Origin of the sequence: Bacteroides sp. M10 (genome assembly GCF_014334015.1) — a bacterium.
GTDB classification, from domain to species: domain Bacteria; phylum Bacteroidota; class Bacteroidia; order Bacteroidales; family Bacteroidaceae; genus Bacteroides; species Bacteroides intestinigallinarum.
The window spans coordinates 115,344-230,686 of record NZ_CP060488.1; the positions used below are offsets into that span (position 1 = coordinate 115,344).

The 115,343-nt window shown below is 40.6% G+C and carries 80 protein-coding genes, 1 tRNA gene and 2 pseudogenes (2 of these 83 cut by a window edge); 41 read left to right on the top strand and 42 right to left on the bottom strand.

Going from position 1 to position 115,343, the window contains the following annotated elements; all coding sequences use genetic code 11:
* The 7 genes from H8796_RS00500 to H8796_RS00530 form a co-directional block, all read right to left on the bottom strand.
* Positions 1-1,053, bottom strand: the 5' portion of a protein-coding gene (locus H8796_RS00500; protein ID WP_117934364.1) for a hypothetical protein. Its footprint begins 501 nt before the window's first position; only the first 1,053 of its 1,554 coding nucleotides appear in the window; it begins with the start codon at positions 1,051-1,053; its stop codon lies off the left edge, out of view.
* 10 nt (positions 1,054-1,063) lie between these two features.
* Positions 1,064-2,476 carry an agarase gene (locus H8796_RS00505; protein WP_117934366.1) on the bottom strand — a complete coding sequence of 471 codons (1,413 nt, stop codon included), beginning with the start codon at positions 2,474-2,476 and terminating at the stop codon, positions 1,064-1,066.
* A gap of 3 nt (positions 2,477-2,479) precedes the next feature.
* Positions 2,480-5,143 (bottom strand): glycoside hydrolase family 2 TIM barrel-domain containing protein, encoded by a 2,664-nt coding sequence (locus tag H8796_RS00510; RefSeq protein WP_117934421.1) that lies wholly within the window; start codon positions 5,141-5,143, stop codon positions 2,480-2,482.
* Between the two features lie 11 nt (positions 5,144-5,154).
* On the bottom strand, positions 5,155-7,269 hold the full coding sequence (locus tag H8796_RS00515; protein WP_117971424.1) for a BACON domain-containing protein: 2,115 nt from the start codon (positions 7,267-7,269) through the stop codon (positions 5,155-5,157).
* A gap of 25 nt (positions 7,270-7,294) precedes the next feature.
* Positions 7,295-8,908, bottom strand: coding sequence for a RagB/SusD family nutrient uptake outer membrane protein (locus H8796_RS00520; RefSeq protein ID WP_117934370.1), 1,614 nt, complete (start codon positions 8,906-8,908; stop codon positions 7,295-7,297).
* 14 nt (positions 8,909-8,922) lie between these two features.
* Positions 8,923-11,982: a TonB-dependent receptor gene (locus H8796_RS00525; protein ID WP_117934372.1), complete on the bottom strand. Its 3,060-nt coding sequence runs from the start codon at positions 11,980-11,982 to the stop codon at positions 8,923-8,925.
* A gap of 131 nt (positions 11,983-12,113) precedes the next feature.
* The gene (locus H8796_RS00530; protein WP_117934374.1) at positions 12,114-16,145 is read right to left on the bottom strand and encodes a response regulator; all 4,032 of its coding nucleotides are present in this window, start codon (positions 16,143-16,145) and stop codon (positions 12,114-12,116) included.
* A gap of 377 nt (positions 16,146-16,522) precedes the next feature.
* Here H8796_RS00530 and H8796_RS00535 point away from each other — a divergent pair, with 377 nt between their 5' ends.
* From H8796_RS00535 to pelA, 7 genes are all read left to right on the top strand, one after another.
* Positions 16,523-17,434 carry a DMT family transporter gene (locus tag H8796_RS00535; protein WP_117934376.1) on the top strand — a complete coding sequence of 304 codons (912 nt, stop codon included), beginning with the start codon at positions 16,523-16,525 and terminating at the stop codon, positions 17,432-17,434.
* Positions 17,435-17,485: 51 nt separating this feature from the next.
* Positions 17,486-18,046 carry a ribosome recycling factor gene (gene frr / locus H8796_RS00540; protein ID WP_117934378.1) on the top strand — a complete coding sequence of 187 codons (561 nt, stop codon included), beginning with the start codon at positions 17,486-17,488 and terminating at the stop codon, positions 18,044-18,046.
* Between the two features lie 98 nt (positions 18,047-18,144).
* Positions 18,145-19,077 (top strand): ribosome small subunit-dependent GTPase A, encoded by a 933-nt coding sequence (gene rsgA / locus H8796_RS00545; RefSeq protein WP_117934380.1) that lies wholly within the window; start codon positions 18,145-18,147, stop codon positions 19,075-19,077.
* 99 nt (positions 19,078-19,176) lie between these two features.
* Complete coding sequence (locus tag H8796_RS00550; RefSeq protein WP_117934382.1) at positions 19,177-20,262, top strand: efflux RND transporter periplasmic adaptor subunit; 1,086 nt, start codon at positions 19,177-19,179, stop codon at positions 20,260-20,262.
* Between the two features lie 15 nt (positions 20,263-20,277).
* The gene (locus H8796_RS00555) at positions 20,278-23,310 is read left to right on the top strand and encodes an efflux RND transporter permease subunit (RefSeq protein WP_117934384.1); all 3,033 of its coding nucleotides are present in this window, start codon (positions 20,278-20,280) and stop codon (positions 23,308-23,310) included.
* Entirely contained in the window at positions 23,307-24,647 is a 1,341-nt protein-coding gene (locus H8796_RS00560; RefSeq protein ID WP_117934385.1) for a TolC family protein, read from the top strand. Before H8796_RS00555 ends, H8796_RS00560 begins: the two co-directional genes overlap by 4 nt.
* 148 nt (positions 24,648-24,795) lie before the next feature.
* On the top strand, positions 24,796-25,890 hold the full coding sequence (gene pelA, locus H8796_RS00565; RefSeq protein ID WP_117934387.1) for a pectate lyase: 1,095 nt from the start codon (positions 24,796-24,798) through the stop codon (positions 25,888-25,890).
* A gap of 158 nt (positions 25,891-26,048) precedes the next feature.
* On the opposite strand, the gene H8796_RS00570 is transcribed toward pelA, so the two are convergent.
* The 9 genes from H8796_RS00570 to H8796_RS00610 all read right to left on the bottom strand — a co-directional run bounded on the left by H8796_RS00570 (position 26,049) and on the right by H8796_RS00610 (position 43,543).
* Positions 26,049-27,686, bottom strand: a complete 1,638-nt coding sequence (locus tag H8796_RS00570; RefSeq protein WP_117934389.1) for a fumarate hydratase — start codon at positions 27,684-27,686, stop codon at positions 26,049-26,051.
* Positions 27,687-27,786: 100 nt separating this feature from the next.
* Positions 27,787-29,775 (bottom strand): DUF4954 family protein, encoded by a 1,989-nt coding sequence (locus tag H8796_RS00575; protein WP_117934391.1) that lies wholly within the window; start codon positions 29,773-29,775, stop codon positions 27,787-27,789.
* 92 nt (positions 29,776-29,867) lie between these two features.
* A complete protein-coding gene (gene hflX / locus H8796_RS00580; RefSeq protein ID WP_004306522.1) occupies positions 29,868-31,130 on the bottom strand; it encodes a GTPase HflX in 1,263 nt (420 codons plus the stop codon).
* 110 nt (positions 31,131-31,240) lie between these two features.
* Positions 31,241-32,131: a hypothetical protein gene (locus H8796_RS00585; protein WP_117934393.1), complete on the bottom strand. Its 891-nt coding sequence runs from the start codon at positions 32,129-32,131 to the stop codon at positions 31,241-31,243.
* A gap of 25 nt (positions 32,132-32,156) precedes the next feature.
* Positions 32,157-33,761, bottom strand: coding sequence for a RagB/SusD family nutrient uptake outer membrane protein (locus H8796_RS00590; protein WP_117934395.1), 1,605 nt, complete (start codon positions 33,759-33,761; stop codon positions 32,157-32,159).
* A gap of 25 nt (positions 33,762-33,786) precedes the next feature.
* Positions 33,787-36,744, bottom strand: a complete 2,958-nt coding sequence (locus H8796_RS00595; RefSeq protein WP_117971427.1) for a SusC/RagA family TonB-linked outer membrane protein — start codon at positions 36,742-36,744, stop codon at positions 33,787-33,789.
* A gap of 491 nt (positions 36,745-37,235) precedes the next feature.
* On the bottom strand, positions 37,236-38,648 hold the full coding sequence (locus H8796_RS00600) for a RagB/SusD family nutrient uptake outer membrane protein (RefSeq protein ID WP_117934398.1): 1,413 nt from the start codon (positions 38,646-38,648) through the stop codon (positions 37,236-37,238).
* A 19-nt stretch (positions 38,649-38,667) separates the two neighbouring features.
* Positions 38,668-41,487: a TonB-dependent receptor gene (locus tag H8796_RS00605; protein WP_233530860.1), complete on the bottom strand. Its 2,820-nt coding sequence runs from the start codon at positions 41,485-41,487 to the stop codon at positions 38,668-38,670.
* Positions 41,488-42,352: 865 nt separating this feature from the next.
* Positions 42,353-43,543, bottom strand: a complete 1,191-nt coding sequence (locus H8796_RS00610; protein WP_117934400.1) for a site-specific integrase — start codon at positions 43,541-43,543, stop codon at positions 42,353-42,355.
* 448 nt (positions 43,544-43,991) lie between these two features.
* On the opposite strand from H8796_RS00610, the gene H8796_RS00615 reads away from it, so the two are divergent.
* Together H8796_RS00615 and H8796_RS00620 are read left to right on the top strand one after the other, a co-directional pair.
* Positions 43,992-47,180: a SusC/RagA family TonB-linked outer membrane protein gene (locus tag H8796_RS00615; protein WP_187343896.1), complete on the top strand. Its 3,189-nt coding sequence runs from the start codon at positions 43,992-43,994 to the stop codon at positions 47,178-47,180.
* A 16-nt stretch (positions 47,181-47,196) separates the two neighbouring features.
* Positions 47,197-48,750 carry a SusD/RagB family nutrient-binding outer membrane lipoprotein gene (locus H8796_RS00620; protein ID WP_117936140.1) on the top strand — a complete coding sequence of 518 codons (1,554 nt, stop codon included), beginning with the start codon at positions 47,197-47,199 and terminating at the stop codon, positions 48,748-48,750.
* A 170-nt stretch (positions 48,751-48,920) separates the two neighbouring features.
* Here the strand turns inward: H8796_RS00620 and H8796_RS00625 are convergent, their stop codons facing one another.
* The 5 genes from H8796_RS00625 to H8796_RS00645 form a co-directional block, all read right to left on the bottom strand.
* Positions 48,921-49,571 carry a MarC family protein gene (locus H8796_RS00625; protein ID WP_004306500.1) on the bottom strand — a complete coding sequence of 217 codons (651 nt, stop codon included), beginning with the start codon at positions 49,569-49,571 and terminating at the stop codon, positions 48,921-48,923.
* A gap of 61 nt (positions 49,572-49,632) precedes the next feature.
* A complete protein-coding gene (locus H8796_RS00630) occupies positions 49,633-50,325 on the bottom strand; it encodes a YjjG family noncanonical pyrimidine nucleotidase (protein ID WP_117936142.1) in 693 nt (230 codons plus the stop codon).
* Positions 50,326-50,421: 96 nt separating this feature from the next.
* On the bottom strand, positions 50,422-51,279 hold the full coding sequence (locus H8796_RS00635; protein WP_117936144.1) for a hypothetical protein: 858 nt from the start codon (positions 51,277-51,279) through the stop codon (positions 50,422-50,424).
* 33 nt (positions 51,280-51,312) lie between these two features.
* A complete protein-coding gene (rsmI, locus tag H8796_RS00640) occupies positions 51,313-51,987 on the bottom strand; it encodes a 16S rRNA (cytidine(1402)-2'-O)-methyltransferase (protein ID WP_004299177.1) in 675 nt (224 codons plus the stop codon).
* An 11-nt stretch (positions 51,988-51,998) separates the two neighbouring features.
* Entirely contained in the window at positions 51,999-52,661 is a 663-nt protein-coding gene (locus H8796_RS00645; RefSeq protein ID WP_117936146.1) for a hypothetical protein, read from the bottom strand.
* A 140-nt stretch (positions 52,662-52,801) separates the two neighbouring features.
* On the opposite strand from H8796_RS00645, the gene H8796_RS00650 reads away from it, so the two are divergent.
* The 20 genes and pseudogenes from H8796_RS00650 to hxsC all read left to right on the top strand — a co-directional run bounded on the left by H8796_RS00650 (position 52,802) and on the right by hxsC (position 69,497).
* Entirely contained in the window at positions 52,802-53,401 is a 600-nt protein-coding gene (locus tag H8796_RS00650; RefSeq protein ID WP_004299175.1) for a thymidine kinase, read from the top strand.
* A 19-nt stretch (positions 53,402-53,420) separates the two neighbouring features.
* Positions 53,421-54,554 (top strand): AI-2E family transporter, encoded by a 1,134-nt coding sequence (locus H8796_RS00655; protein ID WP_004306487.1) that lies wholly within the window; start codon positions 53,421-53,423, stop codon positions 54,552-54,554.
* 94 nt (positions 54,555-54,648) lie between these two features.
* A tRNA-Lys gene (locus H8796_RS00660) sits at positions 54,649-54,724 on the top strand.
* A gap of 85 nt (positions 54,725-54,809) precedes the next feature.
* Positions 54,810-55,379 carry a Crp/Fnr family transcriptional regulator gene (locus H8796_RS00665; protein ID WP_117936148.1) on the top strand — a complete coding sequence of 190 codons (570 nt, stop codon included), beginning with the start codon at positions 54,810-54,812 and terminating at the stop codon, positions 55,377-55,379.
* A 73-nt stretch (positions 55,380-55,452) separates the two neighbouring features.
* Positions 55,453-56,304, top strand: a complete 852-nt coding sequence (locus H8796_RS00670; RefSeq protein WP_117936150.1) for a DUF362 domain-containing protein — start codon at positions 55,453-55,455, stop codon at positions 56,302-56,304.
* Positions 56,305-56,411: 107 nt separating this feature from the next.
* Positions 56,412-56,645 (top strand): hypothetical protein, encoded by a 234-nt coding sequence (locus H8796_RS00675; protein WP_117936152.1) that lies wholly within the window; start codon positions 56,412-56,414, stop codon positions 56,643-56,645.
* Positions 56,614-57,042, top strand: a complete 429-nt coding sequence (locus H8796_RS25565) for a hypothetical protein (protein ID WP_117936154.1) — start codon at positions 56,614-56,616, stop codon at positions 57,040-57,042. Before H8796_RS00675 ends, H8796_RS25565 begins: the two co-directional genes overlap by 32 nt.
* 163 nt (positions 57,043-57,205) lie before the next feature.
* Positions 57,206-57,538, top strand: a complete 333-nt coding sequence (locus H8796_RS00685; RefSeq protein WP_117936156.1) for a helix-turn-helix domain-containing protein — start codon at positions 57,206-57,208, stop codon at positions 57,536-57,538.
* Positions 57,539-57,822: 284 nt separating this feature from the next.
* Positions 57,823-58,407, top strand: coding sequence for a BfmA/BtgA family mobilization protein (locus H8796_RS00690; RefSeq protein ID WP_117936158.1), 585 nt, complete (start codon positions 57,823-57,825; stop codon positions 58,405-58,407).
* A gap of 4 nt (positions 58,408-58,411) precedes the next feature.
* A pseudogene (locus H8796_RS00695) lies at positions 58,412-59,065 on the top strand (DUF5712 family protein); the annotation flags it as partial.
* Between the two features lie 462 nt (positions 59,066-59,527).
* Positions 59,528-59,746: a hypothetical protein gene (locus H8796_RS00700; RefSeq protein ID WP_187343897.1), complete on the top strand. Its 219-nt coding sequence runs from the start codon at positions 59,528-59,530 to the stop codon at positions 59,744-59,746.
* A 66-nt stretch (positions 59,747-59,812) separates the two neighbouring features.
* Positions 59,813-60,229, top strand: a complete 417-nt coding sequence (locus tag H8796_RS00705) for a helix-turn-helix domain-containing protein (RefSeq protein WP_117938168.1) — start codon at positions 59,813-59,815, stop codon at positions 60,227-60,229.
* On the top strand, positions 60,226-60,822 hold the full coding sequence (locus tag H8796_RS00710; protein WP_233530444.1) for an IS630 family transposase: 597 nt from the start codon (positions 60,226-60,228) through the stop codon (positions 60,820-60,822). The genes H8796_RS00705 and H8796_RS00710 overlap by 4 nt, the downstream gene beginning before the upstream one ends.
* An 80-nt stretch (positions 60,823-60,902) precedes the next feature.
* Positions 60,903-61,886: a putative phage abortive infection protein gene (locus tag H8796_RS00715; RefSeq protein ID WP_187343898.1), complete on the top strand. Its 984-nt coding sequence runs from the start codon at positions 60,903-60,905 to the stop codon at positions 61,884-61,886.
* Positions 61,883-64,222, top strand: coding sequence for a DUF262 domain-containing protein (locus H8796_RS00720; protein WP_117936162.1), 2,340 nt, complete (start codon positions 61,883-61,885; stop codon positions 64,220-64,222). The genes H8796_RS00715 and H8796_RS00720 overlap by 4 nt, the downstream gene beginning before the upstream one ends.
* A 398-nt stretch (positions 64,223-64,620) precedes the next feature.
* On the top strand, positions 64,621-65,490 hold the full coding sequence (locus H8796_RS00725; RefSeq protein WP_117936164.1) for an urea transporter: 870 nt from the start codon (positions 64,621-64,623) through the stop codon (positions 65,488-65,490).
* Positions 65,491-66,017: 527 nt separating this feature from the next.
* Positions 66,018-66,875, top strand: a complete 858-nt coding sequence (locus H8796_RS00730; RefSeq protein WP_117936166.1) for a peptidoglycan-binding protein — start codon at positions 66,018-66,020, stop codon at positions 66,873-66,875.
* A gap of 9 nt (positions 66,876-66,884) precedes the next feature.
* Positions 66,885-67,232 carry a His-Xaa-Ser system protein HxsD gene (gene hxsD / locus H8796_RS00735; protein ID WP_004323515.1) on the top strand — a complete coding sequence of 116 codons (348 nt, stop codon included), beginning with the start codon at positions 66,885-66,887 and terminating at the stop codon, positions 67,230-67,232.
* A complete protein-coding gene (gene hxsB / locus H8796_RS00740; RefSeq protein ID WP_117936167.1) occupies positions 67,232-68,653 on the top strand; it encodes a His-Xaa-Ser system radical SAM maturase HxsB in 1,422 nt (473 codons plus the stop codon). The genes hxsD and hxsB overlap by 1 nt, the downstream gene beginning before the upstream one ends.
* Complete coding sequence (hxsC, locus tag H8796_RS00745; protein WP_233530402.1) at positions 68,637-69,497, top strand: His-Xaa-Ser system radical SAM maturase HxsC; 861 nt, start codon at positions 68,637-68,639, stop codon at positions 69,495-69,497. The genes hxsB and hxsC overlap by 17 nt, the downstream gene beginning before the upstream one ends.
* 379 nt (positions 69,498-69,876) lie before the next feature.
* On the opposite strand, the gene H8796_RS00750 is transcribed toward hxsC, so the two are convergent.
* Positions 69,877-70,284 (bottom strand): helix-turn-helix domain-containing protein, encoded by a 408-nt coding sequence (locus tag H8796_RS00750; protein WP_004323518.1) that lies wholly within the window; start codon positions 70,282-70,284, stop codon positions 69,877-69,879.
* A gap of 45 nt (positions 70,285-70,329) precedes the next feature.
* A complete protein-coding gene (locus tag H8796_RS00755) occupies positions 70,330-70,719 on the bottom strand; it encodes a helix-turn-helix transcriptional regulator (protein WP_004323519.1) in 390 nt (129 codons plus the stop codon).
* Positions 70,720-71,051: 332 nt separating this feature from the next.
* Here H8796_RS00755 and H8796_RS00760 point away from each other — a divergent pair, with 332 nt between their 5' ends.
* A complete protein-coding gene (locus tag H8796_RS00760; RefSeq protein WP_117971812.1) occupies positions 71,052-74,138 on the top strand; it encodes a TonB-dependent receptor in 3,087 nt (1,028 codons plus the stop codon).
* Between the two features lie 15 nt (positions 74,139-74,153).
* Entirely contained in the window at positions 74,154-75,992 is a 1,839-nt protein-coding gene (locus H8796_RS00765; protein WP_117936173.1) for a RagB/SusD family nutrient uptake outer membrane protein, read from the top strand.
* A 127-nt stretch (positions 75,993-76,119) separates the two neighbouring features.
* Here the strand turns inward: H8796_RS00765 and H8796_RS00770 are convergent, their stop codons facing one another.
* Both H8796_RS00770 and H8796_RS00775 read right to left on the bottom strand, forming a co-directional pair.
* On the bottom strand, positions 76,120-76,632 hold the full coding sequence (locus tag H8796_RS00770; RefSeq protein WP_117936174.1) for a GNAT family N-acetyltransferase: 513 nt from the start codon (positions 76,630-76,632) through the stop codon (positions 76,120-76,122).
* A gap of 107 nt (positions 76,633-76,739) precedes the next feature.
* Positions 76,740-77,318 (bottom strand): DJ-1/PfpI family protein, encoded by a 579-nt coding sequence (locus H8796_RS00775; protein WP_117936176.1) that lies wholly within the window; start codon positions 77,316-77,318, stop codon positions 76,740-76,742.
* A gap of 141 nt (positions 77,319-77,459) precedes the next feature.
* Here H8796_RS00775 and H8796_RS00780 point away from each other — a divergent pair, with 141 nt between their 5' ends.
* The 4 genes and pseudogenes from H8796_RS00780 (at position 77,460) to H8796_RS00790 (ending at position 84,473) form a co-directional block, all read left to right on the top strand.
* Positions 77,460-78,428, top strand: coding sequence for a GlxA family transcriptional regulator (locus H8796_RS00780; protein ID WP_117936178.1), 969 nt, complete (start codon positions 77,460-77,462; stop codon positions 78,426-78,428).
* Between the two features lie 4 nt (positions 78,429-78,432).
* Positions 78,433-78,609 (top strand): annotated as a pseudogene (locus tag H8796_RS25295) (DinB family protein); the annotation flags it as partial.
* Between the two features lie 183 nt (positions 78,610-78,792).
* Positions 78,793-83,691, top strand: a complete 4,899-nt coding sequence (locus tag H8796_RS00785; protein ID WP_117971814.1) for a tetratricopeptide repeat protein — start codon at positions 78,793-78,795, stop codon at positions 83,689-83,691.
* Between the two features lie 38 nt (positions 83,692-83,729).
* Positions 83,730-84,473: a hypothetical protein gene (locus H8796_RS00790; RefSeq protein WP_117936182.1), complete on the top strand. Its 744-nt coding sequence runs from the start codon at positions 83,730-83,732 to the stop codon at positions 84,471-84,473.
* Positions 84,474-84,588: 115 nt separating this feature from the next.
* Here the strand turns inward: H8796_RS00790 and H8796_RS00795 are convergent, their stop codons facing one another.
* From H8796_RS00795 to H8796_RS00805, 3 genes are all read right to left on the bottom strand, one after another.
* On the bottom strand, positions 84,589-85,440 hold the full coding sequence (locus H8796_RS00795) for a methylated-DNA--[protein]-cysteine S-methyltransferase (protein ID WP_117936184.1): 852 nt from the start codon (positions 85,438-85,440) through the stop codon (positions 84,589-84,591).
* A complete protein-coding gene (locus tag H8796_RS00800) occupies positions 85,437-85,982 on the bottom strand; it encodes a methylated-DNA--[protein]-cysteine S-methyltransferase (protein ID WP_117936186.1) in 546 nt (181 codons plus the stop codon). Before H8796_RS00800 ends, H8796_RS00795 begins: the two co-directional genes overlap by 4 nt.
* Before the next feature lie 225 nt (positions 85,983-86,207).
* Positions 86,208-88,301 carry a BT4734/BF3469 family protein gene (locus H8796_RS00805; RefSeq protein ID WP_117936188.1) on the bottom strand — a complete coding sequence of 698 codons (2,094 nt, stop codon included), beginning with the start codon at positions 88,299-88,301 and terminating at the stop codon, positions 86,208-86,210.
* Between the two features lie 347 nt (positions 88,302-88,648).
* Between H8796_RS00805 and H8796_RS00810 the strand changes: the two genes are divergently transcribed.
* On the top strand, positions 88,649-89,278 hold the full coding sequence (locus H8796_RS00810) for an HU family DNA-binding protein (RefSeq protein ID WP_008998998.1): 630 nt from the start codon (positions 88,649-88,651) through the stop codon (positions 89,276-89,278).
* Between the two features lie 302 nt (positions 89,279-89,580).
* Positions 89,581-90,612: a virulence RhuM family protein gene (locus tag H8796_RS00815; RefSeq protein WP_117936299.1), complete on the top strand. Its 1,032-nt coding sequence runs from the start codon at positions 89,581-89,583 to the stop codon at positions 90,610-90,612.
* Positions 90,613-90,910: 298 nt separating this feature from the next.
* Here H8796_RS00815 and H8796_RS00820 read toward each other — a convergent pair whose 3' ends face one another.
* The 10 genes from H8796_RS00820 to H8796_RS00865 all read right to left on the bottom strand — a co-directional run bounded on the left by H8796_RS00820 (position 90,911) and on the right by H8796_RS00865 (position 107,467).
* On the bottom strand, positions 90,911-92,335 hold the full coding sequence (locus tag H8796_RS00820; protein ID WP_117936301.1) for a sialate O-acetylesterase: 1,425 nt from the start codon (positions 92,333-92,335) through the stop codon (positions 90,911-90,913).
* Positions 92,336-92,346: 11 nt separating this feature from the next.
* Entirely contained in the window at positions 92,347-94,404 is a 2,058-nt protein-coding gene (locus H8796_RS00825) for a glycoside hydrolase family 65 protein (protein WP_117936189.1), read from the bottom strand.
* A gap of 122 nt (positions 94,405-94,526) precedes the next feature.
* Positions 94,527-96,380 (bottom strand): PQQ-binding-like beta-propeller repeat protein, encoded by a 1,854-nt coding sequence (locus H8796_RS00830; protein ID WP_117936191.1) that lies wholly within the window; start codon positions 96,378-96,380, stop codon positions 94,527-94,529.
* Between the two features lie 31 nt (positions 96,381-96,411).
* On the bottom strand, positions 96,412-97,329 hold the full coding sequence (locus H8796_RS00835) for an endonuclease/exonuclease/phosphatase family protein (protein WP_032853503.1): 918 nt from the start codon (positions 97,327-97,329) through the stop codon (positions 96,412-96,414).
* Positions 97,330-97,347: 18 nt separating this feature from the next.
* Positions 97,348-99,144 carry a RagB/SusD family nutrient uptake outer membrane protein gene (locus H8796_RS00840; protein WP_117936193.1) on the bottom strand — a complete coding sequence of 599 codons (1,797 nt, stop codon included), beginning with the start codon at positions 99,142-99,144 and terminating at the stop codon, positions 97,348-97,350.
* A gap of 17 nt (positions 99,145-99,161) precedes the next feature.
* Positions 99,162-102,674 (bottom strand): TonB-dependent receptor, encoded by a 3,513-nt coding sequence (locus tag H8796_RS00845; protein ID WP_233530398.1) that lies wholly within the window; start codon positions 102,672-102,674, stop codon positions 99,162-99,164.
* A 230-nt stretch (positions 102,675-102,904) separates the two neighbouring features.
* Positions 102,905-103,921: a FecR family protein gene (locus H8796_RS00850; protein WP_117936197.1), complete on the bottom strand. Its 1,017-nt coding sequence runs from the start codon at positions 103,919-103,921 to the stop codon at positions 102,905-102,907.
* 35 nt (positions 103,922-103,956) lie between these two features.
* The gene (locus H8796_RS00855; protein WP_117936199.1) at positions 103,957-104,556 is read right to left on the bottom strand and encodes an RNA polymerase sigma-70 factor; all 600 of its coding nucleotides are present in this window, start codon (positions 104,554-104,556) and stop codon (positions 103,957-103,959) included.
* 197 nt (positions 104,557-104,753) lie between these two features.
* Positions 104,754-106,892 (bottom strand): GAF domain-containing hybrid sensor histidine kinase/response regulator, encoded by a 2,139-nt coding sequence (locus H8796_RS00860; protein ID WP_117936201.1) that lies wholly within the window; start codon positions 106,890-106,892, stop codon positions 104,754-104,756.
* A gap of 254 nt (positions 106,893-107,146) precedes the next feature.
* Positions 107,147-107,467, bottom strand: coding sequence for a multidrug efflux SMR transporter (locus tag H8796_RS00865; RefSeq protein ID WP_117936203.1), 321 nt, complete (start codon positions 107,465-107,467; stop codon positions 107,147-107,149).
* 150 nt (positions 107,468-107,617) lie between these two features.
* Here H8796_RS00865 and H8796_RS00870 point away from each other — a divergent pair, with 150 nt between their 5' ends.
* A complete protein-coding gene (locus tag H8796_RS00870) occupies positions 107,618-108,190 on the top strand; it encodes a Crp/Fnr family transcriptional regulator (protein ID WP_117936205.1) in 573 nt (190 codons plus the stop codon).
* A 59-nt stretch (positions 108,191-108,249) separates the two neighbouring features.
* Positions 108,250-108,993 (top strand): carbon-nitrogen hydrolase family protein, encoded by a 744-nt coding sequence (locus H8796_RS00875; protein ID WP_117936207.1) that lies wholly within the window; start codon positions 108,250-108,252, stop codon positions 108,991-108,993.
* Here the strand turns inward: H8796_RS00875 and H8796_RS00880 are convergent.
* From H8796_RS00880 to H8796_RS00890, 3 genes are read right to left on the bottom strand one after another with little or no spacing between them, the layout of a single operon-like run.
* Positions 108,990-110,570: a hypothetical protein gene (locus H8796_RS00880; RefSeq protein WP_117936209.1), complete on the bottom strand. Its 1,581-nt coding sequence runs from the start codon at positions 110,568-110,570 to the stop codon at positions 108,990-108,992. The two genes, H8796_RS00875 and H8796_RS00880, sit on opposite strands and share 4 nt — an antisense overlap.
* 3 nt (positions 110,571-110,573) lie before the next feature.
* On the bottom strand, positions 110,574-111,623 hold the full coding sequence (locus H8796_RS00885; RefSeq protein ID WP_117936211.1) for an HlyD family secretion protein: 1,050 nt from the start codon (positions 111,621-111,623) through the stop codon (positions 110,574-110,576).
* Positions 111,624-111,662: 39 nt separating this feature from the next.
* Positions 111,663-112,970 carry a TolC family protein gene (locus tag H8796_RS00890; RefSeq protein ID WP_117936213.1) on the bottom strand — a complete coding sequence of 436 codons (1,308 nt, stop codon included), beginning with the start codon at positions 112,968-112,970 and terminating at the stop codon, positions 111,663-111,665.
* Between the two features lie 86 nt (positions 112,971-113,056).
* Between H8796_RS00890 and H8796_RS00895 the strand changes: the two genes are divergently transcribed.
* Both H8796_RS00895 and H8796_RS00900 read left to right on the top strand, forming a co-directional pair.
* The gene (locus tag H8796_RS00895; RefSeq protein ID WP_117936215.1) at positions 113,057-113,992 is read left to right on the top strand and encodes an AraC family transcriptional regulator; all 936 of its coding nucleotides are present in this window, start codon (positions 113,057-113,059) and stop codon (positions 113,990-113,992) included.
* A 110-nt stretch (positions 113,993-114,102) separates the two neighbouring features.
* Positions 114,103-114,468: an MmcQ/YjbR family DNA-binding protein gene (locus H8796_RS00900; protein WP_117936216.1), complete on the top strand. Its 366-nt coding sequence runs from the start codon at positions 114,103-114,105 to the stop codon at positions 114,466-114,468.
* Between the two features lie 96 nt (positions 114,469-114,564).
* On the opposite strand, the gene H8796_RS00905 is transcribed toward H8796_RS00900, so the two are convergent.
* On the bottom strand, positions 114,565-115,343 hold the 3' portion of the coding sequence (locus H8796_RS00905) for a TolC family protein (RefSeq protein WP_117936218.1). Its footprint extends 472 nt past the window's final position; only the last 779 of its 1,251 coding nucleotides appear in the window; its start codon lies off the right edge, out of view; its stop codon occupies positions 114,565-114,567.

The following is a 115,343-nucleotide window of genomic DNA, read 5'->3' on the forward strand; positions in this document are numbered from 1 at the left end:
CACTGCCTCTTTCACTGCTTTATAATATTTCTCTGCTACGATACCTGCAAACTCGTTATTCAAGGCATCCGTCACACTTTGCACCCCCTTGGAATCCATAAAGGCTTTTGCCGCAACATAAGCCGGATCATTCGAACTGTTGATAGCCAGGAAACGATCCAAAATCCGGGAACTGTTTGAAGAGAAGTTTATCTCATTATCCGAGAAGAAACCCAATACATTTGGATCGCGCAGATAATCTGCGAAAGCACTACCTGCCAAATATGATTCACACCATTCAGCCCATCCATTATAAAACACAAGGCCTGCAGCATTATCATCACTTCCTCCGGGATAATTATAAGATTTCGCACTCTTGAACTGGCTTAGAAAAGCAAAGGAAGGTGCCAAAGTCAACGGACTGCTTGGATTGGAAGCATTATGAGTCTGAATCAACGAGTACGCTCCCGTACAGAATGCACCTGTACCATGAAAACCGATCTCACTCAATTCACGTTGAGTAGTGGACAGCCACTTCTCATCAGTTCCAAACCTATTATTCCAGGCTGTTTTATTACGACTGGAAGTTCCTTTGCGCAAAGAAGTTGCACTACGTTCAAGATGCAGGCAGCCTTCCGGATCAACCAACCACCAACGTCCATCTATCTTCTTCGTATAAAACCTGCCCGTAGCTGCTTGTTTCGGAAGCGTTGTCGAACTTCCATACTTATTCACTGACTCCTGATATGCTTTCAATGTCTTAATAGCCGGTTTATATCCATCCATATAAGCAATAATACGTGTATTCCCCGTTGTCCAACTGGATATGGGAGGATAAGCACTGGAATACTTGACACTGATAGGGCGATACATATTGGCATTTAATGACGGAGCATATATCACAGAAGCTCCAGGAACAGGTAAATCTTCCGGGTATTCCGACTCCACATCTCCCCCACCCATCACTATATCAGGAGGCATAAAATTAGGGTCCTTATCATCATCATCCGTACAAGAAACCATAGGAATAGAACTTATAAACAGTAAAGCTCCCAGTATAAATATTTTTTTCATGGTATGTATTTTATAGATTGTTATTTGATTGTTGATCGAACCAGTCGGCCAAACGATAGGCATTGATATTCAATTCTTTCATAGCATCGGCCAACGGTTTATAAAGATTGTATTCATTATCTATCAGTCCCTTATTAGAGTCCAGATTCGAAGGATCTGCCCCTTTTGCCGTCGGATCATTATCCTGATAACGAAACCAGTGCCATCCGACACAATTTCCACTTTCCAATAATCCTAAAACAAAATGCTGATAGGCATATCCACGCTCCTGTTGAGTTTGAACGGTAAAACCCGCTCCTGTCGTATTCGCCAGTCCGGAATCCATTCCTTTCGTATAAAATTCCGTAATGATGAAAGGCTTTTGAGCCCATTCTCCCCAATGTTTCATGGTCTTTTCACTCGGCGTCCACGCTCCATAGTAGTTAATTGCAACGACATCACAATACCTGCCTGCCGCTTCCACAATCTGGCGGATAAACTTCGGTTTTCCATGTAAACGACTGCCTAGATAGAGATGATTGGGATCATACTTCCGAATCGCTTCCGATACTACTTTATAATATCGTTCAGCTACCACCCCTGCAAACTCCTCCCGGTGCTCATCGGTTATTTGCTGCGAAGTAATTCCCTGCTTTTTCAACCAGGATTCCGCATACACTCTTCCCGGATCACCAGGGTTCTGTAAAGTCAGATAACCTTCCAGATTTTTGGGTCCGAACGGAAGTTCATTATCCGAAAAATAACCAATGATGTTTTTATCCATTTTATTCGCAACCAGTTTTTGTACTATCTCATCGCAATAAGTCTCGAATTCCGGGTCAAAAACGAAAATACACTGATTAGGATATCCCGTGTTACCAGGCAACTGATAAGTTCCTCCCCGTTTCTTACCATATCCGCTCATCAAGTTGAGAATGATTGAGCGGGTCAAGACCTCTTTGTGGGATGCATTGTAAGAAGCAATCGCCTCTTCGTTACTCCAAGAGCCCGCACCGGAAAAGCCCAGTGAATGAATCAACCGTGCCGTCCCTTCGATCCATCTTTCTTCCGTACCGAATTTATCCAGCATGGCTTGTTTATTGCGTTCAGAGGTACCTAAACGTACTCCAACCACCACTTTCTGTAAATGCCGATATCCGTCGGGATCAATCATCCACCAACGATTTCCAATACGTTCTACTCTAAAAAATCCAGTAGCCCGGTGTTTCGGAGCATCCAAATCACTTCCATACTCATTTACGTGCACTTTATCAGTAGCTTTAAAACCATCCAATTGAGCAATGGTACGGGTATCATACTCCTTCCATGGAAGATCTTTCTGTCCTTTCACCCACGGACGGGCAGTGACCTTAAATGTACGCCCCTGCCCATAACCCAACTGGGATAACAGCAGTAAAAACAATATAACTATACTATTTTTCATCTTCTAATATTCTTTTACGATTCGTATTGCATTTAAAATAGGCACAGACTCTACCGCTCCAAAACGAACGACAAGCCCTTTTCCCTGTGAAACCGGAACAATATACTTTTTAATGACCGCACGTTCGGAACCGTATTCTTCTGCAATATTCATTTGTCTGGCAACAGATACCCCATTTATATCCACAGAAAATACCCGGTTTGCATACTCCTCTTTCACCACATCATTACCTAAATTATACACCAAAGCCTCTCTTTTATTTTCGGAAGTAAGTTCCGTCCAATACAAATATACAGCATAGACACCATCCGGCACATCCGCTTTAAAGGCCTCAATACCTACACGTTGCGTCTGAAAGATAGGATCCTGATCCGTTCCCAGTATATCAGTGTCGCTGGCAGGCAAAGAACCGTATCGAGTCTTGTTCGGAGCCACTTCTCCGCCAATATATCCCCATGAGCCTTTTTCATAAGCCTGTTCGGGTATCCAGCACAGTTCTGCTGTCCGGTCCTCGAAATAACGTTGAGCGCCCAGTAATACATTGACTTCCGTAAAGCCGTTCTTCACATTGACACATTGAAAATTGCAGACATACTGGTCACGATATTCGCGTCCCTCTTTTTCAATTACAGCATCTACCACATTCTCTCCGTTAACAAAAGGAATATCCACAGAAACGACCTTATCCGATACCGGATATACTCCCAAACTCTTTCCATTTAAAAAGACTTCCACCTTATCTGCATTGGTATACACCTTCAAAGGTTGCGTACAGCTCTTTCCATCCCGACTGGCTCCTGCCCTGTTCTTCCACGATTTAGAAGCAATGTGCAGGACAGGTGCCTCTTTCAGATAAGCCTGATAAAGATAATATCCATCTTTACGTTCTCTATCCGTACTTACCAACCCTTTATTGTTCACATGAGGCATGGCGTTTCTTCTGGCTTCAGAATAAAAATCATTCAAGTTCCAAACCATAGTTCCCACGATATAATCCCTCTTTAGAATTTCAGGCAAGTAATGTTCGTGGTAGATGGAACCAAATTCACAACTAAAGTCAAACCGCATCGGCGAAAAAGAGTGAATACGAGTATCCACATCCGCCCCATATTCGGTAATGAGCAACGGTTTGTGGGGAAACTCCCTGTGAAGCTCTTCCAGTTTCTCTTCAAATCCACTCAAGCTACCACCATACCATCCATTATAAAGATTAAAACCCAATAACATCGGTAATTCTGTAATTCCCGCTTCCTGATAGATTTGAGAAGTAGAATGACAAGGCAACATGGTATAGCGTTCCGAATCCAAACTTCTTATCTGCGCCTCAACCGCCGAAGCTATTTGATGAAGGAATGTCATGTAGTCCGCCCGCTCCTTCTTATTTTCCGGATTAAAAGGAGGACGCAAAAGCACTTCATTCATATAAGCCCAAATAATAACAGATGGATAATTATAGTTCTGACAAACCATCTCTGTCACCTGTTCCACGCAATTATCCATAAATGCCTTACTTTGAGTGATGGCATTCACTACTGGAATTTCAACCGAAGTCAATAGCCCTAACTTATCACACATCTGCATCACAACCGGATCTTGCGGATAATGAGCCACTCGCAGGAAATTACTTCCCATATCCTTACTCAACTGTACATCCCGAATATGCATTTCATCCCGCAAAGCATTTCCCATTCCTTTGTAATCCTGATGCCGACTGGTACCAATCAATTTCCGATATTTCCCATTCAAGAAAAAACCTTTCTCCGCATCAAAACGATATTCACGAATTCCCAGCGGATTGACAACACAATCGAGCACCTCCTCTTTTTTATTCTTCAGACGGCTATACACCTTATATATATAAGGAGAGTCTACATCCCAACGTTTAGGCTGCGTAATAGTCATGAGCGATTCAAAAGCTACATTCTTTTCTTCTGCCTTCACATTTACTTTCTTTTGTGAAAGCGCTACTCTGTTACCATCTGCATCCAAAATCTCCGTTTCAAGAATCAATGATTGATTACTCTTCAAAGCATTGGACAAGAATGTCTTCACTGAAATATTTGCTTGCAAATCCGTAATCTTCGATGCTTTGAGATACACACCACTAGAAGCATAATGAGTAGTAGACAGTTGCACAGGAGAAGTATACACCAGATAAACATCCCGATAGATTCCCCCGAAGAAAGTAAAGTCCGCCGAAAGAGGAGCAATATCCGGATGATGCGAGTTGTCAACACTCACAGCTATCAGATTGCGTCCGGCATGGACATAATCAGTCACGTCAAACGTAAAAGCGGAATAACCACCTTTATGATTTCCAACAAACGTTCCATTCACAAACACATTCGTTTCTTGATTGGCTCCCTCAAAACTAAGATAGACTCTTTGTTCGGGAATCAGTTCCTCCACTGTCACCACTTTCCTGTACCAGCCTTTTCCCCGGAAATAACCGGGAATTTCATCATCTGCATCTTTTGCATTCCATGTATGAGGAATGGAAACATCAGTCCAACCGGAAATATCAAAGTCAGCAGTGGACGCGTCTCCCTCAAAGAGGGAGAACTTCCAACCATCATTAATCGTTTGCGTCACACGCTGACTATAAACCGTGCCGGTCATAACCAGTAACAAACAGGCTAAAATTATTTTTTGATATACCTTATACATACCTAATACCATTATTTCGAAATTGAACGGACTGCACGAACAAATCTTTTACCGTCTTTTTTAGCATTCGATTTATCCCAGGCAAGCGGTTTTCCAAAACGTACATAAAATGCGCTTGTACCGCTCGACGTTTCACGACTAGCCCAATAAGAATCTCCGGTAGCAGATGCCGCTGCCGTATTCATGATAGTTCCTCCTGCACCAGTAATCACTTGATCCCAAGCTGTACGGTTTGCTTTCTCAAAATCAGTAATCGCATCCGGGTTATTCTCCGTTGCATCTGCCACTGCAGTCCCATTATAAGTTTCAAACATCTGTTCCAAATCCGTTCTCGTAGGCCAATACCATCCGGAACCTTTATCCATACAATATTTAAGAGCGGGCATTTCTGCTGCATTCGGCAATGCTGCCAACGCAGTAGTATTTGCCAAGCCATCATCATTAGATAAAGTCAATTTCGTAGAAGTCGGAGAGCTTGCCGTAGACCATTCCAGATTCTCTCTGTCCAATGACATAATCTTAGCCTTACCGCGATTAGTGCCATCTACCCAGAACACAATGCCTCCTTTTAACGAACCATTATCCGCAATCACCTGTCCCACCGCAAACTCGGAACTTAAAAGCCCTCTTTGTGTAATAGTAACTTCTTGCTTAGGTGCATTCGCTCCGCTTCCGGCTATTACTGTAGCAGTCGTTACCCGGTTAGAACTATTCAAATTAGGCGATAATGTCCAGAAATAAAGAGTTTTACTTGTTATATCAACATACGCTTTCACCCAAGACTCATCAGTTACATTTACTGTAAATTCTGTTTCATCAGAAATCATCGTTATTCCTTCTGATTTCATCACAGCATCAGGAGTAATAGTCACGGCATTTGTGCTTAATTCGAGAGAAGCACCTCCTTCAGCCGCAACATTCTGATTCACCGTTACCTCCACCGACTTAGCGGCTGTGCCAGTACCGGCTGTAACCGTAGCAACAGTCGTACGAACATCGCCAGTGGTATTTTTAGATTTTGCTTTGAACGTAACTGTTGTGCCCGAAATAATATACGAAAGCCAGGAATCATTTGCCAAAGCCACACTAAATACCGTTTTATTGGATGTCAATGTCACATTTGCTTCCGCTTCATTAGCTCCTTCCAATGTCACAGGATTCGGATTAACCGTCAATGTTGCCGGTTCTTCAGGATAAGTATAATCACCGATTGTACGCATACATCTTACAAAACGGTTGGTAGCTGTTTTATTTCCTGCATCAGCTCCCGATTTACCGAAACGTACCCAATAAGCCTGATTACCTGCTGCGTTTTCCGTACTCGACCAATAGCTTTCGCCATTGCCCGAACCGGCAGCCTCGTTCATCACATCACCTTGTAAATCAGTCAACATCTTATCAAATGCAGCACGTGCCGCCTTCTCTACTTCCGTCAGTTTATCAGGTACGGCTGAAACAAAATCCGGATCAGTATGTCCAACACCATTATAGGCATCAAACAATTCCCATAATTCATCGCGGGCAGGCAAATACCACCCGTCACCCAACGACTGGCAATATGCTACCGCATCATTTGCCGACGGAGAAGTGAACAAGGCAGAATTAGCATATCCGTTGACAGTGGAAAGTGCACTATGAGGCATCACAGAAGCCTCAAAAGGATTCCCTCCCTGACGTTTCACTGAAACCGCTTTTCCTACCATATTATCCGAAGGATCCACCCAGAAAATCATACCGATACCCTCATCCACACTTTGTCCTATCTTCAAAGAAAGATCCGGTTCTTTAGAATCCTGGGTAACCGTCACCTCTACTGTATATGAGCCGCAAGTCAGTTTCACGACAGTCGTTCTTGCATCTTCACCGTCATTTTGTGTCAAGGCCGTGTAGACAACACTTTTAGAACTTACATCTACAGAAAGCCATTCCGCTTCGTACTGTGCAACAACCTGACCGACATTGGTATATAACAGCGACGTAACAGAAGAACCCGCCGCTTTCGCCAAATTTACTTTTGTATCTTTACAATTAAATTCAGGCATCACGCGTACCGATGCATCATCGACACAGGAAAGTAACCCCAGATTTAAAATCAATAAGAAGTATATTACTTTTTTCATATTCATTCATGTTTTACAGATAATCAATCGCTTAATACCAGTTCTCATTCTGTGGGAAATTCTCTTTCCCCATCAAGTCAATCTGTTCCTGTGGAATAGGCCAACATTCGTGCTTTCCAACCACAAAACTGGTACGGCATTCCGCATAATCTTTATCCAGATAAGGGTTTTCAGCCTTCGTCTCGCCATAATGCGCTTTCACTCTTTCGCCCAAGAGTCCCAAACGTTTCAACAAAGGCCAGCGAACGCCTTCAAAATTCAACTCACGAGCATATTCATCCAAAAGTATATCCTGCGTCAGAGGACCTGCAAATTTATCATTTCCCGCACGTTCCCATGTTTTATTGTAACAGCGTAAAGCATCCGTACTCATACCTCCGTCACGACGCATATATGCCTCTGCCGCCATTAAGTAAGTTTCTGCCAGTCGATAGACAATCAGATCCTTGAAACCTGTTGTCCGGTCCGGATTATCAGCCATCGTCCATTGGTCAAAGTATTTTTTCGACATAAAATGCAGTGTTTCACAATAGCTGGAACTCTGTGTAAGAGGAATCAATTCTCCATATTTAGGAGAAGTAGGGTCATTGTATTTGAAACGGTGAACAAACAACTCATTATATCGCGTATCTTTTGCCTGATCGTACAGACTCAACAAATAGGTATTCGGATAAATACGTCCCCAACCATATCCACCCTGATCGGCCGTATTGATACAACCTGAAATTTTATTGATTCGGGTAGTGGTTTGAATAGAGACACGATGTCCGGCAACCGGAGTTCCGGAACCACCTCCACCCAAGTTTTGTGAATATTGGAAACTCCATAACACTTCCGGAGATTTCAAATCTGCCCCATTAAATACATTCTCGGCTTTCTTTTCCATCGAGTAGATGCCTTCCTGCTTAAAGATATCCTCACATTCCTCAATGGCTGTATCCCAATCTGACTCCCACATGGCAACCTGTGCACGAACATGTTTGGCAGTAGCTTTTGTTACCCGTCCATACAATACATTTCCATTATTTTGAGGAAGCGACCAGTCCAGCCCTTTCATGGCATCGTCCAAGTCAGTTGTAATCAGCGTCATCAGTTCTTCATGAGAAGCAGGTTTGTATTCCCGTTTCAGATTGTCGACGGTGGTCGGGGTGATATTCAGATAAAGACGGTCAAAGCGTTTCCAGAGTTCAAAATAGCTCCGTCCTCTGAAGAATTTCGCTTCACTCCATGCTTGGAGCACATCGCTGTCATCCAGTCCCAGGGCTTCGGCGGCTACAATAATTTCATTTGCTTTTCCAATAATACCATAGTGATGTTTCCAGAACTTATTGACATCCCCAGTACTTGGAGTAAAGCTCGTATTCAAACGTCCGATTGAAGTAGAAACACCTGCTCTAAGTATCGCAATATCCGTATTAAAGTCACACATAGTAACGATGTACAGATTGGATTCATTATTATCCGCTCCACCCGGCAATTCACGTGCCAGGGAGTACAGACCTGTAACAGCTGTATTCAACCCTTCGGGAGTAGTGAACAGATAATTGTTCGTCACATCTGTCTTTGATTCCAGATTTAATAAATCCGAGCAGGAAGCGGTCAACATTCCGCAGATGACAAAGGCTGTATATATTAACTTTTTCATAAGGATTCTTTATTTTAGAATGAAACATTGACACCAAATACATATTGTCTGGACTCCGGATAAGACCCGGGAGTCAGTTCGGGACTATAAGACTTAAATTCCGTAAATGTCAGCAAGTTAGTAGCAGTTGCATACAGACGCAATTTATGAATCGGAGTATTCTTCAATAGTCTGGCCGGAAAAGTATATCCCAACTGTAAGGTGCGTAAACGGATATAAGAAGCATCCTGAATAGCAATAGCACCCAAATAAGCAGGGTCTGCGCTATAAGAAGGACGCGGGAATTCGTTCGACGGATTGAACGGAGTCCAATAATCCACCTTCACTCCATTCAGTTTTCCACGCAAAGAACCTCCGGAATTATAGTCATACAAATAACTATTCTTTATCTTTCTGCCGGAAACTCCATACCAATCCATGAACAAGTCAAATCCTTTCCAGTTCCATGTAGAAGAAAGAGAGACGGTAAATTTCGGATCTTTCCGGATAGGCACTCTGTCATCTGCCGTGATCTTTCCATCTCCATTGTTATCACGTACCTTAACCATCCCCGGTTCAATAGCGCCGCCGTAATCAATCGGGCTGTCGGCTACACCGTCATTGTTACTATCATAGGTATTTTTCAGCGTATACACCAGATTACCCGTACCATCACGAGTAATATCAAAATCATCATACTGAAAAATTCCGTCTACCAGATAATCATAATATACATTGATCGGTTCTCCGATAATCCATCCCTGTGCTACCTGACTGGCGGGTTTGCCATTTTCATCGAGCGTATCGTCAATACGGACAATTTCATTCTTATACATACTGAAATTAGTTCCAAGCGACCAGGTAAACTCTTTCGTACGTATCACATCACCATTTAAAGAAAGATCAATACCACTAGATTTCGTCTTTCCCAGATTATCCAGCATAGTGGTATATCCAAGTGATGCATTCAAAGAGCGTTCCACCAATAAATCTTTCGTATGCGTATTGTAATATTCCACCGTACCATTCAGACGACCATTGAAGAAACTAAAATCAACACCTAAATTAGCCGTTGCAGACTGTTCCCATTTCAGGTTCGGGTTAGAAAGCTCCTTACCCGGCAAATATCCCATCTGGAAAGTATCTCCAAACTCATATCCTTTATTATCTGCCAGCCCCAAAGTCGTGTAATTGCCGATACCGTTCTGGTTACCAACAATACCATAACTGACACGTAGTTTCAGGTTATCAATCCACGACACATCTTTCAGGAAATTCTCCTGATTGACACGCCAGGCAAAAGCAGCTGACGGGAATGTACCCCATTTATTTTCTTTTCCGAAACGGCTGGAACCGTCGCGACGAACAGCCACATTCAACAGATAACGGTCTAAAAGCGAATACTGTGCACGAGCCATGAACGACACCAGATTATTTTCATTAAACTGACGACGGGGCTTGCCTGTAAACTCACCTTGAGAAATGAAGTTCCAGTCTTTATCTACCGGAAGATTCTCTACTGAATAGCCGATAGACTTCGAGCCATTATGGTCGACAGACTGCACACCGGTCAACGTCAACTGATGTTTCTTATTGCGGATAGGCACTTTATAAGTCACAATATTCTCAACCAGCCAGTTCTGCGTACGTGATTCGTCGAGCACAGCTGTTCCTCCGCCTCCCGGATATTGGGAATCTTTATAGGAACCGTCTTCAGATGTCTGATTATAAACGGAAGTATTCAGACGATAATTGAATCCCTTGAAAGGCTTCACATCCATAAAAAAGTTCAGGCGGTAATTATCACGAGAAACTTCACGTCCGTAATGTTGAGCACGGTACAAAGGATTATAATTTCCTTCCGAGTTGATATACTTTGTATATTTACCATCCGCATCACATATTTCCGCCAATGGGGAACTGGTAATAAAATCATTAAAGTTACCATCCTCACGATCTTGTTTAGTCATCGCATAAGAAGAATTGATGCCAAAACTAATCCACTTTGATATTTCAAAGTCCAGATTCAACCTTAAAGAAAACTTCTGGTATCCCGATCCGGTAACCACCATTCCCTGTTGGTCAAAATAGTTGGCACCTGCCGATACTTTAATTTTCTCTGTTCCTCCACGTACACTGACATCATGATTATGGTAAATTGCATTTCTGAACATTTCTTTTTCCCAGTCGATAAACTTTCCGCTGGCCCATACCCGCTGCATAACCTCGTCTTCCAATGCCTCGGCTATCGAAATCTCACGTGCATCAACAATTCCCTTATCATGTGCCTTCGCTTCACGGCGAAGCTGCATATATTCTTCGGGAGAATAGAAATCAAAATTCCTCCAGAGAGACTGGATACCCAGATAACCATTATAACTGACTTCCACCTTTCCGGCTTTACCACGCTTGGTAGTTACCAATACCACACCGTCACTGGCACGTGCCCCATAAATAGCCTGCGACGCAGCATCCTTCAGAATTTCAACCGACTCAATATCGTCCGCACTCAACGTGCTAAACTCCGTTGCACTGGAAGGAGAACCATCTATGATATATAAAGGAGCATTGTCCGCACTGATAGAACGGGAACCGCGAATAGTGATCGAAGGAGTCGATCCCGGACGTCCGGAACTGCTCGTTACATTCACACCTGCGGCACGTCCACGCAGCATATCAGCCACATTGCCGGCAGGAAAGGTTTTCATTTCATCCGCTTTGACCGAGGCTACCGAAGTTGCCACGTCACTTTTACGCTGAACGCCATAACCAACAACGACTAATTCATCGAGCATTTTCGACTCTTCTACCATATCCACATTCAGTACCGTTTTCGTACCGACACGTATCTTCTGTTCCTTATATCCTATACAAGAGAAAACAAGGGTAGATTTTGCAGATACACTGATTGAATATTTTCCATTTACATCCGTCACTGTACCGTTAGTAGTCCCCTCCTCCATAATATTAGCTCCGGGGATTGGTCCAAGTGCGTCTGTCACAACTCCAGAAACTCTGACGTTTTGAGCACTAACCTCTAAAGAGATAAGAAAGGCTGTCAGGAACACAGCCCATTTAATTACGATGTTTTTCATACTATGTAATAATTTGAATGATTACAGTGCAAAAATCCAAATAATTAGTGATTTCGAATAATAGAATCGTCCGTATAAAAGTTCAAATAGTACAATTCTCACCAGGAGACAAACACATAAAATACTATATATTAAGGATTTGCATGTTTTCTCCGGTAAGCAGCCGGAGTAATATCATAAGCATTCTTAAAACATCGGATAAAATAACTTGGATTAGAAAAACCGTAATCAAATGCTATATCAGCAATCAGGGCATTGGGATCATTGATTAATTTTTCTGTTGCCTTTTTCAGTCTCAAAGATAAAATAAAGTCATTCGGAGTCTGTCCGGTTAATGCTTTCAGTTTGGTGAAAAGCAAAGTTCTGCTCATGCACATCTCACGTGCAAAAGTGGCTACGTCAAAGTCTGCGTTATCAATATAAGATTCCACAATCGCCGTAGCATCCATCAGCATCTTTTTATCGATCGGATTAAATGGAAGGTCTTCCACTTTAGGTTCATCATTCCGGGCAAACCGCTGCTGGAGCAGTTTACGAGTCTGGATGATATTGTTGCAACGGGCCACCAATATCTTAATATTGAAAGGTTTGGAGATATAATCATCCGCTCCCGTCTGCAAGCCCTCTAAGGTATGCTCTTCCCGGTTGCGGGCAGTCAGCAATACCACAGGAATATGACTGGTCTGCAAATTGCTTTTCAACTTCTCGCACATCTCCAGACCGGACATGACGGGCATCATAATATCACTCACAATCATCTGTGGTTGTAGTGAAGAAGCCTGCTCCAATCCTTCCTGTCCGTCGGCAGCCGTATATACATCATATATCTGTTCAAAAATCTGTGCCAACACCTTACGCATCTCCGGGTTATCCTCCACAATCAGTATTTTCACCGTTTTATCCGGCTTCACCATTTCCGAGATTTCTTGAGGCTCTATTACATAATGTTCGGCAACGCGTTCATCTGCAGAGGAAGATGCTTCCACATTCACATTTGCATCCCGGTGAAGAGTAACAGTAAAAGACGTTATTCCATTCGGCTCACTTTCCACTCCGATAGTTCCCTGATGCAATTCCACAATACCTTTCGCCATTGCCAACCCAATACCCGATCCTTTGACAGCCCGTGTAGTTGTTGCCGAATCATCCTGCCAAAACCGTTCAAATACATGTTTGATCTTGGACTTTTCGATACCGGCACCCAAATTGTTAACTGAAATCACAATGTCATTCTCTCCTTCCGCTGCCAATTCTACAGAAATCCAGTCACCGGGCTTCGTATATTTAAAAGCGTTGGACAATAGATTATAGAATACTTTCTCTATCTGCGTCTTGTCAATATACAAATCCGCTTCTTTCAAAGTGGAAGAAAAGCGGAGATCGATCTTATTCAGCTGCGCATAGCTATAGAAAGAACAACAAATCTCCTCTAACACCGCAACAATATTCTCTTTGGAGATTTTCAATTTCAGATACCCCTGATCCTGCTTACGGATATCAATCACCTCATCCACCAGATTATTCATCCGGCGGGAGTTCTTATAAATCTCCAAAATTTTATTATACACCTCGGGGATCATGTCTTTATGCATCAGGAGCATCTCAAGCTGACTGGATATAAGCGTTAACGGAGTACGGAACTCATGCGATACATTGGTAAAGAAACGTAGTTTGGACTGATTCACATTTTCGATATACTCTTTTTCCCGCTTCTCGGCCAATAGAGAATGTTGCAAGGTTTTCCGTATCCAGAACATACGGATAATATAGCCTGCAATAAGGATACCTGCCAATATCATCAGCAAAATAAACCATGCCCGTTGATAAACGGGAGCCTCCACTATCAGCTCAAAACTGGCAGAAGGTGCTTCCTGATCGTGAATGCGCAACTGGTCGCCACGAACATGAAAAGTATAACGCCCCGGATGAAGATTGGTATAAGTAACCATCGTATTATCTCCCGCCTTCATATATTCGTTATCAAATCCTTCAAGTTTATATTCCAGACCGATATTGGAAATATTATTCAGGGTATTACTTGCTATCTCAAAAGTGACGGAAGAATACCTAGGCGGCAATACCAATTGATGTTCATACAATACCGTTTCTTTGATAAGTTCCAACGAATCAAGTGGTTGTATTTCCGTATTATCCACAAGCACGCGTTTTACGAACACATTATAATCCACAGACTGCTTGTTCAGTTTCTCCTGGGCTATGGAAACGATACCTGCCAGTCCACAGACATAAATATCGTGGTCGGACGCAATGTACAGCCCTCCGTCATTCACGTTATTCAAGGGAAAATCACTCTGCCTGTTATAGTTCTCGAATGTGGTAGTGGCTAGATTGAATTTAGAGAAACCGCCATTCGTTGCCACATAAATGGAACCGTCCAGCGGACTCTCTACCAATCCGGTGATAAATCCATTCTCCAGTCCCTGCTTCGCTCCGTATCCTGCAAAGGTATCTTTCTTCTTATCGAATAGATAAATTCCCGATCCCGTCGATCCTAACCATATACGTCCTTTTCTATCACATAAAATATGATTAATGTGGTGCTGTGCCGTGCTCTGCGCTATTTGGGAGAAAGGATAACTATGGGAAGTGCCCGCTTTCAAATTGACCCGTATCAGATCAAAAGAAGTGGTCAGCCATAAATCCCCTTCTTTATCAAACGTCATGTCCCAAACCTGCGACAAATGTCTGGAAGCTAAAGAAGGATGTTCGAAATGATGCAACCGGAGATGTTTTTTATCTAATACAAGCAGCCCACCCTTGGCGGCTATCAATAAGGAATCATGACCGGCAAACTCTATCATTTTTACCAGATTATAGGCCCTGTCGACTGTTTTTCCTTCCGGAGTATCGATATTTTCCATAATAGATTCTATATGTCCGGTCGACAGGTTAATCCGATTGATGCCCTGATAAAGCGAAGCTACCCAAAGATAATCCGGTTCTTTCTCATAATACAGAGACTTCACAATCTTAAAAGACAGCTCTTGAGCATATAAATGTTTAAGCGGAAAGAAGCGTTTGGTATATTTATCATAGTAGTTCAATCCGCTTCCTTCACTTGCAAACCAGATCCGCCCGGAACGGTCCTCGGCAATGGAACTGATGATATAGGAATTCAAATGCCCGCCAACAGCCGTAGACGAACGGTAAAAGTGATAAGCATCATTCGCTACATTATAATATTGTATTCCCTGATAGAAAGTGCCCAGCCATAAAGTTCCCGAAGTGTCGTAATGCATCGAAATGATGGAACGTATATCGGCTGCCTCCACATTCAAGTCATATTCATAATCCGTAAACTCTCCGGTAGAGAGATTTAAAGTCTGCAAACCGGCGTAAGTTCCGATATACAGAAGACTATCATTGGCTTGTGTCACATGACGCACATTATCATGGTTGATTGTATTATCAGCCACCTTATTATATCTGTAATGAGTAAGCTCCCCATTTGCCTCCAACCGGGTAAGTCCCCGATTTCTGGTAGCTATCCAGATACTCCCGTTTCTGTCTTCCGTAATCGAATTAACAGCCCCCACATCAATATGACGGGTGATATGAGCAGCCTGATCGATACAGTAAATACCCTTGGAAGAAGTACCCACCACCACGGTCTGGTTCTGACGAACCATTAGGCTGTTCATCAATACATCCTCTCCGTCCGAAGGGAATGAAAAGAATAACTCGGGCGCTTGGTCGAGATCACGATAACGGTAGATTTCTTTTCCGGTAGCTATCCACAATGCGTCGTGCGCATAGCAGATTCCTGCAACTTCTCCTTCACGCAGCACTTTAAAGCGATTCAAACGCATGTCATAAAGAGTCACACTCTGCAAACTACGGATAAAAAGCAATCCTTCCTTATTTCCGCAAACCTGCCGGATATTATTTATATTGATTGAATAGGGATTGGCGTTATCCGGTTTGAAGACTTCAAATTTACGACCGTCAAAGCGGTTCAGTCCGTCTTGAGTACCAATCCACAAAAATCCGAATTCATCCTGATAGAAACAATTGACTGTTTGATGCGAAAGCCCTTGCCTTACGTCTTTAAAACGCATATTGATATCCTTCGTCACATTTGCCATGCAACAAAGTCCCGATATAAAGAGGCAACAAATAACAAGAAGATTAGCTTTGGTCATCTGTGTTTTTCGATAATTCGGATACAATATTCGGGAAAATCCAAGATATATGCAAGTGTTTATGCAAAAACCTGATTGACTATTGCCTGTTAATTATCCCTCGGACTACGTATAACTAATCTCCCGATCGAATAAAATTAATCGTCTGACTATAGATTCTTTTTCGTCTGACTATAGTCAGACGAAAGTTCAACAGTAGTCAGACGCAAGTTTAACTATAGTCAGACGATTAATTTTATGCATAAACAAGATTAGTTTCCTCTTTACTAAGAAATAGTTTTTAGCATACGAAAGATTAAATTATACTATCAACCGCCTAAACGCTTGTTTATCATTGGTGAACTGCGTACTTTTGCACGCCAATAAAAAATAGAACAATGACCAACAAAACCAAAGGTTTTATCTATGGAGCGATTGCCGCTGCCAGCTACGGTATGAATCCTCTTTTTGCACTTCCGCTCTATGCAGCCGGAATGAGTGTCGATACCGTTTTATTCTACCGTTATTTCTTTGCCGCAATCGTGCTGGGTATTCTGATGAAAATGCAGCATCAATCCTTTGCGCTTCACAAAGCAGACGTCTTGCCCTTAGTCATTATGGGATTACTATTCTCTTTTTCATCACTACTTTTGTTTATGAGCTATAATTACATGGATGCCGGTATTGCTTCTACCATTCTCTTTGTCTATCCGGTGATGGTAGCTGTCATTATGGGGATATTCTTCAAAGAAAAAATTTCTGCAATTACCGTCTTTTCCATCCTGCTGGCACTTTCTGGTATCGCCTTGCTCTATCAGGGAGACGGAAACAAACCGCTGTCGACTTTGGGAATTATCTTTGTTCTGCTGTCCTCACTCTCTTATGCTATATATATAGTAGGTGTGAACCGTTCGACACTGAAAAACCTGCCGACCACCAAGCTCACATTCTACGCCATTTTGTTCGGACTATCGGTTTATATCGTCCGTTTAAATTTTTGTACGGAACTGCAAATAATACCGTCAGTCTGGCTCTGGGCCGATGCATTGACACTGGCCATTCTGCCAACTGCCGTATCACTGATCTGCACCGCACTCGCCATCCATTATATAGGCTCTACCCCAACAGCCATATTGGGTGCCCTCGAACCGGTGACAGCTCTATTTTTCGGTGTTCTCCTGTTTCACGAAAAACTGACTCCCCGGTTAATGGTAGGTATTTTAATGATTATCACCGCTGTTACCTTGATTATCATCGGTAAGTCACTCATAAAAAAGATGGGAATGCTGTTGCAGATGAACAAAAAATAATATACTTTTGCTACTTAATCAATCAAAATGCAATTTTAAATCTCAAAAAATATGGTAGACGTAAAGACTTGCCTTGACAATGCACAAGAAAAAATGGATATGGCCATCATGTATCTGGAAGAAGCACTGGCACATATCCGCGCTGGAAAAGCGAGTGCCCGCTTATTAGATGGTATCCGCGTAGATTCTTACGGAAGTATGGTGCCTATCAGCAATGTAGCAGCAATTACTACTCCGGACGCCCGCAGTATCGTAATCAAGCCGTGGGATAAAAGCATGTTCCGTGTCATCGAAAAAGCAATCATCGACTCTGACCTCGGTATCATGCCCGAAAACAATGGTGAAATGATCCGTATCGGTATTCCTCCTTTGACGGAAGAACGTCGTAAACAACTGGCAAAACAGTGTAAGGGAGAAGGTGAAACGGCTAAAGTGAGTGTACGTAACGCTCGTCGTGACGGTATCGACGCACTGAAGAAAGCTGTAAAAGACGGATTGGCAGAAGACGAACAGAAAAATGCGGAAGCCAAACTGCAAAAAATCCATGATAAGTATATCAAGCAAATCGATGATATGCTGACTGAAAAGGATAAAGAAATTATGACTGTTTAAATTGAAAATTGAGAATTAAAAATTGAGAAATAAAGTGCAGTATACTACATGTCACTGTTCATTCTCATTTTTTAATTCTCAATTCTCAACCTCAATTTATGAAGGGATTAGTAATCAAAAACACGGGTAGTTGGTATCAGGTGAAAACCGATGACGGACAATCTATCGAATGTAAAATCAAAGGTAATTTCCGACTGAAAGGGATTCGCAGCACTAATCCTGTAGCAGTGGGCGATCGTGTTCAGATTATACTTAATCAGGAAGGCACTGCTTTTATCAGCGAAATAGAAGATAGAAAGAACTACATCGTTCGACGTTCTTCCAATCTTTCCAAACAATCCCACATCCTTGCCGCCAATCTCGATCAGTGTATGCTGGTGGTAACGATCAATTATCCCGAAACTTCCACTATTTTCATTGATCGATTCCTCGCATCCGCAGAGGCCTATCGCGTTCCCGTCAAATTGGTATTTAATAAGGTAGATGCTTACGACGAGGACGAACTCCGCTATCTGGACGCACTCATCAACTTATATACACAGATCGGTTATCCCTGCTTCAAAGTTTCCGCAAAAAACGGCAATGGAGTGGAGGAAATCAAAAAAGCGTTGGAAGGAAAAATTACCTTATTCTCCGGGCATTCGGGAGTCGGCAAATCAACTCTTATCAATTCCATACTGCCGGGCATAGAAACCAGAACCGGCGAGATTTCTTCTTACCATAACAAAGGAATGCATACCACCACTTTCTCCGAGATGTTTCCCGTAGAAGGAAACGGGTATATTATCGACACTCCGGGCATCAAAGGCTTCGGCACATTCGATATGGAGGAAGAAGAGATCGGACACTATTTTCCTGAAATATTCAAAATTTCTGCCGACTGCAAATATGGCAACTGCACCCACCGTCATGAACCGGGATGTGCCGTACGCAAAGCAGTAGAAGAACATCTCATCAGCGAATCCCGCTACACCTCTTATCTAAATATGTTGGAAGATAAAGAGGAAGGGAAATACCGGGCTGCCTACTGATTAACTCTTTTTTACTTTTTTCTTCTTTAAACCTTTCCCTCTGGGAGAAGTCTAATCTTTGATGACATATAATATAATCGCTATATACAATACTAAACCATGAATAAGAAGACTAAGTGGGGCATCATTATTCTTGTTGGTGCCGGAATCATCGGTGGAGGAATCTACTCACAATTACCGAAAAAAAACGACGAACTAGCAGCCGCCGACAAAGTAATGAGTGGCAATCAGAAAAGAGGAAAACAAGTACTAAATGTAAATGCCAAGGTCATAAAACCGCAATCCCTGACAGATGAGTTTACCACTACCGGTGTGCTTCTGCCCGATGAAGAAGTGGATTTATCTTTCGAAACGTCGGGAAAGATTGTAGAAATCAACTTCGAAGAAGGAACGCCCGTAAAGAAAGGTCAATTACTAGCCAAGGTAAACGACCGACAGTTGCAGGCGCAATTGCAAAGATTGGTTTCACAATTGAAACTGGCAGAAGACCGTGTATTCCGTCAGGACGCTTTGTTGAAACGGGATGCTGTCAGTAAAGAAGCCTACGAACAGGTTAAGACGGATTTAGCTACCCTGAACGCCGACATAGAAATTATAAAAACCAATATCGAACTGACTGAACTTCGTGCTCCGTTTGACGGAATTATCGGACTTCGACAAGTCAGTGTCGGTACGTATGCTTCTCCAACTACCGTGGTTGCCAAACTGACCAAAATCGCTCCATTGAAAGTGGAATTCTCCGTACCGGAACGTTATGCCAAGCAAATCAAGAAGGGAACTAACCTCAACTTCAGTGTGGAAGGAACGTTGGATGCTTTCGGTGCACAAGTATACGCTGTAGAATCGGCTATCGACCCGAATCTGCATCAATTTACCGCTCGTGCATTATACCCGAATGTTCATCATACCTTACTTCCCGGCCGTTACGCAAGCGTATTATTGAAAAAGGAAGAAATTCCTAATGCAATAGCCATCCCTACAGAAGCAATCGTGCCGGAAATGGGTAAGGATAAAGTCTATCTGTATAAATCAGGAAAAGCCGAACCGGTAGATATTATTACCGGCATCCGCACGGCATCTGAAGTACAGGCTATAAGAGGGCTGCACATAGGAGATACAATCATTACTTCAGGAACACTACAGCTCCGCACCGGACTTGCAGTCACACTTGACAATATTGATTAATAATACCAGCGCCCTATGAATATATCCGAATTAAGTATACGTCGCCCGGTATTAGCCACAGTATTAACGATCATTATCCTCCTTTTCGGATTCATCGGATACAACTATCTGGGTGTCCGCGAATATCCGTCAGTGGATAATCCGATCATTTCTGTCAGTTGCTCTTATCCGGGAGCTAATGCCGATGTTATCGAAAACCAGATAACCGAACCGTTGGAACAGAATATCAACGGTATTCCCGGTATCCGTTCTTTGTCCAGTGTGAGCCAACAGGGACAAAGCCGTATTACAGTAGAATTTGAGTTGTCTGTCGATCTGGAAACAGCAGCCAACGACGTACGCGACAAGGTTTCACGTGCCCAACGTTATCTGCCTCGCGACTGCGACCCTCCGACTGTTTCAAAAGCGGACGCGGACGCCATGCCCATCCTGATGGTTGCCCTTCAGAGTGACAAACGTTCCCTGTTGGAGTTAAGTGAAATAGCGGACTTGACAGTAAAAGAACAGTTACAGACTATTTCTGATGTAAGTAGTGTATCTATCTGGGGAGAGAAACGTTACTCCATGCGTCTCTGGCTCGACCCGGTTAAAATGGCCGGTTATGGCATTACTCCTATCGACGTTAAAAATGCAGTAGACAATGAGAATGTGGAACTTCCTTCCGGTAGTATTGAAGGAAACACCACCGAGCTGACTATCCGTACACTGGGATTGATGCATACCGCAGATGAATTCAATGATTTGATTATCAAAGAAGAGAATAACCGTATTGTCCGTTTCAGTGATATCGGACGTGCCGAACTGGGACCTGCCGACATCAAGAGTTATATGAAGATGAACGGTGTTCCGATGGTGGGCGTCGTAGTCATTCCACAGCCGGGAGCCAATCATATTGAGATCGCAAATGCTGTATACCAGCGTATGGAGCAGATGAAAAAGGACTTGCCGGAAGACGTACACTATAACTACGGTTTTGATAACACCAAGTTTATCCGTGCGTCTATCAATGAGGTAAAGTCAACGGTGTATGAGGCTTTTATACTCGTAATCATCATTATCTTCCTCTTCCTGCGTGACTGGCGTGTCACATTGGTGCCTTGTATCGTAATTCCTGTCTCCCTGATCGGTGCATTCTTCGTCATGTATCTGGCCGGATTCTCCATCAATGTGCTTTCCATGCTCGCTATCGTACTATCGGTGGGACTGGTGGTAGATGACGCCATCGTTATGACGGAAAATATCTATATCCGTATTGAGAAAGGAATGGCCCCGAAAGAAGCGGGAATAGAAGGAGCCAAAGAAATTTTCTTTGCCGTTATTTCAACAACGATTACACTGGTAGCGGTATTCTTCCCGATCGTCTTTATGGACGGAATGACGGGACGATTGTTCCGTGAGTTCAGTATCGTCATTTCCGGTTCGGTAATAATTTCTTCGTTTGCTGCATTGACTTTCACACCGATGCTGGCTACGAAGTTACTCATAAAACGGGAAAAACAGAGTTGGTTCTATGCCAAGACAGAACCGTTCTTTGAAGGAATGAACCGGCTATACAGCCGGTCACTTGCCGCTTTCCTTAGCAAACGCTGGATCGCTCTCCCATTTACTTTCATCACTATTTGCCTGATCGGTATTCTGTGGAATGTTGTTCCCTCTGAAATGGCGCCTCTTGAAGACCGTTCACAAATCAGCATCAGCACACGAGGTGCAGAGGGGGTGACTTACGAATATATCCGGGACTATACAGAAGATATCAATCAGTTGGTAGATTCCATTCTTCCGGATGCAGAAGCAGTCACCGCCCGCGTGTCGAGCGGTAGCGGAAACGTACGTATCACGCTGAAAGATATGGGCGACCGTAGTTATACACAGATGGACGTTGCAGAGAAAATATCGAAAGCTGTACAAAAGAAGACGATGGCCCGTTCATTCGTGCAACAGCAATCTTCTTTCGGCGGACGTCGCGGAAGTATGCCTGTTCAGTATGTACTTCAAGCTACCAACCTGGAGAAACTGGAAGAAGTGTTGCCCAAATTCATGGCTAAAGTTTACGAAAATCCTGTTTTCCAAATGGCAGACGTCGATCTGAAATTCAGCAAACCCGAGGCACGCATACAAATCAACCGTGACAAGTCCAGTATCATGGGAGTCAGTACCAGAAACATTGCCCAGACATTGCAATATGGATTGAGTGGTCAGCGTATGGGATATTTCTATATGAACGGCAAGCAATATGAAATTCTTGGTGAAATCAATCGCCAGCAACGAAACAAGCCGGCCGATTTGAAAGCGATTTACGTTCGTAGCAGCAATGGGGATATGATTCAGTTGGATAACTTGATTGAGTTGGAAAGCGGTATTGCTCCTCCAAAGTTGTATCGGTATAACCGTTTTGTGTCAGCTACGGTTTCTGCAGGATTGGCGGATGGGAAAACAATCGGACAAGGTTTGGACGAGATGGATAAAATTGCCAAGGAAACATTGGACGATACTTTCCGCACCGCCCTGGCAGGAGACTCGAAGGAATATCGGGAAAGTTCTTCCAGTCTGATGTTCGCCTTTATCCTGGCTATTCTCTTGATTTACCTGATTCTGGCAGCCCAGTTCGAAAGTTTCAAAGATCCGCTGATTATCATGTTGACAGTGCCGCTGGCTATTGCCGGAGCTTTGGTTTTCATGTATTTCGGGGATATTACGATGAATATTTTCAGTCAGATCGGTATTATCATGCTGATCGGTCTGGTGGCGAAGAACGGTATCCTGATTGTAGAGTTTGCCAACCAGAAACAGGAAGCCGGAGAAGATAAAATGAGTGCGATTAAAGAATCGGCCCTGCAACGTCTCCGTCCGATTCTGATGACAAGCGCCTCTACGGTTTTGGGACTTATCCCGCTGGCATTCGCTACCGGAGAAGGTTGTAACCAGCGTATCGCCATGGGTACGGCAGTAGTGGGCGGTATGGTAGTATCTACTCTGCTTACGATGTATATTGTACCGGCTATTTACAGTTACATTTCGACAAACCGAATAAAAAAACTAAAAGAATGAAACAGAAAGGAATTTGCATGAAACGAATCACCTATATAACCATTGCATGTGCCTTCTTATCAGTCTCTTTTGCTAAGGCACAGGTCCTCACTTTAAAGGATTGTCTGGAAGAAGGATTACAAAACAATTACTCTTTGCGTATCGTCCATAATGAAGAGCAGATCAGTAAGAACAATGCAACGCTGGGAAATGCGGGTTATCTGCCTACACTGGACTTCTCTGCCGGATATACCGGAAACCTGGACAATATTGAAACCAAAGCCCGTGCTACCGGAGAAATAACAAAGCACAACGGAGTTTACGATCAGACGGTTAACGTCGGTCTTAACCTCAACTGGACTATTTTCGACGGATTCAATATTAGTACTACATACAAACAGTTGAAAGAACTGGAGCGTCAGGGTGAAACAAATACCCGTATTGCTATCGAGGACTTTATTGCCGCCCTGACTTCCGAATATTATAACTATATCCAGCAGAAAATACGTCTGGCAAACTTCCGCTATGCAATGTCTCTCTCCAAAGAACGCTTACGTATTGCAGAAGCAAGCCACCTGGTTGGTAAATTCTCGGGACTGGACTATCAGCAAGCAAAAGTGGACTTCAATGCAGACAGTGCCCAATACATCAAGCAACAGGAACTTCTGCACTCTTCACGTATCCAACTGAATGAGTTAATGGCGAATAACAACGTCAATCAGAATATCATTATCAAAGATTCTACAATTGATGTACACAGTGACCTGAAGTTTGAAGATTTATGGAATTCGACATTAAGCATTAATGCTTCTCTGTTAAAAGCCGACCAGAATACTACACTCGCACAACTGGACTATAAAAAAATAAATTCGCGCAACTATCCATACCTCAAACTAAATACCGGATATGGATATACCTTTAATAAGTATGACATCAATGCGAACAGCAGAAGAGGCGATTTAGGATTCAATGCCGGAATAACGGTAGGGTTTAACATATTCGATGGTAATCGCCGCCGTGAGAAGAGAAATGCAAGTCTGGCTTTCAAAAATCGCCGCCTGGAACGACAAGACCTGGAATTGGCACTCCGCTCCGATCTTAGCAACCTGTGGCAAGCCTATCGCAACAACCTCCAGTTGCTGAATCTGGAACGCCAGAATCTGATAACCGCCAAAGATAACCATGAGATTGCCATGGATCGCTATATACAGGGAGACCTTTCCGGTTTTGAAGTACGCGAGGCACAAAAGAGCTTGTTAGATGCAGAGGAGCGGATTCTTTCTGCAGAATACAATACGAAGCTCTGCGAAATATCCTTGTTGCAAATAAGCGGAAAGGTTACGAAGTATCTGGAATAAGGAAGTAGTTTCCATTTATTTTTTATTGGGTTAATCTTCTTATCGGGAAGGTTAACCCAATTTTTACTCTATAAAAAACAGTTATTACATATCAGTATTTTTCTTTCTTCATACATTTGCATACTATAAAACATTAAATAATAAAGCCATGAGAAAACCAGGTCTTTTCTTACTGCTACTTTTTATCCTGACAAACGCCTCAGCCCAAAAAGCAACAGACTACAGAAAACAACAAAATTACAAAGAATGGGTACACATCGCTCCTAAATTTGACGACGATTTCTTCAAGACGGAAGAAGCCCAACGCATCGGTGACAACGTGTTACTGTATCAGCAAATCACCGGAGGCTGGCCCAAAAATATCTATATGCCGGCAGAACTGACAGAACAGGAATATAAAGCGGCACTAAAAGCCAAAGAGGATACCAACCAAAGCACAATCGACAACAACGCCACTACTACGGAAATTGAATATCTGGCACGGCTTTACCTGGCCACTCAAAAAGAAAAATATAAAGAAGGAGTTTTGAGCGGTATCCAATATCTGCTCAAAGCGCAATATGAAAATGGTGGATGGCCTCAATTCTATCCACGCCCCAAAGGTTATTACGTACAAATCACCTACAATGACAACGCCATGGTAAGAGTGATGAATCAACTCCGGGGAATATATGAAAAGAAAGCCCCTTACACTTTCCTTCCTGACAACATCTGTGAACAAGCGCGTAATGCATTCAATAAAGGTATAGAGTGTATACTCAAAACACAAGTGCGCCAAAACGGGGAGCTAACGGTATGGTGTGCGCAACACGACCGCGTCACCCTGGAACCATGCAAAGCACGCGCTTACGAACTTCCGTCATTAAGCGGACAAGAGTCAGACAACATTATATTATTACTTATGTCACTCCCCGATCCATCTGCAGAAATTGTAAAATCGATAGAAGGAGCTATCAAATGGTTCCAAAAGTCTGAAATCAAAGGGCTACAGAAAGAATATTTCACTAACAGCGAAGGGAAAAAAGACTATCGCATGATTCCTTGTGAAGACTGCCCTACTCTCTGGGCCCGCTTTTATGAACTGGAAACCAACCGGCCTTTCTTTTGTGACCGTGACGGTATTAAAAAATATGATATCTCGGAAATAGGACACGAACGCCGGAATGGTTATAGTTGGTATAACAAAGATGGAAGCAAGGTGCTGAAAAGATACGAGAAATGGAAGAAAGAACAGAATAAATAACATAAATAATCAAAGGCTGATATTTACCCTGCAAAAGCAAATATCCTGAAAGTCCTTAAAATAAGAAATCCCCTCGCTACATGATTGTAATGAGGGGATTTTTAATTAAAGGCTTTTACAGCCTCTTTTCAAGGCCTTATATAAACGGAGTAAACCGATTATTTAGTGCAATTCCACGGTTTCAACTGCTTGAAGAAGTCGTTACCCTTATCATCTACCAGAATAAATGCAGGGAAGTTTTCTACTTCAATCTTCCAGATAGCTTCCATACCCAATTCCGGATATTCCACACACTCGATGCTCTTAATGTTATTCTGTGCAAGGATAGCTGCCGGACCTCCGATAGAACCAAGGTAGAAACCACCATATTTCTTACAAGCATCTGTCACTTGCTGGCTACGGTTACCTTTTGCCAACATGACCATGCTGCCGCCATGACTTTGGAACAGTTCTACATAAGAGTCCATACGTCCTGCAGTAGTAGGACCCATAGAACCACAAGCCATGCCTTCCGGAGTTTTTGCCGGACCTGCATAATAAATAGGATGATCCTTAATATATTGTGGCAAGTCTTCGCCGCGATCCAAACGTTCTTTCAGTTTAGCATGGGCGATGTCACGACCTACGATGATCGTTCCGTTCAATGACAGACGGGTAGCTACCGGATATTTAGTCAGTTCTTTCAGAATTTCCGGCATCGGACGGTTCAGGTCGATCTTTACTACATCACCTTCACCTGCCTGACGCAGTTCTACAGGAATAAGTTCGCCCGGATTTGAATCTAGTTTCTCAATCCAGATACCTTCCTTATTGATTTTACATTTGATGTTACGGTCGGCAGAACAAGATACTCCCAAACCTACCGGACAAGAAGCACCGTGACGAGGCAAACGGATGATACGTACGTCATGAGCAAGATATTTACCTCCGAATTGCGCACCCAATCCAATTTTGTGAGCTTCTGCCAAAACTTCTTTTTCCAGTTCGATGTCGCGGAATGCACGGCCATATTCGTTTCCGGTAGTAGGCAAATTATCATAGAAATGAGTAGAAGCCAGCTTCACTGTCAACAGGTTCTTTTCAGCAGAAGTACCACCGATAACGAAAGCAATATGATAAGGAGGACAAGCGGCTGTTCCCAATGTTTTCATCTTTTCAACCAGGAACGGAACCAATGTACCGGGATTCAGGATTGCTTTTGTTTCCTGATACAAATATGTCTTGTTGGCAGATCCACCTCCTTTTGTTACGCAAAGGAATTCATATTCCATGCCTTCGGTAGCTTCGATGTCAATCTGTGCAGGAAGGTTACATTTAGTATTTACCTCATCGTACATATTCAGAGGCGCATTCTGTGAGTAACGCAGGTTCTCTTCAGTATATGTTTTATATACACCCAGTGAAAGAGCTTCTTCGTCAGAATATCCAGTCCATACTTGTTGTCCTTTTTCACCGTGGATAATAGCAGTACCAGTGTCCTGACAGAAAGGAAGTACACCTTTTGAAGCAACTTCCGCGTTACGCAGGAAAGTCAGTGCCACATACTTATCGTTTTCACTTGCTTCCGGATCACTCAGAATCTTAGCAACTTGTTCGTTGTGCGAACGACGAAGCATGAATGATACATCACGAAAAGCTGCATTAGCCATCGCAGTCAAACCTTCTTTCTCAATTTTCAGGATGGGATTTCGTTCAAACTCGCTTACTGATACATAGTCTTTTGTAAGCAGATAATACTCAGTTGTATCTTTTCCCTTCTCAAACATGGGCTGATACTTAAACGGAGGTGTTGCCATAAGTTTCTTATTTTATTACGTAATTGTTAGTTAGTGTGGCAAAGGTAGTATATAAATTAAAAATTTAATATTAAAAATTGAGAAATAAAACATTGTAGCGTTATTCAATCATTTCGATTCGCTTGATAAGCTCGTTTCCAAGAGCTGTTTTATCTTCAATATGTTTCAAGACGGCAGTCACAAAGGTATTGCTTTCGAAATCACCGCGTACTTGCTCAAAATCCTGCTTCATTTCGTCGTGGGAGCCGTCAGCACCAAATCCGGTCATGGAAGACAACGAAAATTCTTTCTTGGCATCCTCATATACCATCTTATCCAATCCGACAACAGCTTGCTGCCACGCTTTCACGATACCGATGATATCTTGTGCTGTAATCGTTTCCGGATTCAGGCCGTAGAATTCCTGAATCTTATGATAAGCCCATGTCCATTCATAGGTATAATAATTCTCGTGCATTTCTGCAAAGCTTGCATTGATGGATTTCAAACGGTTGACCGTTCCTTTCTCAATACCATCCAGCAATCGGTCGATCTCACTCTTGGGAGCAATCAGTCCGGAAACATCCACCCATTCGCCAAGTCCGATTTCCGTATCAGGTTTCAGTCGTTGACGGATTTCTTCATTGCTTTGGAAATTAATGCCTTCCAATCGTTTAATGATGGAGTTCCCCAAGAACTTGTGAATGGCGATTTCATAAAAACGAATTCCGTTGTTCAGAGAGGAGTTCTTGATTTTAGCACTCTGGTAGGAGTAAATTTCTGAAGTTTCACCGGATACACGTCTCAGTTCTTTCAAAATGGAACGTCCTTTAAACATTTTCTGAATGGTATAAGGACTCAACAGGTTATAATTGATATAATCCAGCCGGTTCGGATCTTTTCGTTTATCACGCTTCGGCCATTTCTGTGCGTCACGGATAGTACCTACACTTCTCAAATTAACTCCCGGAACCAGATAAGTGGTATTCCGCTGCTCTATCAGGTAAGAGAAAGGAAGATTGGAAGTATCGGCATGATTAACATGACGTCCCATTACCAAAGAGAAAGCCCCGACACGTGCCGGCCACAGGATATATGAATCGGAAGTGGTCTTCGCTCCTCTCTCCATCGTTCCCTGATGGATAGGACCTAACTTATACATGTGATTGCTCTGATTGGACCCTGAACCTGCATTCATAAACGAGAACATACCGGCAATCAACAAAGTAGATTTATGGTGTGTCACTGTGAAAGGACCTGCAAAAATAGCACATGCCTCACCGTTCTCTCCCTGACAATTACTGAAGAATAAAGAATCGGAAGCAGAATAATTGTGTCCCAGCTTACAGGATTGTCCGACGAAACAACGAGTCAACATCGTGCCGTCATCCACTTTAGAGCCGGAAGAGATGATAAAGTCATCACAAATTACCCCATGTCCGATATGTACAGGCGCCGTCACGTTACTATTGACGCTACCATTGGATAAGCGGCAAGTCCCACAGATATGGCAGTAATCGCCAATCCGGACATTCTTGATCGAGCCCGTATTAAGAATCATCACATGATTGCCAATACTGCCGACAGCAGAAGCATGTTTGTTGGAATAGTAATCCGCAATAGATTTCATGCGGTTAATCAGTTCGGGACGGTGGCGGTACAGTGCAAGTATATATGCCTGGTGCGCAGACAGTTTATCGTTCATCAACACCTCACGGCCTCCTGTTTCATTCAAGACAGCCACTTCCACTCCATTGCCGAAAGTGCTCAACCGATCCACTAAGATTATATCTACATTCTCAATGAAGGTGTCACTACCAATCTCATAATTAGCAATATAGTTCTGGATATTCTCAATACAACAGTTATCGCCCACCGATACATTATGCAACGTCACATGACGCAATCCCGAATGTTTCTTAATGCCCCCCGGCAATGTAAATTCTGCTTCGAATACCCCCAGTTTCACTTCACCCGAGAAACGGGTATGATGGACGTATTCACAATTAAAGCCCTCTGCCACTGATACATTTCCCCAATCATCGGCCAGACACGACTGGCTCTTCAACTGAAGTACCTCATCTTCAGTCAATCTACGATAGTCTTTCATTATAATAATGTGTTAACGTGCCCATATGCCGATGTATCAATTGGCTACGCGTGTTGCATAGAAATTGGTACATCCGCAGCTTGACATATTGATTATTCTTCCTCTTCTTCTTCGTAGGTCTGATAAAGAAAATCGTTATAGGGATATTTCTGAACGTGTAATTCTTTCACTCGCTGATAAACTACATTTTTCAGTTCGTCTATATTGATTCGTTCGCGGGCGGAAATAAAGAGACAGTTGTCCTCCATCTTTGCCATCCACGTCTTCATCAGTTCTTCGAGTGTTAAGTTTTCCTTTGTTCGGGGGGTAAGGTCGTCCGGCGCTTTCTCCACGTAGGTGTAAGCGTCTATTTTGTTAAATACAAGTATCATGGGTTTGCCACTGCCACCAATCTCTGCCAGTGTTTTGTTCACCACTTCAATCTGTTCCTCAAATCCGGGGTGGGAAATATCGACTACGTGTACAAGCAGATCCGCTTCACGCACCTCATCCAATGTTGATTTGAAAGATTCTACCAGATCGGTAGGCAACTTACGAATAAACCCTACCGTATCCGACAACAGGAACGGTAGATTATCGATAATCACTTTGCGTACAGTGGTATCCAACGTTGCGAACAGTTTGTTTTCTGCAAACACTTCGCTCTTTGAGAGAAGGTTCATCATGGTTGATTTTCCCACATTGGTGTAACCAACCAGTGCAACACGTATCATACGTCCGCGATTCTTACGCTGGGTAGCTTTCTGTTTGTCAATGTCTGCCAGACGTTCTTTCAGCAATGACATACGGTTCAGGATGATACGACGGTCCATCTCGAGCTGTGTTTCACCCGGACCACGAAGTCCCACGGAACCTTTACCACCACCGGCACCGGAACCACCTCCCTGGCGTTCCAAGTGAGTCCAGAGTCGCTGCAAACGTGGCAACATATATTTATACTGTGCCAGTTCTACCTGTGTCTTCGCATTCGCAGTCTGTGCACGCATGGCAAATATATCAAGAATCAGTGAAGTACGGTCCAGTATCTTCACTTTCAGTTCAGCTTCAATATTACGAATCTGTTTCGCAGAAAGTTCGTCATCAAAGATGACCATTCCTACTTCACGTTCTGCTTCCTCTTCGTCATGGATATATTGTCTGATTTCTTCCAACTTTCCTTTTCCAACATAAGTCACAGAGTTGGCCGTCGGCAACTTCTGTGTAAATCGTTTCACTACTTCCGCCCCAGCCGTCTCGGCAAGGAAAGCCAATTCATCCAGATACTCGTTTGTCTTACGCTCATCCTGCGTTTGTGTGATGAGTCCTACAAGCACTGCTGTTTCTACTTTGGCTTCGGATATTACAAATTCTTTCATTCTTTACTTTTATTATATATAATAATGTGGGCGCAAATATAACAAAAAAAAAGAGGACAATGTTTTATTGTCCTCTTTTTCGTATCATTCAGGATTTAAAATATCCTATATTATTCTTCCATTGCACCTGCTATATCATAATCGAGAGTTGCCGTTACACCTTCCACTTTGTTTTTCGCAACGTTATTCTCATAATAGAAGACATCATAAGTAAAGACGTACGCGCCTTCGCTTGTTTTCTCTGCAGATTTCACGTTCATGTAATAAGGTGCTTTCGTAGTCTTATCCACTACACCGGTGTTAATCTTCTCTGGATTATAAGCATCACCTACAGATAACATACCTGCAACATCATAATTCTCATCCAACAGGAACTGTAAATGTCCTGTAGCTGTAGATGCCGTTCCGGCAGCAGAATAAAGAGCTTTGATTCTGAATAATTGATTTCCATCCTCATCTTCATAGTCGGAAGCAAACTCAAGAGGTGCTAAAATTCCAGCACCATACCAGCCAGCTTCCAGCACAACAGGCTGATCTATCTTTACCCAAGCATAATCCTTAGACACAGATACAACCGTTGAAGAAGTTCCGGATGCATAAGGATGATCTTTTCCTTCTCCCAGTGACAGTGTCAACTTATAAACTTCCTGAAATTTGCATTTATTACTAAGTCTCAATTCCACAGTTGCTTTAGATTCACCTTTTGCAAATAAAAACACAGTCGGTACATCTGTAAATTTCACACCATCAATTTCCGAGCAGGATTTTACTGTTACAGGAACAGATACCGCTTCTTTTGTATTCACGCGATTCAACGTCAGTTGGTATGTATCCTCATCCGGGTGTACTACAATTGAAGTCGTAGCAGCAGTAAAGTTTGCACCTAAAGCATTTTCATCTGCCTGCGGGCTCGTCACTTCAGTATCTTCATAGTCGCTACAGCTTACAAAAGACAAAGCCGGAACGATTAATAAATGTAATAAGAACTTATTTAGTTTCATATGATTCAAATTATTAATAGAATTATTACTTATCCTCTACAGGTTTCGGAGTCGTTGATGTTGGATTCTGATCGGCTGCTGACAAAGCCTGGTTTGCCTGAATTTCAGCTTGAGGAATAGGCCACAACAAAATCGGATCAGTCGGAGCAATATTAAAGATCATATTATCGTTCGGGAATCCTGCTCCACGACGGTCAACACCTTTATTCAAACGCATCAAATCAAACCAGTTTAACCCCTCACCCCAAAGTTCAATACGACGTTGCAAGAATACTTCTTCCTGAATATCAGAGCTGTTAACTACATATTTTTCATTACGATATTTCTTAATAAAATCCACCAAGGTCTTCTCGCCATCTTTTCCAGACATAGCCTCTGCTTCCGCCTTAATCAGATACATCTCTTCAACACGCATCAAAGGAATATCATTCGCATTAATAGAAGTCTCAAGAACATTATTATAAGGAGCAAATTTCACTTGAGTATAAGCTTTATAACCGTAACCTGTTACCATAGCCTGCTGGGAAGGAGATAGATTCTTAGATTTCAAGTCTCCACCGATCCACCAGCCTTTTCTAACATCATCGCCCGGTATCTTGTCATATAAATCTTTGTTAATCTGAAGTCCACCGGAGAAGTTTGCATATCCAAAATTCAAAGATCCCATGTGAGACGGCCAGTTCACAATACCGGAAGATACAATTTCATCCGTTTCATTGACAATGATACCCCACATCCAGTTCTTTTCGCTAACAGTCCAGAACGCAGGCTTATTGACATCCGTCATGTCAGCCGGAGCAAGTCCCTCATTGGCAGCAGCCTCTATTGCATTACCTGCAGCAGTAGCTGCCTGCGCATATTCATGCATAGACAAATAAACACGAGCTTGTAATCCATAAGCAACGGCAAGGCTGATATAGCGTTTGTCCTTTCTTTCTTCTCCTGCACTCTCTGCTTTTTTAAGCAAATCTACAGCAGTAGTCAGGTCTGTTGTAATCTGTGTATATACATCTTGAACAGTAGAGCGAGGACAACCGTTATCAGCAGCAGCTTCCATATTTTTATCAGTAATCAACGGTACACAAGGTTTGCTCTCGTTACCCTTATAGTTGAATTGATAAAGTTGTGCCAATACCCAATATGAGAAAGCGCGTGCGCTCAATCCCTGTGACAAGAAGTATTGTTCTGTTGCATCCGAGGTAGCAGGATCAATCTCCTTGACAACATTATTGGCTGCATAAATGATGGCATACATATCATTCCATACAATCTGACATTCGAGTGATGTCTGGGAACGGTCGGTATAATCAAGCTCCCCTGTCATCCAGTTGTAACCGTTATCATCAGTCACCACATCATTACCATTTACATCGGTAAATAACATGACACTAGGATAACCAAAGTCATTATGACGTTCAAGCTGTAATGCACCTTTATTCGGTGTCATCAAACTAAATTGTGCAAAAATCGCATTAACACGTGCCTCTACCTTGGTAGGGTCTATCTTCCCAATCTCATCTTTCTGATTCGAAGTTACGATATTGCCTTCGGGCAATGTATCCATGTCTTCGCAACCTGTGAAAGCAAAAGAAGATAATAAAAGAGAAGCAAAAATATATTTTGTTTTCATATTAAGTTCTTGATTTGTAGTTCAATTAAAATGTAAGACTAATACCTCCCGAAATCGTACGAATAGGAGTATAAAGTGCTGTTGTAGCCGAAATATAGCTCTGACGCGGGTCAAGACCTTTACGTGCAGAGATCAAAGCAACATTATCAGCAGTGAAGTATACACGTACTTTGTCAAGCATGACTTTCTTCACCAGTTGTTGCGGCAGAGTATATCCTACAGTAATATTGTTGATACTCAAATAGTCAGAGCTTGTCAACCAACGAGTGGATGCAGAGTTTGTATATTTATCACCTGCATTCAGACGAGGAATATTGGAAGTCGGATTTTCCGGTGTCCAGGCATTGTATATGTCTTTGTGCCAGTTCCATCCTGCACTGCTTGAAGCACCTCCGTGCATCAGACGTCTGTAACCGGTATCATAGATTTTACCGCCCAACTGATAAGACAACTGAATAGAAGCGTCGAATCCGTAAGCTTCAAATGTTGTTCCCAAACCACCGTAGACAGTAGGCATCATATCATCAGTAGCTACTTTATAATTTTCAGCTGTTGAATATTCCGGTGTTTTAATTGCATTGCCATTATCATCCTTTGCCCAGTACAAGGCTTCTCCGGTTTTTTCATCCACGCCTGCGTAATCAACCAGATACATACGGTACATAGATTCTCCCTCTTCATAGATACGGTCACTATCAATCAGTTTTCCGTTCAAGTCAGGATGCAGTTTATTAATCTTATTCTTAACGAATGTTGCATTCAGGTTCACACTCCAATTAAATTTCTTATTGGCCATGATCTGATAATTCAAATCAATTTCAACACCAGAGTTTGTCATAGAACCAACATTCATCGGAACTGCTGTATATCCCAAGCTACCGGCTGTCGGTCTATTGTAAAGCATATCTTTTGATTTGCGGCCAAAGTATTCAATACTACCATTCAACTTATTGTTGAACAGACCAAAATCGGCACCGATATTATATGAAGTAGAAGTTTCCCAAGTAATATCCGGGTTACCTTTATATAATAATGTACCATCGGCAAATGTACCATTAGCACCAGTCATCTTATATTGATCCAACCAAGGATAGTAGTTCTTTTCCAGAAGAACGCCCGGGTAAAGAATATCATCATTACCTTGCTGACCGAAAGAAGCTTTGAATTTCAACATATTCACCCATGTAATATCTTCCATAAAGCTTTCACGAGTCAACATCCATGCCACACTTGCAGACCAGAAGTTACCCCAACGATTCTCCGGAGCAAAACGGGAAGAAGCATCACGACGATAAGAAACGTTTCCAAAATAGGTATCATTATATGAATAGTTCACACGACCAAAGAAACCTTTTGTTGAGTACAAGTCCTTTTTGCCACCTATCGTGAATTTATCAATCACATTACCCAAATAGAAGCTTTCCGGATTATACAGATTCTGTCCACTACCTTCCAACAGTGTATATTCATAGGAATAACCATCATAACCGGCTGTTACATCGAAGTGATGTACATCTTTAAGTGCAAATTGATAATTTGCAACATACTGCTGGTCAAATCCATAAGTACGAATAGCAGCCTGATAAGCAGTACCACCATAAGAAGCAGACTGTCCCATATATGCATTACCCATTTCATTTTGACGGGTATTGTCGATATTCAAACCGTAGCGTGCAGATATTGTCAAACCTGTGATAGGAGTTATCTCTGCAAACCAGTTAGCGTTTATTACATCACTCAAATATTCTCTTTTGTTATAAATCAAGTCACCGGAAGGGTTAGCGATTGACATGAAAGAACGAGAGAAATTTGTACTCTGTCCGTCTCCATAGTCATACACTTTACGTCCGTTGTTCAATAGAATCTGCTTGTCAGCACCACGAACATACAAAGGATAGATAGGTGCCATATTGTTTGCTATATAGAAGGCGTTTCCTGAAGAAGCGGTAGCATTTGCATCCTGATCTCCCGGGTAGCGGCTCTCTGTATTGACATAGCTAACATTAGCTCCAATTTTCAACCAGCTATACAGCTTATAATCTCCTTTAAAACGACCATTAAGACGTTTGAAACCTGAACCGGAAATGACTCCCTGGTCATCCAAGTATCCGAAAGCGAAATAATAAGTTCCTTTATCACTACCACCGGATGCACTCAGATTATATTCCTGACGAAGATTATTCTGGAAAGTTTCATCTGCCCAATTATCCGGAGTATAGTAATATTGACCGTCAGAGTAACCCAAAGTAGCATTCGGATTCAGTTTACCATTGGAACCAACCAATAACTCACCCGGAGCCGTTGTATATACCTGATACCCCAAACCACCGGAAGCTTCGGACGGAAGAATCTTATTTGCTCTGATATTAGCATCTTCAGGAGAGTATCCCAAGCTTATCTGAGAATTATAAATTGACTGATAGGCAGTTTCAATATAATTTTTCGGGCTAGTCATTACATCATATGTCTTAATTGCCCGTGAGTTAGCACCCCATTTAGCATCGAAGTTAATGCGAGCTTTACCGGAGGTACCTCTTTTAGTAGTAATCATAATAATACCGTTGGCACCACGAGCACCATACAATGCAGTAGAAGCAGCATCTTTTAATACTGTCATCGTTTCAATATCAGCAGAGTTTATGGAAGACAAATCTCCATCATAGGGAACTCCATCCACTACATATAAAGGTTCCATACCTGCATTGATTGACCCAACACCACGGATACGAACTTTGGCAGACTCGCCCGGCTGACCATTATCACTCAAAATCTGTACACCGGCTACTGCACCAGCCAACGCATTAGATACATTGGAAACTTGACGCTTTTCAATCTTATCAGCTTTCATCACGGAAGCAGATCCGGTAAAAGTTCCTTTGGTAGAAGTACCGTAAGCTGTAACAATCACCTCATCAAGCACCTCTGTATCAGACTTTAAGACGATTTTCAGTTTAGGTTTAATAGCCACTTCTTGTGTTTGCATTCCGATATACGAAATCTGCAAAGTCTTTGCAGAACTAAATATTTTATATATTATTGATTATCAATAATATATTGTCTGATATTTAGGCGTGGGAAGCTTTTTCTTTTCTTAATCAATGATACATATATACTTAATTATTAGATAATTAAATAAATTCGTTATTATTGCCAGTCTATATATGTAATACTTAATCTCTACCCAAAATAGATGTAATCATCTGATAATAAACGTGATATTTATTTAGTAAGGGAATACTATATGAAGAAAATTGTAACAAACTAATTCAGACTAATATTCAAATGTTGATTATTAATCAAAGTAAATATGGCGTTCATTGAAATTTCGCAACCGAGTTATTGTTTCTTACGTAAAACTACTTATGTATATATTTATAAATAATAAGACCTGCAATTTCGATTAATTCTAAAATTGCAGGTCTCATCTATTTATTTAAAACTTATCCTTATATGGAGGCAATATTAAAAAATGTTTTATCGAGGTAGATTATTACTCCATCCCTCTGTTTGTATAACTCCAAAACCTGAATTGACTTCAAAAGAAGGTATTGGGTACACAAATTTTGCGATGTTGAAATTAGTGTACGATCCATCTGCTACACTAATAATTTTGCCTAATCTTCTTGCATCAAAGAAGCGATGTCCTTCTTGAACCAGTTCTAATTTTCTTTCTTTATCAATGGCATCAATAACCGTTTGATCCTCTGCTATTTCATTGTCATTCAAATCCGGATTTCTTTTGGCAGCTACTTCCAATAGTTTTTCTTTAGCTTTTCCATAATCAGGAGTTGCCTGTTTTGCATATGCTTCTGCCTGTATTAAATACATTTCAGGCAGTCTGAAAACCGGCAAGTTAGAAATCTGATTATTGGTGGTGATACCACGCATTTTTCCACCAGTCCACGTACCGCCAAGAAGTGCCAGACGAATATCATTAGATGAATATTCTGCTATTGTTGCGCTGTTAATAGACAAACCGTATTTATTCCATAAAGTATTCAGAGCATTAGCAGACAAATAATCATCTTCAGCTTTTGCTATAAAGAAAATGTCTTCTGTCGAAACAGTCAATGTCGTGTACATATTCTTATAGTCTTCTTTGGTTGATACAATTGTACCACCACTTAGGGTTATTGCCTCTTGAGCCGCTGTAATAGCCCCTTCGTAATTTTTCATATAGAGTTTTACGCGAGCTTCAAGTGCAGCAACTGCAGCCGTATTCATATACTGTTTACCTACATTTTCAACACCTTCTTTAGCATAATATTCTTTAGCCTTCGTTATATCATCAAGAATCAGGCTATAATTTTGTTCTACACTGACTCTTGACACCTGTGAATAGGCAGGGATGGGTTCAGTAACGTTTACGATACCTAATGTCGTTTTATTGGCTTCCGAATACGGCAAACCAAACATATTAGTCAAATAGAAAGAGCAGAGGGCTTTAATTGCATAGGCTTGAGCGATACATCCTTCCACTTCTGCCAGATCCCCCTTTGTTACTTCTTTAAATGAAGCACCTTCTTTAATGATACGTGCACAACGGTCGATAGCCCAATATCCGTATGCCCATATTTCTTCTATGTATGAATTAGTATCCAGTATCTGATAGCGGAAGATGTCATAGAAATGAGACGTTGCAACGGAATGTGAAGTGATATCCGTTGGCGCATCTCCAATTGCTAATACATCACGTCCCAGAAAACGATATGAACCTAATGTGTAATATACACCATTTAGAGCATTCTGAAAATCTTGGGTAGTAACCAAGGCTTCTTCTGTCGGAACAGAAGTTGATGGCGTTTCTGTCAAGAAGTCATCGCATGCGGTGAATGAAATTGCCATCCAACCGGTTAATAAAGCAAATAATATTTTCTTCATTGTCATAAATTTCTAAAGTTATTTTTTAGAAGCTAAGATTAAGACCGAACATGATATTTCTAGGTACAGGATATGCCCAAGACTGCATACCGGTAGATCTAGTTTGTGGATCAAATCCTATAAAATCTTTAGCAGTGATAGTGAACAAATTGTCAGCAGAGATATAAACTCTTAAATTGTCAATAGCCACTTTATTCATAAGGTTCTTCGGAAGAGTATATCCTAAAACCATGGATTTCATTCTTAAATAAGAACCATTCATTAAGAAACGGCTGGAATTAGTTTCTGCTCCTGAGTTGTCTCCAGCTACAAATTGGGGTACGTCGGTTATATCTCCTGGCTTTTGCCAGCGGTTGTCATAAACATAGTTAGATACCGGGCCTAAGAAATAATGTCCAACCTGCATATCAAATGCAAATCCGGAGTTATATACTTTATTTCCCAAGGTGAAACTGGTATCAAAAGAGAAGTCAAAACCTTTGTATTTGAAATTCATTCCAAAGCCACCATAAAATTTAGGATCGGCAGAACCTACAATTCGCTGACCAGCCTCATTTACATTTTTTGTTTTCTCATCCCCTTCTTGTCCTTTATACCACATTGCTTCTCCTGTTTCAGGATCCACTCCTGCATATTCCGGCATATAGAATGTATTATACGCTTCGCCAACTTTTCTGATAGTTAGAGTATTCTCAATTGGTTTTTCTGTGGCAAGTTTTATGATTTTATTTTTATTTGCCGTACCAGTGAAACGAACATCCCAACTGAAATCCTTATTTCTAAGTACGTTAGCGTTAATTAAAAATTCTATACCTTTGTTTTCCATCTCACCTACGTTTTTCAGGATAGACCCGAATCCAGTTGTGTAAGAAAGTGGTACATCAAATATCATATCTTTTGTCCGTTGGTTATAATAGTCTACTTCGAGTGTCAGTCTTTCGAAGAAAACAGCATGGATACCAATATCGGCTTTTGCAACAGTTTCCCATTTTAGATCCGGATTGGCTATTTGGTAAGGAATAGCTCCAGGTTTACCATTATAAGAATATCCATAATTATACAATCCCATTGCTGCATAATAACCAATATCCTGATTACCTACAGTTCCATAACTACCTCTGATAGTCAAATCTGTCAACCAACTTTTGGTATTTTCCATAAAGCTTTCGTTAGAGATACGGTATTTTGCTCCTATAGACCAGAAAGGAGCCCATTTGTTGTTTACACCAAATCTTGACGAGCCGTCATAACGGAAACTGCCTGACAGATAATATTTATCATTCAAGTTATATTCTGCATTCATAAAGAATGAAGAAAGAGTGCTTGCTTTGGTTGAAGATCCCGCCCCTGTTGGCTTGGAAGCATTGTCCAATTCAAAAACAGCATCACTAGGATATCCACTGGCAGCTGCATAAATTGTTCTATAAGATATTTTCTGTGCTTCTTGTCCCAACAATACATTCAAATGATGCATGTCTTTGAAAGTGCGGTTGAAGTTTACGGTATTGGTAATGGTCAAGGTTGTTGCCCTTTCCTGGTTTCTTTGACCAAGCATACCGCTACCGGAATATTGAGGATTATAAATTGAACTGTAAAAGAACTCGTCTAAGTCAATCAAACTCAATCCTGCATTTGTCTTCCATGTTAAGCCATCAATAATATTATAAGTAAAATATGGATTCACAACCAATGTAATCTGCTTTTGATTGCGTTTATCACCTTTTTCTTTATCGTTAATAGCTACAGGATTATAATTAACATTTGTATTATATGTTCCGTCTTCATTGCGCACCTGTTCAAACGGACGGATGTCATATACTGCTACAATAGGATTAGTATATTGGCTTTCAGTCATAGTGTTGTTAATATCGGAGAGTGCTCCATTCACAGAAAGTCCATATCCTATCCGCCCGCTTTTTCCATCTAAACTGATACGTCCACTATAGCGTTTCATTCCAGTTCCGATGACGATACCTGTATTCTGAAAATATCCTCCACTAATATAATAGCGCAAATTTTCATTCCCACCTTGAGCACTGATATCATATTCTTGTGAAAAACCATTTTGCAGAATCTCCTTCAGCCAATCCACACTCTTGATATTTTGCGTCAAGTCCACATTATACCAATCCATAACATATGCATTCAGCCATTCAGCAGAAGTCATGCCATCCTCACCGTCATATCCTGCATTTGTTAGTCCTTCGGTCCAGATCTCTTTGTATTTATCCAGATTTGTCGTACGATAATTATGATCTATCTTACCTACAAAACTAGTTCCGACTTTTGCATTCACATTAAAACGCGCTTTTCCCAGACTACCTTTTTTAGTAGTAACTACAATTACTCCATTCGCTGCACGAGCTCCATAAATAGCTGTAGCTGTAGCATCTTTCAAAACTGTGATGGACTCAATGTCGTTAGGATTGATATTAGCCATCGGACTTGCCGCCATATCCCCTGTTCCGGCTTTGTTATAAGCCCCCATTTTGTCTGTGTAAATGGCAATACCATCAATTACGTATAAAGGTTCAGTTCCGGAGTTCATTGAACCAACCCCACGAATAGTAGTAGAAGCATATGCACCAGGTTGTCCAGTCAAGCTATTTACTTGTAAACCAGCAACTGATCCTTCCAAAGACTTCATAAAGTTTGCATCTGTTTTTTTCATCAAGTCCTTGTTATCCACCGTTTGAGCAGATCCCGTAAATGCCGCTTTTTTAGTTACCCCATATCCGGTTACCACAACCTCATCTATTAGCTGTGCATCAGATTTGAGAATCACTCGCAAATTGGGCTTTATCGCCACTTCCTGCGTCTGCATACCGATGTACGAAATCTGCAAAGTCTTTGCAGAACTAAATACAACTATAATATGCTGATTACTAATAAAATATACGATGTTTACTTTCCTTCGGCAATAAATCTTTTGTTGTGGTTATTATGCAGATTATCAATATATTAAACACCTATCAAACATATTAATTTGCTGATTTATGATACCAGATTTCTATCAAAAATAAGACATAACCGTCTATTAATTAATCATTTAAGTTCTTATCTTATATGATATAAGCTAAAACTTATTTCCATCTTAACTGTTGAAGATGGTTTTCTTGTTCTAAATTATATCCAATAATTATTGATTATAATAATATATTCATTAGCAAACGATAATCTACGAAAAAGAAAAACTCCAGATGAAAAAATGCATATTTTATTACTGCATGTTTTAAAATATGCAGGGTGGATTCAAATCTTCTCCAAAATCGCAGAGAATATGATTGATGAATATTCATATTGAATAGTTATGTGCTTTTTCTGTATCAAAGAGATTGTGTAATTACATCTAATTATGTAAAAAGAAGTATTTATCATTTGTTTGATGCTAAAATGAAAGAACCCAAAATGCCGGATTTTAATAGCTACAAGAGGCTGTCAGGTTTATAAATTAGCTTTTAATCCTTTCCTTTTAAAGAAAACAAAGGCTTCTCTACGACCAATAACTCGTTCCTTTTAAAGGAACGAGTTATTCCTTTAAATGGGACGAGTGATGATATTCGTAATAATGGTGTATATTTAGATTATGTATATGCGTTTTCGGAACTTATATTGCATATTTTTTCATTTAATTATACACACTTTCTTCTATTAGAGAAAATTATACCTTCCATTTCTATAACCAAATCTTAAAAACAGAACACTTTCGTTTAGTTTTTGTGCTTATTATTATTTTTTGATGAGGCAGTTTTCTCAAGATCACGCACCACTGTAATATCCATTATATTCGCATATACCTGCGTGGTCTTTACACTTTTATGTCCTAACAGTTTTTGCACAGTAGTTATATTGGCACCATTATATAATAATAAGGTAGCATTTGTATGACGGGCGGTGTGAAACGATACACGTTTATCAATTTTAGCCAAGCCTGCCAATATGTTTAATTCCTTATTAATATTAGAATTGTCTTTCAACTTGAAAAAACTATTGAGGTCATCTTTATAGCGTTGCAATATCTGGATTCCTTTACCCTCAAATAATAAATATAAAGGAAGGCGTACCTCCATACCTGTTTTGACAGATTTGTATATTATCCAAGTCTCCTGATGGAACTCAACAATATTTGCAGAGGTCAGATTAGTGAAATCAGAATATCGTAATCCTGCATAACAACAAAATAAAAAAGCATCTTTTGTTTTTTGTAGTCTCGTATATCTTCCAGTCAGCTGCAAATTCTCAAATTTGTGTAACTCTTCCGGAGCTAAGTGTGTATGGCTTCCTTCTATACTTTTAATTTTATATTTTCTAAAGGCATACTTCTGTATATCCATATACTCCTTATTTATTGCAACATTAATATATCTTTTCAGATGCTTCATGTGCTTAGCAATAGTATTAAGGTGATAACCTTTAGATTGCAGGTAATTATCAAATGAAGACACAAACTCAAATGTCAAATCAGTAAATAATACCTCTTTCTTGAATTCCTGAAGTAATTCAAGCGTGGAAAGGTGATTCTGACGGGTGCTTTCTTTCAAAGAAGAATTGGCTATCTCCTCTTTAAAGAAAGTCAAAAACGACCTTCCGTTGCTTAGAGGTTTATCAATAGAATTTTTTAATAAATCTAACGATATGGACTTTCCCTGTTGCCATAGTCCAAGTTCTGTTTGCTCAATAGCTGCTATATTTTCATATAACATACGATTCAAAACATTCGCATTAGGATGATTCTTCACCATTTTTCGTTTGGCATCCCACTGTTCCGGTTTGAGATATATTTTGGTGGAGAAATACATTTTTTTCCTGTTCAGGTAGGCTTCTACCTGTACTAATGCCATTCCTCTTTTATTCAATCTCTTCTTTCTGTTAAACACAAGGTTGTAACTGATCTTTTCCATACTTTCATTTTTAATTAATAATAGAACAAATTAGACGTAATTCTGTGCTATATCAGAGGCGAATAAGCATTAATATCTCTAAAAAATAAATCTTCAAATAACTGTGTATTCACAAAACTTTAAATTAAATGCCACTTTTTTATTCGCTTTTTTACGAAAAAAGCAAAAAGAATGGCTTTTAAAGGTGTTTTATGACTAAAAACGAGTAAAAGAAATATTAAAAGATGCATTTTGCTCATACAAAGTGTCAATAGCTATTTTAACAATCAACGCTTTTGGTTGAGAAAAATATGCTTATCGGCATAAATACAGCTTATAAAATAACAAAATGTTATATTTGCAACCTTTTTTTATTAATATAATTGCTAGTTTCAGTTTTATTAATATATTTGCAAATTGTTAGAGTAAAGATACAAATAATGTAAAGTTAAACTTTAAGAGAGAATTTATGAAAAGAAAATTAATGCTGTTATTGGCATGCCTTTTTGTGGGCATAGGCCTAGTAACTGCCCAGACTCAAAAGGTCACAGGCGTTGTGATTTCTGAAGAAGACGGGCAGCCAGTTGTTGGCGCTTCTGTGTTGGTAAAAGGTACCACTCTGGGTACAATCACAGATGTAGATGGTAATTTTAATTTGTCGAATGTACCAAGTTCTGCAAAGACTTTGCAGATTTCGTATATCGGAATGCAAACACAAGAAGTAGTTATTAAGCCAAATTTGAAAGTTGTATTAAAGGCTGACGCCCAAAAGCTGGACGAAGTAGTAGTTACCGCTATGGGTATTTCACGTGAAAAGAAAGCATTGGGATATGCCGTACAAGACGTCAAATCGGATGCGTTGACACGTGCTGCTAATACAGATTTAGCGGGAGCCTTACAAGGAAAAGTATCAGGTATTGACATCACCCCATCATCAGGTATGCCGGGTGCTTCTTCAAAGATTACGATTCGCGGTTCTCGTTCTTTCACCGGAGACAATACTCCATTGTATGTAATTGATGGTATGCCTATCGCTTCTACCGCAGACGTGAGTACCTCTCTTACCGATGGAGCGTATGGAACGGACTATGCTAACCGTGCTGTCGACATTGACCCTAATGATATAGAAAGTATCAATATATTAAAGGGACAAGCCGCTTCTGCTTTGTATGGTATGAGAGCTTCCAATGGTGTTATCGTTATCACCACCAAAAGTGGTAAAGGAGCAGATAAAGGAAAACCGACTATTACTTTCAGTACTAACCTTTCCTTTGATAAGATTTCAACTCTTCCGGAACTGCAACAAGAATACGCACAAGGTTCAGGCGGTACTTTCGATCCGTCATCTCCTTTCGCATGGGGTCCTAAGATTTCCGAATTGGCTAACGATCCTACCTACGGAGGAAATACAGACAACAGTTACACTAGCCAATATGGCAAACAGTCCGGAAAATACTATGTTCCTCAACTTGCAGCTGCCGGCATGAATCCGTGGGCTACTCCACAGGCATATAACAACATGAAGGACTTTTTTGAAACAGGTGTATCTTGGAGCAATAACGTCAATGTAGCCCAGAGATTCGACAAAGGTAACTACTCCTTTTCTTTGGGTAACACCACGAGTAATGGTATCGTTCCATCAACTGGTATGGATAGATATAACGTGAAAATGTCCGCCGAAGCACAACTCCATCCTAACTGGACTACCGGATTTAATGGAAACTTTGTGACTTCAAAAATCTCCAAACAGTCTACAGCCAACACCAGTGTGGTTGCTACGATCTATAATGCACCCGTCAGCTATAATATGGCCGGCATTCCTTCTCACATAGAAGGCGACCCTTACACACAAAATACATATCGTGACAGCTGGATCGACGATGCATATTGGGCAGTTGACAATAACCAGTTCTCTGAACGTTCACAACGTTTCTTCGGAAATGCTTTCGTGAAATACACCACTAAATTTGGAACGGACAACCACAAACTGGATATTAAATACCAGATCGGTGATGACGCTTACACTACCAATTATTCAGAAATCTACGGATATGGAAGTACCTGGGCACCTACAGGTGAAGATTCAGAATACCATTACACTGTTAATGAGTTAAACTCACTGTTAACCGCTGCTTACACATGGAATATCAACGAAGAATGGACCCTGGACGCGTTGATTGGTAATGAGTTTGTGGATAAAAAGACAAAATATGAATACGCATATAGCATGAACTTCAATTTCCCGGGATGGAATCATCTGAATAATGCTTCTGTATTCTCTAACGAAAGCCAATACAACAAGAAGCGGACGGTAGGTAATTTCGCCAACTTGTCAGTAGCATGGAAAAACATGCTCTATCTAAGCGGAAGTATACGTAACGATATTGTTTCAAGCATGCCACGTGACAACCGTTCTTTCACTTATCCTTCAGTGTCATTAGGATTCATCTTCACCGAACTGGCTCCCCTGAAGAATAACATATTGACTTTCGGTAAGATACGTGCTTCTTATGCAGAAGTTGGTATGGCCGGTGATTATACTCAAAGTTATTATTATACTCCGTCTTATGGTGGCGGCTTCTATATGGGAAATCCTATTGTTTATCCAATTAATGGAGCAATGGCTTACATTCCATATTATAAGGTATATGACCCTAACTTAAAACCACAAAATACAAAATCATACGAACTGGGAGCAGATCTTACTTTCTTAAACGGACTGGTAACCTTGAATTATACCTATTCACGTCAGAATGTAAAAGATCAGATATTCGAAGTTCCTTTGGCAGGTTCAACCGGAGCCTCCAGTATGATAATGAATGGAGGTAAAATCCACACAAATACTCACGAGTTGACATTGGGCGTATCTCCGGTAGATACCAAAAACTTCAAACTCGACTTCGCTTTCAACTTCTCCAAAATCGACAATTACGTAGACGAATTGGCTCCAGGAGTAGAAAGTATTATGTTAGGAGGATTTGTAACTCCGCAGGTACGTGCCGGAATTGGTGACAAGTTCCCTGTGATCTATGGAAAAAGCTATATGCGTAATGACGAAGGCAAGATTGTAGTAGACAAAAACGGACTTCCCATGCAGGGAGAAGATGCGGTTATCGGAACTGTATCTCCTGACTTCCGTTTAGGTTTCAATACAAATATCGAATTGTACAAGTTCCGTATTTCTGCAGTATTCGACTGGAAACAGGGAGGACAAATGTATAGTGGTACTGCAGGTGAAATGAACTATTACGGTGTGAGCAAATTATCTGGTGATATGCGTAATACCGAATTCATTGTGGAAAACTCCGTTAAAGAAACAGGAAAAGATGCAGACGGTAACTCAATTTATGCGCCCAATGATATAAAGGTAACAGACGCTCAAGCATATTTCACAAGAAGAAGATCCATTGACGAATCCTACATTTATGATAATTCTTATATCAAACTGCGTGAATTATCAGTAAGCTATCCGGTATTCTCAAAGAAATGGCTGAATGTGAATGTGAATGTTTTTGCCCGCAACATTTTGGTTTGGTCTGAAATGAAAGGCTTCGATCCGGAAGCTTCACAGGGTAATGACAACATGGGAGGTGCATTCGAACGTTTCTCTCTTCCGGGAACAGCCAGCTATGGTTTTGGATTTAATGTAAAATTCTAATTAGCTAAAAAGAAAGATGAAAACATATAATATAATCAAAGGCATTTTTGCCGCTACTGTTTTATCAGTTGTCTTTTCCGGATGTTCGGAAGATGCAATGGATAGAATCAATAAGGATCACGGACATACGCAAAGCGTGGCCGGAAGATTCATTCTGACAGATGTAATAACCTCTACCGCATTCTCTAATGCAGGAGGTGATTTCAATACTTATCTATCTGCTTACATTGAATATGAAGTAGGTGTTGACAACCAGTTGTATTATGCAGAAACCAGAGAAAGCGAACCGACCTCATCTTCCACTTTCAATAATACATGGAATGGTCTGTATTCCACATTGAAATCCGCCCGTATCATTATCAATCAATGCAGTGAGGGAGGAATAGATTATGGAAATTTTGTAACCAAAGGTATGGCAGAGGTGTTGGCTGCTTATAATTGTGCATTGATAGCCGATATGTTCGGAGATGCTCCATGCAGCCAGGCAGCCTTAGTTGACGAAAATGGTTCTCCCGTTTACCTGACTCCTAAAATGGATAAACAAGAAGAGATCTATACACAAGCAATGCAATACCTGGACGATGCTATTGCAGACTTGCAGAAAGAGGATCTGATAGACCCGGGAGCTCAAGATTTGTTATATCAGGGCGATGCTGAAAAATGGCTAAAGTTGGCGTATGGTCTGAAAGCGCGTTACACAATGCACCTTCTTAAAAGATCTGCCAACAAAGACGCTGACATGGAGAAGGTTTTGGAATATGTGGATAACTCTTTCGAAAGTGCAGAAGAGCAAGCAGCATTCGACGTATATGACGCTAACAATATAAATCCGCTTTACGGTTTCTTTGTGGCACGTGCCGGATTAGGTGCGAGCGAAAGCATGAGAAGCAAACTGGCAGAATACAACGACCCACGCCTGTCCAGAGCTTTCATCACTAAACAAGGTGCATCTGGAAAAGAACAAGCCCCAGGAAGTGCTGACAATGCCGTATATGCGCCTAACGGTTCTCCGGAACAAGGTACTTCCAAGTATGGAACTTCTTTATTTATGTATTCTATATCGGCACCCACACTGTTATTGAGCTATCATGAATTAAAGTTCCTGGAAGCAGAAGCTCTATGCAGATTGGGACGTGATGCAAAAAGTGCATTAAAAGACGCTGTAGTAGCCGGATTGTTAAATGCAGAAAATAGCTTCAGCGTTTCAAGAAAGGAATTGGGCAAAACGCTCATCAACCCGGCAAGTAGTATTACAGATACTGAAGCCGAAAGCTATTTTGATAATACGGTAGAAGCCAAATATACAGCCGAACCGCTGAAAACAACAATGACTCAAAAATACTTCGCATTATGGGGAGCTTCAGGAGAAGCGACAGAATCTTACAATGATGTTCGCAGAATGAAAGGACTAGGCGAAAACTTTATTGAGCTAAAAAATCCAAACTCTTTCCCATTACGTTGTCCTTATGGCAATAGCGACACAACAACGAATGCCGAAGTGAAAGCAGCATACGGAAACGGACAATATGTGTATAGTGAAAATGTTTGGTGGGCAGGCGGAAGCAGATAATCCATTGACTTGAATCATATAAATGAGACTGAATTCTCTAGGGGAAAGGTGGGAATTCAGTCTCATTTCAGTTATATCTCGATAGTCATAAAAACGTCCACTACGCTTATGAAGAATTATGGCAACCTAAACTTTATCAGATTACATTTAGAATAGTACATTCTTATTCATCAAGGAATCATTCCTTCTCTCACAATATCTACCAGAATCGGCTTCAATCCGCTAACGAAACATTCCACTGCAATCACCATCAAAATCAATCCCATAAGACGCATCATCACATTATTACCCGTTTCACCCAAGACTTTTACCAATTTCGTAGAAGCACGAAGAATAAAGAAAGTCAGCAGATAAATCAGGGCAATAGTACCGATCAGTATTCCCTTCATTTCATAAGAATGCGCATCCTGCATCAAAACGATTGCATTAGCAATCGCTCCGGGACCGCATAACATAGGAATACCGAGAGGGGTAATAGAGATATCATCCGCATACGTTTTGATTTCTTCGTCCTTCAACTTCATCGGTGTATAGCGGGCTTGAAGCATATCAAATCCTATCTTGAAGATAATCACCCCACCGGCAATACGGAAACCATTGGTAGAGATACCGAAGAACTTGAAAAGAAACTGCCCGGCAAAGACAAATACCATCAATGTAATAAACGACACAATAGTAGCACGACGTACAATAGACTGACGTTCTTTATCCGTCATACCATGAGTCATGGTAAGAAAGACAGGCATCGTTCCCAATGGGTTGGTCAACGTGAAGAATGAAGTGAAACAAAGTAAGGCGAAAGGTAGAAGCGTACTATCCATGGTTATATCGTATTTTATGCAAAACTAAAACGCAACAAAAATACGACTTAATCCAGAAAACCTATAATAAATCCATTAATTCTTTCAAGGAATGGATGTGATAAGTAGGGAGGAAAGGGAAAGTAGTCCGTTCTGTCACATTGTAGAAAGCCTGATGCATCCCTACGCCGTGTGCTCCGATTATATCCGCTTCCCAACTGTCACCAATCATCAAGGATTCGCGCAACTCGGATTGAGTGGCAGACAAAGCAAAATTGAATATCTCCGGCCAAGGCTTCAGCACTCCGAGATCTTCCGAGAGAATCACCTTTCTGAAATACCCGTCCACTCCTGCCGAACGCATCTTGCGTGATTGCAATTCACGAAACCCATTGGAAAGGATATAGAGATTATATTTGGGAGCAAGATATTCCAATACCTCCTTTGCATGAGGCATCAAAGTACTTTTAGTAGGGATAATAGCGAAAAAATCTTTCGAAAACTGTTCGGCGAGCGCTTCATCTTTCACTCCCACAGCCTGTAAAGGATAAAAGAAACGTTGGCTGTTCAATTCATCCTTCGTTATCTTTCCTTCACCGTACTCAATCCAGAGTTCTGTATTTCTTTGTTGATAAAGAGTATAATAATGATTGAATGAGTCAAAATAGCGGTCGAACGAATATTTCTGATATACTTCCTCAAAAGTATCACGGGCATTTTGAGAAAAAGCCCAGATAGTATCATCAAGATCAAAAAAAAGATTTTTATATTTCATCAGTAGTTATGCGTATAATAAGAAACAAAAAAGCCAATGTGCTAATTTCTTGAATCCAGGAATCAGCACATTGGCAATTCAAAAGGGATATCTACCTTATTTTACCTGGATAACCAAGTATCTGGATACACTCCAGAATTCAGTAGGATTAGTAATCTTCAATGTCAACTGGCCTTTATCATCTTTTACCAATTCATAAGAACCGGTCGGATGAGTAGTCAGTAACTCAGCACGTTTAGAGTACAACTTGATTTCTTTGGTTGTACGGATATCGATTTGAGTGAAATAATCCTTGTTGAAATCAGCGCTCTTCAACACGTCTCCGCTCTGAAGAATCTTTTGAGCTTTCAATTCAGATTTAGTACCGAATACGAACCAGGCAGCATTCAGACTCTTTTCCTGTTCAGCAACGGTTTTAGCTTTCGCTTCGTTTTCTGCAGTCAAAGTTTCTTTTGCTACAGACAAATCGCTGACAGCAGCATCCAATTCCTGAATACGGATATTCTTGGAAGCCAGTTCAGTTTGCAGTTCTTCGATACGCTGTTGTTTAGCGTTCAATTCAGCAGTCAATGCCTCAACAGCTTTTTTCAGTTGAGTAGAATTGTAATTGCTGTTCTTCAACTGTGCCTGTAACTTTGCAATCTGCGCTTTGTTTTCTTCCATTTGTTTGGAGATGAATTCGATGTCAGAAGCAATCTGTTGCTTGGCACTGGCAGAGTTTTCAGTGATGGTTCCACGCTGCAAATCAACACGGCTTTCGGCAGCATTGATCTTACGGAAACCTTCCTGAACTTCATTGAAAGTCCCCATCATATCATCCAGTTCAGCGTTGCGCTGGTTCAGTTCCATCAAAAGAGAATCATTTTCAGCTTTCAGGTCTTTACTTCCACCTTTAAAGCCATCACACGAAGCCAACATGGCTGCGCATACAAATAAAACAGCTAACTTTTTCATACGTTTACGTTTTACGTTTTTTAATGAAGTTATTTAATCATCTATTCCTGCTAATACTATCACAATCTCGCCCCGGGGTTCGGTGGCGGTAAAGTGTTCTATCAATTCAGCCAAACTGCCCCGAACTGTTTCTTCGTGGAGTTTGGATATTTCACGCGACACGGTTGCCTGACGTTCAGCGCCGAAATATTCGGCAAACTGTGTTAACGTCTTCAACAGACGGTGGGGTGATTCATAAAACACCATCGTGCGGTGTTCTTCCGCCAATGTCTTCAGTCGTGTCTGCCGTCCTTTCTTCTGGGGGAGAAATCCCTCGAAGCAGAACTTCTCGTTCGGCAATCCCGATGCAACGAGAGCCGGAACAAAAGCGGTTGCTCCCGGCAAGCACTGCACTTCAATACCGTTGCGCACACATTCACGAACAACCAGAAATCCGGGATCGGAAATTCCAGGCGTTCCGGCATCCGAAATTAGTGCCACCGTTTCACCTGCCTTTATTCTATTAACAACACTTTCCACCGTTTTATGTTCATTAAATTTGTGGTGGGATTGCATTGCATTCTTTATTTCAAAGTGTTTCAGCAAGATACCGGAAGTACGTGTATCCTCCGCCAAAATCAGATCGACCTCTTTCAGGACTTTGATAGCCCGAAAAGTCATGTCCTCCAGATTCCCTACCGGCGTAGGCACCACATATAGCTTTCCCATCTGTTTTTGTTTTATGCTGATTGATTAAAATATTTCTTTAGTAGCTCCAGAAAGTCGTTCACCGCCTCTTTTTCTTCATTCAATTCGACTTTCGAGGACAGAAATGCGACTGCAGTCTTGTAGGAACTCATTACTGATATCTGTTCGATAACCCGATTCATTAAATCAGTGTCACCTCCGAACAGTTCACGAGAAAAACGGAAAGAATCATTCAAACTGATAGAATGTCGCAAGCCGGCAGACAGTTTGAGACTTTCTCCCAACACAGCCGATTTAGGTCCTTCCTCTTTCACAACAGTTTCAACGACAGGCTCCTCCACCATTGCAGACTCCTCTTCTGCTATTACTACAGGTTTCTCTTCCGCAACAATAGTCTCTCCCTCCTCGTCTTCTTTCACGTCAACCGATTCGAGAGATTGTATAATAACGGGGGAATCTTCTTCAGACCCGGCAACTTCATCCTCCTCTTCCGCTGTCTCTTCCACAGCTGACGGAGAAATTACCTGAACAGCATCCACCTCCTGCTGCAGTTCGTCCAAACGTCCCTGCATCCGTGTAATGCTCCGCTTCAACAGTTCAGACAAAGTCGGAGTCGGCTCCTTGGTAAATGAATCCATGAGATACTTCAACTCATGAACATCCAACTCAATATCTGTTAATAGCTTCTGTTTCATGTCAGTCCATTGTTTATACGGTGCGAATGTAGGAATAATTTATGCAATAACTTAAAATAATGGATAATTTAACAGTTCTTGCACATTGAATTGCTTACCTTTGTCCACATATTTATTTAATCAAGAAAGCACAAAATCTCATGGTATTATTTTCAGAAGACCACATACAGGAGACTAGAAGAAGAGGCCGGATCGAAGTAATCTGCGGTTCTATGTTCTCCGGAAAGACAGAGGAATTGATTCGCAGAATGAAGAGAGCGAAATTCGCGAAACAACGTGTCGAGATATTCAAACCAGCTATCGACACCCGTTATTCAGAAGAAGACGTAGTCTCTCACGACAGCCATTCTATCGCCTCCACTCCCATTGATTCGTCAGCCAGCATTTTACTGTTTACTTCCGAGATAGATGTAGTAGGTATTGATGAAGCGCAGTTCTTCGACAGTGGTTTGATTGATGTGTGCAACCAGCTTGCTAACAATGGAATCCGTGTTATCATTGCAGGGTTGGATATGGACTTCAAAGGAAATCCGTTCGGTCCAATGCCACAATTGTGCGCCATTGCCGATGAAGTCTCCAAAGTTCATGCGATCTGTGTGAAATGTGGTCAGCTGGCTTCTTTCTCACATCGTACAGTCAAGAATGAGAAACAGGTTCTTTTAGGCGAAACAGCCGAATATGAGCCTCTGTGCAGGGAATGTTATCTCCGTGCGCGAGGGGAAGATGAGCAGAAAGTATAAACTCTATAAAAAACAGATTATGGAAAGGAAAAAGATAACATTCGACAGTTTTATACGCGGTTCCATCGGATGTGTGTTAGTTGTAGGAATATTAATGCTTGTGGAACGCCTTAGCGGAGTGTTATTACCTTTCTTTATTGCGTGGCTGATAGCTTATATGGTCTATCCGTTAGTCAAATTCTTCCAGTATAAGCTACGATTAAAAAGCCGCATTATTTCCATCTTTTGTTCCTTATTCCTCATTACGGTTATCGGAGTCACTTTATTCTATCTGTTAGTGCCGCCGATGATTTCGGAAATAGGCAGAATGAACGACTTGCTGGTGACTTACCTCACCAATGGAGCCGGAAACAATGTGCCTAAGAATCTTTCTGAATTTATCCACGAGAACATCGATCTTCAGGCACTGAACCGTGTATTAAGTGAAGAGAATATCCTGGCGGCAATCAAGGATACCGTCCCCAGAGTGTGGACTTTGCTTGCAGAATCTCTCAACATTCTATTCAGCATCCTTGCTTCTTTCATTATATTATTATATGTAATCTTTATACTACTGGATTACGAAGCAATAGCTGAAGGATGGTTGCATCTGTTACCCAATAAATACCGTACGTTTGCCTCCAACCTAGTTCACGACGTACAGGATGGTATGAACAGATATTTCCGTGGACAGGCTTTAGTTGCTTTCTGCGTAGGTATTCTTTTCAGCATTGGTTTCCTGATTATCGATTTCCCCATGGCTATCGCTCTGGGACTTTTCATCGGAGCATTGAATATGGTTCCCTACTTGCAAATCATCGGTTTTCTTCCCACCATTTTATTGGCGATCCTCAAAGCTGCCGACACCGGACAGAACTTCTGGATTATCATTGCATGTGCATTAGCCGTCTTTGCAATCGTACAAATCATACAGGATACCTTCCTTGTCCCCAAAATCATGGGAAAGATTACCGGGCTGAATCCTGCCATCATCCTTTTATCTCTTTCTATCTGGGGTTCATTAATGGGAATGCTCGGCATGATTATCGCCTTGCCACTAACAACTTTGATGCTCTCCTACTACCAACGCTTTATTATCAACAAAGAAAAGATAAAATATGATGAAGTAGAAACTACTGATAATCAAGAGACAAGCCATAACGAGGAAAAATAATTGAAACTTTTTTCTACGGAATGCTTGCAAATTAAATAAAAGTAACTACCTTTGCACCCGCAATCAGGAAATAACTGATTCGCAAATAAGGATTGATTCGCTAGCTCAGCAGGTAGAGCACAACACTTTTAATGTTGGGGTCCTGGGTTCGAGCCCCAGGCGGATCACCAAGAAAATCCCTGATAATCTATGATTATCGGGGATTTTTCTTTTTAGCTCTTTAACATTCACTTTTGTATACAAGAATCATACGCAATGGGACAATTCAATGAATACATGGATCGCTTCGACTTCTCTATGTTTAAAGAGATATTTATAGAGAAAGGGAAAATACGGCATTATAAGAAAAACGAGTATTTTCTTCATAAAGGTGACAAGCATACCTATATAGGTTTTATTATAGAAGGTACATTCAGATATACTTGCATAGACAACAACGGCAATGAGCATGTAGTTGCCTATAACTTTCCTAATGAACCACTAGGAAATTATTCCGTATTTCAAAAGAAAGAGTCGGCTATAGTAGATATACAAGCCGTTACAGATAGCACTGTTTATGTATTATCCCATTCCGATGTAAACGAATTCTATAATTCAAATATGGAGGCACAACAGCAAGGTAGAATCTTAGCAGAAGAGCTATTATATGTTGCGTGGAATAATATCATTTCAGCATATAAAGATACTCCTGAAAAGAGATACAAAGAACTTCTACAAAGATGCCCCAATTTACCCAACCTAATAACGCTGAAGGAATTAGCTTCATATATAATGGTAACTCCTGAAACATTAAGTCGCATACGCAAAAGAATTCTATTCGAATAAGTCTTGATTTCCATCAAGATTTTTATTTTTTCTTCTGCCTAGTTTTGCTTCATATTACTGAAACAATAATAATATGGAGACAAAGAAAATACTGATTGATAACAATCTATGTTCTAAATGCGGCAAGTGTGTAAAAGTCTGTCTTAAAAGTGTATTCTCCCAAGAGAACAAAAAAGCAGATATAAGAATCGGGAATATAATGCAATGTGATCTATGTGGTGCTTGCATCGAAGTTTGTAAAAGAAAAGCCCTTGCAGTAGAAGGTATATCCCTTTACAAAATGACTTTCAGTGAACAAGTAAAAACAAAAGGACTAGCATTTTCATTAATGCTCTTCCCTATAATGTTATTAGTGGGCTTCTTGATGCACCCCCATTTAGAACAGATGAAGATGATATTTACAGCACAAGATTTAGTGGAACGCTTTCACAACAATTCTTATTATCATATTGGGCATTTGATTGTCATGTTTTCAGTTCCCTTTATAATAGTTTCAATGATAGGCATCATGAACGGATTGCAATCTTCTGGAAAGAATTGGGGATTTTGGGGCTGTATCATTGGCGTATTTGGAGCATTTATTTTAGCTGTAGATAAAGGTGCTTTATGTTTAGTCTTATCTGCATTTGACTCACTTCCAGAAAGAGACTTTATCACAATCAGTCCGTTCTTACAAGTTATTGTTGATAAAGCTGGATTGTTGAAAGTTTGCTATTTACTTCCTCTATTACCTATCGGTGCAATTATTCAAGGTGTAGGATTAATAAAAGAAAAATGTATAAAAAAATGGCAGGGTATATTAATGATTGTAGGTTTATTACTTCTGAATAACCCTGATATAGAGTTAATAAGCACTATTGGAACTCTATTTATGTGCTTTGGATATTTCCCTATTGGCATAAAGGCTTTACACAACACTTTATAATCATAACCTAAGATAAGGAGATTTGGAGAACAAACAAAGCAAGGAATCATTCAGCATACAAAGCTAACGCTTTGATATATAAATAATTTATCCACAATTTAAAATTTATGTCTATGAATGATTTATTGAAGACGAGGTTTTTCATCTTATTAGCTGATACCTCAAAAGAAGTAATTAACACGGAAATGAAAGATGCTTATGAGGAATTTATTAAGCAGATAGTAACAATTAGCTATTCAGAAGATTACTCTCATATCTTTCGGACGCTAAATCTCACTCGTATTGAGATAGCACCCCTAAAAGAGTTATATCAATGCGAGCAGGGGGAAAAATGCGCTTAAAAATTTAGACATCCACAAAGCATTATCCCTGATTGATTCTGAACTGCTATTAATCAACCTGAAAATAAATCATCCCGAACAATTCGTTTTATTTGTTACCACAGAGTTCAAATCTGATTTATATGTAATCCCTAAGTCAAAAGACTTGGGGATTATTGGTATTGCAGAAATCGTTATTGCCCTGTTTCTACAAGGGCAAATAGTCGGAGAAGATGGAAAGCCAGTTCCAGAAGTTCGTCTGGCTCGTGGCTTTGAACAGCTTTTCAATCTGAAATTCGGTAGTATTTATGATAAAGTGAGTGAAGTGTTTACCCGTAAACCCTATAATCTAACCAAAACATTAGATGCTTTGCGAAATGCCATTATCAAAGAAGACCGTAAACGTAAGAACAGATAAAGATTAGAAAAGATGATTTTATAAATAGTTTATTTACAACTGTTTGCGAACAGTTTTTTTCGGGGAGTAGATAACTACTCCTCTTTTTTAGCTTCTTTATTCTGCTGAATTTTGCTTCATCAATCGATTGAAAATCTTAATATTCAACTAAAAATAAAGTAAAATGTATATAGACAATGAAGATTTTGAGAAATGGATGGCAAAGTTATCCAAGAAACTCACTGAAATAGGGCAAGACCTAAAATCTCTTATAAACACCGATAAGGTACTGGATGATAATGAAAAGATACTTGACAATCAGGATTTAGCCTTTCTATTGAAAGTATCTTTCCGAACGCTTCAACGTTACAGGGTAAGCGGACAACTACCCTACTTTACCATCGGAAAGAAAACTTACTATCGAGCGAATGATATTCGGGCTTTTGTTCGTGAACGTGCCGACTCTCAAACCTACAAACAGTTTGAAAAAGGCAATCAATTAGAGAATCAGCCCTGAAAGCAAAAAAAAGCAGAGGAAAGAAGCCTGTGTTTAGGCTATTCCTCTATGCTGCCACCCTAATTTAGCTGAAACAGCTACGCCTTCCGGCTTCGCACGTTTCGCTAAATTGAGCAAGAGGGAACTGGACAAGTCCTGTTCTTCCCTCTTGCTCTGCGAGGCAAAGCCTTCGGCTTTAGCGTGCTACAAGGACACACTGTAATGACACCTGTAATAAGCATTTTCTTTTCAATGCTTATTATCAGGTATTTATCTATTCGTATTTCTATAAAAAAGTAATTACTATGCCAAATAACAGTCGAAAAACGATATTCACCACCATTTCCATAGACAAGGAAACGGCAGCTTTGGTAGAAAAGATATGCAAACGCTATTCACTGAAAAAGAGCGAAGTTGTAAAATTGGCGTTCGGGTATATAGATAAGGCGCATATCAACCCATCCGAAGCACCTGAATCCGTAAAATCGGAACTGGCGAAAGTAAATAAGAGACAGGATGATATTATTCGCTTCATCCGTCACTATGAAGAAGAACAACTGAATCCGATGATACGGGCTACAAATTCTATTGCTTTACGCTTCGATACTATCGGCAAAACCTTGGAAACTCTTATTCTCTTTCAACTGGAAACCAGTCAAGAGAAACAAACAGCCGTACTCAAAAAGTTAAGTGAACAGTTCTGTAATCATGCTGATGTGATAAACAATCAGTCGAAACAGATTAATGCACTTTATCAGATACACCAACGGGACTATAAAAAATTACTTCACCTGATACAACTCTATTCGGAACTCTCCGCCTGCGGTGTGATGGATAGCAAAAGAAAAGATAACCTGAAAGCTGAAATTAGTAATCTGATAAACACGTAAGATTATGCACATAGATTTTGCTCCACCATCAAACGGAACATATAATAATGCTGGCAGTAGCCGTCAGTTAGCCAATTATTTAGAACATGAAGATTTAGAGCGAATAGAAAAAGGTATTTATACCGAAGGCTTTTTCAATCTGACGAATGATAACATCTATAAATCGAAGGTCTTAAAAGATATAGATACCAATATCGGGCAACTCCTAAAAACGGATGCTAAGTTTTACGCTATTCATGTCAGTCCATCGGAAAAGGAACTCCGAGCAATGGGTAACACAGAACAGGAACAAGCCGAAGCCATGAAACGCTATATTCGTGAAGTATTTATTCCTGAATATGCCAAGAACTTCAACAAAGAGCTATCCGCTTCGCATATAAAGTTCTATGGTAAGATTCATTTTAATCGTAGCCGTTCAGATAATGAGTTGAATATGCACTGTCATTTGATTGTTAGCCGGAAAGACCAAGCCAATAAAAAGAAGTTATCACCGCTCACCAACCACAAGAGCACTAAAAGCGGGATAATTAAAGGTGGTTTCGATCGTGTGAACTTGTTCCAGCAAGCAGAACTAGGATTTGATAAGCTATTCAACTACAATCGTCAGCAAACAGAATCATTTGATTACTACAATACGATAAAGAACGGCTCTATATCCTAACAACTCATACTACAGCTAAAAAAAAATCAGTCCAGCAAAGAAGAAACAGAAAATGATCAGATTAGCAATCAAGTGAACATGTTTCCTAGCAATCTTGAAAACAAAGAAACTAGCGTTCCAGTTTTACACCCACATCATGAAAATAATAAAGAAAACAATGAATATGCTCTAAATCATCAATTGGGCTATAAGGAAAGTAACCCTTATTTGGGTTCTCTAGTTCCCTGCTTCTTACTAGAGACAGACGTTTTATCAAGTTCAAATATCCCAGAGAAACAATTACCTAAATCAAAAAAGAAAAAAAGACGCAGGTTATAAGCTACATCTAGCATTCAGAACTAATATTTGTGATAAATGTTTTCAGTCCCACTCTTATCTAGTCGTATATAAAATTCTCGTTTTTAGGCTTTTTCTGTTTTTTTTTCTACTTTTGCATTTAAACAAATTAGAATATGCAGAATGACAAACCGTTTTGATAAAATATTTTCCGAAAAATTGAGTGCTATTATTGCAATAACTTCACTCATTTGCTTACTTGTATCTATTTACATTTTCATTATTCATGGAAGTTGGCAGTTTAGTCCAATATTAGATGAAGCCAAAATTGCACAATTTGGAGACTTTGTCGGAGGAGTAGTGGGTACTCTGTTAGCTTTTGTTGCTGCAATAAGTAGGTGATCTAAATTATTTATATATATCAGTACTAATATGGTTCATTTTCCGTTTTATAGAAAAAATAGAATTATGAAACCAATAAAAGTACTTGAATTATCAGAGGTTGATCGCCTCAAATTAGAGAAAGGCTATCATAATGGCCCTACTCATAGTTTTCGTATCAGATGCAAATCCATATTGCTGAAGTCAGAAGGTAAATCAGCTCCCCAAATAGCAGAAATGCTTGAGGTAACAGTACCTACTGTCTACACATGGGTAAAACGTTATGAAGAAAATGGCATCAAAGGCTTGGAGACACGTCCTGGTCAGGGGCGAAAGCCTATTATGGATTGTTCTGATGAAGAAGCAGTCCGCAAGGCAATTGAGGAAGACCGTCAGAGTGTGTCCAAAGCACGTGAAGCATGGCAGAATGCGACTGGTAAAGAAGCCAGTGATATTACTTTCAAACGTTTTTTAGAAACATTGGTGCAAGATATAAGCGTATAAGAAAACGCCCAAGGGGCAAACCCTCACCGCAGCTCTACGCATACAAGAAAGAGAAGTTGCAAGAACTTGAAGAACTTGATTCCAAAGGAGAACTTGTGCTATATTATGCCGACGAAAGTCATGTCTGTACAAATGGTTATGTTCCATATGGCTGGCAATTCAAGAATGAGGATATTTACATCCCATCCGAGAAAGCTGCCCGGCTTAATATTTTTGGCATGATTACCAAAAGGAACCAATATAAAGGCTTTACCACAAAAGAGTCCATCAACGCAGACAAGATTGTGGACTATCTTGACAGATTCTCTTTCAATGTAACGAAGAAGACTGTAATTGTCTTGGACAATGCTTCTGTTCATAGAAATCGGAAAGTTAAAGAACTGAGGAAAATTTGGGAGAAAAGAGGATTGTTCCTCTTCTATCTTCCACCTTATTCTCCAGAACTTAATCCTGCCGAGATTCTTTGGCGTATACTTAAGGGTAAATGGATAAGACCGATAGATTACGAGACTACGGACTCGCTTTTCTATTGTACGAACAGGGCCTTGGCGTCTGTGGGTACGAACTTATTCGTGAATTATTCATATTTGTAAAATTAATTTTGAACAGTTACTTATTATATTATGTTGCATTGAAGGAGCAACGAAAAGATATTGCTATAAATCAGAAATCAATGAATCTTCAAAATGAAGCATTAGCCAAGCAGATTGAAGAATTTGAAAAACAAAAAGAGGAATTAGCTTTAACTAGAATAGTCTATGAACAGCAATATAAAACAATGAAAGAGCAAGAACATACAATGAAGATACAACAGTTTGAATCCAGCTTTTATGCTTTTTTGAATGTCTACATCGCAATAAAAAATGAATTAAACAATAACGATGAAGAAAAAGATTTCTTTAAAACTATTTTTTTAAAATTGAATGGATCGGTTGATGTGGAACTCATAAATGAATCCCCTTTGAATTGTCATAAAATTATAGAAAAAAAATATGTGGATTTATTCTTGCATAATAAAGGAAGACTGTCTCATTACTTCAAAACAATATATAGATTATTAAAAATAATAGATAGTAGTCTAAGTCTAAGTAATCAAGAGAAGATGTTTTATGCTAAAATTATACGATCGCAATTAACAGACTACGAATTGCTAATAATGTATTATAACTATCATTCAGTTTATGCAAATAAATCAACAGTTCTAATCTATAAATATAATATTCTAAAGCATATACATCCTCTTTCAAAAATTGAATTTAGAAAAAAATACAATATAACAACAGAGAATAATTATGCTTTAACCGCTTTTCTTGAAGGTTTTTCGATTTTATTAGAAAAGACTATTAATCAATTTTGCGACTCGTTTGATTTTCAAGAGATAGAGGAAAAGCATCATAGTTTAAGTTGTATTATTTCAATATCTTATATAGAAAAGGTGACGATTAAAATATCATGTTTTGACAAATCAAGAATTCCTGAACATTTTGAACAAATTATATATGACTATTTATTCGATAAATTATATATAACCCAATTCAAGGCAATAGATAAGGAGTTCGCTTCTAGACAACAAGCAGAAGTTGATGGAACAATGTTATATGAGTATATACTTAATGAACAATTAATTGAAAAATTGAATAAAGATATAGAGCTATGATAAATAATAATAACCAAGAGGCTTTTATTGAAACCTTCAAGAACAACCTAAAGAAGGATGCAAGAACTGTATCTGTCGCTACATTATTAAGTGACAGGTATTTAAAGCGAATAAAATATGATCCATACTATCAAAGAAACTATGTTTGGGAAAAGGATAAACAATCTTTCTTTATTGAAAGTGTTGTTTTAGGAACAGAAATCCCACCACTAGTTTTTTACAAATCAGGAATGAAAGTTGAAGTAATCGATGGTAGGCAAAGATTTGAAACTTTAAAAAGATTTAAAGAAGATGATTTTGCCTTACATCTATCTGGACTATTGGAATTGCAAGCTCTTGCCAAAAAGACTTTTAGCAAACTTAATCCTGATATACAACAGCTATTTTTGAATACTAAAATTCGTATTTTCGAGTTTGAGGTTGTCGGTATGCCAGCATTAGACCCTATAATTGAGGATAAAATAAAAAAAGAAATATTTAGACGATATAATTCAGGAATAACCCCATTAAATCAATCGGAGGTAGATAATGCGAAATATGATTCAGATACTTTCTCTGATTATTTCAAACATGAGCTAAAAGAAAATGATGATTTATATAACAAAATCAATAAATGTTTCTTTTATAATAGCGATAAGATCAAAAATGAACTTATAGTTGATATGGTTACTTTTTTAAGAAAATCACTAATTCTTAGTTCATTGCCAATTACGCGATATGCAGATAGTGGTAAAAATTTCTTCTTAGATTTACTATATGATAATTATATTGGAAATGCAAGAGAAAATGAGCAATGTATAGAAGATGATATAAAAAAGTTATTAGAACAAATTCATGATATTACCGCTTATGTTGATGTAAATAGTGGCAATGCATATGAATGCCTTTTATGGGGAGTCCGTATTCTTAATAACGAAAATATTCCATTTGAAATTAGCAAATATGCACATACACTAAATGAGCATTATAAAAAAAACATTCACATATACCAAACAGATAGTGATCATTACTATGGCAATATTGTTGCTCGTTTTGCTGATACAGCCAATCTACTAAATAGGTTGTCTGGATTTGATTTTAAGATATATTTAAGATCTTCTGATTTTAAGAACAAAATAAATTCACTTAAGCAAACTGAAAAAGATGCTGAACTAACAATGGATAGACTTGCTAGTTTAAGAATTAATAAACCCTCACCAGCTTCTAAACCCATTGATCAGGTGATGACAGATTTAGCATCTAATTATTATTTAATAAGACCTTCTTATCAAAGACAAGAAAAAATTAGTATAAAAAAAGCATCTTCTATTATTGAGAGTATTTTATTAGGTATCAAACTACCACCTTTATTTATATATGTGCGAAAAGATGGAATAAGAGAAGTCATTGATGGGCAACAAAGACTTCTGTCAATTATAGGATTCTTAGGGAGATCATATATAAATGAAGAGGGGATAAAAGTACACTCTATCAACCATAATTTTAAGCTGAAAGAACTAAGAATTTTGAGACATTACAATGGTAAACGCTATTCTGATATTTTATCTGAAGTTGAAGATACAATATTAGATTTCGATTTGGATGAAATTGAAATAAGTCAAGATTTAAATGAAGATTTTGAAGCAACTGATTTATTTATTAGACTCAATAGTAAGCCCTATCCTATTAAACCTAACACATTTGAGATGTGGAATTCAATAGTTGACAAAGATGTAATACAATTGATTAGAGAGATCACTGCTAAATACGTATCATGGTTTTATATAAAAGCTCCTGATGATGCAGAAGATGCAAGAAAAGATAGAATGCAGAATGAAGAACTAATAACAATTCTTTCATATTTGTGTTATAACAATATCAAAACAGGAGATATTACTAGGGTTCTTGGATTTTACCCACGCATGGAAAAATTCACTTGCAGGCTTAAGACTAAATATAGTTTGACAGACTTATTAGAAAGCTTTGAATTTAAACCGACAGAAAAAGAGCTTTTTTTGAAAAGTATAAATAAGACAGAAAGTATTATTAAATTAATAAAGGATGTGTTATTGGTAGACAATGCAACAAAAGAAAGTTTTAATGCAATTTTAAATATAAAAAACTTACAAAGATTTAGTCGTTCTTATCAAGAATTCTATATCTTATGGATTATGCTATATGATCTTTCTATACAATCTGCGATAATGCACCAATCTGATATTATTAATGATATAAGAGAGATGTTTTCTTTGTTAAAAAATATAGATGACAAGACTGTTGATGCAGAATATGTTGAAAAGTTTTTATATAAATTAAAATCTCTTGGAGAGAAATACAAAGGCTTCTCAACTGAGTAATTAGCTTGAATTGCCAAAATTAAACAAAAACATTTTTTGTAGTGATAACAAAAGTCTTTATCTTTGTCCTCAGTATTCTCCATGAGCAAACTACCGCAAAAGCACGTAGCAAATTAGTGGGATAATTCATGGGATATGCTTGAAGTTAAAAATATAAAGTTTTAAATATCAGCGTGGTAACTCTGAAAGGAGAATCCCAGGCGAATCACCAAGAAAATCCCTTGATAATCTATGATTATCGGGGGATTTTTCTTAAAAAAAGACATTCAAGCCTACTCTCACAAAACTTTGCTAGTAATTTATAACACCACAATCTTCTATTACATATCTATTGATCTTGTTAGTTTCAATAGGAGGTTGTACCTTTGTCATCATTTTATCAGTTAATATTTTATGCAATGGTCTTTATACACAATTTATTACTCATTCTGGGACGTGGAATAGGACAAGTGATGTTTCAGAATAATGCGTTATCCGGATTATTAATGCTAATTGGAATATTCCTAAACTCATGGAAAATGGGAATGCTAGCAGTCTGCGGTAATATAATAAGTACACTGACAGCCTATTTTTCAGGATATAAACGCAATGATATTAAAAATGGATTATACGGATTTAATGGAACTTTAGTAGGTATAGCGGTTGGCGTATTTCTGCAATTATCAGTAGGAAGTTTAATCATGCTGACTATCGCTTCGGCCCTTTCCACGTGGATTGCCTATTTTTTCAGTCAACAACGTTTGCTCCCTGGCTTTACTGCTCCTTTCATTCTTGCTGTATGGGGAATGTTGGGAGTTTGTAGCTGGCTTATATCAGATTTACTACCAGTTTCCGATACGGTTATTGATACCACACAGAATATTAATTATTTCCAAGCCTTCTGTTTAAGCATAGGGCAAGTCATGTTTCAGGGAAATACAGTTCTAGCTGGATTATTTTTTCTTATAGGCATTTTGATCAGTTCTCGAAAGGCAACTCTCTATACTATCTTAGGAGCACTTCTTCCTATTCCTCTAGCTATTTTGCTGGAAGTAGATGCTACAAACTTAAATACCGGATTAATGGGCTATAATGGTGTATTATGTGCCATAGCTTTAGGAGGAACGTCATGGAAAAGTGGAGTATGGGCAGGATGCTCAGTCTTATTGTCCACTGCATTACAGATCCTAGGAATGGGATTGGGTATCATTACCTTAACCGCTCCTTTTGTTATATCTGTATGGATTATAATAATGATACAGAAAGTAATGAGGACACAGAATAAATAAAAGACTATTTGTACTATTTGTTACTAGTGAAAATATCAAATAATCTCAGAGTATTATACTTGGCAGGAGCCTCCTATATTATTTAAATGAGTATAAAATATTACCACATTTAAGCCGAAAGACAAGCGTACATTAGTCCAATGAGTGTAATGTAAGAAACTATCATATCACTTTTTTAGCTGAATTTAATTATATTGTTATAGAAAATAACAAAGTGAATTACAGCAAAGTGAATTAACCTTCTTACTCATATAAAGTGATATAACAATTTCCCGCATAATAAATGAACCATCATACATTCATACTTAATGTTTAGATTTAGATATATCTATTAAACTTCAAATAAAAGCAAGTCACCACAACTACTTCAATAAATAAAGTTATATATTTTTTCAACATAAATAAATATATTGATTAAATATACCCTATATCAAAATTATTCTTTCAAAATATACACTCAATAATTTTTTATTATCATCTATATAATATATATTTGCAATTAAAAGTAACCATAAATTACAATAGCTATGAAAACAAAATTTAAAGATCTCCTAAAAGGCATTTTTTTAACATCTGTAGCTTCACTTATTTCATCTAACGAAGCCAATGCTATATCTTATGACCTTTCAAGAATAAGTGATGACAACAACATTGAACAAGGAAAAAAGAATGATCTCTCACAGAAATATATACTTAAAATCCATAACGACAACTCATTTTTAATAGCAGGACATAGAAGCCATCGCTCGCACTCTTCACATAGATCTCATTCTTCACACAGATCTAGTAGCTATGGAAGCTATAGTGGTTCTTCAACTACTACAAGCTCCAGCACTTCAACCTATAACACTAATACAACGACTAGCACAAAGACTACTTACTCATTAGGAGAAAGAAATATTATTAGTGGTGTTTCAGGTAAAGATGTTGCAGAATTAGCTAATAAATTAGTCAAGATAAGATATATAATAGAGTCAGACATAGAAAAGAATTATTCTGGAGATGTCAAATATTCTATTAGACTAGAAAATGCTATTAAGAAATTTCAAAAGGATCATAATCAAGTGGTAGACGGTATTGTTGGAAAGAAAACAATTGAAGCTATTAACAAACAAATAGAACAAATAAATCGTAAAACAGTAAATACGGACGTTCAAAAATATAATTTAGGAGACCGCATACTTAAAAAACAAATGCAAGGGTACGATGTAACCCAACTTAAAAACATCCTAATCGACAAAGGATATTTATCTGGAAAACTACTCAAGGGAACTTCCCTTTTTGATGAAGAAACAGAAAAAGCCGTTATTAAATTCCAAAAATCAATAGGAATAGATGCTGATGGCATTGTAGAAACCCAAACAGTATATTTTCTAAAAAAGTAATATTCAATTATGATTAAAGCTGAATTAAGGTCAGAAAACACATTTTGTTTTACAATCAATGCCTCTATATTCAATGAGCGTGTATTGACCAAAGCATTATATTGGTATGCAGAATCATTTATTATTTATTGGAATAAAAACAAAGATAATTTATTTGAAATAACTTTGGAACTTAAACCAAGCGCAAACAAGATATACACATTTGAATATGTAACCCATAAATTTAATCAAGATTTAATTGATTATAAAAACAGAGATTTGATTACTAATGAAACTAAAGATATTCGTAACATCTTATATGTAAAGGCTTTTGCTAACAACGATGATTTTGAGGATTTTAATTTAGCATCGGAATAATGAATCATTACTATTTATTACCATTCCGCTTCGAAAGAATCAAGGAACAAGAATTACTCGTCAATGAATTGGGTGATTTTATTTTCGTGCCAACAGGCACTACAGAACGAATCATCAAACGCCAACTTAGCAATCAAGAGGATCTTTACAAGGATTTAGTTGCTAACTTCTTTATCTCTGAAAGTCCTATCCCAGAGCTAATAGACAATATAGCAACACGACTAAGAACTAAAAAGGCCTTTCTCGATTCATTTACATCACTACACATTTTTGTCTTAACTTTAAGATGTAATCAAAATTGTATTTATTGTCAGGCTTCAAGCAAGGAAAGCTGTGAAGCTATCTATGACATGAAAGAAGAACATCTTTTCAAAGCCATAGATTTGATGTTTCAAAGCCCATCGCACTCCATTACAATGGAATTTCAAGGTGGAGAACCATCCCTACCTTTTCAACTACTACAGAAAGCAGTAAAAAGAACTGTTGCATTAAATCAAGAATTTAAGAAACAAATAACATATGTTTTATGCACAAACTCCATCAACCTAACAGATGAAATACTATCACTTTGCAAAGAATATAATATACTTATCTCAACTTCCCTAGATGGTCCAGCTTTCATTCATAATCATAACCGAGGAAAAGCTGATAGCTATAACCGTGTAATAGAAGGAATTAACAAAGCTAGGAATTATTTAGGAACAGACAGAATATCAGCACTAATGACCACATCAGAATTGTCAATAAATCATCCCAAAGAGATTATTGACAATTATTTATCGAATGGTTTTAATAATGTATTTCTTCGCCCCCTAAATCCTTATGGATTAGCTCTTAACAATACAAATTGGGAAACATATTTCGATAATTTCATAGAATTCTATAAATCCGCATTGGACTATATTATTGACATAAATATTCAAGGCCGATTCTTTGTTGAAGAATTCACCTCCATATTATTACGTAAAATACTTACTCCTTTTACAACAGGTTTTGTTGATTTACAATCTCCCTCCGGAATCATCAACAGTGTTATTGTTTATAATTACGATGGTTATGTATATGCATCTGATGAATCAAGGATGTTAGCAGAATATAATGATAGCACATTCAAGCTAGGACACGTTACAGATAAATATGAAAGTATTTTTTACGGAAGAAAGGCTCAACAAATAGCCCTAATTTGGGGAACTGAATTTATTGCAGGATGTGCCGATTGCGCTTTTCAATCTTACTGTGGAGCTGACCCTGTACGAAACTACTCTGCTCAAAATGACATGTATGGTTTTCGTCCTACTTCTTCTTTGTGCAAAAAACACAAAGCAATTATCACCTATATATTCTACTTAATTCAGAATGAATATGATAGGGTTATGCCAATATTCAAACAATGGATCAATAGAAATGAAAATGAATTTTGATATTAATTCCAATGATAATTCACTGTTCGTTACCTCACAATGTAATAACAGATGTTTAATGTGTGCACAACCACCATTAAACAGGGATGACATCGATTCCTTTTGGAACAAAAACATCAAACTAATAGACAATGCTCCCAACGGATTAACTAATATAGGGATCACTGGTGGAGAACCAACGCTGTTGCAAGAAAAATTAATACACTTAGTTGAATATATAAAACTTCGTTATCCAGAAAGTCTAATACATATACTTACTAATGGGAGAGCCTTTTCAGACATTCGCTATACCATGAAAATTAAAGAAATTTCCAATCTTTTATTTGGCATTCCATTACACTCTGACTTTTCAATAGACCACGATACCATAACACAAGTAAAGGGTTCTTATACAGAAACAATGAAAGGATTATATAATCTCGCAAGTATAGGGGCAGACATAGAATTGCGTATAGTCATTAACAAAATGAATTACCAAAGACTACCCCAATTATCTGAATTTATATGGAAGAATCTACCATTTGTTGCATACATATCATTCATGGGATTAGAAGACACTGGTTATTCGATCAAAAATCACAATAAAGTTTGGATCGACCCGATTGATTATCAAAAAGAACTTGAAAAGGCAGTTGTAAATTTAGCAGAATGGAAACTAGATGTTTCTATTTTCAACATTCCTATTTGTTTACTAAAACCATCATTATACAAATTCGCAAAAAAATCGATTTCTGATTGGAAAGTCTGCTATATAGATGCTTGTTCTAAATGTTCTAAAAAGCATGAATGCTGCGGTCTATTCTCAACATCCAAAATACAAAGTCCCAGTATAAAACCCATATAATAAAACAAAAAACGAGCTATACTTACATATAGAACTAGAATATTTGATTCAACGTATCAATACAAAAATAAAAGTTTTTATCAGTTTTACCCTCATACTCTCACCCTTGCGTTAATCTCCCTATTCATCAAAGTTTCAGGTATGAAGATAAAAGCACCATCTTACCACACGAAATAGCTGCTTTTATGCTGTGAAAAATGCTGTAGTGCAGTAAACTTTAAAATAGTGCATCCAAACTCCTTGAACTAAAAAGAGTTTGGATACCTCAATATTTATAGTAAAAAACACTATTTATAAAGTTTCAATGAAATCTTAGTTATATCCGAATGAATAACCAAATATCTTTTTTTCTACATTCTTTCTAAAAAAGATTACCTTTTCACTTACTATCCTCTTTTCCCTTACTATATTTTTCTCTTTCTATTTTCAACAATTCCTCAAACAATTTCACAGCTTGCTCCATTGAAAAGTGATTGAGATTTTCCACATGAGTGATAGGACCTATATTAGATGCACTCACATGGCAGTTTTCATAAAAATTGTTTGTGCTATATAGGACTGTTTCTTCCGTGAATTTCTTTAAGCCATCTTCCGTGACACCTAACGCGTCAGCTACTTGTTTTAATTTATCGTCATCTATTTTTTCCGATTGCTCCATTTTGGAAATAGCCTGTTTAGTCACTCCCAATAGTTCACCCAAATCAGTCTGCGTCATACCACGAAGACGCCGTATTCGTTCTATTTTCCGTCCCAAATGCGAATTGTTTGTATAAGATTCTGTTTCCATAATAATAAATTTATTTTTAACTTATCTCAATCTACTAATTTATAATCACTTATTTTTCAGTAACTCCACTTTCTCCCTTTCACTTTGGAGTAAACGTTCATACAATTCCACTATTTTATCCACTGGATTGAATTGTTGTGCGATTGATGTAGAACCTTGTTCAAAGGTGTTGTCTCTGATATTATTAATATTATAGATAGCCTTCTCCACATCAAAGTCTTTAATCACTTCCGCAGATATTCCCAACACAGAAGCAATTTGATTTAAAAGACCTTCTTCTATTTCTTCCTGTTTTTCAATCTTTGAGATGACCTGCTGGTTTACACCAAGATCAGCCGCTAGAGCTTCTTGCTTCATACCAAAGTAAACACGGATCTTTTGCAGATTATGCCCTACATGTCTCCGGTTCGCTTTATCTTTTACTTCGATATCCATATCATTATTTTTTTAAGTAGTACATTGAGACAAAGATAGTAAAAATCAACCCAAATCAAATCAAAGTCAACTTTATTTTTTTCAATCCCCAGTTCTATATGCATAATTTTGTCCTGTCAGTTTTTTACTGACAGGAATCGTGGCGCCACATTCAAAACAGTATCAGAATGATATTCAATTGACATTGACATTCTGAACAATCATCATTTAACCAATAAAATCTAATAGCCTATGGGGTAAGTAAAGTCGTTACAATCGAGACATAGCTTTAAATTGTCCGAAAATTTAGCTATCCAAAAACAAATTAGTAAACATACAATTAAACAAAAAGCATGAAATCATTTTCTGATAAAACAAACATAGGGTGGAATAATCCCCTAAAGACTGTTTATAAAATGAATTTTTACCTATTATTCCTATTAATAGATTCATTATTGATACTTGGATCAACACGGGCTTATTGCCAACAGAGCAGAACGATCTCTGGTATAGTGAAAAACTCTCAAGGAGAGACTATTATCGGAGCGAATATCGTTGAAAAAGGTACCAGTAACGGGACGATTACGAATGTAGACGGACTGTTCACACTGCGCGTAGCACCCAATGCAATATTAAAGGTATCTTATATGGGATACACGGAACAGGAAGTCAATACACGCAACAAGAACAAGGTAGAAATCATACTGACGGAAGACGCCAGACTGATTGATGAAGTAGTGGTGGTAGGATACGGATCGGTCAAAAAACGAGATTTGACGGGTGCGGTAACCTCCGTCAAGAGTGCGGAAGTACTAGCCGCTCCTACCAATAATGTGATGGAAGCCCTTCAAGGTAAGATACCCGGAATGGATATCACCAAAACTTCGGGACAGGTAGGAGGTGATGTCACTATCCTGTTACGTGGCTCACGATCCATCTATGGCAGTAACGAACCATTGTTTATTATCGATGGAATCCCCGGCAGCTATAGCCAGGTCAGCCCGTCAGACATCGAGAGTGTAGATGTATTGAAAGATGCTTCTTCCACCGCCATTTATGGTTCCGCAGGAGCAAACGGCGTTGTCATCATCACTACCAAAAGAGGAAAAGAGGGAAAAGCTACCGTAAACTTCGATGCTTATTACGGATTCAGCGGTTCACCCAACTACAGACATGGGATGACACGGGATGAATGGGTCACCTATCAACGGGAAGCCTATAAATATAAAAACGGTGACTATCCCACCGATATGTCCGCCCTACTGGGGAAACAGGATTTTATAGATGCATACAATAACGGCAAATGGATAGACTGGATAGATGAAGTGTCGGGCAACACGGCTACCACACAGAAATACAGTCTTTCGGTCAGTAGCGGCACTGAAAAGACAAAATTATTTGCTTCGACTTCCTACAACCGGGAGGAAGGTTTACTTAGTAACGAGAATCTGAACAGATATTCGTTACGCCTCAACTTGGATCAGCAGATATTTTCGTGGGCAAAGGTGGGCTTTACTTCCAATTTAGTCTACCGTGACTTGAACTCCGGTGTAAAAAATACATTCACCAAATCTCTCTCCGCCATCCCGCTGGGTGATGCTTATACCGAAGAAGGGGAGATCAATCACGAATACATCACGGGCCAATATTCCCCGATGAGTGATTTCATAGAGAATCAGTATGTAGACAACACCCGTTCCACCTACCTGAACATGAGTGGCTATGTCGAACTAACTCCCGTCAAAGACCTGACTTTTACCAGTCGTGTAAATGGTACTTTGAATCACTCACGCCGCGGGCAATACTGGGGAGAGAAGTGTAATGCCAACCGTCCGTCTTATGCAGGTTCGCCGCATGCTTCCATCACGAACAACAATGCCTGGAATTACACTTGGGAGAATATTCTCGCTTACAACACAACCATCGCCAAAGACCATAATCTGGGAGGTTCACTGATTACTTCCTGGAATAAGAACCAGTCGGAAAGTAGCATGGCTGCCGCCAGCGGTCAGATGGTAGATCAATGGTCTTTCTGGCGACTAACATCGGGTACTTCCCAACATGTGGAATCCGACTTCGCACAGACACAGAAAATGTCTTTTGCCTTCCGTCTGAACTATTCGTACAAGGGCAAATACCTGTTTAATTTCTCTACCCGCTGGGATGGTGTTTCACAATTCTCTACCGGACATAAATGGGATGCTTTCCCCGCAGGCGCACTGGCGTGGAGAATATCGGACGAGGCATTTATGGAAAAGACACGCAGTTGGCTGGACAACCTGAAGTTGAGAGTGAGCTACGGTATCACGGGTAACTCGGGAGGAACCACCGCATACAGTACCACAACACAAGCATACGTATATACCGCTTCGGGAATTTCCATTAACGGGAAGATCGTTCCTTTCACACAATACTCTGGTACTTACGGTAGTTCTGACCTCGGATGGGAAAAATCATACAACTGGAATATAGGATTAGATTTCGGTATCCTGAACGGTCGCATCGACGGCTCGGTAGAATGGTTCAAGACGACAACCAAAGGATTATTATTCAAACGTACATTGCCCATTACCAGCGGTCTGACCGGATGGGGATCGCCTCTGGCTATCTGGCAGAACATCGCCCAGACCAGTAATCAAGGTGTGGAAGCAACGATCACTTCGCACAACATACGGCACAAGGATTTCACCTGGAACACGACTTTATCCGTCACCTGGAACAAGGAACAAATAGACGAACTACCTGACGGTGACCTGATTGCTGAAAACTTGTTTGTCGGTGAACCGATTAAAGCCATTTACGGATATAAGTATGCCGGAATCTGGGGAACCGATACTCCGCAGGAGACATTAGATGCCTACGGCGTAAAACCCGGCTTCATCAAGATAGAGACCTTAGACCAGAAAGGTGACGGAGGCGTACATAAATACAGCACGGAAGACCGGCAAATTCTGGGACATTCCAATCCGGACTGGATCATCGGATTCAACAATTCCTTCACCTACAAGAATTTTGATTTATCTGTCTTTGCCATGGCGCGTTACGGACAGACGATCAACAGTGACCTGCTCGGCTATTATACCGCCGAACGGAGCGTTACCAAGAATCAGCTGGCAGGCGTAGACTACTGGACAGAAGATAATCAGGGAGCCTATTTCCCCCGTCCCGGAACAGCAGATGAGCAAAAAACCGTATATCCTTCATTAAGAGTACGCGACGGTTCCTTTATCAAGATTAAGAATATCACACTGGGATATACACTGCCCGCAAATATTTCACGCAAGGTTTTGATGGAGAAATGCCGCATCTATGCCACAGCCTACAATCCGTTCATCTTTGTAAAAGACAAACAATTGAAAGATACTGATCCCGAAACCAACGGTTCGGATGCATTCCCTACCTACCGGCAATTTGTTTTTGGCGTTAATTTGACATTCTAACTAAAAATTATAATCATGAAAAGTATATATATAAAATTCATATTTTGCAGTGTGCTGCTCTCGGCCCTTTCTCTACACTCCTGCACTTTGGACGAGTACAACCCAGGTGCATTTACCAAAGAGGCTTTGGCTACTTCCATCGATGGATATGAAACCCTGATTAACCAGTGTTATTTTGCCATGGAAAGATTTTATTATGGTGCTGCCGACTGGATGTCACTGACTGAAGGTGACACCGATCTTTGGACGTATAAAGCCAATGAATCAACAAGTTACACGCAGTGGTTCTGGTTTTTCGCAGGAACATCGCCCAATACGACTTACACCAATAATTGGTGGAACGGGACGTACGATGGTGTGGGAGCCTGTAACGAAGCTATCGCATTAGGAGACAAGCCTCCTTACACCACGGAAGAGGAACGGAATGCAAAGATTGCGGAAGCCCGTTTTCTTAGAGCTGTGTATTATTTCAATGCAGTGGAACAATTCGGAGCAGTGACAATGCTCACAGAACCCGTAGTAACGGAAACACTGACCTACTCCCCCACCCGCACCGATCCGATGACCATCTATCAGGAAGTTATTATCCCCGATTTGAGATTTGCATCCGAATGGTTGCCAACAGGTACGCATGCAACAACTACCACCCCGACAAAGAAAGCCGCTCTAGGTTTTCTGGCTAAAGCCTGCCTGCAGACGTACGAATATGGAAGCACTGAATATTTGCAGGAAGCTCTGGATGCAGCCAAGAAATTGATTACCGATTGCGAAACTGGCGGTGGGAAATACAATACGTATATGTATCCATCGTATAGCGAGGTGTTTAAAGAGAGCAACAACTGGGAAAACAAAGAAGCTCTCTGGAAGCATCGCTGGTATGCAGGAGCAGACGGACACGGATCAAGCAACGGGAATTATAAGTTGAATCGCAACGACGAGTATTTCTTATGTAATATCAATAAATTCGGTGCACGTGAAGACAATCAGGAGACACGGCTTACCTGGGAAGGTTCAATTACTGGTATCTTTATGCCCACGCAGCATTTATTGAGTTTGTATGTGCAGAAAGACGGAACATTGGACCCCAGATTTCATGAATCGTTCACCACAGAGTGGAACGCAAACAAGAATTATACGTGGGATGAAAGTGCCGTGCACATGTATGATAAGGAAGAAGCCGTCATCGGCAAAGCTCTGAATGAAGGAGACTTAGCCATTAAATTCATCATGCCGCAGGACATGGATTATGCTACAGAGAAGCAAAAAGAACATATTTCTGATTATTTGCTGATTGATTATCATCATGTATATAGTGACGACAATAATAATGTGAACATGAATTATGCCTATACAAACGTCACAGGTAATTACAAGAATGACGGCACGAACGAAAATCAGTTCCGCCACTATTATCCGTCACTGAATAAACATAACAGCAGTAATTATTATGTAGCCAATGCTTCCAAACAGAGAAATGGTAATCTGAATGCAACGTTTATCATGCGCATGGCAGAAGTTTATTTGATTGCGGCAGAAGCTGATATTTACCTGAATGGCGGTGCGAATGCAGCCGGTTATATCAACAAGGTTCGTGAACGTGCCGGAGCAAATCCACTCACAGGGAGTATTACGGTGCGTGATATCTTAGACGAAAGAGGCCGTGAACTTTGCGGAGAATATTGCCGCTTCTATGACTTGAAACGGACAGGAATGTTTAAGAATTCGGAATATCTGGAGAATACCCATCCGGATCTGGCCCGGTTCTTCCATCCGAATTATGCGTTACGTCCCATTTCAACTACTTTTACAGCCACGATCACCAATGGCAGTGAGTACCAGAATCCGGGATATTAAGTAGGAATTTCAATATGTACAGGTGCTATGGAGTCAATCCTGACACCTGTATATTATCATAAATTCAGGTTTTAACCTCACGATTAAGTAATTCAGAGCATAAGAAATGTTTCTTTCTCCACAGTACTTATCTAAGACAGTATCTGTAATCGCTATCTTTCACTTTTATAAATCCATTACTCAATAATGTCCTTATTGATATAATATTTTTTTCATCGGGATCAGCCAGTAGCTCTTTCCCTCCTATTTCTGCAATTTTCTCAATCAGTTTTTTTACAATAACTCCCCCAATACCCTTACCCAAATATTCTTCTTCACCTATGAGGTAACCTATTTCAAAGACTGTCTCTTTTTTATCAACAGTTCTTCCATAATATTCCGGGATATATTCTTTTTCAAAATAGCAATCCAAGTATAAACAGAAACCAATAGCTTTATCATTATAATAGACAATGAAGTGATTCATATAATGATATTGGGTATTTCTATTATTTATTTCATTCAACCAAGCCGCCTTGTGCTCTTCCCCATCGGGACAGAACCATTTATAAATATATTCTTTAGCCAGCCATTTGCTAAAAGTGTCTACATCTTCGTCACGCAAAGGCTTTATTGTAATCTTATCATTCTCAATATTCATATTTTTATGGTGAGACATTAGCCTCTGCTATAAATTTCATAATTCCAGTTGTTTGAAATACAAAGATATAATTTTCTGTATAATAAAAAACACCTAACAACAATCCATTAAAATCCCATAGCATCTTTCACTAAAACCATCTCTTCATGAGAGGTTAACTTCTCCAATAACAGCAATGCAACTCCATACGATGTTTGAGGACAATAAGAAGTTATGATATTATCATCTACCACAATGGGAGTATTCACGATGGTTGTTCCAAAACCCTCAAGAACTTTCTGCTTATGTGCACCCCTAAGATGGTAAGTTGTTGCCCTCCGGCCATTCAAGACCCCGCTTTTCCCAACAGGTAGAGCACCGACACAAACTGTTGCAATCCATTTCTTTTGTGAATCAAACAACCGTATTAATTCCAAAAGTTGCTCATTATATGCTTCCTCATAAAACCCAAATTCCTCAAATCCGCCGGGTATCGCAAGCGCATCATAGTCATCCGCAGATACTTCATCTATGACTTTATCCACCAAAACGGGAACATTGAAAGAACTAATCACTTTTCTATTCAAGCCACAGGTAACAACATCGATTTTACAATCAAAGTCCGTCTTTGCCCATCCCATAACATCAATAAAAGCACTGAACTCAATCGTTTCAAACCCTTTAGCAAGGAATACCAATAATTTCATAATCAATCGGGTTATATATTAAACAATTTATGAATGCTGCAAAGGTAGACATATTCATCATAGCCTGAAATGACATTATTCCGTCAAAAACTGCCATATTTATATTATCTTTGTTCACAGTAAAAATTGAAAAGACCATATATGGAGAAAAGATATAAGCACATCGCATTTCTTGTAATACCCAATGCAACATTGCTCGATATTACAGGTCCCTATGAGGCCTTTTCACTCGCCATACAATGCCTGAAATCTTATCATAAAGACACTACGTATGTGCTGCATACATTATCATTAGATAAAAACAGGATAGTCAAAACATCATCGGGGCTTTGCCTGCAATGCGAAGGTTCTATCAAGTCGTTGAATTACCCCATAGACACGCTGTTCATTCCCGGTATTCCCGAAAGTCTTGAAGACATGGTTGGCCCCAAGACATTATCATGGATAAAGCAACAATCCATGCAAGTACGGAGAATCTGTTCTATCTGCACAGGGGCTTTCATTTTGGCGGAAGCATCCATCCTTGACAACAGAAAAGTCACTACCCATTGGAAATTATGCCACAAGCTGGCTAATGACTATCCATCTTTAGATGTTGACAGCGAGTCTATCTTTATTAAAGACGGACATGTGTACACATCAGCCGGGGTTTCCTCGGGAATAGATTTAGCCTTGGCATTAATAGAAGAAGATTTCGGACGAACTTTGGCTTTAGAAGTAGCCAGAGAACTCGTCGTCTACCTGAAGCGACCGGGTAATCAAGCACAATTTAGCGTTACTCTAAAACATCAGGATAGCGATCACAAGCCAATCCAGAATATTAAAGATTGGCTGTTAGAACATTTAAAAGAAAAAATAACAGTAGAAGATTTAGCCGAACAAGCACTAATGAGTCCAAGAAATTTTGCACGCGTGTTTACCAGAGAAACAGGAATAACACCAGCTAAATATGTCGAGAAACTAAGGCTGGAAGCCGCCTGTCGTTTGCTCACAGAAACTCAACATACCTTAGAAACAATTTCCCTTGAATGTGGTCTGATGAATATAGACAATATGCGCAGATTATTTATAAAGCATCTAAAAGTAACACCATCCGATTATAGGAGATAGCCCCCCCGATTATCGTCAGGATAATGACCAGTGGATAGCTCTGCAAGATTATCAAAATGCAGATTGGACTAACTGAATCCAGTTGTGGAAGTTTTATAATTTACATATCATTCAAGTTATTCATTCTGTAGATGTAGCAAAATTAGATCATTATTGGTGCAATTTCGAAAAGTGCAAGATTTGACATTTTTACAAAATTGCTATGACAAATCAAAGTTTTTCCCTATGTTTGTATTAAGGGGCAACAAGATTTAAAATCTCAGTATTCGATGACAGGACAGAATATAAAAATGCAGTAAATGAGATTCTTATAAGCTCCCGGTTGCATTCCACAATTTGTAGAAATTAGATTAATATATATACTATGAGAAACAAATTTCAGAAATCAAGAAGCATAAGGATATTTATTTCATCCACCTTTCAAGATATGCAGAGCGAAAGAGATATGCTGGTTACCAAAGTTTTTCCAAGACTGCGACAGATTGCCTACGAACGCAATGTCACACTGACTGAAGTCGATCTGCGATGGGGAATCACCGAAGAAGAAGCAAAATCAAGCAAAGTGGTGGAAATATGTTTGGACGAGATACGGAATTCACACCCGTTTTTCATCGGATTATTAGGAGAAAGATACGGTTGGTGTCCATCGAAAGAAACACTCATTGAACACCAGGCCATGCCTGACAGATATGAATGGCTTGCCGCTGACCTCGATCATGGAATGAGTATTACGGAAATTGAAATTCAATATGGCGTACTTCGGTCGCTCGAACCGGTCTATGCCTCGTTCTATATACGGGAAGCAGATGAAAAGACGATGGAAACCGATCCAAGACAGGCGCAGTTAAAAGAAACAGTAAGAAATAACAAAAGATATAACACCTATGATTACTGTTCCCCCGAACAATTGGGTGAACAGGTGGAATCGGAATTCAGAGCATTGCTCGACCACCTTTTCCCCAAAGATAAAGTCGAGGATCCTGCCGTACACGAAAGACAGAAACTACAAGCCTTTCTGGATGACAAATCGGATAATTATATACCCAATAAAGCTTATATCTCCTATCTGGACAAGTTTCTAAACGATACAACCAACCAGCATCTGGTGATTACCGGAGAAAGCGGTATGGGTAAGAGTGCCCTTTTGGCTTATTGGCTTAAAAATATCATCGAAGATGATCGGTGGAATGTGGTAGCACACTTTAGCGCCAACTCATCGCAGAGTTTGGACACGACGGATATTGCGAAGCATATAACCACCCAGATAGACTCTCTATACGGACTTGAGCAGATGGAGGAAAACGACCGACAAATCGAACACAATGCTACCGATACAGATAATATAGATTACCAGAAACTAGCCTTGAGGGCCCAACTAATTGCCGGACAAAAACCTTTACTAATCGTTTTGGACGGCGCCAATCAACTTTCGGACCGGAATCATAGAACAAAACTATTAAACTGGTTGCCTGACTTCCCGGACAATGTAAAAATAATCTTTTCAACTATCGAGGAAGATAAAACCATGCAGGTATTCAAAAAACGGAAATACCCTGTAATAACAGTCTACCCCTTACTGCTCGACCAACGCAAGGAACTGATTGTAGACTTTTTCGATCGTTATCGCAAGCGGCTGTCCGAACAACAACTGACCATGATACTCAAAGGCAGTGACATAACAGACAACACCATGGTACTGATGTCATTACTTGAGGAAATCAGATGTTTCGGAAATTTCGACAGCCTGACCAGCTTCATCAGCCAAATGACTAACCTGCCAGACATCAACTCGTTTTTTGACAGACTATTACAGCGCAAAGAGCAAATATACAACACCCCACTTTACCCCTCGCTAACATCAGACTTGCTGTCACTAATAGCATTATCCAAAGATGGATTATCTGAAACAGAACTGATTGCAATTAGCAACATCCCGTCGCTCTACTGGTCTCAATTCTATTGTGCAAACACGGCCCACCTAATGATTAGGGACGGACGAGTGGTTTTTGCACACGACATGATACGACAGGCTATTGAACAGAAATACCTTAACAGCGAAAGAAAAGTACAATTAAGACAGAACATTATAGACTATTTCAATCGCGAAGAAAACAATAACTTCCGCAAGATGGAGGAACTCCCCTATCAACTTTATCACGCCGAAAAATGGGACGAGCTCCACGAATGCATTTCAACACTCGGTTATATGAGCCGACAGTTTAGCACCAACAACATTCATGAATTCATACTTTACTGGCGTACACTAAAACAAGCCGATGCTTCAAAATATAAAATTTCACAAGCCTATATTGAACAGATTATGGGAAGTATGGCTGAAAAGGCTGAAATGGTAGTTATGCTACAATGGGCTTATTGGCAGATGTTCCGCAAAGACGTTATCCGGCTGACCAACATCTGTATTTCTTATCTGAATGATTTGGATGCAGCCTATGAACTGGTAGAATTCCTAATCCGTATGTGCGACCAGATGGCCGACGGCGATACCAGTGAAGAACGCTGCTCGTTCCACAATCTGGCTGGTATGATCTGTATTCGCAAAAAAGAATACATCCAGGCGTTAAAGGAATATAGGGAAGGATTATCACTTGCAGTCCATGCTTACGGAGAAGACGACCTGAAAATAACATCTTACCTGTGTAACATCGCTGATGCATACCACAGTATCGGCGAATCACAAGATCCGGTCGATAAGGACGCATTGGAAAAAGCGAAGCTGATCCTCGAAAAAGTCCTTAAGATGCGCAAATCCATCCTGCCGGACATGCATGATGATATTGCCGTAGCATACGATAATCTCGCCGGTATATACAGGTTGCTTGGTGAAGAAGAACTTGCTAAGGAATATCGTCTGAAAAGTCAGGACATATATGTCAGTCTCAAAGGTGAGAATGACATTGATGTAGCCATCGCCTATCATAATTATGCACTCGAATGCCGCATGGAACAAGATTTTGACCAAGCCAGAGAGTATGCCGAAAAAGCCCTTACGATATATCAGCACATATTAGGAGATGAAAATACGCATACCCAAGAAGAATATCACTCGCTTGCAGAAATTGAGATGTATAGTGGAAACTATCCCAAAGCGACCGAATATATGAGACATGCGATAGATATTTACCAAAAGATTGGAGACCGTGACATGACGCTGGTCGAGCTACTGAACAGCCAGTCCTCCATATATCTTCGGGCCAACCAACCTGATCTGTCTCTCAACACAACATTGGAGTGCATCAGTCTACTCGAAACATTAAAACAAACAGACTCAAAACTGGCTGCTACCATGTATGACAATCTGGGTAAAATCTATCTCGTCCTAAATGATGAAAAGCTTTCGGAACATTATTATCTGAAAGGAGCCGAAACCTGGCATAATATGGATAACCTGGAAAAAGAGGCTGCCTCATACTCCTATCTGGCCGCAGCATACAACACTTTCAATCGTTTCGAAGACGCCGCAGTTGCACTCGAAAAATCACTTGCTTTGCTGGAAGAATGCGATAAAAGTCAGGATGAAGCAGCTGCCTATGCGAACAATAATTACGGTGCAATATGTTTCAGACTAGGACACATAGACAAGGCAATCGAACACATTGAAAAAGCCTGGGAGATACGCTCCGCCCTGTTCGGTCCCGACGATCAGATGGCCAGACAGTACAAGGACACAGTTGACCAACTGAAACAGGCAAATGAAAATACAGAAGATTCAGCCAATGACAAACCCAATGAAAAGCAAACAGCCAATGCAAATGCCGAAATCGAAGAATTTGCAACCTACATCGGTATAGATGATCCGGCATTGACCGATACCTTCCGACAAGGGAGAGACGCCTTTCAGACGGGTTATTTTGAAAGAGCTGTCGACATGTTCAATCGTGCCCTTCATCATTGCAACCAAAAGGGGGTTGAAAAAATGTCAGTAGCCCGAAGCCTGATTTATCGCTATCTGGCTTATTCAATGGAAATGAAAAAGGAAGAAGACCAAGCAGAAGAATACTATCGTATGGCTGCCGACATCGCTATCCAAAACGATAATGATGCTGTGGCCGAACGGGTATTCAAAGACATGGCCGAATTCAATTGGAATCGAGGTAATTTCGAGCAGGCAGAAATGAGCTACTGGCATGAAATACGATGCTTGCTAAGTTTGTATGGCTTCTACAACAAGAAAACAATAGCATGTCTGAACAACATAGCGCAGGCCATAACCAAACAAGATACTGTATACTGGCAAGTCATCCTCCGATGCTTCGAATTTGTTTATGTCCTCTCCAGCGACAACGAAGAATACAAACAGTCACACCAAAGTGCAAGCAATGGAATCGGTACGTCGATTGAACATCTAAAACAAGAAGACGAATCGTTTGATGACCAAAACTACCGAATCGATCTCGAAAGTGCAGTAATTGTTCTGATGGATTACACGATCGGCTTAGGCATGTACAATACAGCACATCAACTGTACATCTCTTTTCTTGAAGAAATAGCTGCAAACAGTGGAATAACCGTAGATGGCTATTACCTGATTAGTTTACGAAGAATAACAATGGATGCCGTTTTGGATAATCCGCACAGGGTAATCACAGCGGGACTCAACTTGTTACAGAAGGCTGAATCACAGCCTCCTTCCGACGAAATAAAAAGCCAAATAGAGATAACGATAGCAAATGCCTACTGCGACACCATGCAATATCATAAAGCCCTACCGCTCTATGAAACCAACCTGACTTACGAACCCAATCTCATCGTACCACTGGCCAAGTGTTACAATGCATTAAGCCACCCGCAAGAGGCTCTTCAGATGCTGGAAAATGCCATAGAGCAAGATCCGTCAATTTCCACATTGCCCGAAATTGACAAAGTTCTCGGTAAGATACTTCTTGACACAGGGCATATCAAGGAAGCTCTGGACGCCTTCAATCGTTACGAAGCTGACAAAACCGATACAGGAATCTCCCCTATGACTATCCAAAAAGCTCTCGCACTCTATTTGTCCGGTAGCGAAATGGATGCCACACAGCTGGTACATTCTGCCATGAAACTACTGAAAGATGAGAGCAACGACCTTTTGTACAGGATATCCATCGGCATTGAATTGATTGATTATATGCTTCAAACAGGCAACATCGAACAGGCAGAAAAATTGATCGACCAACTTCACGGACTGTTGGAGGAATTGCCCGACAGTATGCAAGAGCCTTATAATACCCGCATTGTCGCAATAAGACAAGCCCAAAACTAAGAAAGAATAATAAACAGGTATAAAAATAATAATGTAATATGAATATTCAGGAAATTTTAAATATGCTTGACGAAGACATAGCACGTGCCGAAGAGCAACAACCAGATAACAAGGAGGAGAATATCGATTTTCTGTTGTCCGAATTGGAAGCATCCCGTGAATTGGACGAGGACCGGCTTGCGGAAAAATACCTGGCCATGCACACTATGTATCAATTCCTTACCCGACCAGGTAATCTTATCAAAATACTTGACTGTAAAGATCAGCTTACGCTAGGTGAATGCCTGCCTATGCTCACTTATCTACCGTGGGTAAAAGACACCGAATTTGAACGGCTCTGTCTGGAAGCATCATTTTGCTCCCTGTATAACCATTTTCAATATGGGAATGAACTGGAAAAAGGTTTTGCAGCCATTGCAACCATAAAATTACTGCTTCATCACTCAGAGCAGCTTTTACCTTGTTTCGAAGAGTTTCAACAAATAGCCTACGAAAACGAGCACTTGCATAAACAGATGGACGAAGTGGATTTCCAATATGAACCCCAAATACTACTTTATCAGGTGCAGGCTTCGATGGTACCTTTCGTCCGGCGGGTTTACGAAATGTATCCGATGCTGGAAGAAGAAAGAATAAATGAATTCTGCAATAGAATCGAAGCAACGCTTGCTAATTTAGAATTGTCGCAGGAAAGAATGATGTTTAAAACCCGACTGATTTATAATTTCATGATTGAAGCGGATATCAGGTGCTATGAAGGAATAAATGAAGAAGAGGAATGATAGTCATTCGACTACAAATAAATCCCGGTCTTGTGGTTTCATCCTTGAGCCGGGATTTATAAATGAAAGAAGAACCCGATATCCCGTTTCCGGCTTTTCTTACCGCCAGTACTTATTATTTATTCAAATATCCATTTTTCGCAGCCTCCCAACCAATAATTGCAGTCTTGCGAATCTCTCCCCAGTGGTAATTACCCAACTCACCGGAAGAACGAATGACACGATGGCATGGAATAAGGAAAGCTACGGGATTCTCACCGACAGCCGTTCCTACAGCCCGGCAAGCCTTCGGGTTATTAATACCTGCGGCTATATCTCCATAAGTAGTCAATCCGGCGACAGGGATTTTCAGTAAAGTTTCCCAGACCTTTAGTTGAAAGTCAGTACCTTTCAAATGCAGCTTTATATCTTTATGTTTCTTCCAATCCTGCGTGAAGATGGATAAAGCATTTTGCTGCATCTCATCCACAGCCGGAGTAAACGTTGCATTAGGAAACTTCTTCAACAAGGAATGAAATGCCGCATCGTGATCGTCTGCAAACTCCAGACAACAAATACCTTTATTGGTAGACGCAATAAATAGTTCACCAAAAGGACTTTTGAAAAAACTGTAATTGATAGAAAGATTTTCACCACCGTTTTTATACTCGCCCGGTGTCATGCCTTCTATATTTACAAACAAATCATACAATCTGCCCGTACCGGAAAGTCCCGTTTCCTGTGCCGTATCAAACAAAGACGCATGAGTCTCATCCAAGATTTTCTTGGCATATTCAATACTGGTATATTGCAAGAATTTCTTAGGACTAACCCCTGCCCACTCCGTAAACATACGTTGGAAATGTGCCGTACTCAACGCCACTTCCCGGGCAATCTCATCCAGTCCCGGTTGCCTTTTGAAATTCTCCCTTATATACCCGATTGCCTGTGCAATACGTGCATAATCAAGCGTTTCTTGCTCATTCATAACAGAGGTTTGCCGTTTATTTCCAAATCCAGTAACCGTTTTTTAGCAGGAAGACCGCCGGCATACCCCACAAGCGCGTGGTTACTGCCGATAACACGATGACACGGAGCAAAAATAGAAATAGCGTTCGCACCGTTAGCAGCGGCAACCGCACGGACAGCCTTCGGCATATCCAGCTGTTTCGCCAATTCTCCATACGATACAGTCGAACCGTACGGAATATCCAGCAACTTATACCATACACTTTTCTGAAAATCCGTACCTACAAAAAGCAAAGGCACTTCAAACGCAGTCCGTTCACCATTGAAATATTCGTCCAACTGCTTAATCGCTTCCTGTATAACCTCGGATGTACTTTCTTCATAACAGGCTTTCAACACTTTCCGTAACCTCCTGTCTACAATATCCCTATGACTTTCAACTGCCCAGTCACAAAGACAAAGCCGATCCTCAAACGAGCCAAGCATCAAATCGCCACAAGGAGAATGATAACGCTGTATCCGAATGACATTGCCAACTATTTCTTTCCTTTTATCTTCCATCTTAACTTATTTTCGAGGATTGATAGCACTGCTTTTGTTTTCCACACCTGCAAAAATACATTTATTGTACTTACAACTGAAAAAGCAATCCATCATATTTTGACTTTCAAATCCATTTTAGTTTCCAATGCCACAAAATTACCACACATATATCTGATAAACAACCCGAAAATTGCGATTCTTATAAAATCCTTTATTCATTGGAGTTACAAGTGTGAGGGTAAACTACTCCACCTTTACCAAATGATAAAGCGTCCCCTTACGAGATTTACGACAAGGAATATTCAGTTTCTGAAGTGCGCGCCCAAACTGTCCCACCTTACTAATAGCCAACTTATCCCGTGTTTTCGTCTGTAAATAGCTCAAAATCTGCATAGCAGTCAGCCATTCGCCTTCCATTTCCTCCTCTACCGGATTAAGATAACAATGAAACAACTGTTCCAACGGACTAGCCTGTTCGAACTCACGGTTGGTCTGTTTCAATATATTTTCATCTTCATCATTCAGCCAATAACGTTCCCCTTTATAAATCGCCTCCATTGCTTGAGCATACAGCTGTTTGTAATTGATGGTAACGTTCGTTTGAATAGGAGCCGTCACCTCGATACAAATGAAACGGCGGCTACCACTGGGATCGGTAAGCAAATCTTTCTGATTGCTGGTTCCGATAAAAGAAGCATAACGCCTCATTTCCCGAATCGTATTACCGTAAGGCTTACGCAAATTCGCAACAGGCTTCTGCAACAAATGCTTCAGGAATCCCTGCTGACTGACATTAATCTGATCGAACTCATCAATATTAATCAGAAAAAAGCGTCCCAGATAACGTTCCGCCTCCTGCTTACTCTTAAAATCAATACTGTCCGTATAGCCGAAACGAAGTTCCGGCGGCAGGATAATGCGACAAAATGTAGACTTGCGATACCCTTGCGAACCCACCAGCAAAGGCGAAGTACTATTACCATGCTGCCGGTCAACTCCCCTCCAATGCGCCACCATACTAAGGAACCAACGGTAAAACAATTCCTGCCAATGCGGATTATCACAAGGAACCAAACCGGCCAATGCACGAATACGATCCTTTCCATCCCAACGCCCTGCCTCATAAAGATATTCTTCGACAGGATTGTACAAAGGAACACATTCCGAATTCAGAAAACGATCCACATCACGGTCCCACGCACTAATTCCCTCTTTCAATGCATTGATTGCAATGCTGTTGCGCACCCGTTTATCCATCGGCTTAAAGCAAAAATGAACGGAGTCACGCTGACGATATTCCAAATCATCCAGCACCGTATTGTAACGGAATTCATAACGGCGTTTCATAAACTCTTCCAACAGAAAAGCCGTCTCCTGCTCTTTGCTGATGCTGCTTTTCTTGCCGAATCCCTTACATTCCTGGTAAAGATTATGGAGTATCGAACGAATCACCTGTTCTTCCTCCTCGCGATAATAATGAATCATCGTCTGCCGTATCGCCTCCTCTTCGGGGATACCCGCTTTGAAACAATGCTCGGCAAGGCGGACCAGCAAAGACTGCAAGTCGTCCCCACGTTTCCAGTTCTCCATTTCCTGAAGTGCCCTGTTCAATGCCGCTTCATAAATCTTCGTGAACGTTTGTGCCGACTCATATCCCGGTTGCAATCGCAATAACGGATTTTTCTCCTCCTGCTTCCGCTGGCGGAAAGTCTCTTCTCCCGGCATCGTAAGCGGCTGTTCCAAACAAAACGGCACTGCATCCGGATTATAATAAGGAGCCTCATCCAACGTCATACGACATTTCTGTGTCAACACAGGTTCCTTCAAATCGATATCGAAAGGCAACATAGGCTGATAACATTTCACAGCCAGCCGATAAGCATGAACATGAAACAGTTCCGCCTCCGCCTCTTCAGATGGCAACCCTCCATCGTCCGGCAAGGCAAAACGAACCCATATCTTCACACTACGACCGCTGGAACCACAAAAAGCAGCAAAAGTCTGTGGCAGAAGTGCCGCTTGCCGTTTCACAAATTCCGCTTCCGACCCACCGGCCAACCGGCTCACTTCCAACTGTACCAAACCGTTATACTGCTTCATCTTCCGTTCACCCTCTTTGGTCCGGGTATATTCCACAGCAGAATAAATGTATGGCAACTTATCTATATGTTCGTACCGGGCATACGTACCTTCCAGTAACGGTATAATTTCCCGCAAAGCCGTGATATGCCCCGCTTTGGTTTCCGTTTTCATTTTGTCGAATAATGTGCCTGCCTCACAAATGCTAAGAGTCTCTTTTCCGCTCCCGTTGTCTTGTCTGATTAAAGTAATTTTCATCCTATTTTTGTCTATTTTTTCTACAATTACATCTACATATTTAATTCCTGTAAAGGTACGCTTTTATCTTCCGGAAAGCAAGCATTCTATCTGATAAATACCCGTATTTCATTTGCATTTGCCTCATTATTTATGTATCTTTGCTTAGTAGTTGTCAAGGGCTCACCCATGTGAACAAACAGGCTATCATTTGTAAACAAAAACGTCCACAGACGTAAACAGCTTTGTTCACATGGGTGAGCCCTTGCAAAGCATTAGAGCTTAACAAAAGAAACATGAAGCGCTAACGTATTACTACTTAAGAGAATACATAATAAGAACAGTTCATTTAAAACAAATATAAAGCTATGGCAATATTATTCGATTGGTATGAAGACCCGAAGCCTTCAGACAAACAGCAGGGAGAAAACGAAAATACCCTGCATCCGCGCATCAAATACAACGGTTCCACAGGGACGGATGTACTGCGTCGGCGTATTCAGGAACGTTGCTCACTGACAGAAACAGATGTCTCTGCCGTGCTCGACGCTCTTTCGCACATCATGGGACAGGAATTGGCGGAGGGACGCCAAGTACATCTGGACGGCATCGGCTATTTCCATCCTTGCCTGACCACCACGGAACCTGTGACGATAGGCACCAAACGGAAAGCAACTAAAGTGAAACTGAAAGCTATCCAGTTTCGTGCCGACCAGACATTGAAAAACGAATTTGGCGTACTTAAAGTGAAAAGCCTCAAAGGGGGACTGGATTTCACCCAACTGACGAACGAGGAAATTGACCTGCAACTGACAAAGTACTTCCGGACTCACCCTTTTATGCGGAGATATGACTTCCAATATCTTTGCGGAATGGCAAGAAGCACAGCCATGCGACATATCCGGCGTCTGCGCGATGAAGGTAAATTGAAAAATATGGGTGGAGCGATGCAACCAATTTATGTACCAGAAAGCGGTTATTACGGTAATAATGAATAGATTAGTGTAAAAACGAAATAAGATTAGTCAGCCCAAATCAGGACGAATCAGGGTGAGGGTAAAAAGTTACCCTCACCTACTCTCACCCTTACCCTCACACCTGTAACACCGATGAATAAAGGGATTAAGGCAAAGGGTGAGGGTGTGAGGGTAAAACTGCTACAAACATTTATTTGAAAAGAATGACGTGAGCTGTTGACCACGTGGAATAATCACATATTCGCTTAAATTCCCATAATTTATTGCCCGATATCGAAGAAAGACAATATCTTTGTTTTATATTGTGCGACAAAGTGATTCCTATGAGCAAGAAACTTCAAATACATAACAGCACGGCAGAGTTCCTTATCTTTCAATTAGAGAGCAAAGAGGAGGGAGTAGAAGTTCTCTATAACGATGAAACGCTATGGCTGACGCAAGACGCATTAGCCATGCTGTTTGATAAAGGTCGTTCAACGATTGCCGAACATCTGCAAAACATCTTTCAAAGTGGTGAGTTACAAGAAGATTCAGTTTGTCGGAAATTCCGACGAACTGCTGCCGATGGAAAGGACTATGCAACCAAATATTACAATTTGGATGCAGTAATTTCGGTGGGTTATCGTGTAAATTCAGTACGTGCGACCCAATTCCGGCAATGGTGTACATACGTACTTCGTCAGTTTGCCATACGGGGGTATGTGATAGACCGAAAACGAATGGAGAACGGCACTTTCATAAATGAAGACTATTTCGAGCACTTGCTAGCCGAGATTCGGGAAATACGATTGAGCGAAAGACGCTTTTACCAAAAACTTACCGATATATACGCAACGAGTATCGATTATAACCGGGATGCTCTCACCACACGTGCATTCTTTAAGAAAGTGCAGAATAAGATGCACTATGCCATTCACGGACATACGGCTGCTGAACTGATAGTGGAGCGAGCTGATGCCGAAAAGGAACACATGGGACTTACCACTTGGGAAAAAGCACCTGATGGTAAGATTGTAAAGACTGATGTCTCTATAGCCAAAAATTACCTCAAAGAGAATGAACTTGAGTCCATGGGGCGTATCGTGGGAGCTTTCTTGGATTTAGCCGAAGATAGAGCCAAACGACATATCCCAATGACTATGGAGGATTGGGCAACACGTATTGATAAATTCTTAGACAGTGACGACCGCCCTATCTTGTTAGATGCAGGTAAGGTGTCAGCAGAACAAGCCAAATTATATGCAGAATGTGAATTTGAAAAATACCGCATCATTCAAGACCGACTGTTTCAATCCGATTTTGACAAGTTCGAAACAGATAATCTACTTGATTTTAATAGTAACCAGGAGATGTAGCCATTATACATAATAGTGTATAAACAATCTGCGAACACCGAAAAAGCAAGAAATTCTTTGTCATTTCTTTATTATCCTCCATAAATCATTTCTCTTTGTCTTTTGAAAGCCAAAATGGAATGCGGCATATTGAAACGTTTTTGCGCTAAGAAAACTACCAATTTGATTATAAACAAAAAACTGAATCTCAATAAATCTGTTTCATACGTGCGACCTAGGGTCGGGCATGTGAGTATATTTATTAGATTCTAGGTATTGGTAGTATCTCTTAGCGGATAAATATCTTATTTATAAACAGTCATTCCTTCACTTCCCAAGTATCAGTTCTAAAGGACGCTACTGGAATGCCATAGCGACTATAAAGTGTCCCTTTCTCATAATTCCGGAAACAATAACGGACAGCTACAGGAACAGGAACTTTCTCACAATCCACTTCAAGACGTCCCGTATATTTCTCTATCCGTGCGGTAGCAGGATAAAAAACACGATCACTGCCGGCTACCTCTATTCCGGAAATAGTGGCTCCCAAAGGAGCAAGCCCTTCACTGCCACAGTCAAAAGTCAAATATGCTTTACCGTTGGCCACTTCCATAGATTGATAAACAGGGGCGTCCGGAACAAATCCTTTCAATCCATAACTCCCGGAAAGAGCCAGCAGGGCCAACCGCTCGCCGACTTTACGTTTATGAGCCGGATGAATACAATTACAATCACCGATGTCCATCGTTACAACCATATTGCTGTTCGGAATCTCTTTTAAATTCAGTAACTGCGCCTCACGCAATAAAGCACTCCCTACCAATTCAGCCCCCTCATACGCAAAAGGAGCTATCTGAACATAATAAAACGGCAATTCACCTTGCCCCCATGCCTCACGCAACATCTTGACAAAAGCCGGCTGCAGTCTGCGATATAAATCCGGATCTTTCCGATTAGATTCGCCCTGATACCAAAGAAAACCTTTGATGGTATATTGCTCGACAGGAGCAATCATCGCATTGTAAAGCATACAAGACTGATACTTCGGCCGTTCAATGAACGTTGTATCATCAAGAAAGCCCAGATCAAACGCTTTAAAAGGAGCTAACACTTCACGGCTCATCCAAGCCTGAATGGATGTTCCACCCCACGAAGAAACAATAATGCCAACCGGCACATCAAGTACCTGTTGAAGATAGTCAGCAAAAAAATAAGCAGTTGCACTCGTTTCAGATACCACTTCCGGAGTATTTTTCAACCATTGTGCCCGGCAATTCTTTTGCGGCATTCGCGCTCCCTCCTGTCCAATCGTACAAATTCGTATCGGTCGTGAAGGTTTGGCACGGACAATCATATCCACCGCATCAGCAATAGGCTGATTAGCCTTTCCCATCAAAGGCATCTCCATATTCGACTGACCGGCACATAACCACACCTCACCAATCAGAACATCACGAAGCATCAAATCTTCACCGTCACTTAAACTTATTGAGTAAGGTCCTCCCGCAACGGGTGTCTTCAAACTCGCACGCCACATTCCCGCATCATCTGCCCGGACTGTATACAACTTCTTATCCCAGGAAGGACAGATAGTAACCATTTTCTTTGGTGATGCCATCCCCCATAGTTGCACATCGTTTTGTTGTTGCAAAACCATGTTATCAGTGAAAAGAGAAGGTAAGACGACCTTAGCATGCATATTTACCATGCCCAATATTGTCAGAAGAAAAACAAGAAATCTCATATCCCGCCAGTTCATTTAATGGTATAATCCTTTTTCTCTTTCCCTATTCCTTTCAGAGTTAGAGATTTCCAAGCGTCAGGAAGCGTTCCTTTTCCGGCAGCAATCCCTTTATCCGTAATATCCAGTCCGCCAAATCCCATCAATACCGACTGCAATACACCGCCAGCCCCTGTCAGGAAATAGGGATTCGTACCACCGTCAAATTCGGCTATCACCCGGAATGGCGGATTCAGATTGGGACAATAGGAATCCCTAAAATAATGCCATGCACGTTCACGATCTCCCAATCGAGTAAACAAAATGGAGTAAATGGACTTCGACATGGCAGGTGTTTTCTTTCTCGGAACAGTCTGAAGATAGTATTCGAGATCTTTTCGAATTTGCTCTTTATCCGTAACAAGCTTTAAAGGGAAAGCCAACAGGCAAACATCGGCCTGCTTCGTTATAGCTCCGTCATACGTATCATGTTCTGCCGTTACTCCATTGGCCAGTTGCCGGAAACGGAGTTTTCCCGCAACAGTCGCCCACATCGGGTCCGATTTCATATTCAGCAGTTTGGCAGCTTTACAGGCAGCTTCCAAAGTAGATTTTGCGACACCGTTTGTATAAGCATTATTATTCACATTCTTTCCCCCTTGAGGATTCTGATTCCATTCATCCGCTCCAATCACATTCCTGATTTCATACTCCCCTGCTTCATTCGGTTCCGAACGGCTCACCCAATAATCGGCAGCGGCACTAATGATGGGAAATCCCTTTTGGCGAAGCCATTCCAAATCCTGCACCACAGAATAATATTGCCAGGTTGCCATAGCCACATCCCCTGTAATATGATTTTCGAAAGGACCATAAATGTTGGTTACCGTATTATCCTCGTTTCCCTTATCACTACTTTCCCATGGATACATTGCTCCTTTGTAGCCGTGCATAAAAGCATTATGCTTGGCTGCGTCCAGACGTTGATAACGATACTCTATCATTGATTCCGCCAATTCGGGATGAAGTAGTAACAAAGCCGGAAAAATCCACGTATCAGCATCCCAAAACACGTGTCCGTTATAGCCGAAGCCCGAAAGTCCCATCGGAGAACAGGATAATCCCGATCCTTCACGCACAAAAGCATACGTATGATAAAGCATACTGTGAATATCTTGTTGCGACTGAAGATCGCCCTCAATCACTATATCACTTTCCCAAAGTTTATCCCATGCAGCCTCGTGCTTACTCCACAATCGTTCGACGCCTTCTACCGCAGCAAATGCCGTCAACCGTTCCACCTCATTCCTGACATCGGCATGAGTGACAGAGGAAAGCGTCGTCCCTATAATCGAAAAAGTATAGGGTTGACCTGCCTGTAAACGGACCGTAAACTCTTGTGTATGTACCCCAACTCCCCGTGCACTTCGATGACAGACTTCCGGACGAGGAAAGGAGGCATCGAAGACAAACGACGAACAAGCCCCGATTTCAAATTCCCGGACCGGAGATTTTGCTACTGACGTGCAGAGGTCAATCGCTGTCTTTCCATTGAAAATCCGGTTGTAATATTCCTGCGGATTACGCAGTGATTCATGTACCGTCATTATATTCGCCACGGATACTTCTATGTTTTCTTTCGGAATGATCTGCACACGCAACAAACATGAATAAGGCAAATGACGCAATGATGTATATTGATATTCAACACGGGCCAGTGATTTATAATCAAATTCTCCACAAAACACTCCCCGACGCATATCCAAAGTCTGTTTGTAACCGGATATCTGGGAAGCCTTCACCGTAGAACCGTTTATCTGCAATTCCGTATCAAGCATATTGATGCCATGCAGGAAATTGTTTACTCTCCCCTTACCATAAATATCATAAACTCCTCCCAACACGACGCGGGAAACCTTCAAAGGTTCGGGAGAAGAGACTAACCCCAACATACCATTAGCTACAGTTATTCCATAATAGGATTGGGGGTCAATTTGTTCTGCAGTAATTTTCCAGGCATCTTGTGCGGACAGACCAATAACAGGCCACAACCCGCCCAACAGCAGGAATATTAAAAAGTTCCTTTTTCTCATTTTATCTGTATTTTATAAGCTTCTTATGAATGCATAGCCAGTCTTTTCTCATCGGAGCAAGGCAAAACCCGCTCCGACGAAAAAAGAAACATGCTAACTAAAAGTCTGTATGGATAAAAAAACTAATACATATATCCGCTCTTACCCGGATTACCGCCCATCTGCGACCACGCATTGGCTGCATAACCTGTCGCTGCGCCTTCAACAGCAAATAGAGTTGGTTTTCCTTCCAGCATACCGGTCACATAGATAATGCCATCAGCAGATATGGTAGGAGAAGATTTCAACCCCGTCCCAAGTTGGAGCGAAGCAATTGCTTTTCCTGTGGCCGGTTCAAGCTTCACCAAAGAACCTTTTTCCGTATCATTATAGTAGATATAACCTTCATTATCTATAGCCGGAACACCATAAGCAGTGCCTGCCACTTCCGTTGCCCATAGAACGGAGCCTGTAGAGGAAATAGCAGTAATATATTTGTCAGTAGCTACATACACAACCCCATTTCCATCAACAACCAAGCCATAACCGGTTTGTTTATTTTCCCCTTTGACAGCAGTGTACCATTCAGGAGCCGAAACATTACCTTCGGTCGTTTTCTTGGTATCGTAACAATAGACTAATGCTTTGGTCTCATTGGTAGATATGCGGGCTCCCAAATTAAGGCAAAGGATATATGCTTTTCCATCCGCACCGACAGCGATCTGGCTACCATTAGGCTGGTCATTCGGAGCATAATTTTGCTCATTGGTCGACTTGCTCCAGCTATTGCCTTTCGGGAAGAAGATGTGTGTACCATACGAACGGCCTCCACTCTGACCTGTGTTGACAAGCGCCCTGCCATCTTTTAATCCCACACAACCGCCATAACTTCCGGAAGATGTCTTCTCTGCATATTGCAGCACACCGGATATCTTATCATAAATACGGAAATGCATACCATCCGTGCTCGGAGCTGAATTTGTCAGAATCATCACATACCGATCCGTAACAACCGGAGCACCGAAAGGACGCATACTCGATTTGGCACCAATCGAAGTAAACCACTTCTGCGTTCCACCATCCGCACCACCTTTCACCGCATAAAGACTGGCAGACTTAGCTGCATCCGCTTTGGAAGTGTTATCTCCGACAGCCACATAAACCACTCCATCGGAATCCACCGTAGGAGTCGGGTGCTGATAGTCGGAGCCACGATTCGGTTCATTGTTTTGTCCGCAATCAAATCCCCAAACCCGTTCACCGAGTTTGGTGAAACAAACCAGATTATAATTACTGGAAGAAACATAAACATACTCACCATCCGCACTTGTTGCCGGAGAAGTGCCAATCACCACTCCCTGTTCATCATAAGAGTGAGCCCATAATACCCCAAGGCTACCGGCACTCTTGGCTACATCAACTGTGACAGTCTTAGTATCTTTCCGTTTTTTATTGTCCGTTACCGTCAGCGATACATTTATTTTCCCATGCGAACCGAAAGTCACTGTCGGATTTTCCTCCGTTGAAAGGATAGCACCGAAAGTCCATTCTCTCTTAATAATCTCACATCCTTCCGCCGCTTTCGACTGATCCGTAAATACCACTTCCTCACCCGCTACAATTTGTTCGGGAAGCCAGCTGAAATCTGCCGTAGGGCGAATACCGTCGTCTATTATTTTAATTGTCTTTTCAAATACTGATTTCATTGAACCGTGATCCGAAGTAACAGTCAGACGAAAAAGATAGTCTCCGCCCTCTTCCACGCTAAATGGTTCGGGAGCAGCCAGTTCATAGGAAACCTTACCCATAAATTCCCATTTGCAGACTGCAATCTGGGCATTCTCCGCTGTCGACGTATTCGTTAGGGTAATCAAATCACCAATCTCATAGGATTCTTTATCTGTAGTGAATCCAGCCTGCACCCATGCCTCTTCTGCAGGGTTACACCCCACTAACAGGCCGACAGCAGCTATCAATAAATATATGATTCTTTTCATTGCGTTTCTGTAATTTTAGATGATCGTTTCATTACTTCACGTATTCCAACTTACCGACGATAGGATAATGATCTGAAATATAAGTGATATTCTGATATACCTTATCTATTGTCTCGAATTTCAACGCCTTAAAGCCTGTACAAAAGATATGATCCACAATGTAAGGATTAGCAGTGCCAAATCCGGTATAAGAGTATTTCGAGTCTGTGACCGGAGCCGATAAGCGGACATTCGTCATGAATGTTTTAACTCCGTTAAAGATATCACTGTCAATCTGTTTGTTAAAGTCGGCAGTGAGCAACATGGGCAACCCTTCCGGATTGAGTTCCGACATTTTATTCACAATCACTTCCATTGACTTGCCCGGAGCGATGGTAGAGCCTACATCAATGTGCGTATTGATAAAGAAGAATTTCTTGCCGGAAGCAATGTGCTTGAAGATTGCCCACGTTGCCACACGCGGAACTGTATTATCCCAACCTTGAGACCCCGGTACATCAGGAGTTTCGGAAAGCCAGAAACAATCCCACTTGACAAGTTCAACAGCCTTTTTTCTATAAAAGATGGGAACAAACTCATCATTGTTGGCATTGTTGGCACGGCGTCCTTTACCGATATATCCATAATCCTTCCAGTTCTCTTCCAACCACTTCAACTGTGGCGGACGTGCTTCCTGCATACCGATCACTGTTGGTTTCTGCTCTTCAATCATCGGAATAAAAGCTGCCGTACGGGCATCCCATGACTTATCCCCCGTATCATTGGTATTGTAATACCGGATATTAAACGACATAACTTTAATCTGGTTGTCATCCAGAGACGGATCTTCCTCTTTCACCGTTTCAGGATCTTTATAAAATTCCGAATAATCAGGAGTAGTATTACTGCATCCGCCTAACGCTACAACATAGATAGCAATTACAGGCAATATCTGGTTAAATTTCATCATACTAAATCTTTTTATATTTCAATTCCAATTGGGGTTCTGTGATAGTTTATATCCGGCACTCTCATAGTCGCGGATTACCTGCGCCGGAACAGGATAAAGATACTGACGGTCATCATCATACCAAACGCGGTTTCCCGTACCGGGATTATACTTTAAATCGTATCCACCTGCCGCATTTACTGTGGCATAAAGTCCTGTTTCATTCTTTACATTCACTGTTTTGCAATCTTTATTGGACGACTGAGTACCGTTGTCGGTAAAGTAACAATCAGGAGTTCCGTCGCCATTCAAATCAATATCCACATTCAATGCGCTGATGTGCATTCCTGTCCAAGGCAGCTCCTCTATCAGATCACCGCATTTCCAACGGCGCAAATCATCGAACCGCATACCTTCGGCCACCAATTCAATGGCACGTTCACGACGGATTTCCAGCAAGACCGGGTCCGTGATATTCGGATAAAACATCTGCTGCAAATAAGAATCTGCGGTTGCAGGGAGCTTTTCCGTTCCACCTGTAATTCCCGCACGTCGACGCAGAGCTCCGATGGTAGTATTCCATTCGGCATCAGTAAGCCCACCCAGTTCGGCTTGTGCTTCGGCATAGTTAAGCAGCACTTCGGCATAGCGCAACAGCGGAATACTGTTGTTGTTCTTTTCATTGTTATCGTATTTCGTATCATCGAGAGAATACTTAATCACATGATAACCGGTCAGGCAAACCGTCATATCAGCTACCACAGCTTTTCCGTCACGTTTGAAATCCAGTCCGCGGATGGTTTGTGCCAAACGCAGGTCGCGGCTCTTCATCTCTTCCACAAAGTTTTTGGTTTCATAGCCTGTTTCGGAAGTGAACGGAGTACCGTCCAGTTTCAGGTAGGTATTAACGAACGGACGAACCAGACTCCAGCCTTTACCATACGAAAGTGAATTATACCAGTAATTTTGAGTACCGTAGATTCCGGATGCACTATTGGCACATACCGCCAGAATTACTTCAGATGTTATGGGTGCTTCCAGATAGAACAAATCGCGGTAAGCTCCTTTTGTACCTGTTGCCGTATTCAATGAAAGTCCGCTGTTGTCCATTACTAACTTGGCTGCACAGGCAGCGTGCCGGTAGAGTTCTTCGGGAGTGATTTCCAAACCTGTAAGTTTGTGATAACGGCGATAAGCGGCTTCGAACAGACATACACGGGATTTGAGTGCGGCTGCAGCCCATTTGGTTAGCGTAGAGCTATTCACGGAAGAAGTTGCCTGAATATGTTCGTAGGCAAAATCAAGGTCCTCAATCATATTTCTGATGATAATATCCCGGCTGTCACGTTCTTTATACATGACATCATACTGATAGGACTGAATTTCATTGGCAAACCAAGGAACTTCTCCGTATTGAGTCAACTTATCATAATAGAACCAGGCACGGAACCAACGGGCGATGCCCAGATAATTATCACGGGTAGCCGCATCCACCGTGCACTCTTTCGAATGACAACCATCAATAAAATAGTTGATGTTCCGCAGGGTTCCCCACGACCAGCTGGTAGCTGTTTCCGAATTGTACGCGTTTTGCTGAATAAAGACATTGGTCTGCCGGACAGCGGCAATATCACACATTTCGTCCTGCTGATAACCTGTGGAAAGGGTCGGCAACGCCCGATAGAAGGAATAGGCATAAAGGCGCAATCCGGACTCACTGCCGAAAACCATTGCTTTATCAGCTTCCACCTGCATCGTCTCCGTCAAATCGCAACTACCTAACAGTACCGTTGCACACAGAAGCAGGATATTACGTATATTACTTAATCTTTTCATATCTTATTTGTTTCTATTTAGTAAGTGATCGATATTCCTAAACTGAGATTCCGCATCGTCGGATAGTTGAAACCGTCTCCTTTGTCACCTGAAGTCAGGTCATTATCCGAACCTTTCGTTATCACTGCCACATCATAATCTTTCGTGTGACGGTAGAGTGGAGACCATGACCATAAGTTCTCTCCCGAGAAATAGACAGACACTTTAGAGAAACCGGCTTTTGCTATCCATTTCTTTGGCAAATTGTAACCAAACTGCAAGTTTTTGAGCCGGAAGTAAGATACATCCTGCAAGTAGCGTGTATTAGCCGTACCTTTATATAAGGGGTTATAGTAACCCGAATAACGCGGCAGATAGGCATCAGGGCGGTCTTTGGTCCAGTAGTTATTCAAGTGCCACACCGGAACTTGGTTGTAAGGACGGTTATACTGTCCCCAGAAAGAACTCTCACCGCTGGGATACCAGTCTTGCTTTCCCACACCATCGAACATGGCTGACAGGAAGAAATTATTCCAGTCGGCACTAAATGAGAGTGTATAGATGTAGCGCGGTTCGGAGTTTCCTATAATTTTCCGGTCGCCCGGTGAGTCTACCGTATTGGCTCCGTTATCAATAGTACCCGTGTTGTTCAAGTCCTCGAAGCGCATATCACCCGGATAAGTGATGTAATTGACAGACGTCTGCATCAGGTTGTTTTTGTAGCCTTTTCCATCAAAGGCTGCATCAATTTCTTCCTGTGACTGAAATAATCCATTACAGACAAATCCCCAAATTTCACCGATACGCTGACCTACATAATAATCATCCAGATCACGTTTCGGATTATTATATTTGTCTATCACCGAGTGATAGTCGGCAAGGGTTGCTTTAATGCCGAAGTTGAACGGTTTGCCTGCCAAACGAAACGAATCATTATACCCCAATGAAATTTCGTAGCCATAGGTACTCATGTCGGCATAGTTTCCTTTGGGTGATGATGCCCCGAACGTATCGGGAAGCGTGGGACCCACCGTATACATATTAGCGGTCTTACGTACATAATAATCGGCAGACAGTGTAATCTTGTTATTCCAAAATCCCAAATCGATACCGGCATCAATGGTTCGTGAGGTTTCCCAACCAATATTATCAGGAATTTGAGCGGGATTGAGCGTGTAACGCAACTGTGCCTTACCGTCAAGATAACGGCCTTCGCTCGATGAGCCGGTAGTGGAATAAGTCTTCAATGCAAACTTCTCCAGATAAGAGTAAGGCTTCACATTGCTATTCCCTAATGCACCATAAGAGACACGCAGTTTTCCATTGGAGATAATATCAGGATTTACTTTCCAGAACTTCTCTTCCGAGAAACGCCATGCTGCCGAAGCCGAAGGGAAAAATCCCCACTGCGAATTGTCGGGAAACTTCGAAGAACCGTCATAACGCCCGTTCACCTCGAATAGATAACGATTATCATAAGAGTAGTTCAACCGGAAAAATGCTCCGGCATACCGCCAACGGTTACCATCACTCTTAATAGACATATTATCTCCCATAGCAAAGTTTATATTTTCCACATCAGGCATTAACAGGCCATTTCGCTCCGAAGAGATTGCTTTGTAATCCTGTTGTTCATAGTTATATCCTGCTAAAGCTTTCAAATAATGTTTTCCTGCAAATGTATTCTCATATTCAGCATATACATTGGTGGATATATAAGTGGTCTGTTGCACTTTTTCGGACATTTTATCGTCAGTTTCCGGTACTCCGAGGTATTTAATTACTCCTTCATAATCGCTATATGGAACGGCAGTGGTCTTTTTATCTTCTATAAAATCCCTCGTACGGAAAGAGAAGTCTCCGGTAAAACGTAATTTGTTGTCCAGCATTGTAATATTCAGAGTAGTCGTATTTTTCAACGTTTTTGTTGTACGCTTTATCCAGTTATCCCCTGTCACCAGCCCGCCGACAGAACGTGCTCCGGAGTGCGTCAATGTTCCGTCCGGATTGAAGATAGGTTCGGACGGGTGTCCTTCCATATTGATCGCCTTCCAAACCAGACCTTCATTCTGCTCTACATAACCCAATGGTTGCGTATATTTATCATGAGTATAGTCTATGTTATTAGAGATTTTCAACCAGTCGAATACTTGTGCACTGATTTTGGTGCGCATATTCATTGTACGGTAGGTGTCCGAGTTATAATTGAACAGACCATCGTAATCGTACAAACGGGCGGAAGTGTAGTAACTGATTTTCCCGTTCGAACCGCTGACAGATACATTGTGTGACTGTGCAAATGTATGATCTTTATAAAGTGCATCATAGTAATCTTCATTCCCGTAGTAAGTATACTTTCCGTCAGGTCCAACTGCTGCCTGCAATGTGTTGCCTGCCAACTTTCTCTGCCGGAAAGTTTCCAACCATTCTTTTGAGAAAGGTTGCGACTTGTTAATACTGGTAGGTTCTATCCCGCGATAATTAAATTCTGCCTCACGGAACAAATATGCCCAGACATAACCATCATCAACCACGTCCGGTATAGCATACGGAGTCTCATAAGAGAAGTTTCCCGTATAATTGATAGTAAACTTATCTTTTTGCTTCGACGGATCTTTTGTTGTAATCAGGACAACACCATACGGAGCACGTGAACCGTAAATGGCTGCCGAAGCCGCATCTTTCAATACGGACACACTTTCTATATCATTCGGGTTTAGCATGGCCGGATCGCCTTCTACACCGTCTATCAAGACCAGTGCGCTACCACCCGCTCCGATAGATGTCACACCGCGGATATTATACGAAGCGGACTGATTAGGTTTGCCGTCGGCAAGCGAAATATTCAGATTAGGGACAGCTCCTTGCAACATCTGTGTGACATTAGCCACCGGACGATTTTCAAATACATCTGATGATACATTCTCTACCGCACCTGTCAGGTTTATCTTTTTCTGCGTACTAAACCCAACCACAACCACTTCGTCCAGTGTCTGCGTATCATCTTTCAGTATGACCGTCAAGTAATTCTTATTCTTCACGCTCACTTCTTGTGTCAGAAACCCCAGATAGGATACTTGCACAATGCTCCCCTCGCTGACCGCCAACTGAAACTTGCCGTCCATATCGGAGATTGTACCAGTTGTACCATTCTTTTCTTTGATATTGGCACCGATAACCGGCTCGCCCGACATATCCTTTACTATTCCGTTAATAGTGTACTTTTTGGAGGATTGCTGTACGGGCTGACTGCCTTTCTTCTTTATGACAATATCTTTCCCCTGGATCGTATAGCTGACATCCTGCCCCGCCAAGACTTGTTCTACAACCTTTTCAATAGGCAAATCTTTGGCTAACACTGTCACAATCTTTTTTGTATTCAGATCGCTTGCTGCAAATGCAAATGAATATCCGTTTTGCTTCTGTATTGTTTCGATGGCCTGCTTTACCGTTACGTTCCTCAATTGCAAGCTGATATGCTGGGCAAATAAGCTCAGATGAAAGCATAGCAAGAGCAGGACCATGAAAAAGACTTTCTTCTTATTTTTCATAAGTCAATGGATAAATAATTGATAAATAGGATGAGAAGTTTAGGAATTTATTTATATTTGCCTAAGCTTTCATCAATTAAAGTCACTGTGGCTTTTAAGATAGAAAGGCAAGAGGTCAGGGGATGGAAAAGGAACCTGACCTTTTTATGTTTCTATCAAGAGAGGTTAATCATGTTTTTCTAAATGGCTTTTCATATTTCTTTAAGTTTTAAAGGTTCAACATTTGTTCATTAGGGAAGTGTGATCACAATATTTTTTCCATTAATGGTATAAGTCATTTTATCTGTAGATGACAATACATTCATAATTTCCTGAATGCTTTGCTCTCTTTTACGGAAGTTTCCATAAAAACGAATTGTATTCAAAGTGTCATCTGCAACGGTTATTTTCACATCATAACTTCTTTCCAATTCTTTAATGATATCCGAAAGCAATACTTCGTCAAAATAAAGACGGTCATTTGTCCATTCAACACTGTGGATAGCTTTTGTAGCAGAAACAAATAGTTTTCCGGTCTTCTTATCCAATAATGCCTGTTGGTTCGGATGAAGTACCGTTTCTTTTTGCAGAGTGTTCAAGGCAACTTTTCCTTCCAGAAGGCATACTTTAGCTTCCAGATCGTCTTTATAGTTCCGAAAGTTAAATTTAGTACCTAATACCTTTACATCCAGCTCTTCTGTGTGTACTTTAAAAGGTATTTCTTTATTTTTAGTAACTTCAAAATAGGCTTCTCCCGATAAATCCAAAGCACGCTCATTGATGCCAAAATCTTGTGCATAACTCATCTTAGAACCTGCATTCAGCCAAACTAACGTCCCATCGGGAAGATACAACTTAGTCTTTGAACCATAAGGAGCCTCAACAGTAATACGTGTCAACTGGTTTTGGAGTACTCTCTTCCCACTCTGAAAAGCGATTGTTGCACACACAAAAACAATAATAACCATGGCAGCAGCATACATCCACGGGCGTATGTGAAATGCTTTCCGTTTTTCCGGCCGTTTTACAGAGGCCCCGGTATGTTCTAAAAATAATTGATAAGCTTGTTCTTTATTGAAGTTCAACTCATCGGCTTCGTCTGAAGCGGCTATCCAGACTTCTTGCATATCGGAAAAATACTTTCGGTTTTCTTCCGAAATATTCAGCCAATCTTGCAACAACTGCATTTCTTCCTGGGTCAGACTATTTGTGAGATAGCCGATAATCCAATCATTGACTGTATCCGTATGTAGCGATTGTTCATTCATAAAAATAGTGCCTTTATATATACTACAGTTTTTTATTATAGGAGGGTAGGATAAAAAGCAAAAATAATACATAAAAAAGTTCCCAGTTCTTTTTTCAGTACTACTAACGCACTCTTAATGTGATACTTGACGGTATTGATGGAAATTCCCAGCTTCTGTGATATTTCTTCGTAAGTCATCTCCTGAAAGCGGCTCATGATGAATACTTGCCTGCAAACCGGTGGTAGTTTATTGACGGATTCTTTAATTTTAGACTCCAATTCTTCTTTTAACAGGCTACCTAAAGGTTGTTGAGTGTCGGATATGATATTTTGTAATTGAATGCCTGCCCGTTCAATGGTAGAGAAATGTACTTCCATCTCCTGTTGTTTAAGAGCTAAATAATTCAGGCATTTATTACGCACCGCTACAATCAGGTAATTCCGTAAGGGAGGTACAAGTTCTAATTTATCCCTGATTTCCCACAGATGAAAAATGACATCATTCACTATACTTTCAGCCTGTACCTTATCTTTCAGAAAATAATAACTAAGTTTACAGAGAGCAACATAATGATAATCATATATATACTTATATGCTTCATTATCCCCAGCCTTCAACTTTTTTATAATGTATTTTTCATCGATTGGAATCATAATCTGTTTTTTCTGCTCTGCAATATTCGGATAATATATTGAAAGATGCAAATTAATCAGAGGAAAAAATAAAAATGAAAAAAGAATGAAATCACTCTTTCACAGAAGTATCTCATTCTTTTTAGTATTATCTTAAAGCTAATATTCATAGTAAGATTCTCTCTGATTCATCTCAACAGAATATCAGGTCTGGCTATTTACTTCACCGTCCATTTACTGACTACCCTGCGCAGTTCGGGTGGCGAAACCGGTTTCGTCAGGAAATCATTGCATCCCGCATCGAAAGCCAGTGATTTGTCGTCGGCATAAGCAAATGCCGTAAGCGCAACAATGGGAACCTGCGTTCCGGTTTTCCTCAACAGGGTGGTTGTATCTATTCCGCTTATACCCGGCATTTTCATATCCATAAGGATGAGATCGGGAGTTTCGGCATTAAAAAGCTCTATGGCCTCACTGCCGTTGTGCGCCCTCACCAGACGATAGTCTTTCTTGAGCAGTGCCTCGATCAGTAAGTAATTACTATCTATATCTTCGGCTACCAGAATCAGAGGTTTATAATTTCTCGAAACAGCCTTCTTTAGAGTCGCAAGCATATCGTTCTCTGTTACAAGGGTTGAGGCGGATTGGGTGGCAGACGTAAATGGATGTGTAAACCAGAAACATGAGCCCTTTCCCACACAGGATTCTACTCCGATCTTTCCGCCCATCCGTTCTACCAGACTCTGACATATCGACAATCCGAGACCGGCTCCCTGCACAAAAGAGTCCAGTTTCACAAAACGATTGAAAATATCATGACACTGTTCAGCAGGAATACCCTTACCCGTATCTGTCACACAGAAACGCACCTGGCCGTCATCATTCAATGTATAAGAAAGGGTGATTGATCCTTTGGTGGTGAATTTCAAAGCGTTGGTCATGAAATTAGAAAGTACCTGCATGATCCGGTTCTTGTCGGCATCAATCACGATCTGCGGTGAACTTTCGTCAAAGCGCAGTTCTACTGCTCCATCATGTTTCTTATGTGAGAAAGTAGCAATCACTTCCCGGCAAAGTTGAGGTACATCCACCCATCCGGTAGTAAGTTCTATCGTGCCGGCCTCAATCTTGGAAATATCCAGAATATCGGAAATAAGATTGAGCAGCAGTTCGTTGTTCTCCTGCACCAGCGACATATATGCTTGACGCAGTTCTATCTCATCTGTTTCGGCAAGCAGACTCGAAAAGCCTACGATAGCGTTGAGAGGAGTACGTATTTCGTGACTCATATTGGCAAGGAATGTCGATTTGAGCCTGTCGGATTCTTCGGCCTTCTCTTTCGCCTGAATCAGTTCCAGTTCCACGTGCTTGCGGGTGGTGATGTCAGTTGCCAATTCCATGATAGCCCATCGTCCGTCGAGCCATTTGATCGCCATACTCTGGATGGTGTACCAGCGTTCGGTTTTAGGATTATAGTCTTCCCAGAAATGAACACCCGTAAGCTTACGGTCGGCATCGAGCAGTTGCGGTTTCGGGCAATGTTCGCACCTGTCATTCAGGCCTGCATTCAACATTCGCCAACATGTTGCCCTTTCCGGAACCTGCCCGGCTTCTTCCCTGAAAGGCTTATTTGCAAAAAGCACCTCCAGAGAGTCATAATCGCTAACAAAAATATTAGCATTGATATTGTCCAATACCTTTTGCATTGTACGCTGCGATTGTTGCAGGGATATTTCGACCTGCCAGCGCTTCGTAGCAGTAGACACAATCTGCGAAATCTGCCCCATCAGTTCCACATCTTTTTCATCCCATTGTTTCTTCCAGCAGAAGTTAAATGAAAGAAAACCGAAATGTACCCCCAACTGTGACAAAGGAAAGACAGCAATGGCTTTCACACCTTGCACTTCGAGCATTTGAGTTATGAAAGGATCGAGTGAATAAATATCGGACGTGCAGATGATATGGTTTTCTTCAAGCATGTCGAACCAGGGTTTTCCCGCTTCAATGGTCATACTCCGCAGATAATCTATGGCAGGCTCAATCCCCTCGTTACACCATTCGTAGGTGCAGCCATACGTAACTCCGTCGAGATGATTCTCCCACGTTGCCAAACGGTCGACACCGGTATAACGGCCGATTTCGGCAAGTGCCATATTCATGGCTGTAGGTATGTCCGGTTCCAGTTGCAGAATTTGCAGTACCTTGATAAACAACGCCTGCCGTCGGTTGGTTGCTTCCAGATTTTCCTGAATAGCAATCAGGTCTTTAGACTTCTCTTCAACCATTTGCTCGAGCCGGGTACGGTACTGCTCCAGTTCCATACCGACTCCTTGGGGTTCGGAATCAGTAGATTTCATTTTTAAATCGATAATAGTGAATAGAATAATAGTTTAGTTGTCGGCGAGATACGCCTATTATATTCTGCAAATATATAAATTTATTTTATAAACCAAAATTTTACCTATTAAAATACTTTTTCCTCTAAATGGCTAATATTCGCAGACTAAATAAAAATTCATCCAACTATTTTTTCATCTATTGATTACGATACCCTTTCATTTTTCAGTACTTGATTTATGCAAAAAGGACAATGGTTCAGATCCTTTTTAAATTACACCAATTTCAATCCTACAATTGAAATAATCAAAGTCGCCATAAAGAACAGACGTCCCAGAGTTGCCGGCTCGTGAAAGAATAGAATGCCAACCAATACAGTCCCCACTGCTCCTATTCCGGTCCAAACAGGATAGGCCGTACCGATAGGCAATGTTTGGGTAGCTTTTGCCAGAAGGTACATGCTCAACGTTACAGATATCACAAATCCTGTTCCCCACAAATAAAAGTCAGTGCCCGTTGCTCCTTTTATCTTACCCAGACAAAAGGTGAAGCCGACTTCAAAGAGTCCGGCAATAATCAATATTATCCAATTCATATCTTTCTATTTTAAAATCAGACTGCAAAATTAGGCAGACGGCCGGAGCTTTCACTTTACATTTGATAAGAAATGACTGCATAAGAGTATGAACAATTCCTCTTTCCTAATCTAACTTTTTGTATTTTTGCAGAAAATGATTCATGTTATATGGATATACACGAGATTATAAATAAGATATACCCGATACCGGAGGCTTCGATGGATAAATTGACAAAGCATCTGTCAAAAGTGACATATCCCAAAGGGTATCATATACTGGAGGCCGGTAAAACTGAAACGAATATCTTTTTTATCGAGAAAGGGATTGTCAGAGCTTATATTCCTGTGGATGGGAAAGAAGTTACATTCTGGATCGGGAAAGAGGGTTCTGCCATTGTCTCGCTGAAAAGTTATGTGGATAACCAGCAGGGATATGAGTCGATGGAGTTGATGGAGGAGTCGGAGTTGTATTTACTGAAGCGTAAAGACTTACAGGAATTATTCAAGGAAGACATTCATATCGCCAACTGGGGACGTAAGTTTGCCGAATCCGAATTCATGCAAACGGAAGAAAGGCTTATTTCCCTATTATTCACTAATGCGTCCGAACGGTATATGAAACTGATCCAGAACAATCCTGAGTTATTGCAGAGAATGCCGTTGGAATGTCTTGCTTCTTATCTGGGAATAACTCCGGTAAGTTTGAGCCGGATCAGGGCAAAGCTGAAACGGATGCTCTGAAAAAGCTGATTAAAAAAGATGCACTGTTTGCCTTTTAAAACAACTACATTTACGAAGATATGAAAATTGGTATTGCACAAATAAAGCCTCTGAAAGGGGATATTGAAAGAAATCTGGATAAACATCTGAAGTTCATAAACAATGCCCTAGAAAAGCAACCGGACTTATTGATGTTTCCGGAACTGTCTCTGACGGGTTATGAGCCTGAACTAGCCAGAAGTTTAGCCATACATTCCGATGACAGCCGCCTGACTCCTTTGCAAGAGATTAGCGACCAATATAATATCATTCTATGTGTCGGAGCTCCCACCATAAATAATGATGATTTATTTATCAGCATGATTATCTTTCATCCCAACAGGGAAAGAGTCACTTACTCAAAGCAGTACTTATACCCCTCCGAAGAAGGTATATTTACAGCCGGACATACTCCCTGCATCATTCCCTACGATGAAGAGAACAGGATTGCACCCGCTATATGCTACGAGTTATCCAACAGCGAGCATGCAGGCTATGCACGCCAAATGAATGCAACAGCCTACATGGCAAGTGTTCTAAACTCCATCAATGGGGTGGATGCCGATATAGAAAAACTTTCAAGAATAGCCTCCACCAACGGGATGACGACTTTCATGTCGAATTATATCGGAGAATCAGGAGGATATGAATGTGCCGGAAAATCATCTGTCTGGAATTCGAAAGGAGAATTAATGGCACAGTTGGACGATAGAACGGAGGGTATCTTATTCTACGATTCCAAGACAGAAGCTATTGACATGATAAAGGTAGAAGAGCAGTATTAATTAGTGTTCTTCATTCCTCGCCGAATCATGTAGCGGATGCTCGACATACTGGGGAAAGAAAAACTGAACTTACGTAGTTTTACTTTCTTCTCGAACAACAGAGCAACCAACAGAATGAGGGAGGCTATGATTAAATAGCCATACATTTCTCTGATGGACAACATGGAGACTTGCCTCGTGATTCGTTCTTGCAGTCCTATCAGTGAATATTCAGAAGTCTGTATTTTCAATGCATCTACTTCCGATGAGAGAAGCATTGTATTCTTACGTGTGAAATAGAGCATCAGGTTGTCGATAACGGACATTCCCAATGGCGTTCCCAGCGACATACGCATGAATCCGATAATGCATAAAGACTGAAAATTATGCATGAACGGAACTACATAGGAAATATAAAGAGTCAAGATAATATATAGCCATAACAGCCCGAATCCACGAATCAATGACGGAAAATAAAAACGTTCGATGTTACATTCGGGATTGATGTAGAAATACATCAGTAGCAGATAGAGAATGAACAGACCATATCCGCCGATAATAAACGGGCGAAGCCCTTTCCGGTTCCTGAAATAGTAATAACAGATAACGGCACTCAAGCACATTCCCGCCAGCGAATAGTAATTGAGATATGCTATATTCTGTTGGTCAAAATGAAGAATGCCTGCCATATAAGGATTCTGCAACAATCCCGGTGCAGCTTGCAGGATATAGATAACGCCAAACAGTAACAGGATTTTCCACAAATTCGGATAACGCCATGCCGCCGGACTGATATAAGGACGTTTAACGGTCTTTATATTGAGATGTTGAAGTCCTCCGGCTATCACCAGCACGACCAAAGCTATCCGTATTTGAGAAGATGCCAGCCATTCATAATATTTCCCATAAGTAATAATAAACAGGATCAATGACAGAATAATACTCCATAATACGAACCCATTCCAATCAATACCATATAGCGGTATCCGCTTACCCTCCCGGTAATGACGGATGAGGAAAGCTACTACCAAGAAAGTAAAAAACAGCAATAGGATGATAAGATAATGCAGATAGTGCAAGGAATAAGCGTGAATAATATCAGCAACAATCGGTGAAAAGAGTTGCGAACTTCCCTGTACAGTTAGAAAAACAACAGAATAGAATACCGCATAATTGCGGGTAGGCGTAAGAATCAGTTGGATGCAGACCATCGCTTCGAAAACAGCCAGCATCCTGAAAAAGCCGGCTATGAAGTTTATGATACAGAGTATCCAGACATTAGCCGTCTCCAATATCGCTACATGACAACAGATGATGACCACCGTAGAGACAAGCAATATGGAACGGGTGGTAAACCTGAAGCGTAGCCGGAAAAGCATCGGAAAGCTGACATTCATCCCAATGAAAGCCATATACCCGATCATGATTGTATCTTCCTGCAACAGGGACAACCCATTGACCTGATAACTCATCGAAGCCATGTGAGCAGCACCCGACAACAGATAAATCAATGAGATGACAATCATTATCCAGAAACGGACAGGATCGGGAACGAAATTTCTAAAACAACGGATGCGATGTCCGGTCATTGCTTTCATGAATTAATAGCGTATCAGACATTCTACATTCATTCCGGCTCTCAACCGTTTCAGACATTCTTGCGAGGTTTGTGCATCAAACTCGATGCGCACAGGTATTCGTTGCTCCACTTTCACGAAATTTCCGGTAGCATTATCCTGCGGAATCAGTGAAAACGCCGCTCCTGTCGCATCGGACAGAGATTGCACTATCCCCGTAAAACTTTCTCCGGGATAGGCATCCGCTTTAATCTCCACTTTCTGCCCCTCGCGGATATGCGCAATCTGCGACTCCCGGAAGTTCGCTGTAATCCATTTCTCCCGACTATCGACAATATCAACCAATGTCTGCCCGTTCTGAACAAGTTGGCCTACCTGAATATTTTTCCTGCCGATCACTCCGTTGCAAGGTGCGGTAACTACCGTATAAGAGAGATGCAACGATGCCGTCTCTCTTTTCAACTCCGCCAGTCGGATTTGCGCTTCCACCTGTTTGAGTTTCTGTTCCTGTTGTTTCTTATTCAATATGACATTTTTCTGTCCTTTGAGTAATGTCTCATATTGGGTCTTTTTCACATCGTAATCGGTACGGGCATGGTCGAACAGTTCGCGTGTGACGGCCTCTTTTTCCAAGAGTCTCTGATATCTTGAATAGGTGGTAAAGGCATTCTCTTTTTCAATCTTCGCTTTCTCAATATTCGATTCGGCAACGTTGATGTCATTCACAGCCGACATGAGTGCCAACTCTATTTCTGTCTGTTCGGTCAGTGCTTGCTGGTATTGCACTTCGGCCTCGCTTAATTGCAGTCTGTATTGCTCATCCTCAATGATAATCAAGGTATCACCTTTGCATACCGGTTGATACTCATTGAACGTGATTTCTCTGATATACCCCTGAATACGATTGTTCACAGGGACTACCAACTGTTTAACCTGTGCATTCTCCGTAAATTCCACATTTCCCCAATGAAGCATGCGGAATGCGGTATAATATCCTATTCCAACAAGCAGGATGACTGTGAAGACTCGTACCAAGCGGTTTATTTTCTTTTTTCTTAAATGTGCTTTTTCCATTATCGGTGAACGTTTATTGATGTACCAATCGTTTGTTTATCACAGTGTTCCGGCTATCTTTCTAAGCATGTAGTAATAGCGGAATGTTTCAATCTGCATATTCAGATATTCAATATCGGCAGATAATAATTCATTTCCGGCATCCATCATTTCCGTCACAATAGCCATTCCGTTGGAATAACGTTCGTATACCACTTCATACAATTCGGAGGCCAGCACCTTGTAATCACGGCGAATAGCCAGTTCATCAAGCGCCTCTTCCAGTTTAGTACGGGCGGTATACAGTTCCGTATCCAGTTGATCCTGTATCAGTTCCGTCTGTTCCTTGTACATCCGGGTAGCATAGGAAGCGGCTTTGATATTCCTGCCCGACTTATACAGGTTACCGATATTAAAAGAGAGTCCCAGCCCCAGTCCCCAGTCATTCATATTCTTATTGATGGGAGGCATAGCCGTACTTATCGGTCCTTTCAGTGAGTTTTCACCCCAAACGAAGAGTTTCGGCAGGCGTTTCACTTTGACCGACCTTTCTTTTTGCCGGAATAGTTCGTACTGTTTCATACTCTCCTGAAGCTGTGGAGCCTGTGCAGGACTGAAGAAATCGGCTTCTATTCTCAAACTGTCCGGCTTCCCGGCAAGAAAAGAATCGTCGGGAGTAATCATCGTATTTTCGGGCAGTCCCAAAAGTTTTGCCAACTGATAGTTGATGATGCGTATCCGGTTGGCGTTCTTAGTAAGGAGCAGTTCTTTGTTCTTCACTTCCAATTGATAGTTTGTCACATCGCTTTTGAGTGCCGTACCCTGCTTATACCGTTCCCTGGTTTCCGAAAGAAGTTTTTCCAGACGGGCTTTATCATTCAGGTAGACTTCCTTTTCATTTATCTGTTTCAGGTAAGACAGATACCATTCCACTAACATGAAACGTATTTCCTGTTTCTGCACATCTTGTTGCGCGAACGCGAGTTCCGTAGCTGTACGCTGTTGTTTGATCTCTTCCAACATACTGGCATCATAGACGGTTTGTGTAAGTTGCAACACCAATTTATTGGAGAAATGGGGCATATCAACCACCTCCCGGTTGGAAAAATCACGATTTGTCAATGTCGCATTCCCTAAATAGCCGGCCGAAACAGAAAGAGAAAGCTCCGGCGCCCATTGCAGTCGCGATGCGGCGAGTTCATTTTCCACACGTTCGATGTTGTAGTTTCCTTTTTTCAATGTATGACTCTGCTTGTCGGATAAATCCAGTATTTCTTGCAAAGACAATTTCAGAACCGGGCTTTCCTGTGCCCGCAGATTCATGACAGAAGATGAAATAAGAATGAAAAAACAGAGAAATCTTATCATAAACTTATCCTTTGTTATTTGGCGCACAAAGGTAGCGGCATTCCATCGTATCGTTAGAGTTCAATATTTGCCAAAAATGGTTTTAAATGAAGATTTACTATCTTTGTACTCTGAAATATACGGATATGAAAAAGAACTTATTAAATATACAGAAGTTATTGGGCGAAAAGGAACTGGAGGAGCTCCGTACTTATTCGCTCACTGTGTGGCATCCCAGCCCTACGAACGGATATACCGAATATGATAATATAGCAATCAATAATAACTCATATATCTACTTGCTGGTGGAACAGGGAGAGGCACAGGTGATGATTAACTATAAGCCTTATCATCTGGTGAAAAATAGTTTTATCGTTATATCTCCTATTCATGTTCTCCAGTTAGTCACCGTCGGAGAGAACTTCTGCATGACTGTCTTATTGGTCCGGAAGTCCATCCTGGAAGTGACTCCCTCCATGGAGAAAGTTTTCAAGCAATTGAACCGCAGTCTGAAACTGTATATCAATCCTGTCCTGCATCTGAATGATGATGAAAGCAGAGTTTTGCACCACAACATCGAGCATATCCAAAAACGAATCGGGCAAAAAGAACATCATCTGCAAACTGAAACTATTCAGAATGCCTTTATCGCCTTTTTGCTCGATTGGATACACATCGGTGACTGCCACTTTGCATTAACTCCCTCTTCTGTTGACTTGAATCGTTCGGAGCAGATTCTTCAGTCTTTCGTGAAATTATTAAAGACATATTATAAGGAGGAACACGAAACTGCTTTCTATGCCAATCGGCTATCGATCACCTCCCACCACCTGAACTGGGTCATCAAACGATTGACCGGACATACCGTTTCCGAACTTATATACGATTTGCTTTATTGCGAAGCCTGCATCCTGCTCAATCAGAGTAACCATTCCATAGAAGAGATTACCGACGAATTGCATTTTTCAGATGCCTCGGCTTTTTGTAAATTCTTCAAGAGACGCACAAGTATCACTCCACTGCAATATCGGAAAGGACTTTAAGATTTGCCATTCTTCAAATGTAAGCAATAAATAAAAATTTCCGAATCACTCTATCTAAACAAACTGAAAATGATATATTTGCCATTTGAAAAAGAACAAAGAGAGAAATCATGAATATAGAGGAGTATAGAGACTATTGTCTGTCTGTTAAAGGAGCAACAGAATGTATGCCGTTTGGTGAAAATATCCTGGTTTTTAAGGTCATGGATAAAATGTTCACTTTTGCTACATTACAACCAAAGAACGGAAGATTCTGGGCTGATATGAAATGTGCTCCTGATAAGGCAGAAGAATTAATAGAACAGTATGGAGATATCTTTTGGGGACCATTCTCTGATAAGAAACATTGGATAACCGTATATTTAGAGGGAGATGTGCCCGACAAACTTATAAAAGAGCTGATTAGTCATTCAGTAGAAGAAGTCATAAAGAAATTGCCCAAGAAAAAACAGGAAGAATATAGAACCATGTTTTAAAATGAAGAAGCAGAATTGCGATTTAATATTCTAAAAATAAATATCCGGTTCTACTGTCATTGCCGGACGTAGAACCGGATAAAAATTTCCCCCTTACTAAAAACGTATATCCCAAATACCACAAGCTTTTTCAAGCTCTACCAACGAGACAGCATATCCTTTCATTGTTTCAAGATATTCTTGCTGCACTTCATTATAGGTACGTTGGGCGACTAATACATCCAAAATGTTGGTTTCACCACGTTTGTATTTATATACCATCCCATCCATTACTTTTTGAGCATCTCCAAGCATTCCCGACTTAAATTGAACCACTTTCTTTTTCTCTGCTTCATAATTGAACCATGCCTGCATAATCTCTGCCTGTATTTGTTGCTCTATATCTTTCTCCTGAATTTCGGACTGGGAAATACGAAATTTAGCAGCCTTAACGGTCCCTTTATTGATATTCGAAAAGGCTAAAGGAACAGACACTCCTACCGTAGCAGAACGAGCCGATGGAAAAAAACGATTCCAGTCTTTTTCATAAGAAACGGACAGACCAATATCCGGGCGACGTTCTGCCCTCGTCAGTTTATATGCACGGGAAGTAATTTCCGTGTTTTTTTGAGCCGTAAACAAATCTATGCGATTATCCAGACCTACTTTAATCAACTCCGAAAGATAAAATTCACGGTTTAATTCATCCCAATTACCCAACGGAATATAAAGAGTGTCCGCAGCCATTCCCATCTGTCTATTCAGCACGACCAATGCCGACTGATAGGCAGCTTCCTGACTATAAACCGCATTGAGCAAAGTGACAGCTTCCAACTTTGATTGCCGGGCATCATTCTCTGTAATCTCTCCCGCTACATAACGTAAACTATCTGATT

Bases quoted from the DNA above. Each gene is read 5' to 3' on its own strand.
- H8796_RS00505 (WP_117934366.1), bottom strand. From the start codon at position 2,476: ATGAAAAATAGTATAGTTATATTGTTTTTACTGCTGTTATCCCAGTTG.
- H8796_RS00510 (WP_117934421.1), bottom strand. From the start codon at position 5,143: ATGTATAAGGTATATCAAAAAATAATTTTAGCCTGTTTGTTACTGGTT.
- H8796_RS00515 (WP_117971424.1), bottom strand. From the start codon at position 7,269: ATGAATATGAAAAAAGTAATATACTTCTTATTGATTTTAAATCTGGGG.
- H8796_RS00520 (WP_117934370.1), bottom strand. From the start codon at position 8,908: ATGAAAAAGTTAATATATACAGCCTTTGTCATCTGCGGAATGTTGACC.
- H8796_RS00525 (WP_117934372.1), bottom strand. From the start codon at position 11,982: ATGAAAAACATCGTAATTAAATGGGCTGTGTTCCTGACAGCCTTTCTT.
- H8796_RS00530 (WP_117934374.1), bottom strand. From the start codon at position 16,145: ATGACCAAAGCTAATCTTCTTGTTATTTGTTGCCTCTTTATATCGGGA.
- H8796_RS00535 (WP_117934376.1), top strand. From the start codon at position 16,523: ATGACCAACAAAACCAAAGGTTTTATCTATGGAGCGATTGCCGCTGCC.
- frr (WP_117934378.1), top strand. From the start codon at position 17,486: ATGGTAGACGTAAAGACTTGCCTTGACAATGCACAAGAAAAAATGGAT.
- rsgA (WP_117934380.1), top strand. From the start codon at position 18,145: ATGAAGGGATTAGTAATCAAAAACACGGGTAGTTGGTATCAGGTGAAA.
- H8796_RS00550 (WP_117934382.1), top strand. From the start codon at position 19,177: ATGAATAAGAAGACTAAGTGGGGCATCATTATTCTTGTTGGTGCCGGA.
- H8796_RS00555 (WP_117934384.1), top strand. From the start codon at position 20,278: ATGAATATATCCGAATTAAGTATACGTCGCCCGGTATTAGCCACAGTA.
- H8796_RS00560 (WP_117934385.1), top strand. From the start codon at position 23,307: ATGAAACAGAAAGGAATTTGCATGAAACGAATCACCTATATAACCATT.
- pelA (WP_117934387.1), top strand. From the start codon at position 24,796: ATGAGAAAACCAGGTCTTTTCTTACTGCTACTTTTTATCCTGACAAAC.
- H8796_RS00570 (WP_117934389.1), bottom strand. From the start codon at position 27,686: ATGGCAACACCTCCGTTTAAGTATCAGCCCATGTTTGAGAAGGGAAAA.
- H8796_RS00575 (WP_117934391.1), bottom strand. From the start codon at position 29,775: ATGAAAGACTATCGTAGATTGACTGAAGATGAGGTACTTCAGTTGAAG.
- hflX (WP_004306522.1), bottom strand. From the start codon at position 31,130: ATGAAAGAATTTGTAATATCCGAAGCCAAAGTAGAAACAGCAGTGCTT.
- H8796_RS00585 (WP_117934393.1), bottom strand. From the start codon at position 32,131: ATGAAACTAAATAAGTTCTTATTACATTTATTAATCGTTCCGGCTTTG.
- H8796_RS00590 (WP_117934395.1), bottom strand. From the start codon at position 33,761: ATGAAAACAAAATATATTTTTGCTTCTCTTTTATTATCTTCTTTTGCT.
- H8796_RS00595 (WP_117971427.1), bottom strand. From the start codon at position 36,744: ATGCAAACACAAGAAGTGGCTATTAAACCTAAACTGAAAATCGTCTTA.
- H8796_RS00600 (WP_117934398.1), bottom strand. From the start codon at position 38,648: ATGACAATGAAGAAAATATTATTTGCTTTATTAACCGGTTGGATGGCA.
- H8796_RS00610 (WP_117934400.1), bottom strand. From the start codon at position 43,543: ATGGAAAAGATCAGTTACAACCTTGTGTTTAACAGAAAGAAGAGATTG.
- H8796_RS00615 (WP_187343896.1), top strand. From the start codon at position 43,992: ATGAAAAGAAAATTAATGCTGTTATTGGCATGCCTTTTTGTGGGCATA.
- H8796_RS00620 (WP_117936140.1), top strand. From the start codon at position 47,197: ATGAAAACATATAATATAATCAAAGGCATTTTTGCCGCTACTGTTTTA.
- H8796_RS00625 (WP_004306500.1), bottom strand. From the start codon at position 49,571: ATGGATAGTACGCTTCTACCTTTCGCCTTACTTTGTTTCACTTCATTC.
- H8796_RS00630 (WP_117936142.1), bottom strand. From the start codon at position 50,325: ATGAAATATAAAAATCTTTTTTTTGATCTTGATGATACTATCTGGGCT.
- H8796_RS00635 (WP_117936144.1), bottom strand. From the start codon at position 51,279: ATGAAAAAGTTAGCTGTTTTATTTGTATGCGCAGCCATGTTGGCTTCG.
- rsmI (WP_004299177.1), bottom strand. From the start codon at position 51,987: ATGGGAAAGCTATATGTGGTGCCTACGCCGGTAGGGAATCTGGAGGAC.
- H8796_RS00645 (WP_117936146.1), bottom strand. From the start codon at position 52,661: ATGAAACAGAAGCTATTAACAGATATTGAGTTGGATGTTCATGAGTTG.
- H8796_RS00650 (WP_004299175.1), top strand. From the start codon at position 52,802: ATGGTATTATTTTCAGAAGACCACATACAGGAGACTAGAAGAAGAGGC.
- H8796_RS00655 (WP_004306487.1), top strand. From the start codon at position 53,421: ATGGAAAGGAAAAAGATAACATTCGACAGTTTTATACGCGGTTCCATC.
- H8796_RS00665 (WP_117936148.1), top strand. From the start codon at position 54,810: ATGGGACAATTCAATGAATACATGGATCGCTTCGACTTCTCTATGTTT.
- H8796_RS00670 (WP_117936150.1), top strand. From the start codon at position 55,453: ATGGAGACAAAGAAAATACTGATTGATAACAATCTATGTTCTAAATGC.
- H8796_RS00675 (WP_117936152.1), top strand. From the start codon at position 56,412: ATGTCTATGAATGATTTATTGAAGACGAGGTTTTTCATCTTATTAGCT.
- H8796_RS00685 (WP_117936156.1), top strand. From the start codon at position 57,206: ATGTATATAGACAATGAAGATTTTGAGAAATGGATGGCAAAGTTATCC.
- H8796_RS00690 (WP_117936158.1), top strand. From the start codon at position 57,823: ATGCCAAATAACAGTCGAAAAACGATATTCACCACCATTTCCATAGAC.
- H8796_RS00700 (WP_187343897.1), top strand. From the start codon at position 59,528: ATGACAAACCGTTTTGATAAAATATTTTCCGAAAAATTGAGTGCTATT.
- H8796_RS00705 (WP_117938168.1), top strand. From the start codon at position 59,813: ATGAAACCAATAAAAGTACTTGAATTATCAGAGGTTGATCGCCTCAAA.
- H8796_RS00715 (WP_187343898.1), top strand. From the start codon at position 60,903: ATGAATCTTCAAAATGAAGCATTAGCCAAGCAGATTGAAGAATTTGAA.
- H8796_RS00720 (WP_117936162.1), top strand. From the start codon at position 61,883: ATGATAAATAATAATAACCAAGAGGCTTTTATTGAAACCTTCAAGAAC.
- H8796_RS00725 (WP_117936164.1), top strand. From the start codon at position 64,621: ATGGTCTTTATACACAATTTATTACTCATTCTGGGACGTGGAATAGGA.
- H8796_RS00730 (WP_117936166.1), top strand. From the start codon at position 66,018: ATGAAAACAAAATTTAAAGATCTCCTAAAAGGCATTTTTTTAACATCT.
- hxsD (WP_004323515.1), top strand. From the start codon at position 66,885: ATGATTAAAGCTGAATTAAGGTCAGAAAACACATTTTGTTTTACAATC.
- hxsB (WP_117936167.1), top strand. From the start codon at position 67,232: ATGAATCATTACTATTTATTACCATTCCGCTTCGAAAGAATCAAGGAA.
- hxsC (WP_233530402.1), top strand. From the start codon at position 68,637: ATGAAAATGAATTTTGATATTAATTCCAATGATAATTCACTGTTCGTT.
- H8796_RS00750 (WP_004323518.1), bottom strand. From the start codon at position 70,284: ATGGAAACAGAATCTTATACAAACAATTCGCATTTGGGACGGAAAATA.
- H8796_RS00755 (WP_004323519.1), bottom strand. From the start codon at position 70,719: ATGGATATCGAAGTAAAAGATAAAGCGAACCGGAGACATGTAGGGCAT.
- H8796_RS00760 (WP_117971812.1), top strand. From the start codon at position 71,052: ATGAAATCATTTTCTGATAAAACAAACATAGGGTGGAATAATCCCCTA.
- H8796_RS00765 (WP_117936173.1), top strand. From the start codon at position 74,154: ATGAAAAGTATATATATAAAATTCATATTTTGCAGTGTGCTGCTCTCG.
- H8796_RS00770 (WP_117936174.1), bottom strand. From the start codon at position 76,632: ATGAATATTGAGAATGATAAGATTACAATAAAGCCTTTGCGTGACGAA.
- H8796_RS00775 (WP_117936176.1), bottom strand. From the start codon at position 77,318: ATGAAATTATTGGTATTCCTTGCTAAAGGGTTTGAAACGATTGAGTTC.
- H8796_RS00780 (WP_117936178.1), top strand. From the start codon at position 77,460: ATGGAGAAAAGATATAAGCACATCGCATTTCTTGTAATACCCAATGCA.
- H8796_RS00785 (WP_117971814.1), top strand. From the start codon at position 78,793: ATGAGAAACAAATTTCAGAAATCAAGAAGCATAAGGATATTTATTTCA.
- H8796_RS00790 (WP_117936182.1), top strand. From the start codon at position 83,730: ATGAATATTCAGGAAATTTTAAATATGCTTGACGAAGACATAGCACGT.
- H8796_RS00795 (WP_117936184.1), bottom strand. From the start codon at position 85,440: ATGAATGAGCAAGAAACGCTTGATTATGCACGTATTGCACAGGCAATC.
- H8796_RS00800 (WP_117936186.1), bottom strand. From the start codon at position 85,982: ATGGAAGATAAAAGGAAAGAAATAGTTGGCAATGTCATTCGGATACAG.
- H8796_RS00805 (WP_117936188.1), bottom strand. From the start codon at position 88,301: ATGAAAATTACTTTAATCAGACAAGACAACGGGAGCGGAAAAGAGACT.
- H8796_RS00810 (WP_008998998.1), top strand. From the start codon at position 88,649: ATGGCAATATTATTCGATTGGTATGAAGACCCGAAGCCTTCAGACAAA.
- H8796_RS00815 (WP_117936299.1), top strand. From the start codon at position 89,581: ATGAGCAAGAAACTTCAAATACATAACAGCACGGCAGAGTTCCTTATC.
- H8796_RS00820 (WP_117936301.1), bottom strand. From the start codon at position 92,335: ATGAGATTTCTTGTTTTTCTTCTGACAATATTGGGCATGGTAAATATG.
- H8796_RS00825 (WP_117936189.1), bottom strand. From the start codon at position 94,404: ATGAGAAAAAGGAACTTTTTAATATTCCTGCTGTTGGGCGGGTTGTGG.
- H8796_RS00830 (WP_117936191.1), bottom strand. From the start codon at position 96,380: ATGAAAAGAATCATATATTTATTGATAGCTGCTGTCGGCCTGTTAGTG.
- H8796_RS00835 (WP_032853503.1), bottom strand. From the start codon at position 97,329: ATGATGAAATTTAACCAGATATTGCCTGTAATTGCTATCTATGTTGTA.
- H8796_RS00840 (WP_117936193.1), bottom strand. From the start codon at position 99,144: ATGAAAAGATTAAGTAATATACGTAATATCCTGCTTCTGTGTGCAACG.
- H8796_RS00845 (WP_233530398.1), bottom strand. From the start codon at position 102,674: ATGAAAAATAAGAAGAAAGTCTTTTTCATGGTCCTGCTCTTGCTATGC.
- H8796_RS00850 (WP_117936197.1), bottom strand. From the start codon at position 103,921: ATGAATGAACAATCGCTACATACGGATACAGTCAATGATTGGATTATC.
- H8796_RS00855 (WP_117936199.1), bottom strand. From the start codon at position 104,556: ATGATTCCAATCGATGAAAAATACATTATAAAAAAGTTGAAGGCTGGG.
- H8796_RS00860 (WP_117936201.1), bottom strand. From the start codon at position 106,892: ATGAAATCTACTGATTCCGAACCCCAAGGAGTCGGTATGGAACTGGAG.
- H8796_RS00865 (WP_117936203.1), bottom strand. From the start codon at position 107,467: ATGAATTGGATAATATTGATTATTGCCGGACTCTTTGAAGTCGGCTTC.
- H8796_RS00870 (WP_117936205.1), top strand. From the start codon at position 107,618: ATGGATATACACGAGATTATAAATAAGATATACCCGATACCGGAGGCT.
- H8796_RS00875 (WP_117936207.1), top strand. From the start codon at position 108,250: ATGAAAATTGGTATTGCACAAATAAAGCCTCTGAAAGGGGATATTGAA.
- H8796_RS00880 (WP_117936209.1), bottom strand. From the start codon at position 110,570: ATGAAAGCAATGACCGGACATCGCATCCGTTGTTTTAGAAATTTCGTT.
- H8796_RS00885 (WP_117936211.1), bottom strand. From the start codon at position 111,623: ATGGAAAAAGCACATTTAAGAAAAAAGAAAATAAACCGCTTGGTACGA.
- H8796_RS00890 (WP_117936213.1), bottom strand. From the start codon at position 112,970: ATGATAAGATTTCTCTGTTTTTTCATTCTTATTTCATCTTCTGTCATG.
- H8796_RS00895 (WP_117936215.1), top strand. From the start codon at position 113,057: ATGAAGATTTACTATCTTTGTACTCTGAAATATACGGATATGAAAAAG.
- H8796_RS00900 (WP_117936216.1), top strand. From the start codon at position 114,103: ATGAATATAGAGGAGTATAGAGACTATTGTCTGTCTGTTAAAGGAGCA.